97 protein-coding genes, 1 tRNA gene and 8 pseudogenes (2 of these 106 cut by a window edge) are annotated in these 115,343 nt (G+C 66.6%); 82 read left to right on the top strand and 24 right to left on the bottom strand.

The annotated features are described in order from the left end of the window. The 3 genes and pseudogenes from FHX72_RS03635 to FHX72_RS03625 form a co-directional block, all read right to left on the bottom strand. A pseudogene (locus tag FHX72_RS03635) lies at positions 1–766 on the bottom strand (ISL3 family transposase) (its annotated part extends 419 nt beyond the left edge of the window); the annotation flags it as partial. 152 nt (positions 767–918) lie between these two features. Continuing rightward, positions 919–2,087, bottom strand: a protein-coding gene (locus FHX72_RS03630) for an IS3 family transposase (protein ID WP_183623042.1) whose coding sequence is annotated in 2 segments (ribosomal slippage) — positions 919–1,832 and positions 1,832–2,087 — 1,170 coding nt in all. Because the reading frame shifts where the segments join, the coding sequence is not laid out codon by codon here. A 74-nt stretch (positions 2,088–2,161) separates the two neighbouring features. Further along, positions 2,162–2,746, bottom strand: a pseudogene (locus tag FHX72_RS03625) (ATP-binding protein); the annotation flags it as partial. A gap of 1 nt (position 2,747) precedes the next feature. On the opposite strand from FHX72_RS03625, the gene FHX72_RS03620 reads away from it, so the two are divergent. The 5 genes from FHX72_RS03620 to FHX72_RS03600 all read left to right on the top strand — a co-directional run bounded on the left by FHX72_RS03620 (position 2,748) and on the right by FHX72_RS03600 (position 9,206). After that, entirely contained in the window at positions 2,748–3,278 is a 531-nt protein-coding gene (locus FHX72_RS03620) for a cation efflux transmembrane domain-containing protein (protein ID WP_068482320.1), read from the top strand. Between the two features lie 172 nt (positions 3,279–3,450). Next, a complete protein-coding gene (locus tag FHX72_RS03615) occupies positions 3,451–6,561 on the top strand; it encodes a glycoside hydrolase family 2 TIM barrel-domain containing protein (protein WP_183623038.1) in 3,111 nt (1,036 codons plus the stop codon). Continuing rightward, complete coding sequence (locus FHX72_RS03610; protein WP_183623036.1) at positions 6,558–7,979, top strand: MFS transporter; 1,422 nt, start codon at positions 6,558–6,560, stop codon at positions 7,977–7,979. The genes FHX72_RS03615 and FHX72_RS03610 overlap by 4 nt, the downstream gene beginning before the upstream one ends. 384 nt (positions 7,980–8,363) lie before the next feature. After that, a complete protein-coding gene (locus FHX72_RS03605) occupies positions 8,364–9,038 on the top strand; it encodes a hypothetical protein (RefSeq protein WP_183623034.1) in 675 nt (224 codons plus the stop codon). 15 nt (positions 9,039–9,053) lie between these two features. Then, positions 9,054–9,206, top strand: a complete 153-nt coding sequence (locus tag FHX72_RS03600) for a hypothetical protein (RefSeq protein ID WP_183623032.1) — start codon at positions 9,054–9,056, stop codon at positions 9,204–9,206. 96 nt (positions 9,207–9,302) lie between these two features. On the opposite strand, the pseudogene FHX72_RS03595 reads toward FHX72_RS03600, so the two are convergent. Further along, positions 9,303–9,608 (bottom strand): annotated as a pseudogene (locus FHX72_RS03595) (IS1634 family transposase); the annotation flags it as partial. A gap of 73 nt (positions 9,609–9,681) precedes the next feature. Between FHX72_RS03595 and FHX72_RS03585 the strand changes: the two are divergent. The 3 genes and pseudogenes from FHX72_RS03585 to FHX72_RS03575 form a co-directional block, all read left to right on the top strand. Continuing rightward, positions 9,682–10,655 (top strand): annotated as a pseudogene (locus FHX72_RS03585) (IS3 family transposase); the annotation flags it as partial. Between the two features lie 116 nt (positions 10,656–10,771). After that, positions 10,772–12,091, top strand: coding sequence for an ISL3 family transposase (locus tag FHX72_RS03580; RefSeq protein ID WP_420874862.1), 1,320 nt, complete (start codon positions 10,772–10,774; stop codon positions 12,089–12,091). Positions 12,092–12,116: 25 nt separating this feature from the next. Then, a pseudogene (locus FHX72_RS03575) lies at positions 12,117–12,317 on the top strand (integrase core domain-containing protein); the annotation flags it as partial. Between the two features lie 50 nt (positions 12,318–12,367). Here the strand turns inward: FHX72_RS03575 and FHX72_RS19880 are convergent. From FHX72_RS19880 to FHX72_RS03550, 5 genes and pseudogenes are all read right to left on the bottom strand, one after another. Then, positions 12,368–12,843 (bottom strand): annotated as a pseudogene (locus tag FHX72_RS19880) (IS1634 family transposase); the annotation flags it as partial. 59 nt (positions 12,844–12,902) lie between these two features. Beyond that, positions 12,903–13,715: an IS21-like element helper ATPase IstB gene (istB, locus tag FHX72_RS03565; protein WP_068476904.1), complete on the bottom strand. Its 813-nt coding sequence runs from the start codon at positions 13,713–13,715 to the stop codon at positions 12,903–12,905. Further along, the gene (gene istA / locus FHX72_RS03560; RefSeq protein ID WP_478219664.1) at positions 13,712–15,019 is read right to left on the bottom strand and encodes an IS21 family transposase; all 1,308 of its coding nucleotides are present in this window, start codon (positions 15,017–15,019) and stop codon (positions 13,712–13,714) included. The genes istB and istA overlap by 4 nt, the downstream gene beginning before the upstream one ends. Before the next feature lie 158 nt (positions 15,020–15,177). Further along, a pseudogene (locus FHX72_RS03555) lies at positions 15,178–15,960 on the bottom strand (IS1634 family transposase); the annotation flags it as partial. Positions 15,961–16,338: 378 nt separating this feature from the next. Then, positions 16,339–17,507, bottom strand: a protein-coding gene (locus tag FHX72_RS03550; RefSeq protein ID WP_183623042.1) for an IS3 family transposase whose coding sequence is annotated in 2 segments (ribosomal slippage) — positions 16,339–17,252 and positions 17,252–17,507 — 1,170 coding nt in all. Because the reading frame shifts where the segments join, the coding sequence is not laid out codon by codon here. Positions 17,508–17,587: 80 nt separating this feature from the next. Here FHX72_RS03550 and FHX72_RS03545 point away from each other — a divergent pair. Both FHX72_RS03545 and FHX72_RS03540 read left to right on the top strand, forming a co-directional pair. Then, a complete protein-coding gene (locus FHX72_RS03545; protein ID WP_183623018.1) occupies positions 17,588–17,743 on the top strand; it encodes a hypothetical protein in 156 nt (51 codons plus the stop codon). 22 nt (positions 17,744–17,765) lie between these two features. Further along, complete coding sequence (locus tag FHX72_RS03540) at positions 17,766–17,990, top strand: hypothetical protein (protein WP_183624056.1); 225 nt, start codon at positions 17,766–17,768, stop codon at positions 17,988–17,990. A 636-nt stretch (positions 17,991–18,626) separates the two neighbouring features. Here the strand turns inward: FHX72_RS03540 and FHX72_RS03535 are convergent. Beyond that, positions 18,627–19,879 (bottom strand): IS3 family transposase gene (locus FHX72_RS03535; RefSeq protein WP_183623016.1). Its coding sequence is split into 2 segments (ribosomal slippage): positions 18,627–19,597 and positions 19,597–19,879, totalling 1,254 coding nucleotides; the frame shifts between segments, so codons are not numbered across the junction. Between the two features lie 101 nt (positions 19,880–19,980). Continuing rightward, positions 19,981–21,069, bottom strand: a complete 1,089-nt coding sequence (locus FHX72_RS03530; protein WP_183623014.1) for a fatty acid desaturase family protein — start codon at positions 21,067–21,069, stop codon at positions 19,981–19,983. Between the two features lie 249 nt (positions 21,070–21,318). Between FHX72_RS03530 and FHX72_RS03525 the strand changes: the two genes are divergently transcribed. From FHX72_RS03525 to FHX72_RS03460, 14 genes are all read left to right on the top strand, one after another. Next, positions 21,319–21,735: a hypothetical protein gene (locus FHX72_RS03525; protein WP_068492797.1), complete on the top strand. Its 417-nt coding sequence runs from the start codon at positions 21,319–21,321 to the stop codon at positions 21,733–21,735. Between the two features lie 198 nt (positions 21,736–21,933). Next, positions 21,934–23,856, top strand: coding sequence for a threonine--tRNA ligase (gene thrS / locus FHX72_RS03520; protein ID WP_221186795.1), 1,923 nt, complete (start codon positions 21,934–21,936; stop codon positions 23,854–23,856). Next, a complete protein-coding gene (locus FHX72_RS03515; RefSeq protein WP_068484375.1) occupies positions 23,853–24,425 on the top strand; it encodes an HIT family protein in 573 nt (190 codons plus the stop codon). Before thrS ends, FHX72_RS03515 begins: the two co-directional genes overlap by 4 nt. Positions 24,426–24,544: 119 nt before the next feature. Beyond that, positions 24,545–25,462 carry a pyridoxal 5'-phosphate synthase lyase subunit PdxS gene (pdxS, locus tag FHX72_RS03510; protein ID WP_068484376.1) on the top strand — a complete coding sequence of 306 codons (918 nt, stop codon included), beginning with the start codon at positions 24,545–24,547 and terminating at the stop codon, positions 25,460–25,462. Positions 25,463–25,469: 7 nt separating this feature from the next. After that, positions 25,470–26,069, top strand: a complete 600-nt coding sequence (gene pdxT, locus FHX72_RS03505; RefSeq protein WP_068484378.1) for a pyridoxal 5'-phosphate synthase glutaminase subunit PdxT — start codon at positions 25,470–25,472, stop codon at positions 26,067–26,069. Between the two features lie 47 nt (positions 26,070–26,116). Next, positions 26,117–27,421, top strand: coding sequence for a M18 family aminopeptidase (locus tag FHX72_RS03500; RefSeq protein WP_068484380.1), 1,305 nt, complete (start codon positions 26,117–26,119; stop codon positions 27,419–27,421). A gap of 159 nt (positions 27,422–27,580) precedes the next feature. Beyond that, the gene (locus tag FHX72_RS03495; protein ID WP_068484382.1) at positions 27,581–28,345 is read left to right on the top strand and encodes a YebC/PmpR family DNA-binding transcriptional regulator; all 765 of its coding nucleotides are present in this window, start codon (positions 27,581–27,583) and stop codon (positions 28,343–28,345) included. Positions 28,346–28,350: 5 nt separating this feature from the next. After that, a complete protein-coding gene (gene ruvC, locus FHX72_RS03490) occupies positions 28,351–28,980 on the top strand; it encodes a crossover junction endodeoxyribonuclease RuvC (RefSeq protein ID WP_068484384.1) in 630 nt (209 codons plus the stop codon). A 4-nt stretch (positions 28,981–28,984) separates the two neighbouring features. Next, positions 28,985–29,608: a Holliday junction branch migration protein RuvA gene (gene ruvA / locus FHX72_RS03485; RefSeq protein WP_068484386.1), complete on the top strand. Its 624-nt coding sequence runs from the start codon at positions 28,985–28,987 to the stop codon at positions 29,606–29,608. Beyond that, positions 29,605–30,639 carry a Holliday junction branch migration DNA helicase RuvB gene (gene ruvB, locus FHX72_RS03480; protein WP_068484388.1) on the top strand — a complete coding sequence of 345 codons (1,035 nt, stop codon included), beginning with the start codon at positions 29,605–29,607 and terminating at the stop codon, positions 30,637–30,639. The genes ruvA and ruvB overlap by 4 nt, the downstream gene beginning before the upstream one ends. Positions 30,640–30,765: 126 nt before the next feature. Next, on the top strand, positions 30,766–31,161 hold the full coding sequence (gene yajC, locus FHX72_RS03475; protein ID WP_068484390.1) for a preprotein translocase subunit YajC: 396 nt from the start codon (positions 30,766–30,768) through the stop codon (positions 31,159–31,161). Between the two features lie 57 nt (positions 31,162–31,218). Continuing rightward, positions 31,219–32,979, top strand: a complete 1,761-nt coding sequence (gene secD, locus FHX72_RS03470) for a protein translocase subunit SecD (protein ID WP_221186702.1) — start codon at positions 31,219–31,221, stop codon at positions 32,977–32,979. Further along, complete coding sequence (secF, locus tag FHX72_RS03465; protein WP_068492783.1) at positions 32,979–34,049, top strand: protein translocase subunit SecF; 1,071 nt, start codon at positions 32,979–32,981, stop codon at positions 34,047–34,049. Before secD ends, secF begins: the two co-directional genes overlap by 1 nt. Positions 34,050–34,134: 85 nt before the next feature. Next, complete coding sequence (locus FHX72_RS03460; RefSeq protein WP_183623010.1) at positions 34,135–36,369, top strand: RelA/SpoT family protein; 2,235 nt, start codon at positions 34,135–34,137, stop codon at positions 36,367–36,369. Here FHX72_RS03460 and FHX72_RS03455 read toward each other — a convergent pair. The 3 genes from FHX72_RS03455 to FHX72_RS18525 form a co-directional block, all read right to left on the bottom strand. Next, entirely contained in the window at positions 36,363–36,893 is a 531-nt protein-coding gene (locus tag FHX72_RS03455; RefSeq protein WP_068484396.1) for a hypothetical protein, read from the bottom strand. The two genes, FHX72_RS03460 and FHX72_RS03455, sit on opposite strands and share 7 nt — an antisense overlap. Before the next feature lie 72 nt (positions 36,894–36,965). Next, positions 36,966–38,198, bottom strand: a complete 1,233-nt coding sequence (locus tag FHX72_RS03450; protein WP_068484398.1) for a DUF349 domain-containing protein — start codon at positions 38,196–38,198, stop codon at positions 36,966–36,968. 134 nt (positions 38,199–38,332) lie between these two features. After that, positions 38,333–39,112, bottom strand: a complete 780-nt coding sequence (locus FHX72_RS18525) for a peptidylprolyl isomerase (RefSeq protein ID WP_183623009.1) — start codon at positions 39,110–39,112, stop codon at positions 38,333–38,335. A 69-nt stretch (positions 39,113–39,181) separates the two neighbouring features. Here FHX72_RS18525 and FHX72_RS03440 point away from each other — a divergent pair, with 69 nt between their 5' ends. The 11 genes from FHX72_RS03440 to aroB all read left to right on the top strand — a co-directional run bounded on the left by FHX72_RS03440 (position 39,182) and on the right by aroB (position 50,351). Continuing rightward, on the top strand, positions 39,182–40,507 hold the full coding sequence (locus FHX72_RS03440) for a replication-associated recombination protein A (protein ID WP_082805555.1): 1,326 nt from the start codon (positions 39,182–39,184) through the stop codon (positions 40,505–40,507). A 198-nt stretch (positions 40,508–40,705) separates the two neighbouring features. After that, positions 40,706–41,335 carry a 30S ribosomal protein S4 gene (gene rpsD, locus FHX72_RS03435; RefSeq protein ID WP_068484404.1) on the top strand — a complete coding sequence of 210 codons (630 nt, stop codon included), beginning with the start codon at positions 40,706–40,708 and terminating at the stop codon, positions 41,333–41,335. A 196-nt stretch (positions 41,336–41,531) separates the two neighbouring features. Further along, positions 41,532–41,945: a DUF948 domain-containing protein gene (locus FHX72_RS03430; RefSeq protein ID WP_068492775.1), complete on the top strand. Its 414-nt coding sequence runs from the start codon at positions 41,532–41,534 to the stop codon at positions 41,943–41,945. A gap of 38 nt (positions 41,946–41,983) precedes the next feature. After that, positions 41,984–42,178, top strand: coding sequence for a Na+ dependent nucleoside transporter N-terminal domain-containing protein (locus tag FHX72_RS03425; protein WP_068492773.1), 195 nt, complete (start codon positions 41,984–41,986; stop codon positions 42,176–42,178). Between the two features lie 69 nt (positions 42,179–42,247). After that, positions 42,248–44,917, top strand: a complete 2,670-nt coding sequence (alaS, locus tag FHX72_RS03420) for an alanine--tRNA ligase (protein ID WP_068484410.1) — start codon at positions 42,248–42,250, stop codon at positions 44,915–44,917. Continuing rightward, on the top strand, positions 44,910–45,416 hold the full coding sequence (gene ruvX, locus FHX72_RS03415) for a Holliday junction resolvase RuvX (protein ID WP_068484412.1): 507 nt from the start codon (positions 44,910–44,912) through the stop codon (positions 45,414–45,416). Before alaS ends, ruvX begins: the two co-directional genes overlap by 8 nt. Continuing rightward, positions 45,361–46,614 (top strand): endolytic transglycosylase MltG, encoded by a 1,254-nt coding sequence (gene mltG, locus FHX72_RS03410; protein WP_338110038.1) that lies wholly within the window; start codon positions 45,361–45,363, stop codon positions 46,612–46,614. Before ruvX ends, mltG begins: the two co-directional genes overlap by 56 nt. Beyond that, the gene (locus tag FHX72_RS03405) at positions 46,607–47,488 is read left to right on the top strand and encodes a shikimate dehydrogenase (RefSeq protein ID WP_068484416.1); all 882 of its coding nucleotides are present in this window, start codon (positions 46,607–46,609) and stop codon (positions 47,486–47,488) included. Before mltG ends, FHX72_RS03405 begins: the two co-directional genes overlap by 8 nt. 4 nt (positions 47,489–47,492) lie before the next feature. Beyond that, positions 47,493–48,764 (top strand): chorismate synthase, encoded by a 1,272-nt coding sequence (aroC, locus tag FHX72_RS03400; protein WP_183623007.1) that lies wholly within the window; start codon positions 47,493–47,495, stop codon positions 48,762–48,764. Continuing rightward, positions 48,761–49,276 (top strand): shikimate kinase, encoded by a 516-nt coding sequence (locus FHX72_RS03395; protein ID WP_068484420.1) that lies wholly within the window; start codon positions 48,761–48,763, stop codon positions 49,274–49,276. Before aroC ends, FHX72_RS03395 begins: the two co-directional genes overlap by 4 nt. Then, on the top strand, positions 49,269–50,351 hold the full coding sequence (gene aroB / locus FHX72_RS03390; RefSeq protein ID WP_183623005.1) for a 3-dehydroquinate synthase: 1,083 nt from the start codon (positions 49,269–49,271) through the stop codon (positions 50,349–50,351). The genes FHX72_RS03395 and aroB overlap by 8 nt, the downstream gene beginning before the upstream one ends. Here the strand turns inward: aroB and FHX72_RS03385 are convergent. Both FHX72_RS03385 and FHX72_RS03380 read right to left on the bottom strand, forming a co-directional pair. Continuing rightward, positions 50,348–50,938, bottom strand: coding sequence for a dihydrofolate reductase family protein (locus FHX72_RS03385; protein WP_068492762.1), 591 nt, complete (start codon positions 50,936–50,938; stop codon positions 50,348–50,350). The genes aroB and FHX72_RS03385 overlap by 4 nt on opposite strands. A 76-nt stretch (positions 50,939–51,014) precedes the next feature. Then, on the bottom strand, positions 51,015–51,851 hold the full coding sequence (locus tag FHX72_RS03380) for a GNAT family N-acetyltransferase (RefSeq protein ID WP_183623004.1): 837 nt from the start codon (positions 51,849–51,851) through the stop codon (positions 51,015–51,017). Positions 51,852–51,989: 138 nt separating this feature from the next. Here FHX72_RS03380 and FHX72_RS03375 point away from each other — a divergent pair. The 34 genes and pseudogenes from FHX72_RS03375 (at position 51,990) to FHX72_RS03205 (ending at position 89,846) form a co-directional block, all read left to right on the top strand. Continuing rightward, positions 51,990–52,745, top strand: a pseudogene (locus FHX72_RS03375) (Cof-type HAD-IIB family hydrolase). 120 nt (positions 52,746–52,865) lie between these two features. Next, positions 52,866–53,333, top strand: a complete 468-nt coding sequence (locus tag FHX72_RS03365) for a type II 3-dehydroquinate dehydratase (RefSeq protein WP_183623000.1) — start codon at positions 52,866–52,868, stop codon at positions 53,331–53,333. Between the two features lie 116 nt (positions 53,334–53,449). Further along, positions 53,450–54,013: an elongation factor P gene (efp, locus tag FHX72_RS03360; protein ID WP_068484432.1), complete on the top strand. Its 564-nt coding sequence runs from the start codon at positions 53,450–53,452 to the stop codon at positions 54,011–54,013. Next, the gene (nusB, locus tag FHX72_RS03355; protein WP_068484434.1) at positions 54,013–54,420 is read left to right on the top strand and encodes a transcription antitermination factor NusB; all 408 of its coding nucleotides are present in this window, start codon (positions 54,013–54,015) and stop codon (positions 54,418–54,420) included. Before efp ends, nusB begins: the two co-directional genes overlap by 1 nt. Positions 54,421–54,575: 155 nt before the next feature. Then, positions 54,576–55,139 (top strand): bifunctional pyr operon transcriptional regulator/uracil phosphoribosyltransferase PyrR, encoded by a 564-nt coding sequence (gene pyrR / locus FHX72_RS03350; protein ID WP_183622998.1) that lies wholly within the window; start codon positions 54,576–54,578, stop codon positions 55,137–55,139. After that, on the top strand, positions 55,136–56,095 hold the full coding sequence (locus tag FHX72_RS03345) for an aspartate carbamoyltransferase catalytic subunit (protein ID WP_183622996.1): 960 nt from the start codon (positions 55,136–55,138) through the stop codon (positions 56,093–56,095). Before pyrR ends, FHX72_RS03345 begins: the two co-directional genes overlap by 4 nt. 29 nt (positions 56,096–56,124) lie before the next feature. Then, on the top strand, positions 56,125–57,468 hold the full coding sequence (locus FHX72_RS03340; protein ID WP_068484494.1) for a dihydroorotase: 1,344 nt from the start codon (positions 56,125–56,127) through the stop codon (positions 57,466–57,468). Then, complete coding sequence (locus tag FHX72_RS03335; RefSeq protein ID WP_068484440.1) at positions 57,468–58,010, top strand: PH-like domain-containing protein; 543 nt, start codon at positions 57,468–57,470, stop codon at positions 58,008–58,010. The genes FHX72_RS03340 and FHX72_RS03335 overlap by 1 nt, the downstream gene beginning before the upstream one ends. Further along, a complete protein-coding gene (carA, locus tag FHX72_RS03330) occupies positions 58,007–59,179 on the top strand; it encodes a glutamine-hydrolyzing carbamoyl-phosphate synthase small subunit (protein WP_183622994.1) in 1,173 nt (390 codons plus the stop codon). The genes FHX72_RS03335 and carA overlap by 4 nt, the downstream gene beginning before the upstream one ends. Positions 59,180–59,181: 2 nt before the next feature. Further along, complete coding sequence (gene carB, locus FHX72_RS03325; protein WP_183622992.1) at positions 59,182–62,481, top strand: carbamoyl-phosphate synthase large subunit; 3,300 nt, start codon at positions 59,182–59,184, stop codon at positions 62,479–62,481. Beyond that, positions 62,482–63,372 (top strand): orotidine-5'-phosphate decarboxylase, encoded by an 891-nt coding sequence (pyrF, locus tag FHX72_RS03320; RefSeq protein ID WP_183622990.1) that lies wholly within the window; start codon positions 62,482–62,484, stop codon positions 63,370–63,372. It abuts the gene before it with no gap. Further along, entirely contained in the window at positions 63,369–64,268 is a 900-nt protein-coding gene (gene gmk, locus FHX72_RS03315; protein ID WP_068484447.1) for a guanylate kinase, read from the top strand. Before pyrF ends, gmk begins: the two co-directional genes overlap by 4 nt. Beyond that, positions 64,265–64,591, top strand: a complete 327-nt coding sequence (gene rpoZ, locus FHX72_RS03310) for a DNA-directed RNA polymerase subunit omega (RefSeq protein ID WP_068484449.1) — start codon at positions 64,265–64,267, stop codon at positions 64,589–64,591. Before gmk ends, rpoZ begins: the two co-directional genes overlap by 4 nt. 70 nt (positions 64,592–64,661) lie before the next feature. Then, the gene (gene coaBC / locus FHX72_RS03305; RefSeq protein WP_068484498.1) at positions 64,662–65,879 is read left to right on the top strand and encodes a bifunctional phosphopantothenoylcysteine decarboxylase/phosphopantothenate--cysteine ligase CoaBC; all 1,218 of its coding nucleotides are present in this window, start codon (positions 64,662–64,664) and stop codon (positions 65,877–65,879) included. A 53-nt stretch (positions 65,880–65,932) separates the two neighbouring features. Beyond that, positions 65,933–67,126 (top strand): methionine adenosyltransferase, encoded by a 1,194-nt coding sequence (gene metK / locus FHX72_RS03300; protein WP_068484451.1) that lies wholly within the window; start codon positions 65,933–65,935, stop codon positions 67,124–67,126. A 14-nt stretch (positions 67,127–67,140) separates the two neighbouring features. Continuing rightward, positions 67,141–69,246 (top strand): primosomal protein N' family DNA-binding protein, encoded by a 2,106-nt coding sequence (locus tag FHX72_RS03295; protein ID WP_183622988.1) that lies wholly within the window; start codon positions 67,141–67,143, stop codon positions 69,244–69,246. 47 nt (positions 69,247–69,293) lie between these two features. After that, positions 69,294–70,223 carry a methionyl-tRNA formyltransferase gene (gene fmt, locus FHX72_RS03290; protein WP_183622986.1) on the top strand — a complete coding sequence of 310 codons (930 nt, stop codon included), beginning with the start codon at positions 69,294–69,296 and terminating at the stop codon, positions 70,221–70,223. Next, on the top strand, positions 70,220–71,704 hold the full coding sequence (locus FHX72_RS03285) for a transcription antitermination factor NusB (protein WP_183622985.1): 1,485 nt from the start codon (positions 70,220–70,222) through the stop codon (positions 71,702–71,704). The genes fmt and FHX72_RS03285 overlap by 4 nt, the downstream gene beginning before the upstream one ends. 29 nt (positions 71,705–71,733) lie before the next feature. Next, a complete protein-coding gene (gene rpe, locus FHX72_RS03280) occupies positions 71,734–72,399 on the top strand; it encodes a ribulose-phosphate 3-epimerase (protein WP_068492743.1) in 666 nt (221 codons plus the stop codon). Between the two features lie 24 nt (positions 72,400–72,423). Beyond that, the gene (locus FHX72_RS03275) at positions 72,424–72,687 is read left to right on the top strand and encodes a phosphoribosyl-ATP diphosphatase (protein ID WP_068484501.1); all 264 of its coding nucleotides are present in this window, start codon (positions 72,424–72,426) and stop codon (positions 72,685–72,687) included. A gap of 146 nt (positions 72,688–72,833) precedes the next feature. After that, positions 72,834–73,673, top strand: a complete 840-nt coding sequence (gene hisG, locus FHX72_RS03270) for an ATP phosphoribosyltransferase (RefSeq protein WP_183622983.1) — start codon at positions 72,834–72,836, stop codon at positions 73,671–73,673. Between the two features lie 5 nt (positions 73,674–73,678). Continuing rightward, the gene (gene hisF, locus FHX72_RS03265) at positions 73,679–74,479 is read left to right on the top strand and encodes an imidazole glycerol phosphate synthase subunit HisF (protein WP_338110037.1); all 801 of its coding nucleotides are present in this window, start codon (positions 73,679–73,681) and stop codon (positions 74,477–74,479) included. Continuing rightward, positions 74,476–74,865, top strand: a complete 390-nt coding sequence (gene hisI / locus FHX72_RS03260) for a phosphoribosyl-AMP cyclohydrolase (RefSeq protein ID WP_183622979.1) — start codon at positions 74,476–74,478, stop codon at positions 74,863–74,865. The genes hisF and hisI overlap by 4 nt, the downstream gene beginning before the upstream one ends. After that, the gene (locus tag FHX72_RS03255) at positions 74,852–75,535 is read left to right on the top strand and encodes a Trp biosynthesis-associated membrane protein (protein WP_183622977.1); all 684 of its coding nucleotides are present in this window, start codon (positions 74,852–74,854) and stop codon (positions 75,533–75,535) included. The genes hisI and FHX72_RS03255 overlap by 14 nt, the downstream gene beginning before the upstream one ends. A 34-nt stretch (positions 75,536–75,569) precedes the next feature. Beyond that, the gene (locus FHX72_RS03250; protein WP_221186700.1) at positions 75,570–75,848 is read left to right on the top strand and encodes an HGxxPAAW family protein; all 279 of its coding nucleotides are present in this window, start codon (positions 75,570–75,572) and stop codon (positions 75,846–75,848) included. 1 nt (position 75,849) lies between these two features. After that, complete coding sequence (gene trpC / locus FHX72_RS03245; protein WP_068484467.1) at positions 75,850–76,623, top strand: indole-3-glycerol phosphate synthase TrpC; 774 nt, start codon at positions 75,850–75,852, stop codon at positions 76,621–76,623. After that, positions 76,620–77,882, top strand: a complete 1,263-nt coding sequence (trpB, locus tag FHX72_RS03240) for a tryptophan synthase subunit beta (protein WP_183622976.1) — start codon at positions 76,620–76,622, stop codon at positions 77,880–77,882. The genes trpC and trpB overlap by 4 nt, the downstream gene beginning before the upstream one ends. Next, complete coding sequence (gene trpA / locus FHX72_RS03235) at positions 77,879–78,700, top strand: tryptophan synthase subunit alpha (protein WP_068484472.1); 822 nt, start codon at positions 77,879–77,881, stop codon at positions 78,698–78,700. Before trpB ends, trpA begins: the two co-directional genes overlap by 4 nt. Further along, entirely contained in the window at positions 78,697–79,785 is a 1,089-nt protein-coding gene (gene lgt, locus FHX72_RS03230; RefSeq protein ID WP_183622975.1) for a prolipoprotein diacylglyceryl transferase, read from the top strand. Before trpA ends, lgt begins: the two co-directional genes overlap by 4 nt. Positions 79,786–79,972: 187 nt before the next feature. Then, entirely contained in the window at positions 79,973–84,541 is a 4,569-nt protein-coding gene (gene gltB / locus FHX72_RS18765; protein WP_244963967.1) for a glutamate synthase large subunit, read from the top strand. Beyond that, the gene (locus tag FHX72_RS03220) at positions 84,534–85,994 is read left to right on the top strand and encodes a glutamate synthase subunit beta (protein ID WP_183622973.1); all 1,461 of its coding nucleotides are present in this window, start codon (positions 84,534–84,536) and stop codon (positions 85,992–85,994) included. Before gltB ends, FHX72_RS03220 begins: the two co-directional genes overlap by 8 nt. 55 nt (positions 85,995–86,049) lie before the next feature. Then, positions 86,050–87,507 carry a pyruvate kinase gene (gene pyk, locus FHX72_RS03215; RefSeq protein WP_068484478.1) on the top strand — a complete coding sequence of 486 codons (1,458 nt, stop codon included), beginning with the start codon at positions 86,050–86,052 and terminating at the stop codon, positions 87,505–87,507. A gap of 132 nt (positions 87,508–87,639) precedes the next feature. Further along, a complete protein-coding gene (locus tag FHX72_RS03210; protein WP_338110036.1) occupies positions 87,640–88,674 on the top strand; it encodes an alpha/beta hydrolase in 1,035 nt (344 codons plus the stop codon). Between the two features lie 104 nt (positions 88,675–88,778). Beyond that, positions 88,779–89,846, top strand: a complete 1,068-nt coding sequence (locus FHX72_RS03205) for an NADH:flavin oxidoreductase/NADH oxidase (protein WP_338110035.1) — start codon at positions 88,779–88,781, stop codon at positions 89,844–89,846. Positions 89,847–89,873: 27 nt separating this feature from the next. Here FHX72_RS03205 and FHX72_RS03200 read toward each other — a convergent pair whose 3' ends face one another. Further along, positions 89,874–90,350 carry a MarR family winged helix-turn-helix transcriptional regulator gene (locus FHX72_RS03200; protein ID WP_068484482.1) on the bottom strand — a complete coding sequence of 159 codons (477 nt, stop codon included), beginning with the start codon at positions 90,348–90,350 and terminating at the stop codon, positions 89,874–89,876. 54 nt (positions 90,351–90,404) lie between these two features. Between FHX72_RS03200 and FHX72_RS03195 the strand changes: the two genes are divergently transcribed. Then, a complete protein-coding gene (locus tag FHX72_RS03195; protein ID WP_183622972.1) occupies positions 90,405–90,644 on the top strand; it encodes a hypothetical protein in 240 nt (79 codons plus the stop codon). A 35-nt stretch (positions 90,645–90,679) separates the two neighbouring features. On the opposite strand, the gene FHX72_RS03190 is transcribed toward FHX72_RS03195, so the two are convergent. Together FHX72_RS03190 and FHX72_RS03185 are read right to left on the bottom strand one after the other, a co-directional pair. After that, complete coding sequence (locus tag FHX72_RS03190) at positions 90,680–91,033, bottom strand: DoxX family protein (protein WP_068484484.1); 354 nt, start codon at positions 91,031–91,033, stop codon at positions 90,680–90,682. Continuing rightward, entirely contained in the window at positions 91,030–91,674 is a 645-nt protein-coding gene (locus FHX72_RS03185; protein WP_183622971.1) for a TetR/AcrR family transcriptional regulator, read from the bottom strand. Before FHX72_RS03185 ends, FHX72_RS03190 begins: the two co-directional genes overlap by 4 nt. Before the next feature lie 213 nt (positions 91,675–91,887). Here FHX72_RS03185 and FHX72_RS03180 point away from each other — a divergent pair, with 213 nt between their 5' ends. Further along, on the top strand, positions 91,888–93,450 hold the full coding sequence (locus FHX72_RS03180) for a DUF222 domain-containing protein (RefSeq protein WP_183622970.1): 1,563 nt from the start codon (positions 91,888–91,890) through the stop codon (positions 93,448–93,450). Positions 93,451–93,459: 9 nt separating this feature from the next. Here the strand turns inward: FHX72_RS03180 and FHX72_RS03175 are convergent, their stop codons facing one another. The 3 genes from FHX72_RS03175 to FHX72_RS03165 form a co-directional block, all read right to left on the bottom strand. After that, positions 93,460–94,353 (bottom strand): hypothetical protein, encoded by an 894-nt coding sequence (locus FHX72_RS03175; protein ID WP_183622969.1) that lies wholly within the window; start codon positions 94,351–94,353, stop codon positions 93,460–93,462. Positions 94,354–94,554: 201 nt separating this feature from the next. After that, positions 94,555–96,291 (bottom strand): diflavin oxidoreductase, encoded by a 1,737-nt coding sequence (locus FHX72_RS03170; protein WP_183622968.1) that lies wholly within the window; start codon positions 96,289–96,291, stop codon positions 94,555–94,557. Then, entirely contained in the window at positions 96,288–101,894 is a 5,607-nt protein-coding gene (locus tag FHX72_RS03165) for a glutamate synthase-related protein (protein WP_338110034.1), read from the bottom strand. Before FHX72_RS03165 ends, FHX72_RS03170 begins: the two co-directional genes overlap by 4 nt. A gap of 260 nt (positions 101,895–102,154) precedes the next feature. On the opposite strand from FHX72_RS03165, the gene FHX72_RS18520 reads away from it, so the two are divergent. The 3 genes from FHX72_RS18520 to FHX72_RS03155 all read left to right on the top strand — a co-directional run bounded on the left by FHX72_RS18520 (position 102,155) and on the right by FHX72_RS03155 (position 103,233). Next, the gene (locus tag FHX72_RS18520) at positions 102,155–102,634 is read left to right on the top strand and encodes an SDR family NAD(P)-dependent oxidoreductase (protein WP_221186698.1); all 480 of its coding nucleotides are present in this window, start codon (positions 102,155–102,157) and stop codon (positions 102,632–102,634) included. A gap of 101 nt (positions 102,635–102,735) precedes the next feature. After that, positions 102,736–102,960 (top strand): hypothetical protein, encoded by a 225-nt coding sequence (locus FHX72_RS18515; RefSeq protein WP_221186697.1) that lies wholly within the window; start codon positions 102,736–102,738, stop codon positions 102,958–102,960. Between the two features lie 12 nt (positions 102,961–102,972). Next, the gene (locus FHX72_RS03155) at positions 102,973–103,233 is read left to right on the top strand and encodes a hypothetical protein (RefSeq protein WP_068494007.1); all 261 of its coding nucleotides are present in this window, start codon (positions 102,973–102,975) and stop codon (positions 103,231–103,233) included. Positions 103,234–103,308: 75 nt separating this feature from the next. Here FHX72_RS03155 and FHX72_RS03150 read toward each other — a convergent pair. Next, positions 103,309–103,394 (bottom strand) — tRNA-Leu (locus FHX72_RS03150). Positions 103,395–103,429: 35 nt separating this feature from the next. Here FHX72_RS03150 and FHX72_RS03145 point away from each other — a divergent pair. Continuing rightward, a complete protein-coding gene (locus tag FHX72_RS03145; RefSeq protein WP_104241240.1) occupies positions 103,430–104,032 on the top strand; it encodes an ANTAR domain-containing response regulator in 603 nt (200 codons plus the stop codon). A gap of 66 nt (positions 104,033–104,098) precedes the next feature. Here the strand turns inward: FHX72_RS03145 and FHX72_RS03140 are convergent, their stop codons facing one another. Then, complete coding sequence (locus FHX72_RS03140; RefSeq protein WP_183623978.1) at positions 104,099–104,548, bottom strand: PaaI family thioesterase; 450 nt, start codon at positions 104,546–104,548, stop codon at positions 104,099–104,101. A gap of 104 nt (positions 104,549–104,652) precedes the next feature. Between FHX72_RS03140 and polA the strand changes: the two genes are divergently transcribed. The 7 genes from polA to rpsA all read left to right on the top strand — a co-directional run. Beyond that, positions 104,653–107,283 carry a DNA polymerase I gene (gene polA, locus FHX72_RS03135; protein WP_082775440.1) on the top strand — a complete coding sequence of 877 codons (2,631 nt, stop codon included), beginning with the start codon at positions 104,653–104,655 and terminating at the stop codon, positions 107,281–107,283. A gap of 85 nt (positions 107,284–107,368) precedes the next feature. Further along, positions 107,369–109,066 (top strand): DUF885 domain-containing protein, encoded by a 1,698-nt coding sequence (locus FHX72_RS03130; protein ID WP_068481830.1) that lies wholly within the window; start codon positions 107,369–107,371, stop codon positions 109,064–109,066. 134 nt (positions 109,067–109,200) lie between these two features. Further along, positions 109,201–110,520: a sigma-54-dependent transcriptional regulator family protein gene (locus FHX72_RS03125; RefSeq protein WP_183622967.1), complete on the top strand. Its 1,320-nt coding sequence runs from the start codon at positions 109,201–109,203 to the stop codon at positions 110,518–110,520. Positions 110,521–110,643: 123 nt separating this feature from the next. After that, a complete protein-coding gene (exaC, locus tag FHX72_RS03120) occupies positions 110,644–112,167 on the top strand; it encodes an acetaldehyde dehydrogenase ExaC (protein WP_183622966.1) in 1,524 nt (507 codons plus the stop codon). A 49-nt stretch (positions 112,168–112,216) separates the two neighbouring features. After that, positions 112,217–113,242: an alcohol dehydrogenase AdhP gene (gene adhP, locus FHX72_RS03115; RefSeq protein ID WP_082775441.1), complete on the top strand. Its 1,026-nt coding sequence runs from the start codon at positions 112,217–112,219 to the stop codon at positions 113,240–113,242. 118 nt (positions 113,243–113,360) lie between these two features. Then, positions 113,361–113,837, top strand: coding sequence for a DUF779 domain-containing protein (locus FHX72_RS03110; protein ID WP_082775442.1), 477 nt, complete (start codon positions 113,361–113,363; stop codon positions 113,835–113,837). A 227-nt stretch (positions 113,838–114,064) separates the two neighbouring features. Continuing rightward, positions 114,065–115,343, top strand: the 5' portion of a protein-coding gene (gene rpsA, locus FHX72_RS03105) for a 30S ribosomal protein S1 (protein ID WP_068481838.1). The gene runs 179 nt beyond the window's last position; the window shows 1,279 of its 1,458 coding nt (coding positions 1–1,279); it begins with the start codon at positions 114,065–114,067; its stop codon lies beyond the right edge, outside the window.

Genomic DNA, 115,343 nt, shown 5'->3' with positions numbered 1-115,343 from the left:
GGTCATCGATCGCGCTCATGTATCCGGCGAACGGATCCAGCGCTGCCACCTGCACGTTCTTGCGGAACGCGTCCCCGCGCTCAGCGAGCCAGGTCGCGTAAGCCTTCCCGGAACGACCCGGCACGAGGTCGAGGAGCCTAGCCCGCGTCTTTCCGCGGTCATCTCGGGTGAGATCGACCATCCCGGTCAGCTCCTTCGGGCCACGCCTGCGGGGGTCGACGTGATGCCAGATGTGCTCATCCACCCCGAGTGTGGTGACGTTCTCGAACCGGGACTCATCGGCCGCGAGACGCTGAAGTTCGGGCTCGATGGCACGCCACACCGTCTTCCACGACGTCCCGAGTTGGCGGGCAAGACCTGCGATCGTCGCGTGCTCACGCCGCAACTGAACAATCGCCCACACCACCGCCCGCTTCGTGATCGACCCCCGCGGAGCGACGAGCGTCGAGACCTGCTCCACGAACGTCTTCCGATCGCAACTGCTATCGATGCACTGCCAGATGCGTTGCCGCCACACGATCCGCACCCGCCCAACACTGGGGACATCGTGCAGGACCCGACGCCGCCTGCCACGACCGATCGCGACGACCCCGCACGAGGGACAACCCGTCGGCACCGTCGGGCTCGAGACCGTGACCGTCAGAACCCCGTCGTCCCGCTCGACAGCCTCAACATGGACCCCGTCGAGGCCGAGCAACAGGTCACAGCGCGAGCAAGGGCAGGCAGTGGAGCGCGCAGAAGCGCACCCCGAAGTAGGGTGAAACACGTCGAGGTCCTCGGAATCGATCAGACAGTTAGCGCTACTGATCCTCGGGGACCTCGACCCCTACCCGCCAACCATCACCCGGCGCGCCTCACCCCCACCGAATGTCCCAAGAGCCTGTTTTCGGACTGTCCCCAGCCTGAATGCGATGACTTTTATGCTGCCAACGTGAGTGGCCCGTGATGGACCTGATTCGGCGTTTGATACCCTAACCCCGAATGGCGACGCCGACTGTTATAGAACCCCTCGATATAGCGAACGATATCCTTCCGAGCATGCTTCTTGCTCGGATACGTCGTCCGATACACTCGCTCATTTTTCAAGGCAGCGAAGAATGATTCGGCCATCGCGTTATCCCAACATACACCAGTTCGCCCCATCGAGGAACGCATTCCGAGATCTTTCACCGACTTCCGAAAATCGCTGGACGTGTAGACACTTCCGCGATCGGAATGGAACACAGCGCCCTCCTCAATCGGTGTGCTCTCGGCGGCATTTCTGAGCGCCTGCTCGATCAACTCGGTCCGCATGTGGTCCTCAATGGCCCACCCAACGACTTTCTTTGAATAGCAATCGATGACGGTCGCGAGATACACGAAACCCTGCCAGGTGTGAATGTAGGTGATATCGCCGACGAATTTCCGACCCGGTCGGGTGGCCGTGAAGTCGCGCTCGACGAGATCCGGGAGGGCATGCTCCTCGCCATCCGTGGTTGTCGTGACTCGGAACGGTCGGGGCTGGCAGGCCACGAGCTTGTGCTCAGCCATCAGGCGGCGAACGAGCTCCGGGGAACAGTGCGTGCCAGCCTCGGCAAGGTCAGCGTGAATTCGCCGATACCCATACGTCCCGTCCGACGCTTCGAAGAACATTGTGATCTTCTCGACAAGTGCGTCTCGTCGCTCCTGCGTGCGAGTTGGCGTCGGGTCCCTCCAGGAATAGAAACCAGATTTCGAAACACCAAGCCAAGCGCACATTTTCGTGACGGAATGATTAACACTCGCGTCAATGGTCAGGGAGTCAATGTATTCATACTTGCTCACTACCGCTGCTCCCGCGCGAAGTAAGCCGTAGCTTTTTTCAGGAACGCGGTCTCCGCCCGTAGCTCCAGGACTTCCTTCTCGAGCTCACGGAGTCGCTCTCGCTCCGATCCACTCACAGGGAGTTCCGTGACCGGGTTGTCCGCCCGATACTTCGCGAGCCAATTCCGGAGAGTCTCCGCGCCCACACCATACGACGCTGCAACGTCCTTGATCGGTTTCGACGACGCGATCACCTCCTGACAGAGCTCGTCCTTAAATTCCTGCGTAAATCTTCTACGAGACATGAATTGCCCCTCCCGGCGACTTCCCTACCCAATTTACCGGGGAGCTACTGTCCGAGAACATAGCGGCAGCCCAGTTACTTGGTGGCGGTGTGTTCTCTCATGTTGTGGTTGCCGGTGTCGATCCAGATGGTGTTGTGGACGATCCGGTCCATGATGGCGTCGGCGTGGACTCCGCCGCCGAGGCGTTGGTGCCAGTCCTTCTTCGCGTATTGGGTGCAGAAGACCGTGGAGGTGGTGTCGTAGCGGCGCTCGAGTAGCTCCAGCAGCATGCTGCGCATGCTCTCATCGGGCGGGTCAAGGAGCCACTCATCGACCACAAGGAGGGTGAAGGCCGCGTATTTACGGAGGAACTTCATCTGCCCCTGCGGCTTGTCCCGGGCCAGGTGCCAAGCTTCGGCAAGGTCGGGCATGCGGATGTAGTGGGCCCGGATCCGGTGGAGGCAGGCCTGTTTCGCCAGGGCGCAGCCGAGGTAGGACTTCCCGGAGCCGGTGAAGTCTTGGAACACGACGTTGTGGGAGCGTTCGATGAACGAACACGTCGCCAGCTGCGCGATCACGCCGCGGTCGAGGCCTCGTTCCTCGACGAGGTCGATTCGGCGCAGATCTGCGGTGGGATAGCGAAGCCCCGCCCTGCGGATGAGGCCGTCGACCTTGGAGTGGGTGACGCCCGTCATCATGGGCCGGATCAAGCTGCGCTATGCCGAGCAGTTGAGCGACAAGGTCCTGCGCGCCGATGCGGACATGAACAAGGCCGACTGGCTGACCGGTCTGGCCACTGCTGTTGGCGTGCTCGGCATCGGGTTGGGATTCTGGTGGGCGGACGCCGTCGCCGCTCTCGTGGTCTCCATCAGCATCTCGAAAGACGGCTGGGACAACACCGCCAACGCCATCCGCGACCTGATGGACACCCGCCCCACCACCTTCGACAACTCGGAGGTGGACCCCGTGATCGCCAAGGTGAACGCAGCCGTCATGGATGACCCGCGGGTGGTCGGCGTCCAGACCCGCGCTCGGGACGAGGGCCACGTGCTGCACCTGGAGGTCTTCGTGCAGGTGGACAGGCTGGTGGTGGAAGTGGCTTGGCTGGAGGAACTCGAACGGCGCTGCAACGAGGTGGACTGGCGGGCAGGCGACGTCGTGGTCACCGTCACCACCGAACCTCATCCCGTGGCCGATGCCCGGCTGGAGTGAGCATGCCAAGCTCCGTCTGACAAGGGATCAAGGAACTTTCTGAATAGCGGGCGCCGCGCCAGACTCTATGGTACCACTGATGATCAAGTACGGCGTCAGTCGCTGGACCCGACTCCCAGTCGAGGGGGCGGTCCCAGCGGCGCACGTCCGGCAGGAAGCAAAGGAGCTCCCCATGATCACCCCCCGTCATCACGAGAACCTGCAGGTCGTGAACGTAAGCGTCCTGCCGCGACGGGCGTACTACGTCCCGGTATCCCGGCCCATGGGGCCGCTCGTTGGGGATCGGGAGCAATCGGACCGGCTCCAGATGCTCAACGGCCCATGGTGGTTCCAGTACTTCGAGAGCACCTATGACGTGCCGGAGCAGTTCTACCTCGGTGATGACCTGGCAGACGCATATGGCGAGGTGCCCGTGCCCAGCGTGTGGCAGAACCTGGGCTTCGATTCCCACCAGTACACCAACATCCGCTACCCGATCCCGCTCGACCCCCCGCACGTGCCCCAGGAGAATCCCTGCGGCGCCTACATCCGCGATTTCGACTACGCGCCGGACCCGGACGCGCCCCGGGTCCACCTCAACTTCGAGGGAGTCGATTCCTGCTACTACGTGTGGCTGAACGGCAGCTACGTTGGCTACAGCCAGATCTCCCACGCCACCAGCGAGTTCGACGTGACCGACCTGCTCGTCGCCGGGACGAACCGGCTGGCGGTCCTCGTCCTCAAGTGGGGAGTGGGCACGTACCTTGAGGACCAGGACAAGTTCCGCACGAGCGGGATCTTCCGCGATGTCTACCTGCTGCAGCGCCCGGAATCGGCGGTTTTCGACTACTTCACCACCACACAACTCCACCCGGATCGTGCCGTGGTCCACGTCCGCGCATCCTTCAGCGGCGATCCCGTCCCGACCCGCATCACGCTCACCGACGCCGACGGGGAACCCGTCGCCGAGGCCGACTTGCGACACGCCCCCGCCGACGACGAGTTCACCCACGGCACCGAGCTCGGGATCCCGACCCCGCACCTCTGGAACGCCGAGGATCCGTACCTGTACACGCTGACCATCGCCACCGAACGGGAGGCCATCGTGGACCGCGTGGGGGTCAGGGAAATCCAGACGAACGGCAACGTGGTGCAGGTCAATGGTCGCCACATCAGGTTCCGGGGCGTCAACCGGCACGATTCCGATCCCGTCACGGGCCCGGTCATCAGCCTGGACCAACTCATGACGGATCTGAGGTTGATGAAACAGCACAACGTCAACGCGATCCGCAGCGCCCACTACCCGAACTCGCCCTACTTCTACCAACTCTGCGACGAGCTCGGGTTCTACGTCATGAACGAGGCCGACAACGAGAGCCACGGCACGCAGGCCCAATACCTGGCCGATCCGTCCTTTCCCAACCAGGTACTGCACTGGAACGAGCGCATCGCGGACAACCCGGACTTCCTGCCGGCCACGATGGATCGCATGCAAGCCTGCGTGCGACGTGAGAAGAACCGTCCCTCCGTCGTGATGTGGTCCGCGGGCAACGAGTGCGCCTACGGCATCACCCTGGAGGAATCCCTGCGCTGGACCAAGGACTACGACCCCACCCGCCTGACCGTCTACGAAAGCTCCTTCTTCGACGACAAGAAGCGCAAGTACGACTACTCGGTGATCGACATCTACAGCCGCATGTACCCCGCTTTGACCGAGGTGCAGGACTACCTCGATTCACAGCCGGACAAGCCCTTCCTGCTGCTGGAGTACTGCCACGCCATGGGTAACGGTCCGGGTGATTTCCAGGACTATCTCGAGGTCGTTGAGTCCGATCCGGTCATGTGCGGCGGCTTCGTGTGGGAGTGGTGCGATCACGCGGTCCACAAGGGGACCACCGAGGACGGTCGTGCGATCTACTACTACGGCGGTGACCACGGCGAGATCATCCACGACGGCAATTTCTGCGTGGACGGCCTGGTCAGCCCTGACCGGCAACCGCATGTGGGCCTGCTGGAATTCGCCAACGTCCACCGGCCCGTCCGGGTGGCGGGCTTCGACCAGACCACCGGCGAACTGCGGCTGCACAACCACCTCGACTTCACCGATCTCGCCGGCACCGTGAGCCTCAGCTACGAGGTGACGCGCGACGGCGAGCTCATCGAGGAAGGGACCATCGAGTCATTGCCGACCATCCCGCCGCGCGCCACGGGCTCAGTCAACTGCCACATCCCGGTCCCCGCGTCGGGACGGTGCTACCTCAAGGTCACCTATCACTCCCTCGTGGCCACGGAGCTGGTGCCGGCCGGTCACGTCCTGGGCTTCGACGAGGTGCCGCTGGAGGTTGCGGACCCGCGGAACCAGACGGCGCTTGAACTCCTGCCGCCCGACGACCAGGACCCGCCGGCGCTCGACGTGCAGGCCGATGAACGCTTCATCACGATCAGTAGCGCTTCTTTCGAGTACGTCCTGGACCGAACCGACGGCCTGTTCAAGACCATGAACGTCGGAGGCGAGCCCCTGCTGACGCGCCCGATGGAGGTGAACATCTGGCGGGCCCCGACGGACAACGACATGTACATCAAGGCGAAGTGGTACCTGGCGCAGTACCCCCACGCTCGCGCCCGCGCGTACGACACCGAGTACTCGGTGGGTCCGGATGGAGTGACGATCACCAGCTCGATGGGACTTCTCGCCCCGGCCGTCCAGCGGATCGCGGCGTTGGAGACGGTGTGGCACGTGAGCCCCGCCGGTGCGGTCCACGTCGACATGACGGTGCGCAAGGATCCCGAGTTCCCCATGTTCCCGCGGTTCGGCCTGCGCCTGTTCCTGGACGGAGCCTTCGACCAGGTGACGTACTACGGGCGCGGCCCCCACGAGAGTTACCCGGACAAGCATCGGGCGAGTTCCCACGGGCGGTACTCCTCCTCGGTGCCCGAGCTGCATGTGGACTACCTGCGGCCGCAGGAGAACGGCAGTCACCACGATTGCGACTACGTGATCGCCCATGACGACGCTGCGCGAGCCATTGCCGCAGTGGGGGACCAGACGTTCAGCTTCAACGTCTCGCCGTACACGCAGGAACAACTGGCCGATGCGAGACGCAATGTGGATCTGACCGGTTCAGGCGAGACGGTGTGGTGCCTGGACTACGCCCACAACGGCATCGGTTCGAACAGTTGCGGCCCGGAGCTTCTCGAGAAGTACCGGCTCGACGCGCCGGAGTTCCGGTTTGCTCTCACGCTCGTCCCCTCGGCGAGCGTTGAATCAACAATCCCGCATCACAGGAACGAGGCCAACGCATGAGCGAGAACACCGCGACAGTGGTTGACGACCCGCCAGAGAAGAAGTACCTGAAGTGGTACAACAAGGTCGGGTACGGCTCGGGAGACGTGGCCGGCAACGTCGTCTACGCCTTCATCGCATTCTTCGTGATGATCTACCTGACCGACACGATGGGGTTGAACCCCGGCATCATCGGCACCCTGATCATGGTCTCGAGAATCTTCGATGGCGCCTCCGACATCTTCTTCGGTTCACTGATCGACAAGACGAACACCAGGATGGGCAAGGCCCGTCCCTGGATGTTCTGGGCATACTTCGGGTGTGCCGCCATGATCGTCGCGATCTTCGCGGTCCCACCGAGTCTCGGCGACTTCGCGATGTACACGTGGTTCTTCATCACCTACGTCCTGCTCAATGCTGTCTTCTTCACGGCCAACAACATCGCATACTCGGCGCTGACGGCGCTGATCACCAAGAACGCCGAAGAGCGCGTGCAGATGGGCTGCATCCGTTTCGTCTTCGCCTTCGGGACGAGCCTCCTCATCCAGGTGTCCACGGTGGGCCTCGTGCAGTTCTTCGGCGGTGGCGCAGAGGGGTGGCGCAGCGTGGCCATCATCTTCGCGCTCGTGGGCCTGACCGTGAACACGATCTCGGTGTTCTCCGTGCGGGAACTGCCACCCGAGGTGCTCTACGCTCGCCCGGACGAGGACGCTGAGGAAGAGCAGGAAACGATCGCCGAGGACAAGCCGACCCTGCTTGCGTCGCTCAAGCTGCTGATCGCGAACAAGTACTACCTGATGATCGTGCTGGTGTTCACCCTCGGTCAGCTCGTCACGGCCATGCTGGGCATGGGGATCTACTTCATGACCTACATCCTCGGGGATGCGAACTACTTCAGTACGTTCGCCTGGGCGATCAACGTTCCGATGATCCTCACATTGCTGGCGACGCCATTCGTGGTGAAGTGGGCCAGAGGGATCTATTGGGTCAATCTGTACGGATACATCATCGCGTTCATTGGACGCGCACTGGTGATCGTTGCGGCCTTCATGGGCAGCATCCCGCTCATGCTGGTGTTCACGGCCGTGGGATCGATAGGGATGGCTCCGCTGCAGGGGACGTTGAATGCTCTCATCGCCGAAGCGTCAGAGCACACCTTCATGACCAAGAAGAAGCGCATCGACGGCGTGATGTTCTCCGCCACGTCCCTGGGCGTGAAGATCGGTGGTGGCATCGGTGTGGCCGTGACTGGATGGCTGCTCGCCGCGAGCGGCTACGTCGGCGGCGCGGAGGTGCAGCCGGAATCGGCGGTGACCATGATCCAGTTCATGTACCTGTGGATGCCGGCCATCATTCTTGCCATCGTGGCCGTGGTTCTGTCCCGGTTGAAGGTGGAGAGCGCGAACAAGAAGCTTCGCCGAGAGCTGGCCGAGAGCTGAGCGTCGGACGACGATCCACTCCACCGAGCCCGACATCCACTCCGAACCAGACGGCCGACGGAGGACTGAAAGGTTTGTGAAAGGCCCCTTCCCTAGAGTCCCCGGCATGCCTTCTTCACCGAGATCATCAATCACAAGAATCTCCTCCACTCTGGCGATTGGCTTCGTCGCCGCAGCCCTGGCCGCGTGTTCAGGAACCGGCGACGCCCTGGGGGAACCTGCCGAGGCCAACGACGACGTTGTTGTCCAGCAGGAACAGCCGCAGCAGGATGATGGCGCCAACCCCGGCGACTCCGACGTGGATGACGACGGAGTGGCCGGGGCGGCGGACGACGCCGATGGGGGAACGCCATCATCCTGCCTGCGCGCACCATCGACGCCACCGTGTACGTCGGTGGCCTGGAGTACACCATTGGCGAGGTCAGGGTGCTGGACCTGGACGATGAGGCCGGCAGACTGCCCCAGCGAACCCACGGTCTGCAGGTGGACATCGACGTGGAAGCCTTCAATCCCACCGATTCGCAGTCCATGGTCAACCTCATGGCGACCCTCAGCTGGGTGGATCCCGAAAGCGGACTCCTCCACCAAGGATTCGGCTCCCCACCCCAGGGCGCGGGAGTGCCGGGGGGAGGTCGTGCGAATCTTGCACTGGAGTACCAGGTTGATGGGATGGAGGTCGACACGTTCTCTCTGGAGAGCGCAGCCCTCCGATTCGGCAACGAGGGCCAGCACGCAGCGGTGGTCCCCCTCGGCGACGAGGGAGAGCTCAAGTCGAAGTTCCCGCACTTCCAGGAGCAGATGGTGGGCGTCACCGTCGAACTGGAGGACGTGAGCTGGACGATCGACGAGGCGTTCATCGGCTACAACCACGGCAATTCACGGCTGGGCGATGACCAGGTGCTCCTGGAGATCGCCTACACATTCGCCAACGACAGTGAGCACCAGCAGTGCCACTACCGGGGCGACGGGCAAAACTTCGCGCTCCTGCACACCGCCACGGGCATCGGGACGACGGACCTCGGCACCGAGCGTTGCGTCAGAAGCGGTGCCCAGGAGTAGTGGCGCACGGGCTTCTTGTTACCGTCCGACGGGTTCACCGGCACCTGGACGCTGACGGTCAACCAGGACTACCAGGACGGCCCGGCAAGCATGCAGGACCTGAATGCGCAGGTGGAGGTGGAGGTCATCGACAACCCGCTCTCGATTGCGGAGTGGCCCACCAGGTGAAGTGGGGCGCCGGTCACTGTTGCCTCGACCCGATGATGTCGAGCAACGGCACAGCGGGCAGGTCCAGCTCCGCCATCCGTCCTGAGTTGGACCTCTTTAGTGCCCCAGAGTTCTGAGCATCTTCGCGGTGGCCTCGGGGATGACGGGTTGGGCTTGTAGTTCCTGGTCGCCGACGCTAATGGTGACGTGCTGCAGCGGGCGGAGGGTCTTGACGATCTTGCGGATGCTCCATCCTGATCGGGCTTGGAGGTCGCGGGCGTTCGCCAGGGCGGTGAACACGATGGTGAGGTGGGCCTCGATTGCGTCGAGTGTGCGGTGGAAGATCGGCCTGGCTGCGAGGTCGGTCTTGGACATCCTGAATGACTGCTCCACGTGCCAGAGGTCGTGGTAGCTGGCGATGACTGGGCTGCCGCTATGTTCTCGGACAGTAGCTCCCCGGTAAATTGGGTAGGGAAGTCGCCGGGAGGGGCAATTCATGTCTCGTAGAAGATTTACGCAGGAATTTAAGGACGAGCTCTGTCAGGAGGTGATCGCGTCGTCGAAACCGATCAAGGACGTTGCAGCGTCGTATGGTGTGGGCGCGGAGACTCTCCGGAATTGGCTCGCGAAGTATCGGGCGGACAACCCGGTCACGGAACTCCCTGTGAGTGGATCGGAGCGAGAGCGACTCCGTGAGCTCGAGAAGGAAGTCCTGGAGCTACGGGCGGAGACCGCGTTCCTGAAAAAAGCTACGGCTTACTTCGCGCGGGAGCAGCGGTAGTGAGCAAGTATGAATACATTGACTCCCTGACCATTGACGCGAGTGTTAATCATTCCGTCACGAAAATGTGCGCTTGGCTTGGTGTTTCGAAATCTGGTTTCTATTCCTGGAGGGACCCGACGCCAACTCGCACGCAGGAGCGACGAGACGCACTTGTCGAGAAGATCACAATGTTCTTCGAAGCGTCGGACGGGACGTATGGGTATCGGCGAATTCACGCTGACCTTGCCGAGGCTGGCACGCACTGTTCCCCGGAGCTCGTTCGCCGCCTGATGGCTGAGCACAAGCTCGTGGCCTGCCAGCCCCGACCGTTCCGAGTCACGACAACCACGGATGGCGAGGAGCATGCCCTCCCGGATCTCGTCGAGCGCGACTTCACGGCCACCCGACCGGGTCGGAAATTCGTCGGCGATATCACCTACATTCACACCTGGCAGGGTTTCGTGTATCTCGCGACCGTCATCGATTGCTATTCAAAGAAAGTCGTTGGGTGGGCCATTGAGGACCACATGCGGACCGAGTTGATCGAGCAGGCGCTCAGAAATGCCGCCGAGAGCACACCGATTGAGGAGGGCGCTGTGTTCCATTCCGATCGCGGAAGTGTCTACACGTCCAGCGATTTTCGGAAGTCGGTGAAAGATCTCGGAATGCGTTCCTCGATGGGGCGAACTGGTGTATGTTGGGATAACGGGCTCTTCGGACTTTCGGTGGGGGTAGGGCTCGCCGGGTGAGGTTCGACGGGTAGGGGTCGAGGTCCCGGAGGATCAGAAGCGCTAACCACCTGATCCATCACGAGGACCTCGACGTGCTTCACCCTACTTCGGTGTGCGCTGACGCGCGCTCTGCCACTGACCCGTGTTCCCGCTGTGACCTCCTGCTCGGCCTCGAGGGCGTCCATGTCGAGCACGTGGACCGCCGCAACGGACTACTGATCGTGACGGTCTCGAGTCCTGCGGCGCCTGCCGGTTGCCCGTCGTGCGGGACCGTCGCGACCGGCCGTGGACGTCGCCGCCGGCTGCTTCATGACGTGCCCGGCATGACACGGGTGCGAATCGTGTGGCGGCAGCGAGTCTGGCGGTGTGACGAGTCGGGCTGTGCACGGCAGACGTTCGTGGAACAGCTGCCGTCTCTTGTCGCCCCGCGTGGGGTACTCACCCGACGCGCGGTCGTCTGGGCAGTCGGTCAGCTGCGTCGCGAACACGCCACGATCGAAGGACTGCGTCGCCAGCTGGGCACGTCGTGGAAGACGGTGTGGCGGGCCGTCGAGCCGGAGCTTGTGAAGCTCGCGGCCGATGAGTCCCGGTTCGAGAACGTGACAACGCTGGGCGTTGACGAGCACATCTGGCATCACGTCGACCCGCGCAAGCGCGGTCCGAAGGAGCTGACCGGGATGGTCGACCTCACCCGCGACAGCACCGGGAAGACGCGGGCCCGGCTGCTGGACCTCGTGCCGGGCAGGTCGGGGAAGGCCTACGCGACCTGGCTCAGCGCACGTGGCGACGCATTCCGCAAGCAGGTGAAGGTCGCGGCGCTGGATCCGTTCGCCGGTTACAAGACCGCGATCGACGACAAACTGCAAGATGCCACCGCCGTGCTGGACGCGTTCCATGTCGTCAAGCTCGGCACTCAAGCGGTCGACGAGGTCCGCCGCCGGGTCCAGCAAGACACCCTCGGCCATCGCGGACGGACCGGCGACCCGCTCTACGGGATCCAGACCATCCTCCGCGCCGGGGCGGAGAACCTGACCGAGAAGCAGCAGGCCCGCCTCATCGCGGCGATCGAGGCGAACCCGGCCCACGACGAGGTGTTCGTCGCATGGCAGTGCGCCCAACAACTCCGCGCTGCTTACCACCAGAGAGACCTGACCACGGGACGCCGGATCGCCGAGAAGGTCATCGAGTCGTTCCACACCTGCCCGATCCCCGAGATCGCACGCCTCGGCCGCACCCTGCGACGCTGGCGCTCAGCGTTCCTCGCCTACTTCACCACCAGCCGGGCAAACAACGGCGGCACCGAGGCGATCAACGGGATCATCGAGCTGCATCGTCGCCTCGCTCGCGGCTTCCGAAACCGAGAGAACTACCGGCTCCGCATGCTCCTCGCCGCCGGCGGACTCACCCCATGACCCCCACCGAATGTCCGAAGAGCCGGATAACGCGATGGCCGAATCATTCTTCGCTGCCTTGAAAAATGAGCGAGTGTATCGGACGACGTATCCGAGCAAGAAGCATGCTCGGAAGGATATCGTTCGCTATATCGAGGGGTTCTATAACAGTCGGCGTCGCCATTCGGGGTTAGGGTATCAAACGCCGAATCAGGTCCATCACGGGCCACTCACGTTGGCAGCATAAAAGTCATCGCATTCAGGCTGGGGACAGTCCGAAAACATCGCGGCAGACCAGACCTCGGCCGGGGGCATGACGTCGGCGGTGATGTTGGTGACGTAGCCCTTCAGCCCGACGAGCGCACGTGCCCGCTCCAGTGAGGCGGTGTCGAGGGTGGTCTTCTGCCCGCTGGTCTTCACGAACCGGGCCTTCTTCGCAGGGCGGCGTCCCTCGATGATGTCCAGGGCGCGGTTCTCCTGCAAGGTGAGGGTGTGCCCGTCCCGGACGGCTCGTTTCCTCGAGTACTGCCAGACCGCCCGCCACGACTGCGGGTGCTGGTCGGGGTGCCGACCGGCTCGCGGCGGGTCTTGACCCGTTCCGGGTCGGGCTTGTGGCGGCGCATGGTGATGGTGTCGATGACTTGGCCGTCGGTGAAGCTATCGCCGTGCCAGTGGAAGTGTTTGGCCAGGTCGTGGGGTGCCTTCGTCACGCGGGAGCCGACGATGAACCGGAGCCCGGCCTCGTCGATCGCTGTCAGGTTCGTGTTCGTGATGGCGCTCATCGAAATTCCCCAGAGTTGCTCATCGGAATTCCTCAGGTCGCGTGGTCAGGTTAGCGCAGGTTCGTGCCGGTCGTGACGCGGCGGAGTTCGTCTGCGGCGGTGGCGTGGTGGCGGAGCCGGTAAGAGGCTCCATCGAGGGTGATCACGACGGATCGGTGCAAGAGCCGGTCGAGCATGGCTGCGGCGACGGTGGTGTCGCCGAGGATCTCGCCCCAGGCTCCGACCGGCCGGTTCGTGGTGATCACGATGGAGGTCTTCAGGTAGCGCTGGTTGATGACCTGGAACAAGGCTGAGGCGGCCTCGCCGGGTAGTGGCAGGTAGCCAAGCTCGTCGATGATGAGCAGGGTCGGACCGGCGAAGAAACGCATCATCGTCGACCACTTGCCTTCGATCGCGGCGCGGTGGCAGCGGGCGGCGAGGTCGGCGGCGGAGGTGAAGTAGACGCGGTAGCCGGCGGTGACGGCGGCGTGGCCGAGGCCGGTGGCGATGTGGGTCTTCCCGACGCCGGGCGGGCCGATCAGGAGCACGTTGGTGGCGGTGTCGATGAACCGGCAGGTGCCGAGCTCGGCCAGCAGCGACCGGTCGATGCCGGATGCGGCGTCGTGATCGAAGTCGTCCAGGGTCTGCCCGGTGGGGAGGTTCGCGAAACGGAACCGGCCAGCCAAGCGGCGGGCGTCGGTGGCGGTGACCTCGACTCGCAGTAGGTGCTCGAGGGCCTGCGTCAGGGTCCATCCTTCGGCTTGCGCCTGGTCGAGGACGGCGGGGAGGGCGTCCGCGGCGTCGGCGAGTTTCAGGTCGGTGAGGTGGCCGCGCAGCTGTTGATAGACGCTCGCTGCCGTCGTGGTGGCTGTGGTTGTGGTCATCGGAGGGTGTTCCTGTTCTTCGCGGCCTGCTCGTAAGCGGCCAGGCTGATCACGGTCGAAGGCTGCGCTGCAGCGCTGGTGAGGGCTGCGGCAGCGCGCAGCGCGGCCCTGCCGGGTGGGATGCGTTCTTTGCGGCGGTGCGGGCGTCCTGGTGTCGCTGACGCCATCGCGATGGCCTCCAGTGCGGTGACATGGCCGCTGTCGCGGATCGTGACGCCGAGGCCGGGTTCGGCGACCTGGTGGCGGGCGACGACCGTCCCCGATGCGGTGGCGATGTCGATGATGTCCGCGCCGAGCCGCTGCCGGACCTCGACTTTCGCGGCGGCGAGTTCGGGCGGGACGGAGTAGCGATTCCCGCGCCAGTCGATCAGCGCTTGCCGGGTCGCGGTGCGCTCCTCTGTGATGATCACAGGGAACACAACCGCAGGTAGCGGTCTGAGCCGCTCGTTCACGAACAGGGCGGACGCTGTCGTCGTCCCGAGCTCGCCCTCACGCCGCCGGTCGTCCTGCCCTGCGGCGAACGTGTTCAGGCTGGCCTGCGCTTGCTCGAGGGTGAGGTCGTCGGGCAAGGTCCGCCACCAGCGTTGCGCGGCGGTGTGATTGTTCTTCTCGACCACGCCCTTCCTGTTCCCCGACCTCGGCCGGCAGACCACCGCGGTGACGCCGTGGTGCTTCGCGAACGCGGCGAACTGCGGGACCAGGTCGCCGGTGCGGTGGTCCAGGACCGTCCGCATCCGGTCGAACCGCCAGGTCTTCGTGAGCCCGCCCAGCAGGGCGAGCAGGGTCGTCATCGCGGCGAGCAGGTGCGGGGTGTCCATCGACGGGGAGATCACGCCCCGCCAGACACCCGAGTGCGCGAGCGACCCGACCAGGACATACGCGGTCTTGCGTCCGAACCCCCAATGCGCGGGCGGGTCGGGCATCTCGACCCAGTCGAACTGGGTCTCCTCCCCGGGCGGGTGCTCGATGACCGCGTATGCGCGTTTGGTGACGTGCGCGCACGCGGTGCACGCCGGACGCAGCCCGCGGGCACGAATCTGCCGCGTCAGCGTCGGATACGACCCCTCGTAACCGAGCGGTCGCAGCTCGTCGAGCAGCGCCACCGCCCACAGGTGCGGGTCCTCGGTCAGTCTCGCGGTGGCGTAGTCGACGAACGCGTCGAACGAGTCCGGGATGGTGCGCTCACGCATCCCGGGCTGGCGTTCACCGTTCAGATACGCGCGGATGGTCTTGCGGTCATGGTTAGTGCGGCGGGCGATCTCGCTGATCGTCATCCCCTGCCGTTTCAGAGCGTGGATGTCCACGCTGCTCCTCTCTGAGAGCATGAGAACAGGGCCTTCCTCGGGCTGGTGTGTGGTCAGAGACCACCAGCATCGAGGAAGGCCCGCCTCATGCGGCGGAGCGACCCAGAGTGGGGAATTTCGATGAGCAGAACCGAGGAATTTCAGTGAGCGCCGTCATTCGAGAGCATCCCGGCGTCGGCGACCACGACCATGTCGGCGACCTGGTTGCGTTCCTGGAAGGCGGTCACGACCGGGATGATGGTGTGGGTCTCGGGTTGGCTGCCCTCGAAACAGGCGATCTCCAACGGGAAGCCTGTGCGGTCCACCAACAGCCCAACCACAATTTGTGGGTCGACCCTCCGCTCCTTGCTGAAGCCAACTTTGCGGAGGTCGTCCTCGTTCTCGGCCTCGAAATACAGCGTGGTCACGTCATACATCAACAAGCTCACATCACCGCCAGCGCCGGACCACACGTGCTCGAAGCAGGCTGTCTGGACCAGTGGCCGGTAGTCCTTGGCCGCGCACCGTTTCAGGGCTCGTTTCACCGTGGACAGGTGGACCGGTTCCACCCCGAGGTCCTTGATGACTCGCAGGCTGTCGAGTTTCGAGGTCGCCTCCACCAACCGTGCCAGTACCAGCTGGAAGAACGCCTCGTCGTCCACGACTCCGAACCCGAGCCGGTCCCACGAGCCGCGGATCACGTCGACCAGCAGCTGCGACGCTTTGCCCTCCACCACCGCCACCCCTGCGCGGGGACGTCCACCGGTTCCGGGGTCGAAGTCCAGTTCCGGCTGGTTGGCAGCCAGCTTGACCCTGCCAGCATGCATCAGCGCCGCCAACTGGGCATCGGTGTGGGCCGAGCCGAGGTGCTCCACGATCCTGCGCTGCCCATGCTTCTTCTCCACGATCTGCACGGCCGTGGCCCCGGAAGCAGTCTTCACTTTCCGCAGGAACGGGCTCACAGCGCTAATTCTACCGAGGTTCTTAGTGCCCCAACCAGCACAACCAAAGCCCCCTGACAAGCGCCTATGTCCTCATAGTCACCCGAAATCCGACCTAGAGGTCCAACTCAGGACGGGGTTCCGGGGGTTGCACTCCAGCCGCCCATGCCCACCCACATTTCAACTCGCCCAGAAGGGCAAAAAAGCAATCGGTCACCTGCACCAGCTGACCACGGGGGCGACTCACCACGCACCCTCACGACTCCATGAGGAACACCATGACCAGCTCCCCCACACACCCGACAGGCCAGCTGAAGCACTATCGCGACGTCACGGGCCGCAAGCAGACTGGTCTGCCGCGATGTTTTCGGACTGTCCCCAGCCTGAATGCGATGACTTTTATGCTGCCAACGTGAGTGGCCCGTGATGGACCTGATTCGGCGTTTGATACCCTAACCCCGAATGGCGACGCCGACTGTTATAGAACCCCTCGATATAGCGAACGATATCCTTCCGAGCATGCTTCTTGCTCGGATACGTCGTCCGATACACTCGCTCATTTTTCAAGGCAGCGAAGAATGATTCGGCCATCGCGTTATCCCAACATACACCAGTTCGCCCCATCGAGGAACGCATTCCGAGATCTTTCACCGACTTCCGAAAATCGCTGGACGTGTAGACACTTCCGCGATCGGAATGGAACACAGCGCCCTCCTCAATCGGTGTGCTCTCGGCGGCATTTCTGAGCGCCTGCTCGATCAACTCGGTCCGCATGTGGTCCTCAATGGCCCACCCAACGACTTTCTTTGAATAGCAATCGATGACGGTCGCGAGATACACGAAACCCTGCCAGGTGTGAATGTAGGTGATATCGCCGACGAATTTCCGACCCGGTCGGGTGGCCGTGAAGTCGCGCTCGACGAGATCCGGGAGGGCATGCTCCTCGCCATCCGTGGTTGTCGTGACTCGGAACGGTCGGGGCTGGCAGGCCACGAGCTTGTGCTCAGCCATCAGGCGGCGAACGAGCTCCGGGGAACAGTGCGTGCCAGCCTCGGCAAGGTCAGCGTGAATTCGCCGATACCCATACGTCCCGTCCGACGCTTCGAAGAACATTGTGATCTTCTCGACAAGTGCGTCTCGTCGCTCCTGCGTGCGAGTTGGCGTCGGGTCCCTCCAGGAATAGAAACCAGATTTCGAAACACCAAGCCAAGCGCACATTTTCGTGACGGAATGATTAACACTCGCGTCAATGGTCAGGGAGTCAATGTATTCATACTTGCTCACTACCGCTGCTCCCGCGCGAAGTAAGCCGTAGCTTTTTTCAGGAACGCGGTCTCCGCCCGTAGCTCCAGGACTTCCTTCTCGAGCTCACGGAGTCGCTCTCGCTCCGATCCACTCACAGGGAGTTCCGTGACCGGGTTGTCCGCCCGATACTTCGCGAGCCAATTCCGGAGAGTCTCCGCGCCCACACCATACGACGCTGCAACGTCCTTGATCGGTTTCGACGACGCGATCACCTCCTGACAGAGCTCGTCCTTAAATTCCTGCGTAAATCTTCTACGAGACATGAATTGCCCCTCCCGGCGACTTCCCTACCCAATTTACCGGGGAGCTACTGTCCGAGAACATAGCGGCAGCCCAGACCTCAGTGACCGGCCCGAAGGGCACAGTTCTCATTACCAACAAGCGCGACGGCGATCCCTTCGAGGTGTGGTTCTCCGACGAGCTGCGCAACCTGACCACCACCACCACCAAGACCGCCGCCATCGACGCCGCATTTCGCCGCGCTGGCATCGACTTCTGAGACCGAAAAGGAAACACCACCCATGACCACCAACCCCAGCCCCAAGCAGTCGGTGGAGACCATGACCACCATCACCGACCCGACACCGGAGGACGAAGGCAAGTACGGAACCGCCGCCGACGGCCACCCCCTCAACGACGTGACGGAGGCCACCAACTACTACGCCGGACCCTTCTGTGGATGTGGCGACTACTCATGCGCCGCGAACCGAGACGAGAATGCCGAGTGTTCCAACCGTCAGGACTGACCCCGGGGCCGGGCCGAGAGGTCCGGCCCCTTTTTGGGTTGGTGGCCACGCCGCCCCAAACATCCGCAGGCGGATGCACGGGGACCCCTGACCGGCGCACCCACCAACCACCCGCACAGCGGGATCGGCCGCAACCCCTGCCGGGGCCGCGACAAGCTGGAATGAAAAACCAGCAGAGACGCCCAGGGGCGCCGACGACCTGGTGCCGGCGTTCCGCCGGCGGCCACCACTTCGTGGGTGGCATCGAGCGGCCCCAAGGGGCCGCACAGTTCTTATTGAAGGTTTCCCTTCTGGCGGTTCCATCATGACCGGCCGCGTCCGGTGTGCAACCCCCCGCACTACGTGCGCCCTTCCGGTCCTCGACAATCTGGCGACGCGCTTCGCATATTCCGTCGCCAGATTCTCTCCGGTCCACGGGGTTTCGGGGGTGGCCACACCGACCGCTCAGGCCGGTCAGATTTCTCATCGCCCAGAAGGGCAAAACAAAAGTCTGGTCTGCCGCGATGTTTTCGGACTGTCCCCAGCCTGAATGCGATGACTTTTATGCTGCCAACGTGAGTGGCCCGTGATGGACCTGATTCGGCGTCTGATACCCTATGACTCGCCCCGGCATGTCCGGAGAGCTGTTTACTGGTGTCAGCCGGCTCTTTCAACCGGTTCGTTGCGAGCGTAGTCGAGTTGCTCGACCTCGAGGGGTGTGAGGTCGTCGATGGAGCCGTGGGTGCGTTCGGTGGTGAACCAGAGCACCCAGGATGCGGTCGCCGCCTCGACCTGATCGACGTCACGCCAGGGACCTTCGTGGTGGATGAGTTCGGACTTGTAGAGCCCGATCTGCGATTCCGCGAGAGAGTTGTCGTAGGCGTCGCCGACGGATCCGACGGACGGGTCGATGCCTTCGTCGACGAGCCGGTCGGTGAAGGCGATTGACGTGTAGACGCTGCCCGCGTCGGTGTGATGCGTGAGCCCCGCGAACCCGGTGATGCCTTCGCGGCGGCTGGTGAAGAGAGCCATGTCGAGGCAGTCGAGCACGAGCGGTGTGGTCATGCTCGTCGCGGCGCGCCAGCCGATGATGCGGCGGGAGTGCGCGTCGAAGACGAACGCGACGTAGACCCATCCAGACCACGTCCACACGTATGTGAAGTCCGCGACCCAGAGCTGGTTCGTGCGGAACCGGGCGAAGTATCGGTCGACGAGGTCCGCGGGGCGGGTCTCGCGCGGATCCGTGTCGACGGGACACTTCCGCTTCCCGCGGAGCACGCCGGCGATCCCAAGCTCACGCATGAGGCGCTCGACCGTGCAGCGCGCGATGTCGTGACCGTCACCGCGGAGCCGCAACCAGAGCTTTCGGGCCCCGAGCACCTTGCGGTGCGCCCGCCACGCCGCCAGGATGATCGGCTTCCACCGCTCATCCGACACGGCCTGGGATGACGGTCCGCGCCCGCGGGCGTCGTAGTAGGTCGATGGGGCGATCTTCACGCCGTGCTGGGTGAGCACAGCGCAGATCGACTCGACACCCCATCGGAGCCCGCCCTCGGTGCGGTCCTTGTGTTCGTCGATGAAGGCGACTATCGCTTGTGTGGCCGGTCGAGTTCGGCCGCGAAGAAAGCTGAAGCCGCCTTCAAGATCTCGTTCGCCCGCCGCAGCTCGGCGTTCTCCCGCTTCAGGCGCTTGATCTCCACCGCCGCGTCAGTCGTCACACCGGGCCGGTCTCCCGCGTCGACCTGCTCCCGACGGATCCAGGTGCGAATCGTTTCCGGCGACCCGATGCCGAGCATCTGCGCGACCGCGGTCATCGCCTGATACTCGCTCGGATAATCGGCCCGCACCTCGACGACCATACGGACAGCGCGCTCACGAAGCTCGCGCGGATACTTACTGGGACGTCCCATAAGACAGATCCTTCCAAGGAATCCTGTCTCCGGACACACCGGGGCGAGTCAAAAAAGGCCCACCCGGATGATCCGGATGGGCCTTCTCTGCTTGTCTGGGGTCAGACGCGGCGGAATTGATTCACCAACGGGCAGTCGAACGGGTCGCGGGCCTGGAGGCCAACCCTGTTTAAGTACTCGATGACGATTCCGTACGACTTGATGAGCGTCGTCTCGGTGTACGGGACCTCAAGGTTCTGGCAGTGCTCGCGAATGATCTCGCGGGCTCGTGCCAGGTGCGGACGGGGCATGCTGGGGAAGAGGTGGTGCTCGACCTGGTAGTTGAGGCCACCCATGAGCGCGCTGGCCCACCAGCCGCCGCTGACGTTGCGTGAGGTGAGAACCTGCTTGCTGAAGAAGTCCATCTTCACGTCAGCCGGGATGATCGGCATGCCCTTGTGGTTCGGGGCGAAAGAGGCACCCATGTAGACCCCGAAGACAGCCATCTGCACGGCAACAAACGCGAACGCCATACCGAGGGGGAGCAGCCAGAAGATCGCACCGAAGTAGATCGCGAAGCGGACGGCGATCATGGTGAACTCAACCCAGCGACCCTTGATGGGCTGACGCGTGAAGAGCGACTTGATCGACCGGAAGTGGAGGTTGTACCCCTCGAACGTGAGCAACGGGAAGAACAGGTAGCCCTGCTTGCGCGTGATGAGCGCGAGCAGACCGGTCTGCTTCCGAGCATCCTCTTCTGTGAAGGAGATCGTGTCGAAGTCGATGTCAGGGTCCTTGCCCATCTTGTTCGGGTTCACGTGGTGCTTCGTGTGCTTCGTCATCCACCAGCTGTAGCTCATACCCACAACGCCGGCCGCGAGGAAGCGCCCCAGGCGGTCATTGCCAGGGCCGGACTCGAGCACCTGACGGTGCGAGGCCTCGTGGGCGATGAATGCGAACTGCGTGAAGATGATTCCAAGCGCGGCGGCGATCAGGAGCTGGAACCAGCTGTCGCCGAGGAGGATGAACCCCGTGATCGCGCCACCGAGGGCGACGATCAGGCCGGCCGCCAGCATCCCGTAGAACCAGCGTGTGCGCTTGAGCAGGCCCATCTCGCGGATGACCTTCGACACGGCGCTGTAGCTCTGGGTGACGGACTTGGCTCCTGGCGTGCGGGGCTTCGTGGTCCGGATGCGACCGAGGCCCTGCATTGGACCGGACGCTTGGGGGAGCGCAGCAGATGAAGTCGAAATGTGAGGATCCCCTCGTTCGGCAACCTTTGGTTGTTCGTTCGCCAAAGGCAGTGTGCCGATCGCTGAGTTCAGGCTAGCGGGAGAGGGGGAACAATTGGCTGTGTATCTGGCCGAATTGTCACCCAGCGTCTTCACACGCGATGTATCTCGATTGCGCGTATCTTGTTGCCATCACGGATCGCGCCGCGTGGCGCACTTGGAGGAACCATGTCTTCGACGGGCAGCGGCACTGGCGGTAGCACTGGCGCACCAAAGGGCGAGCGGATGCGGGAGTCCGCCAATTCCGGTGCGCGCGTGCAGGCGGTGCACACGGGCCTCAAAAAGGTTGTCACCGGGCGCGAGAGCTTCATCAAGGACCAGGCGGTGAAACTGGCCGAGAAGCTGGACGTGAAGACTGAGGGGCGACACCACCAGAAGATCCGATTGGCACTCCTGGCGCTCAATAGCCTCGTCGACACGCTCGGCAGGGATGGAAAAGCCGAAGCGGAGGACAAGAACTCCACAGGAACCTCTCGAGCGAACAGCGAGGGCCGTCCGGGGCCGTCGGCCGCATCAGCATCACCCCATTCGGAGCCAGAGGACGTCGGAACGTTCACCCCGAAGGGGAATGGGCGCACGAAGTAGCCGCTCGCCTCTTCGCGCGCTGTCTCGTGCACGAGAGCTGAGTCGTGCCGCGATAAAGTGGTCGCTTGTTCATGCCTAACGACAAGGAGCATCGTGACCAGCGATCCCGTTGACCTCGAGACCGATCCCCGCCAAGACGACACGGCCGGCGCGACGACCACCGGATTCGAGCTCTTCACAGACCGCTCCGTCGTCGCGATGAAGCTTGACGGCGAGCTCGTCGACCTCGCAACAACGGTGCCGGACGGCGCTGTCGCGGAACCCGTTACGATCGACAGCGCCGAGGGGCTCAGCATCCTGCGCCACTCCGCCGCCCACGTCATTGCGCAAGCGGTGCAGAAGATCAACCCGGACGCCAAGCTCGGCATCGGCCCTCCCATCACGGACGGCTTCTACTACGACTTCGACGTCGAGACACCGTTCACCCCGGAAGACCTCAAGGCGATCGAGAAAGAGGCCCAGCGCATCCAGCGCCAGGGGCAGCGCTTCGTGCGCCGCGTCGTGAGCGACGACGAGGCGCGCGCCGAGCTTGCAAACGAGCCGTACAAGCTGGAGCTCATCGGCCTCAAGGGCAGCGGAGCCAACGCCGACAACGAATCGGTCGAGGTCGGGGCCGGCGAGCTCACGATCTACGACAACGTCGACCCCAAGACCGGTGAGGTCTACTGGAAGGACCTCTGTCGGGGCCCGCACGTCCCATCCACCCGCATGCTCAGCAACGGGTTCGCTATCCTCCGCTCGGCCGCGGCTTATTGGCGCGGCTCCGAGAAGAACCCTCAGCTCCAGCGCATCTACGGCACTGCCTGGCCGACCAAGGACGAACTGCGCGCCTACAAGGAGCGCATCGAAGAGGCCATGAAGCGCGACCACCGTCGACTCGGCCGCGAGCTCGACCTCTTCAGCTTCCCCGACGAGCTCGGCTCCGGCCTCCCGGTATTCCACCCCAAGGGTGGAATCATCAAGCTCGAGATGGAGGAGCACTCGCGCAAGCGCCACGTGCAGGAGGGCTACAGCTTCGTCTCAACCCCCCACATCACGAAGGGGCGGCTCTACGAGATCTCCGGCCACCTCGACTGGTACCGCGACGGCATGTACCCACCCATGCGCATCGACGAGGAGGTGGATGAGGCGGGCAACGTGACCAAGCAGGGCCAGGACTACTACCTGAAGCCCATGAACTGCCCCATGCACAACCTGATCTACAACCAGGGCGCGCACTCGTACCGCGAGCTTCCTCTGCGCATGTTCGAGTTCGGCACGGTCTACCGCATGGAGAAGTCCGGGGTCGTGCACGGTCTGACCCGTGCTCGCGGCTTCACCCAGGACGACGCGCACATCTACTGCACACGCGACCAGATGCGCGACGAGCTGACGCGCACGCTCAAGTTCGTGCTCTCGCTGCTCAAGGACTACGGCCTCGACGACTTCTACCTGGAGCTGTCGACCAAGAATCCTGAGAAGTCCGTCGGCGACGACGCGACCTGGGAGGAGGCCACCCGGACGCTCGAGGAGGTCGCCACCGCATCAGGTCTCGACCTTGTGCCAGATCCGGGCGGAGCGGCGTTCTACGGGCCGAAGATCTCCGTGCAGGCTCGCGACGCGATCGGCCGCACGTGGCAGATGTCGACCATCCAGCTCGACTTTAACCTCCCCGAGCTGTTCGACATGGAGTACGCGGCACCGGATGGCACTCGTCAGCGGCCGGTCATGATCCACCGTGCGCTCTTTGGGTCAATCGAGCGCTTCTTCGGTGTGCTTGTCGAGCACTACGCAGGTGCCTTCCCGGTCTGGCTCTCGCCTGTGCAGCTTGTCGCGATTCCCGTCGCCGAGCAGTACGGCGACTACCTGCAGGGCATCGTCGACGAGTTGCGCTCGCACGGTGTGCGGGCAGAGCTCGACGCCTCTGACGACCGCATGCCCAAGAAGATCCGCAACCACACGAAGGCCAAGGTGCCGTTCCAGCTCATCGCGGGTGAGGACGACCGCGCCGCGAACACTGTGTCCTTCCGCTTCCGTGACGGGACGCAGCGCAACGGCGTCCCGATCGAGGACGCGATCCGTCTCGTGCGTGGAGCTGTCGACGGGCACCTGCTCGTGAACACGGCAGAAGACCTGGCATGAGCGCGCTCGGGTTCCCCGAAGGAGAACTGGACGGCCTCGACATAGAGCGCTCCGCAGACTTCGCCGGGGTGCCCGATTCCTTCCAGCGGCTCTGGACGCCCCACCGGATGGCTTACATCCAGGATGGTCAGGACCCAGCCAAGGACGCCTGCCCGTTCTGCGTCGGGCCCATGATGGACGACGAGAAGTCGCTCATCGTGGCCAGGGGCGAGCACGCGTTTGTTGTCATGAATCTGTATCCGTACAACTCAGGTCACCTGCTCGTGTGCCCGTACCGGCACGTGGCCATGTACGACGAGGCGTCGGAAGACGAAGTACTCGAGATCGCTCACCTGACGCAGACCGCGATGCGGGTGCTCCGCGAGGTCTCGAACGTCGACGGCTTCAACATCGGCATGAACCAGGGGCGGCTCGCGGGAGCAGGCATTGCAGGTCACCTGCACCAGCACATCGTCCCGCGCTGGCAGTTCGACGCCAACTTCTTCCCGATCATCGCGAAGACGAAAGCGTTCCCGTCGCTCCTTGGAGAGACGCGACAGGCGCTGGCCGACGCCTGGCCGACAGCCTGAAACCCAACGTCTTCATTGGGCAGTCGCCCAACCATGCGCCGGTGCACGCACGTCTACACTTGAGCACAATTCACACCCGAACCGCCTTGCACTGACTGCACGCGGAAAGTAAGGACATCATGAGCGAAAGCACTGCCCCTCTCGTCGGCGCCGACGGGACCGTAGGCTCCAACCGAGTCAAGCGCGGCCTGGCCGAAATGCTCAAGGGCGGCGTGATCATGGACGTCGTCACGGCCGAGCAGGCTCGCATCGCGGAAGATGCCGGCGCCGTCGCCGTCATGGCCCTCGAACGCGTCCCCGCCGACATCCGCGCCCAGGGCGGCGTCGCCCGCATGAGCGACCCCGACCTCATCGAGAGCATCATCGCCGAGGTCTCCATCCCCGTCATGGCGAAGGCCCGCATCGGCCACTTCGTCGAGGCACAGGTCCTCCAGGCCCTCGACGTCGACTACATCGACGAGTCCGAGGTACTGAGCCCGGCCGACTACGTCAACCACATCGACAAGTGGCAGTTCACGACGCCGTTCGTCTGCGGCGCCACGAACCTCGGTGAGGCCCTCCGTCGCATCAACGAAGGCGCAGCCATGATCCGCTCGAAGGGCGAGGCAGGCACGGGCGACGTGTCCGAGGCGACGAAGCACATCCGCAAGATCCGCGGGGAAGTCGCGGCGCTCACCTCGATGACGCGCGACGAGCTTTACGTCGCCGCCAAGGAGCTCCAGGCACCCTACGAGCTCGTGCGCGAGATCGCGGAGACCGGCAAGCTGCCCGTCGTCCTCTTCACGGCAGGCGGGGTGGCGACTCCGGCCGACGCCGCCATGATGATGCAGCTCGGCGCCGACGGCGTGTTCGTCGGTTCCGGCATCTTCAAGTCGGGCAACCCGGCCCAGCGCGCCGCGGCGATCGTCAAGGCGACGACCGCATTCGACGACCCTGCCGTGATCGCCGCCGCGTCGCGCGGACTCGGCGAAGCCATGGTCGGCATCAACGTCTCCGACCTGGCCGCACCGCACCGCCTCGCCGAGCGCGGCTGGTAGCGAGGCCTTGGCAACAACTCCGGCAGTCGGCGTCCTCGCGCTGCAGGGCGACGTCCGTGAGCACCAGAAGGTGCTCACGGACCTCGGGGCAGAAGTTGTGCTCGTTCGCACCCCAGCCCAGCTCGAAGCCGTCTCGGGGCTCGTCATTCCCGGAGGAGAGTCGAGCGTCATCGACAAGCTCTCGCGCATCTTCGAGCTCGCGGACCCCATCCGGCAGCGCATCGAGGTGGGGATGCCCGTGTTCGGCACGTGCGCGGGGCTCATCATGCTCGCCGATACGGTCCTTGACGCCATCGAGGGCCAGCGGAGCTTCGGCGGTCTCGACGTCACCGTGCGCCGCAACGCCTTCGGCTCCCAGAACCAGTCCTTCGAGACACAGCTCGAGGTTCCAGAACTCGGCGAGCCCCCGGTGCATGCCACGTTCATCCGCGGGCCGGTCGTGGATACCGTGGGGGCGCGAGCTCGAGTCATGGCGTCCCTTCCCGACGGTCGTGTGGTTGCCGTCGCGCAGGGCAACCTGCTCGGCACCTCATTCCATCCAGAGATGAACGGCGAGACGCGCTTCCACAGCTACTTCCTTGACCGCGTCGCAGAGCACGCCGCCTGAAGACACTCCACACACGATTCGAATCGACAGAGAGCCAGGAGCAGAACATGGCGAGACGCCGACCGAGCAAGGCAGCGCGAAGCAAGCAGGTGAGCGACTCCCTCGCCGCCTTCATCCGCGAATCACCCTCGTCGTTCCACGCGGCGGCCGAGGTCGCACGCCGCCTCGAGGACGCCGGCTTCACTGCGCTCGATGAGCGGGACGAATGGCCACAGGAGGCCGGGGGCTACGTCGTGGTGCGCGACGGGGCGGTCATCGCCTGGCGCGTACCGGAGTCGACAACCCCCACCACTCCGTTCGCGATCGTCGGCGCGCACACCGACTCGCCAGGGTTCAAGCTCAAGCCGACGCCGGAGTCGACGGCGCAGGGCTGGCAGCGCCTCGAGGTCGAGGTCTACGGCGGGCCACTCCTGAACTCCTGGCTCGACCGGGAGCTTCGCCTCGCTGGGCGTCTCGCCCTCGCCGACGGCAGCACCGTGCTCGCCGCATCCGGGCCTATCGCTCGTATCCCACAGCTCGCCATTCACCTCGACCGAGGAGTGAACGAGCGCGGGCTTGTGCTCGACCCCCAGCGGCACACGCATCCCGTGCTCGGGCTCGAGGCCGCGGGCGGCGTGCTCACGGCGCTTGCCGCAGACGCTGGCGTCGATCCCGACACCGTGACGGGCCACGACCTCTTCCTCGCGGATGCGCAGGACGCGCAGCTCTTTGGGCACGGCGAGGCGCTGTTGGCCGGAGCCCGCCTCGACAACCTCGTGAGCGTCCACGCAGCGACCACGGCGCTCGTCGAGACGGTGCCGAGCGGCGTCATCCCCGTCATCGCCGCGTTCGACCACGAAGAGGTCGGCTCGGCGAGCCGCTCGGGCGCGGCCGGTCCGTTCCTCGGCGATGTGCTCGCGCGTATCCAGGAAGGTCTCGGCGCCGGTCCCGCCGAGCAGCGCCGCGCGCTTGCGGCTTCCTGGCTGGTCTCGAGCGATCTCGGCCACAGCGTGCACCCGAACTACCCGGAGAAGCACGACGATGAGACCCGCCCTGTCGCGGGCGGCGGAACGCTCCTCAAGCTCAACGCGAACCAGCGCTACGCGACGGATGCGCGGGGGAGCGCGCTGTGGAACGGCGTCTGCCAGAACGCTGGCGTCGCCGTGCAGGCGTTCGTGTCGAACAACTCGCTCCCGTGCGGCTCGACCATCGGCCCCATCGCGGCGACCAGGCTCGGGATCTCGACCGTCGACGTCGGCATCCCCATCCTCTCGATGCACTCCGCGCGCGAGCTGGCGGCGATCGCCGATATCGAGGCTCTGGAACGAGCCCTCGCGGTCTTCCTCGCGGGCGCCTGGCCCGAGCACGCTTAGCCCTGAACAGCAGCAGTTCAGGAGCGGGAGTAAACTGGCGGGCAGACCGCTCGCCGACGGCGACCAGTGATGCCCCACGTCTCGGGCCATGGTGTCGGCGTGCACACGATCAGCAGCAGAGTCCGCCCCGGCGAGACGCGCTAGAACAACGGAGAACAGATGTCCGGACACTCCAAGTGGGCGACGACGAAGCACAAGAAAGCCATCATCGACTCGCGTCGCGCCAAGTCGTTCGCCAAGCTCATCAAGAACATCGAAGTCGCCGCCAAGATCGGCGGCGCTGATATCGCGGGCAACCCGACGCTCGCCGATGCGATCCAGAAGGCGAAGAAGACCAGCGTCCCGATCGACAACATCAACCGTGCGGTCAAGCGCGGCGCTGGTCTCACGGGCGAGTCGATCGACTACACCACGATCATGTACGAGGGATACGGCCCAGGTGGCATCGCCCTCCTCATCGAGTGTCTGACCGACAACAAGAACCGCGCGGCCGCCGAGGTCCGCACCGCGATGAGCCGCAACGGCGGCAACATGGCCGACCCGGGCTCCGTTGCGTTCAACTTCGAACGCAAGGGCGTCATCGTCGTCCCGCACGACGAGACGCCCACCGAGGACGACGTCCTCGAGGTGGTCCTCGACGCAGGGGCCGAAGAGGTCATCGACCACGGTCACGTGTTCGAGATCCGCACCGAGGCCAGCGAGATGGTCGGCGCGCGCACGGCGCTGCAGGCGGCGGGCATCGACTACGACTCCGCAGACGCCGAATTCGTTCCGAACGTCAAGGTCGAGGCCGACGCCGACACGGCTCGCAAGGTATTCCGCCTCATCGACGCACTCGAAGACAGCGACGACGTGCAGAACATCTTCACCAACATCGACGTGTCCCCAGAGGTGCAGCAGCAGCTCTCAGAAGACGACGAGTAGTCCGAGTGCCGCGGCGCATCCTGGGCATCGATCCGGGTCTCACACGCTGCGGCCTCGGCATCGTCGACGCGCACGGACGACAGCGCGTGGACTTCGTCCACGTCTCCGTCGTCACGTCATCGCCAGGTGATGAGCTTCCCCGGCGTCTCCGGCTGCTCGCGGACGGCATCGAAGCCGTCCTCGACGAGTTCAAACCAGACGCCATCGCGCTCGAGCGAGTCTTCGCCCAGCAGAACCTGCCAAGCGTCATGGGCGTCGCCCAGATCTCAGGCATCGTGCTCGTCGCCGCGGAACGTCGCGCCGTCGCGGCATCCATGTACACCCCTTCCGAGGTGAAGGCCGCCGTGACGGGCTATGGCTCCGCCGAGAAGAAGCAGGTCGGCACCATGGTGCAACGCATCCTGCGTCTCGACGAAATCCCGAAGCCGGCGGACGCCGCGGACGCCCTCGCGCTTGCGATCTGCTCGGCGTGGAAGTCCCCGCTCGACGGACTGGCGTCAGCGGGTGGCCGCGCTCCTGCCGAGCGTGCCGCAGCAGTTGCGTCGCCTCGATCGAAGGATGCCCCGACGGCCGCGCAGAGCGCGTGGCTCGCCGCCGAGCGTGCCGCGAAAACTCGCGGCCGCCGCGTACGGTAGACCGGTGATTGCTTCCCTCCGCGGCCAGGTGCTGTACCGGACCGCCACCACGGTCACGATCGAGGCCGCGGGTGTCGGCTACCAGGTGAACGTGACCCCGGCCCACGCGCTGCAGCTGCGGCTCGACTCCGAGGTGCTTCTCCGCACGCACCTCGTCGTGCGCGAAGACGCGTGGACCCTCTACGGCTTCCAGCGACCTGAAGAGCTCGAGATCTTCGAGCACCTCATCACGGTCACCGGGGTCGGGCCGAAGTCCGCGCTTGGCGTGCTGGCGCAGCTTGAACCCGAGCAGGTCGCCAGAGCGGTCAGCGAGGAGGACGTGAAGGCGTTCACCGCCGTGAGCGGCATCGGCCCCAAGACGGCGAAGCTCATCATCCTCTCGCTCGCTGGCAAGATCGCTCTCTCGCCCGCCCCAGGCACTGCTGCGGGGAAGCCAGGGACCGACAGCGGCTCCGCGGCACTGCGCCGCGACGTCGTCGAGGCTCTGCTGGGCCTCGGCTACGCGGAGCGTCAGGCCGCGCCAGCCGTCGAGGACGCCGCAAAGGCGCTCGACGGCGAGGACCCTGACGTCGCGACGCTGCTGCGCGCGACGCTCAAGCTGCTCGGCCCGGCCGGGAGCCGCTCGTGACCGACGCGTCGCGCATCCCGGAAGCGCCGGAGTCTGAGGCGGAGATCGCGTTCGAGGGCGCGCTCCGGCCAGCGAACCTCGCCGAGTTCGTCGGCCAGGCAAAGGTTCGAGTCCAGCTCGAGCTGCTCCTCAAGGCGGCCGCCATGCAGAGCCGCACGCCAGACCACATTCTCCTCGCTGGGCCTCCTGGCCTCGGCAAGACGACACTCGCGCTCATCGTGGCGGAGGAGACCGGGCGGCCCATCCGCCTGACGAGCGGGCCCGCGCTGCAGCACGCCGGCGACCTCGCGGCCGTGCTCTCGAGCCTCGTGCCTGGCGAGCTTCTCTTCATCGACGAGATCCACCGCATGGCGCGCACCGCCGAGGAGATGCTGTACCTCGCGATGGAAGACTTCCGCATCGACATCATGGTCGGCAAGGGCGCAGGGGCAACCAGTGTGCCCCTCGAGCTCGCGCCGTTCACCGTCATCGGAGCGACGACCCGCGCCGGCCTCCTGCCGAACCCCCTGCGGGACCGCTTCGGCTTCACAGCACACCTCGAGTTCTACGAGGACGGCGAACTCGAGCGGGTCCTTGCGCGCGCGGCTCGCCTCCTCGATCTGCGCGTCGACGACGCCGCGCTCGCCGAGATCGCGACACGCAGCCGAGGTACACCACGAATCGCGAACCGCCTCCTCCGGCGCGTCCGCGACTACGCCCTCGTGCATGAGACCGACGCCAACGAGCAGGCTGTCCAGCACGCGCTGCTCGTGTACGACGTGGATGCGCTTGGCCTCGATCGGCTCGACAGGGCAGTCCTGCAGGCACTCATCGATCGCTTCGGCGGGGGACCGGTCGGCGTTCGTTCGCTTGCGGTCTCGGTCGGCGAGGAAGCGGAGACCGTCGAGAGCGTGGTGGAGCCGTTCCTCGTCAGGACCGGGCTCGTCACCCGCACGCAGCGGGGCCGCGTCGCTACCCAGCAGGCCTACGCCCACCTGGGCCGTGCCCTGCCAGGGGGAGTGGTTCCGACTGGGCCCGTCCTCGATCTCTAGCTCGCGGCCCCCAACCCTCTAGCTCTTGCTGAGCGACATCCGCGCGACGCCGACGTACACTAGATGCGTTTGCCGTCGTTCCGGGCGTGCATAGTCGTAGTACGGACTGCCAGAAAGGCACCCACAATGGATCTCACGCTCCTTCTTCCCCTCGTCCTCCTCGGCGTCATGATCTTCTTCATGTGGCGCAGCAACAAGAAGCGGTCTGCGCAGCAGCAGGAGATGCGCAGCAGCGCCGTCATCGGCGCCGACGTCATGACGCAGAGCGGCGTCTACGGCACGATCGTCGACATCGACGAGGACAACAACATCACGACGATCGAGTCCGAGCCAGGCACGCGCCTCCGCGTTCACTCGATGACGATCGCGAGCATCCTCACGCCCGCCGTTCCCGACGACGCCTCCGCGCTTGCCGAGCACGACGTGGTCGAGGAGCGCTCCGAGATCGAAGCCGAGGCAGAGGCAGAACGCCGCGACGGCGACAACGGCTCTGAGTCCGGACCCAACATCAACAAGGCGTAGGCGACTCCCTCCCTTTCACGCACGGGCCTCGTCTCGAGGTCAGAAGGCAGAACTCTCTTGGCGAAGTCGACAACGTCATCGGCGCGTCGTGGTCGGGGTGCTGGCATCGTCCAGCGCGCCTGGCGCACGCTCACGTGGCTCTTGATCCTCATCCTTGCCCTCGTGGGCCTCAACTGGCTGGCCGTCGCCACGCAGGGGGGTCAGTGGACCCCGCGCCTCGCGCTCGACCTCGAGGGCGGAACGCAGGTCGTACTCGCGGCCCAGCTGCCTGAGGGCCAGGCCGATCCGTCGTCCGAGCAGATGCAGCAAGCAGTCTCGATCATCCGCCAGCGCATCGACGCCTCAGGCGTCTCCGAGGCCGAGATCACCACGCAGGGCGGGCGGAACATCGTCGTCTCCGTGCCGGGTGAGATGGACCAGCTGACTCGCGACCGCATCGAGAACTCCGCGAAGCTCGAGTTCCGCGCCGTGCTCGTCGCCGACCAGGCTGCCAACAGCCAGGCCATCCCAGCGGACCAGCTGCCGGAAGAGCTCTCGACAACGCCGACGGCGGAGCCCACCAATGCGAGTGACCTGAACTGGGTCACGGAGCAGATGTACGTCGACTTCCTGCAGTTCAACTGCGCCGACCTCGCGCCCGCCGCTGAGATCGACCCAACGCAACCGCTCATCACGTGCGACGACTCCGGCACCGAGAAGTACGTCCTCGGCCCCGTCGAGGTCACGGGCGAGCGCATCGCAGACGCGTCGAGCGGGCTCACCACGACGAGCACCGGCGCGACCACCAACCAGTGGGCTGTGAACATCGAGTTCGACGCGCAGGGAACCCAGGAGTTCGCTGCCGTCACCGAGCGCCTCGTCGGCCTCACGGAGAACCAGAACCGGTTCGCGGTGACACTCGACAACCAGGTCATCGTGGCTCCGACCACCAACGCAGCGATCACTGACGGCAAGCCGCAGATCTCCGGAAACTTCAACGAGGAGAGCGCGAAGGCGCTCGCCGACCAGCTGAAGTTCGGAGCCCTGCCCTTCAACTTCGTCGCGCAGTCGACCTCGACGATCTCGGCGACCCTCGGCAGCTCGCAGCTGGTGAACGGCCTCATCGCGGGCCTCATCGGGCTCGCGGCAGTTGTCGTGTACTCGCTCTTCCAGTACCGGACGCTGGGCCTCGTCACCGTCGCCTCACTGGTTATCGCCGCCACCCTGACCTACATAGTCGTGACGTATCTCTCCAACCAAGAGGGGTACAGGCTGTCGCTGGCGGGTGTCGCTGGCCTCATCGTCGCCATCGGCATCACGGCCGACTCCTTCATCGTCTACTTCGAGCGAATCAAGGATGAGTTGCGAGACGGCAAGGGTCTCGTCTCGGCTGTCGAGGGTGGATGGACTCGGGCGATTCGCACGATCCTCGCCTCCGATGCCGTGAACTTCCTCGTCGCCATCGTGCTGCTCTTCGTTGCTGTCGGCAACGTGCGCGGCTTCGCGCTGACGCTCGGCATCACGACCATCATCGACATCATCGTCGTGACCCTGTTCACGCACCCGCTCATGCGCCTCCTGGCACGGACGCCATTCTTTGCGGACGGGCACCCTGCATCCGGGCTCGACCCGCGTTCGCTTGGCGCCGTCTACCGCGGTCGCGGCACGTTCCGCACGCCGGAGCAGAAGAAGCGCGGCGCGACTCGTGAGGCCACGAAACGGCAGACCCTCGCAGAGCGCAAGGCTGAGGCGGCAAAGAAGGCAGGCGACGACCTCGTCGCCGCCGGATCGGGAAACGCCGACCAGAAGTCGACGACGAGCAATGGGGAGAAGGCCTGATGAGCAAGTTCCAGACGCTTGGCAATGACCTGTACACCGGTGAGCGCTCCTTCGACTTCGTCGGCAGGCGGAAGATCTGGTTCTCCATCGCGGGAATCGCGGTGCTCATCTCCATTCTGGTTCCGATCCTCAGGGGCGGGCTCGAGCTCGGTATCGAGTTCACCGGTGGATCCGAGTTCCTGATCTCGCAGCCGGCGAGCGACGAGCAGGAGCCAGCGATCGCCGCGGCGGCCGAGTTCACCCCGACACCCGCCAAGGTGGCGGTGCTCGGCGACGGCGGCATCCGTGTGCAGACCGACTCGCTGTCGGAGGACGCGAACACGGAGCTGCGGGCGCAGCTTGCTGAGGCCTACTCGGTTCCGATCGAAGACGTCAACCTCTCGACCATCGGGCCATCGTGGGGACAAGACATCACTCGCCAGATGGTGATCGGCCTCGGCGTCTTCGTCGCGATCGCCGCAATCCTGATGTCCCTGTACTTCCGCACTTGGAAGATGTCGATCGCGGCGCTCGTCGCTTTGGCCCACGACCTGGTCGTCACGGCTGGCGTCTACGCCGTGACTGGCGTCGAGGTCACGCCGGCCGCCGTCATCGGCTTCCTGACGATCCTCGGCTACTCGCTCTACGACACCGTCGTGGTGTTCGACAAGATCCGCGAGAACGCCGAGGACTACAACGCGGAGTCCTCGAGGACCTTCGGCGAGCTCGTCAACCTGGCGATCAACCAAACGCTCGTGCGATCGATCAACACCTCGGTCGTCGCCCTGCTCCCCGTCGGTGCGATCCTCTTCATCGGCGCGTTCCTCATGGGAGCTGGCACGCTCCGCGACATAGCACTCGCTCTGTTCATCGGCATCTTCGTCGGCGCCCTCTCGACGATCTTCGTCGCCGGCCCGCTGTACGCCGCTCTCCGCTCTCGCGAGCCCGAGATCGCTCGCACGGACAGGCGCATCCTCGCCGCTCGTGCACGCACGCTCAAGGAGCGCGAGGACTCAGCAGACGACGATGAGGACACCGAAGAAGCGCAGGCAGAGGAGTCGGAGCCGGCACCAAAGGCCTCCGCGTCCTGAGGACTGCCCGCACGGTGATAACTTGTCATCACCCTGGTCCGCGTACCCACGCAGACCAGGGTGATGATTCATATGGAGGTGCTGCATGAGTGAAGTCTCCTCGCTGCGCTGGCGAATGCCGCGAATGTTCGCGAAGCAGCCCGTGCACGTCCTCGAGCCGATTCTCAAGTCGCTCAGAAAGCACGACCCTCGCGCGAACACCGCGCTGGTGCAGCGTGCCTACGAAGTCGCCAAAGACGCCCACGAAGGGCAGTTCCGCCGCAGCGGCGAGCCGTACATCACGCATCCCGTAGCCGTCGCGAAGATTCTCGCTGACCTCGGGATCGGCTCCATCACGGTGGCAGCAGCCCTCCTCCATGACACCGTCGAGGACACGGAGTACACGCTCGACGAGCTTCGCTCCGATTTCGGGGACGAGATCGCGATGCTCGTCGACGGCGTCACCAAGCTCGACAAGGTGAAGTACGGCGACAATGCGCAGGCAGAGACCGTGCGCAAGATGGTCGTCGCGATGTCCAAGGACATCCGGGTTCTTGTCATTAAGCTCGCGGACCGGCTCCACAACGCCCGCACGTGGGGCTTCATGTCTCCCGAGAAGGCGAAGAGCAAGGCCAAGGAGACCCTCGAGATCTACGCGCCCCTCGCGCACCGCATGGGTATCCAGGCGATGAAGAACGAGCTCGAGGACCTCTCGTTCGCAGTCATCAACCCAAAGATCTACTCCGAGATCAAGAACCTCGTCGCGCACCGCCAGCCCGAGCGCGAGAAGTACGTGCAGCGAGTCATCGCCGAGGTGCAGTCAGACCTCCGTCAGCTCAAGATGCGCGGCGACGTCTACGGGCGTCCCAAGGAGCTGTACTCGATCTACCAGAAGATGATCGTGCGGGGCCGCGACTTCGACGAGATCTACGACCTCACGGCCATCCGACTCATCGTCGATTCCGTGCGCGATTGCTACGGCGTCCTCGGGGCGATCCACGCGAGGTGGACGCCCATGCCCGGCCGCTTCAAGGATTACATCGCCACACCGAAGTTCAACCTCTACCAGTCGCTGCACACCACGGTCATCGGGCCGGACGGCAAGCCTGTCGAGATCCAGATCCGCACCGTCGAGATGCACCGACGCGCCGAGTTCGGTGTGGCCGCGCACTGGATGTACAAGCAGAACGCGCAGTCGGGCAAGCAGGACAAGACCGACGAGACACGCACCGAGATGGCGTGGCTCAAGCACCTCAGCGACTGGCAGCAGGAGACCACGGACCCTGGTGAGTTCCTCGACTCGCTGCGTTTCGACCTCGGCGCCAAGGAGGTCTACGTCTTCACCCCGCAGGGGAAGGTCATCGGCCTGAGCGCTGGCGCAACGCCTGTCGACTTCGCTTACGCGATCCACACGGATGTCGGTCACCGGACGATGGGCGCCAAGGTCAACGGGCGGCTCCTGCCGCTCGACTCGAAGTTGCAGAACGGCGACGTCGTCGAGGTCTTCACGTCGAAGAACCCCGACGCAGGTCCGAAGCAGGACTGGCTGACCTTCGTCGCGAGCGCCAGAGCCAAGAACAAGATCAGGCAGTGGTTCTCGAAGGAACGCCGCGACGAGGCCATCGAGCAGGGCAAGGATTCCGTCGCGAAGGCGCTCCGGAAGGCCGGCCTGCCGCTCAACAAGGACCACGTGCAGGAGGCGTTCTCATCCGTCGCCTCCAACCTCCGCTACCTCGACGTGACCGCGCTCTACGCCGCCGTCGGTGATGGGCACGTCTCAACCCAATCGGTCATGGAGAAGCTGCAGGCGGCGCTGCGTCAGGAGCAGGACGTGCCTGCAGCCGACGAGGCCCCGCAGTTCACGCCTGGCACCACGATCCCGACCACCAGCGACTCCGGCGTGCTCGTCAGGGGCGCGCCCGACATCCTCGTCAAGGTCGCCAAGTGCTGCACTCCGGTCCCAGGAGACGAGATCCTGGGCTTCGTGACGCGTGGCCAGGGCGTGTCCGTGCATCGCGCAGACTGCAACAACGTCGCGAGCCTGCTGCGCGAGCCGGAGCGCATGATCGAGGTCCAGTGGGCCCCGAGCTCCTCGAGCGTGTTCCTCGTGAACATCCAGGTCGAGGCGCTCGACCGTTCTGGCCTGCTGAGCGACGTCACCCGCGTCCTCAGCGAGCATCACGTCAACATCCTGTCTGCAACTGTCCACACTTCGAAGGCCCGCCTCGCCATCAGCAAGTTTTCCTTCCAGATGGGCGACACGACGCACCTCGACCGCGTGCTCAACGCGGTCCGTCGCATCGACGGCGTCTACGACGTGTACCGGGTCAAGACTCAGTAGGGCCTCGCCAGCGCCGCTCGCCTCCTCGCGAGCGACGCGTAGGGGCGTCTGACGGTCGATCGCTCAGCGAGCAGATCGACAGGGTCCAGAGCGAGGAGCCTCACCGCGAGGTCGATCGTGGCCTGGCCGGCCTCCGGGTCATGGAGCAGGTCGAAGAGCGCTTGTCGCGGCCGAACCACTCGGACCCTGCCGACGAGCATGACGTCTCGCTCTGGCGGGGCCGTCGACCGGTAGCGCACGCCCGTGACGTACCTCTGAGGTGAGCGGGAGCCACGTGCCGTGGCCAGCGTCACCTCGAGCGGCGGCGGGCCGCCTCCGTGGACCCAGACGGCCGACGCGCCTCCTACGGCGCAGTTCCCCATGAGCAACGGCTCGAGCGTCTCGGCGCGGGCCTGTGGCGTGATCTGGTCGGCCACCGAGGCGTAGCCCCGAGCGCTCTGGTGCCCGAAGCAGACGATGTCGCCGTCGCGCACCATGATCTGCAGCTCAGCTTCAGGCAGCAGACGAAGTGGGGCAGGATGCACACTCGCATCCTGCCCCACTTCAGTCCTCACGCTCCGATCAGCTCAGGGAGCTGTGGAGAGCGCTATCAGGACTTAGTTGCCGATGGCGCCGAGCCAGACCCGACGCGCCTCGAGCGCCTCTTCTGCTTCCTTGACGGCACGCTTGTCGCCGCGCGCCTCTGCAGCCGCGCGCTCGGCCTCGAGCTTCTCGATCGCCTCGGTGAGCTGGCTGTGCATGCCCTGGCTGCGCGCCTGGCGCTCAGGGTTTGACTTCTGCCAGTGGTCGTCGTCGAGCTTGCGTACGTGCTGCTCGATCGCGCGGAGGCGGTCTTCCGTCGCCTTGAAGTTCTCGCGGGGAACGCGGCCGACCTCGTCCCAGCGACGCTGGATGTCTGCAAGCTTTTCGCGAGCAGCTCGGCGGTCCGTGATCTCCAGGATGGGCGTCGCCTCCTCGAGCAGAGCGGCCTTCACCTCGTAGTTTGCGGCGTACTCTTCGTTGTCCGCGGCGTCAACCTCGCCCTTGGCCTGGAAGAGCACGTCTCCGGCGGCCTTGAACTGGTTCCAGAGGGCGTCGTCGTACTTGCGACCGGCGCGGCCGGCAGCCTTCCACTCGTCGAGGAGACGACGGTACTCGGCAACTCCGTCAGCGCCGCGAGATGCGAGAGCCTCTGCACGCTCGAGGATCTTCGTCTTGGCGTCGCGTGCCGTCTTGTGGCTGGCGTCGAGTTCGGCGAAGAAGGCACGACGCTCACGCTCGAGCGTGCTGCGTGCACCGCGGAAGCGCTTCCAGAGGGCGTTTGCCTCCGTCTTCGGCAGACGGGGTCCGTCCTGCTGGTGCGTCTTCCACTTCGTGAAGAGCTCGTCGATGCTTGCCGTCGTCTGCTTCCACTGGATGGATGCTGGCGGCTGAGCGGCGAGCCGTTCGGCTTCGACGACGATCGCTTCGCGCTCCTGGAGGGCTCCAGCGATCTCTTCCTGCTGCGCCTCGCGCTGCTGCTCCGTCAGCTCGCTGACGGTGCCCCCGAGGGCCTCGAGTCGAGTGCGAAGCGCTGCCAGGTCGCCGACGGCGTTTGCACCGTCCAGCTGGGCGCTGAGGTGCTTGGCCGATTTCGCGATATCGGAGGCGGGCGCTCCGTTCTTGACGCGCTGTTCGAGCAGGGACACCTGACCTTCGAGGTCAGAGAACTTGCGAACGAAGTACGCGAGAGCCTCCTCGGTCGTGCCGTCGGGGTACTGGCCGACCTTGCGCTCAGTACCTTCTTCGATCACGTACACGGTGCCGTCTTCTTCGACGCGGCCCCATGGATTCTGGGGGAGTGCAGACATGGCGAGTATTCCCTCACGGTAGGCGTTTGCGCAGCTTGCGCGACTGACTCCCCATGCTAGGACACTGGGGAGGTTTCCTTCACCAACGCACGCCCAGTCTCAACAAGGGGCGATGCGGCTGGCCTGGTAGTGAGTTACTTCAGCGACAGGGACGTGATAACGGCTGGAGCAAGTGGAGCTCCGTCGCCTGCCCCAGAAGCGGGGTCAACGCCCTCATCAACAATGCCGGAGATGAGTTTGTCGAGGCCGCTGGTGACTTTCCCCATAACGGTGTACCCGCCTGCTGCGTCACCAGGCAGAGTGGTGTCTTCGTAGACGATGAAGAACTGGCTTCCCATGCTCTCGGCGTTCCCACCCTGGCGAGCCATGGCGATAGTGCCTGCCGGGTAGACGCCATCCTCTGGGGCGTTCTCGATGGGCCCCCAGCTGTACCCAGGGCCGCCCGTGCCCGTGCCGGTCGGATCGCCGCATTGGAGCACGAAGAGCCCTTCCGTCGTCAGGCGGTGGCAAGCCGTATCGGTGAAGTAGTTCTCGCCGCTGAGCGAGACCATGTTGGCGACGGCCTGCGGAGCAGCGGCGCCGTCGAGTTCGATGTCGAGGGTGATGTCGTCGTTGAACGTCAGCTCACCGGTCCAGGCACGAGATTCTGCGAGTGCGGGGTCTGGTACCTCTCCGGCTGGCGTGGCCTCTGGTGAGGAAGTCGACTCTGCGGCAGGTGTCTCCGCGCCAGGGCCTCCCGTGAAGTAGAAAACCTGCAGAGCACCGACGACAAGCGCCACCACGACAAGCGCGATCGCCCAGGTGCGGTTGTCTCGGCTCCGTCGCCGCACTCCACGCTCGTGGACGGCAACGCGCGCCTCGTACTCGCGGGTACGCCGACGCTGTTCGCGGGAGTTCTTGTCCGAAGTTGCCACTGTGCCTCATTCGCTTGTCCTCAGCATGCCGTGCAGGCACCAGAGGGGAGTTTACTAACATCGGGCTTCATGACCGGTGACGCGCCCAGCCTTGCGGGCACAACTGCGCCCCTAGCGGTGCGGATGCGCCCGAGATCTCTCGACGAAGTGGTCGGGCAGCGGCACCTGCTGCGCCCTGGCTCGCCCCTTCGGGCCCTCGCTTCCCCTGAGCAGGACACGAGGGCCGGCACCTCCGTCATCCTGTGGGGCCCACCGGGCACGGGGAAGACGACGCTCGCGCAGGCGATCGCGCACACCTCTGGCAAGCGTTTCACCCAGCTCTCGGCGATCTCTGCCGGGGTCAAAGACGTCCGTCAGGTGATGGATGAGGCGCTGACCCAGCGCGACCTCTACGGGATCCAATCAGTGCTGTTCCTCGACGAGATTCACCGCTTCACCAAAGCGCAGCAGGACGCACTCCTTCCCGGCGTGGAGAACGGCTGGGTGACGCTCGTGGCCGCCACGACGGAGAACCCGTCGTTCTCGGTGATCAGCCCACTGCTCTCGCGGAGCCTGCTCCTCACCCTGCAGCCGCTCGACGAGGCCGACCTCATCGAGCTCATCGACCGGGCGGCCTCGGACAAGCGCGGGCTCTCAGGTGCGTTCGAGGTCGCTGACGACGCAAAGCGCGCGATTGTTCAGTTCTCCTCGGGTGATGCCCGCCGAGCGCTCACAACCCTCGAAGCGGCTGCCGCCGCCGCGCACGCGTCAGAGCAGACGACGATCGACGCGGAGATCGTCTCCAGCGCCTCCGACCAGGCGCTGCTTCGGTACGACCGAGACGGCGACGAGCACTACGACGTCATCAGCGCCTTCATCAAGTCGGTGCGGGGGAGCGACCCAGATGCCGCGCTCCACTACCTGGCGCGCATGATCGTCGCGGGGGAGGACCCTCGCTTCATCGCACGCAGGCTCATCGTGCTCGCGAGCGAGGACATCGGTCTCGCCGAGCCGCGTGGGCTCGAGATGGCAGTGGCAGCAGCGGATGCGGTCCAGCTGATCGGCATGCCGGAAGGGCGTATCCCGCTCGCCCAGGCAACCGTGTTCCTCGCGACGGCACCGAAGTCGAACGCCGCGTACTCCGGCATAAACGCAGCGATCGCCGACGTCAAGGCCGGCGGCATCGGCCGCGTGCCGAAGCACCTCAGGGACGCCCACTACGCCGGGGCGAAGCGCCTCGGCCACGGGAAGGGGTACAAGTACCCGCACGACGACGCGCGCGGTGTCTCCGAGCAGCAGTACCTCCCCGACGAGCTGAGCAGCCGCGAGTACTACTCGCCGACCCGCTTCGGCGAGGAGCGCGAGATAGCGGCCAGGCTCGAGAAGCTGCGGGCCATCACGAAGCCCGGAAACTGAACGACGCCGGCCCTGTGCTAGTCTTTCTCGGTCTACCTCCCGGGGTTGCGTGCGGCTGCGCCTCCGAGAGTAAGGCGTGCAGTCTGTAGCCGACGCACGCGTGACACTGCTCAAGTTTGACGCCGGGGCACAGCCTTGGCGGAGAGCAACTTCATTTCTGCGCGCTCACGCGCGCCAAACTTCGCTCGAAAGGCAATTGTGTCCAAGACCTCACGTTCACGCAGCAAGGTGCGCCTCAGCCGCGCACTCGGCATCGCGCTCACCCCGAAGGCAGAGCGCGCGCTCGAGAAGCGCCCGTACGCACCGGGCGAGCACGGCCGCACGCGTCGCAAGACCGACAGCGACTACGCCGTTCGTCTGCGCGAGAAGCAGCGTCTGCGCGCCCAGTACGGGCTCCGCGAGAAGCAGCTTCGCATCGTCTTCGAAGAGTCGCGTCGCGCGGCAGGCCTGACGGGTGAGAACCTCGTCGAGCTGCTCGAGATGCGCCTCGACGCCCTGGTCCTGCGTTCGGGCTTCGCCCGCACCACGGCACAGGCTCGTCAGCTCGTCGTGCACCGCCACATCCTCGTCGACGGCAAGCTCGTCGACCGCCCCAGCTTCCGCGTGAAGCCGGGTCAGCTCATCCAGGTCAAGCAGCGCTCTGAGGCTCTCGAGGTCTTCCAGGTCGCCGCAGCCGGTGGCCACGCGGACGTCCTCCCGAAGCTCCCCGCGTACCTCGATGTGGACCTCGCAACGCTCCAGGCGCGCCTCGTGCGTCGCCCGAAGCGCGTCGAGGTCCCGGTGACGTGTGAAGTTCAGCTCGTCGTGGAGTACTACGCTGCTCGCTAGCCAAGCAGGCGCTCCGGTTCGCCGGAACTGGCAGTTCGGGGCAACCCGAGCCGCCTGAGCCAACTAACATAGGGGCGGGTCATCGCAAGATGACCCGCCCTTTTGTCTGTCCTGCGGCGCTGCGCCGCTCGTCTACCGTGCGGCTGCACCGTGCGTTTATCCGTGCGGCGGCTCGCTGCACTTAGTAAGGAGCACCATGTCTGGTGGCGACATCGCCGGCCTCATCGCGGCCGGAGTCTTCCTCGTCCTCGTCCTTCTGCTCGCTGTCCCGCTGCTCAAGCTCGGCGGGGTCCTCGACGAGGTGCGCAGCGGCATCCGCGAGTCCGTGGACGCCATCACGCCGACCCTCGCGGAGACCCAGGTCACCGTGCTCGAGGCCAACAAGCAGCTTGCGAAGATCGACAGCATCACAACCCACGTCTCCGAGACGACCAGCAACGTCTCGAGCCTCGTCGCGCTGACCGCGGCGACTGTCGGCGGCCCGCTCATCAAGCTCGCCGGCTTCTCCGCCGCCGTCCGCGCAGGCATCTCCAGCTTCAAGAGCGACAGCCCCGCAACGGTCAAGGCGTCGGCGAAGCCGAAGAAGCCGAAGTCGCGCGGCACCCGCTGACCAGCTCGACACACTCTCACCCCGTCTTAGGAGATCTCATGCGCACAGCGCTCAGCATCATCGGCGGCATCGCCGCAGGATTCGCACTCGCCCACCTCGTCAATTCCACCCCGGCCGGACGTAAGTTCTTCGCTGGCGTGAATGGGCGCGTCGACGAGTTCACCGAGGCCGTTGCGGAGGGCTACCGCGCCCGCACACACGACCTCTCGGCGGCTATCGCCGACATCAAGTAGCGCGACAAGCCACCCCCCGCACCCGGGCACCTTCGTCAGTCGCCGCCAGAGAAAGAGCCACACAGCACGATGCAAACCGCCGAGATCCGTCGCCGCTACCTCGACTTCTTCGAGCAGCGCGGGCACACCGTTGTTCCTTCAGCTCCCCTGGTGAGCGACGACCCGACGATCATGTTCACGATCGCGGGAATGGTGCCGTTCATTCCCTACTTCACGGGAGTTGTCCCCGCGCCGTTCGAACGCGCGGTGAGCGTCCAGAAGTGCATCAGGACCAACGACATCGAAGAGGTCGGCAAGACGCCGAGGCACGGCACGTTCTTCCAGATGTGCGGGAACTTCTCCTTCGGCGACTACTTCAAGCAAGGCGCGATCGAGTTCGCCTGGGAGCTCCTGACGACTCCCGAGAGCGCTGGCGGCCTCGGATTCCAGCCGGAAGATCTTTGGATCACCGTCTACGAGAAGGATGACGTGGCCCGCGGTATCTGGCGCGAGGTCACCGGGTTCCCGGACGAGCGCATCCAGGGGCTCGGCATGAAGGACAACTTCTGGTCAGCAGGCGGTCCAGGCAGCCCGGCCGGACCATGCTCGGAGATATTCTTCGACCGCGGCCCCGAGTACGGCGCCGACGGCGGTCCAGCCACCGACGACGACCGCTACGTCGAGATCTGGAACCTCGTGTTCATGCAGTACGAGCGCGGCGAGGGCACCACGAAGGACGACTACGAAATCGTCGCGGACCTGCCGAAGCAGAACATCGACACCGGCATGGGGCTCGAGCGCATCGCGTTCATCAAGCAGGGCGTCGACAACATGTACGAGATCGATCAGGTGCGCCCTGTACTCGACATGGCCGCAGAGATCTCGGGCAAGGCCTACGGAGCGGTGCACGAGGATGACGTTCGCATGCGCGTCGTCGCCGACCACGTGCGCTCTTCGCTCATGCTGATGGCGGACAGGGTGGAGCCTGGCAACGAAGGGCGCGGCTACATCCTGCGGCGCCTGCTTCGTCGTGTCGTGCGCGCTATGCGACTCCTCGGCTTCGAGGGCGCGAGCCTGCCGAAGCTTCTTCCCGCCTCCAAGGAGGCCATGCAGGCCGCCTACCCGGAGCTCGTCGACGAGTTCCCACGCATCGCCCGCCTCGCCTACGCCGAGGAGGAGACGTTCCTCCGCACGCTCGCCGCAGGCACCGCGATCCTCGAGACCGCCGTCACGGAGACGCGCGCCAGCGGCGTGCAGCACCTCTCCGGCGAAACCGCCTTCAAGCTCCACGACACGTTCGGCTTCCCCATCGACTTGACCGTGGAGATCGCCGAGGAAGCTGGCGTCAGCGTGAACCGCGAGGCCTTCGAGCGGCTCATGAGCGAGCAGCGCACACGTGCGAAGGCTGACGCGAAGTCCAAGCGCTCTGCCCTTGCAGATGTCTCCGTCTACAGCGAGTTCCGTTCGCTCGGCGAGACCACGTTTGTCGGCTACACCGATCTCGCCCACGAGAGCGAGGTGCTCGGTCTCATCGTCGACGGGCTCCCCGCCGTGAGCGCCGGCGTCGGCCAGCAGGTCGAGATGATCCTGGCGAGCACGGCGCTGTACGCAGAATCTGGTGGCCAGGAGGCTGACTCCGGCCAGATCACGTCAGCGTCTCGCGGTCTCGTCGCCGACGTCGTTGACGTCCAGCGCCCCATTGCGGGGCTCGTCAGCCACACCGTCTCCATCGTCTCGGGAGAGGTCGCCGTCGGCGACCGCGTCGAGACGATCGTCGATCCCGGCTACCGTCGGAGCGCGAACCAGGCCCACACGGCGACGCACCTCCTCCACGCCGCGCTTCGCGACGTGCTCGGGCCGGACGCGCACCAGTCCGGCTCCTACAACAAGGCCGGGTACCTCCGCCTCGATTTCTCGTGGAGCCAGGCGCTCACGACCGACACCAAGTCGGAGCTCGAGGGCATCGTGAACGACGCCATCCGCGCCAACCACGCGGTCACGACGCGGGAGATGGACCTCGACGAGGCCAAGTCCCTCGGCGCACGTGCCCTCTTCGGCGAGAAGTACGGAAGCCGAGTGCGCATGGTCGACATCGGCGGCCCCTGGTCTCGCGAGCTGTGCGGCGGCACGCACGTCGCGGCCTCTTCCGAGATCGGCATCGTCAACCTCGTCGGCGAGTCCTCGGTGGGGTCGAGCAACCGACGGATCGAGTCGCTCGTCGGCCGGGATGCGTTCGCCGATTTCGCAGTCGAGCGTGCCATCGTCTCGCAGCTCACGAGCAACCTGAAGGCACCTCGCGAGCAGCTTGCCGACAGGGTGCAGGACCTCTCCGCGAGCCTCAAGGCCGCGCAGAAGCGCATCGCTGAGCTCGAAGCCGCCGAGGCCATGCAGCGCGTACCGGCGATCGCCGCGGAAGCCAGCACGGCTGGCAGCGTTGTGCTCGTCGCGAAGCACCTCGGCGACATCCGCAGCGCCGACGAGCTGCGCTCACTTGCGCTCGCCGTCCGCGAGCAGCTTGGTGACCGCCCAGCCGTGGTCGCGCTTGGCGCGGCCTCGAACGGCAAGCCGATCGTCCTCGTGGCCACCAACCAGGCCGCGCGGGACGCTGGCGCCGGCGCTGGCGCTCTCGTTCGCATCGCGGCACCGATCCTCGGCGGCGGCGGCGGCGGCAAGCCTGACGTGGCCCAGGGTGGCGGCACCGACGTCGAACGCCTTGACGACGCGCTCGCCGCGATCCGGTCCGAACTGGCGAATGGCTGACATCCGCTTCGGCACACGCCTCGGCGTCGACGTGGGCAAGGCCCGCGTCGGTGTCAGCAGGAGCGACCCGCACGGGATGCTCGCGACGCCGCTCGAGACGGTTCCGCGGGACGGAGCCAAGGGCGACGCGCACGCGAGGCGCATCGCGGAGCTCGTCGCCGAATACGACGCGATCGAGATCGTCGTCGGTCTGCCTCTCTCGCTCTCCGGCGCCGAGACCGCGTCCACTGCGGACGCGCGGAGCGTCGCCGAGCAGATCGCCGCTCACTCCCCGGTGCCACTCAGGTTGGTGGACGAGCGTCTGACGACGGTGAGTGCAAGTCGACAGCTCCGTGACGTCGGCAGGAAAGCATCCAGATCTCGTCACATCATCGACCAGATGGCGGCAGTCGTCATCTTGCAGACCTCGCTCGACGCGGAGCGCCAATCCGGACGTGCGCCGGGTGAGCTCCTCTCCCGAAAGGATCAGGACTCTGACGGACAACCAGCCCCCAGGTAGCCAAGACGGACGAAAGCGGTTTACGCCGGACGACCCATTCGGCGACCTCTTCTCCGACGAGACTGCGAAGACGGCGGATGCCAAAGAAGGCAGCCCACGGCGGTCCGGCGGGAGCCGCAGACGCGAGTCAGCGGCGGCGAAGCAGGGCAAGCGAAGCCTGCTGGTCGTCCTCGTCCTCGTCGTGGTTGTCGCCGTCAGCGCAGCTGTCGTCTGGTTCGGCTTCGGCTCTCAGCTCCGCAGCCTGTTCGGCGGGGGCGCGTCCTCCGCAGACTTCGAGGGGAGCGGTAACGGCACAGAGATGGCGTTCACGATCGAGTCGGGGGATACCGGCACCTCGATCGGCGAACGGCTCGCCGAAGTTGGCATCGTGAAGACCTCCGGCGCGTTTGTCGACGAGGTTCTCGCTCAGCCTGAGGACCCTGTGTTCATTCCTGGCAGCTACGGGATGCAGGAGGAGATGAGCGCCGAATCGGCGCTCGCCTCGTTGCTCGACCCAGAGAACCGGCAAGAGTCGACCGTGGTGATCCCTGAAGGCACTGCACTCCAGGACGTCTACGCGCTCATCGAGGGTGGCGTCGGCATCCCCGTCGCCGAACTCGAGGCGGCAGCGATTCCCGCGAACTTCGGACTTCCAGCCGAGGCCACGACCCTCGAGGGCTTCCTATTCCCTGCCACCTACAGCTTCGACCCCGGCGTCGACGCGACGACCGTGCTCAAGACGCTCGTCGATCGCATGTTCCAGTCGCTCGACGAACACGGCGTCGCCCCGGAAGACCGTTGGGACACGATTCGCCTCGCTTCGCTCATCCAGAAGGAAGCTGGCCTGCGCGAGGACTACTACAAGGTGTCGAGGGTCTTCCTCAACCGACTCGACATGGGCATGCTCCTGCAGTCCGACGCGACGGTCGCCTACGGCACGGGAAACACGCACCGCGTCTCGACGAGCGACGCGGAGCGTGCCGACGCAGCGAACGTCTACAACACGTACGTGCATCCGGGAATGGTCGCTGGGCCCATCTCCAACCCAGGAGACATTGCGATCGACGCCGCCGTCAACCCAGCTGACGGCCCATGGGTCTACTTCGTGACCTGGAACCTCGACACGGGGGAGACGATCTTCTCCGAGACGTTCGAGGAGCACGAAGTTGCCGTCGCCAAGTGGCTGGCCTGGATGGCCGATCACCCCGAATATGGGTGAGGCCCAGGTGGGATCGACCGGGACTCGACTCGCTGTCCTCGGCTCGCCGATCGGCCACTCGAAGTCGCCGGCGATCCACGCCGCTGCGTACGCGGTGCTCGGGCTCGACTGGCGCTACGAGCGCTTCGATGTCCCGGAAGGCGAACTCGCGGACTTCATGGCGAGCCGGGGTGACGGCTGGCGAGGGTTCTCCGTCACCATGCCGCTCAAGCAGGAGGCACTCGACTTTGCTTCGACGCTAGCTCCCGCGGCCTCTGACATCGGCGCAGTCAACACGCTCGTCTTCGACGACGCGGGTTCAGCGGCTCCTGCCCGCGGATGGAACACCGATGTGACGGGCTTCATCGCCGCGCTGAGCGACGCGGGCGTCGAGCGAGCCAGTCGGGTACGGCTGCTCGGAGCGGGTGGCACGGCCGCGGCCGTGGTCGCGGCGTTGCCCTCGCTTCAGACCGAGCAGCTGTCCATCGTCGTCCGCGCTCCGGAGCGCGCGCAGGCTCTTGCAGAGCTCGCGTCCTCGCTCGGCGTGCGGGTCGAGGTCTTGACCTTCGCTCAGTTCGAGGCGGGGCCCGCCAGCTCCAAGGCCGCGGATCTGGTTGTGAACACCGTTCCTGGCGACCGCGACCACCTCACCGTGGACGAGGCCTGGGTACAGGGGGCTGTGCTCTTCGACGTCCTGTACGACCCGTGGCCCACGAAACTCGCCGCGCACTGGCTGTCCGCAGGAGGGCGGGTCGTGTCTGGACTCGAGCTCCTGCTCGCGCAGGCCCTCGTGCAAGTGAGGCTGTTCACCGGCCGCGGGGAGTCGGAACCGCTTCCGCAGGAAGCCGAGGTGCGCACCGCGATGCGGAGCGCCGCGCTGCGCGTGTCAGAATAGTCCAATGCTTCGATGGCTCACGGCCGGGGAATCCCACGGCCCAGAACTCCTTGCGATCCTCGAGGGACTCCCGGCTGGTGTCCCACTTTCCCTCGACGATCTCCGTACCGACCTCGCGCGTCGAAAGCTCGGCCACGGCCGCGGCGCTCGCATGAAGTTCGAACAGGATGAACTCACGCTCTCTGCCGGCGTGAGGCACGGCTTCACGATGGGTTCGCCCATCGGCATCCGCATCGGCAACACCGAGTGGCCCAAGTGGGTCGAGGTCATGAGCCCGGAGCCCGTCGACGCGGCCGTCTTCGACACCGGCCGAGGCGCGAAGCTGACCCGCCCTCGCCCAGGACACGCTGACCTGATCGGCATGCAGAAGCACGGCTTCGACGAGGCTCGCCCGGTCCTGGAACGGGCGAGCGCCCGGGAGACAGCCGCGCGCGTCGCGCTCGGGGCGATCGCGAAGCGATTCCTGTCCGAGCTGGGCATCACGGCCCTGAGCCACACGCTTGCCATCGGCACGGTGCGTGTCCCCGAAGACGCGCCACTGCCGAGCTACGGTGACCTCGCCGCGATTGACGCCGACCCGGTTCGCGTCTTCGACGAGGAGACCTCCGCTGCGGCTGTCGAGCTCATCGACGAGGTCCGCAAGAGCGGCGACACACTCGGGGGAGTGACCGAGGTCCTCGTCTGGGGTCTGCCTCCGGGAATCGGTTCCTACGTGCACTGGGACCGCAGGCTCGACGCCCGGCTCGCGAAGGCCCTCATGAGTGTCCAGGCCATCAAGGGCGTCGAGGTCGGCGATGGCTTCGAGACCACGCGCCGCCCCGGTACGGCGGCGCATGACCCCCTGTACGTTCGCGACGGCTCCATCGTGCGTTCAAGCGACCGCGCCGGGGGCATCGAGGGCGGCATGGCCACTGGCACTGTTCTCCGCGTGCGTGCCGGGATGAAGCCCATCGCCACGGTGCCCAAGGCGCTGCACACCGTCGACGTCGCGACGGGCCAGGATGCCGCGGCGCACCACCAGCGCTCCGACGTCTGCGCCGTGCCTGCTTCCGGTGTTGTGGTCGAGGCCATGGTCGCGCTCACGATCGCGGATTCCATCCTCGAGAAGTTCGGCGGCGACTCGGTCGCGGAGACGAAGCGCAACATCGAGAGCTATCTCGCGAGCATCCCGCCACTGCTTCGGACTTCGAGCGAATCCGTCTCAGAGTCCGCGCTCCAGGCAGGACCCGTCGACGAAACGCCAATGGGGGACTCGCTCAGCGAGTGGCGCGTATGAGCGTCGTCCTCATCGGCCCGCCCGCCGCGGGTAAGTCGAGGGCGGGACGTCGCCTCGCGAAGGTGCTCGATGCCAGCTACGCGGACACCGACAAGGTCATCGTCGATCGACACGGCGCCATCCCCGATATCTTCGCCAAGCACGGGGAGGCCGAGTTCAGGCGACTTGAACGCGAGGTCATCGCCGAGCACCTCGAGACGACGGAAGTCCTCTCGCTCGGGGGAGGTGCGGTAATGGACGCGGAGACCCAAAAGCGCCTCGGCGGGCACACCGTCGTCCTGCTGACGGCGACCCCCGCAGCCATTACGGAGCGCATCACCGGCAACTCGAAGCGACCGCTCATCACGGGCATCGAGAGCTGGACAGAAATCTACGAGGCTCGCCGCGAGACCTACGAGCGTCTTGCCGACGCGAGCTTCGACACCTCATTCCGGCCCATGGTCCGCGTTGTCCAGGACATCGCGGAGTGGCTGGATCAGCACACCAAGGAAGGACCAAGCGACGTTGCCTGAGATCATCGAGGTTCCCGGCGCCCACGGCGACATCATCATCGGGACCGGCCAGTTCAGTGATGCCGCCGCTGTGGTGCCCGCCCTGCTGGGCGACGGCGTCGCCAAGGTCCTGATCGTGCACGCCCCACACCTCGCGAATGTGGCAGAGCGCGTGCGCGAGCAGCTCGTCGGCGAGTACAACCAGGTCCTCATCGCCGAGATCCCTGACGCTGAGGGGGCAAAGCGCATCGAGGTGGCCGCCTTCTGCTGGCAGATCCTCGGCCAGGCCGACTTCACGAGGTCTGACGCGGTCATCACGATCGGCGGCGGAGCGACGAGCGACATCGGCGGCTTCATCGCCGCGACGTGGCTGCGCGGCGTCAAGGTCGTGCACATGCCGACGACCGTGCTCGCGATGGTCGACGCCGCCATCGGTGGGAAGACGGGACTGAACACCAACGAGGGCAAAAACCTCGTCGGCTCATTCCACCCCCCGGCCGGAGTTGTCATCGACCCGGAGATCCTTGCCGGTCTCCCGAGGAACGAACTCCTGGCTGGCTTCGCCGAGGTGGTCAAGGCCGGATTCATCGCGGAGCCGGAGATCCTCGACATCATCGAGCGCGACCCGAATCTGGCGACGGATCCGACCACCCCGGAGTTCCTGCGCGTGCTCGAGCTCGCGATCCGCGTGAAGGCGAGGGTCGTCGGCGAGGACTTCACCGAGCAGGGCCTTCGAGAGATCCTCAACTACGGGCACACGCTCGGGCATGCGATCGAGAACGCTGAGCGCTACCAGTGGCGCCACGGCGCGGCGATCTCCATCGGGATGGCCTTCGTCGCCGAACTTGCGCGCCTCTCCGGGCGCCTGGACGATGCGACTGCCGACCGTCACAAAGCGATCCTCGAGCTCCTCGGCCTGCCGACGAGCTACCCCGCTGGACGCTGGAACACGCTGCTCGCCACCATGCGCCGTGACAAGAAGTCGCGAGGGGCCATGCTTCGATTCGTTGTTCTCGACGGCCTCGCGCGCCCGACGATCATGCGGGCGCCAGACGAGAGCCTGCTGTTCGCGGCCTACCAGGAGATCGCGAGCTAGACGCCACCCGGGTCCCGCTCGGCACCCCGAACAAGTTCTTCGATCGTGACACCGGACTCGAACCGGCGGGCGTCAGTCGGAACGAACGGCATCGGGTTATAGGCGGCGTTCCCGAAGAGCGGAATCCCAGCCCCGAAGACCACAGGGTTCCGCTTCAGGATGAGGCGGTCGATCTCGCTGAGGAGCGAGCCTGCGAGGTCGCCGCCTCCGCAGAGCCAGATCGGCAGCCCGTCTTCGCGTTTGAGCTCACGGACAGCCCGCACCGGGTCGTCGGTGAGCGTGACGCCGTCCGCAACGCGTCGTTCGCTGCGGCTCGCGACGAACTGGCGCAAGTGCGGGTACGGGCTCTCGATGCCGATCTCGAGGGCTGGACGCAGCGTGTTCCATCCCAGGATCACGGTGTCGAACCTCGTGCCTGGTGCCTCGATCCCGAGGGCGTCGAGCACATGCCCAGGCAGCGCGTCGGCATATTCGTCCATGACGGCAGCCATGTGGTCGCCCTCCATTGGGAAGGCGCCGTAGCCCCCGCTCGGGTCGGCGATGTAGCCGTCGATGCTGGTTGCGACGTAGTAGACCAGTTCACGCATGGGGTGCCCCTCTCAACTCCTGTCGGATTCAGAAACCTACTGCCGGGTGCTGAAGCGGGGCTCTGAGGTTCCGACGTCAGCAGCAGCTGTTGCGGTCTGGTCCCTCGAGGTACCGGAACGCGCCGAGCTCGCTGAACCCCGCCCGAGCGAACAGGTGCAGGGAAGCGGCGTTGCTGTCAACGACCATGGCGAGGCACGCAAGCGCTCCCTGCTCCGCAGCCTCCCGCTTCGCGAGGTCGACGAGCAGGCGACCGTAGCCCCGCCCGCGCCTTCCGCTGTCCGTGACCAGGCAGTCGATCACGGCGGTGTCATCGGCAATCGTGAGACGCGCCAGCGCGGCCAGGGTCCCCTCGGCCCGCACTTCGAGGAACGTGGAGCGGGTTGCACCGAGGATGCGTGGGGCAAGCCGACGATCGCTCGGCAGACGCCGACCGTTCCAACTCAGCCAGGCGTCAAGCCACTCGGCTGGTAGCTCCGACCCGGTCCTCGAGACGGCGGCGGTTCCCGAGGTCAAGGGCCCCCGCCGTCCGGCTCCCTGAGCAGCACTGCCCGCATCCGTTCCGCTTGTCGGTGTGGCGAGGATCCTCCCCGTGAGCGCGGGCACGTAGCCGAATGCTCGCAGCGCGGCGACCTCGGTCTCCGCGCTCGAATCGGTCGTGAGGAACCGGCTCGGGAGCCCGCGCACCCGGTATGCCTCCTCAACCTCGCCTATCGCGGCCTGGGCGTCTGGCACCTCGCCGAGCATCCACACACTGTTGGCGCGCCTCGTGAACCCCTCGGAGAAACCCAGGTGCCACCCGCCGACGAGTCGGGCGTCGAGCGCGGGCCAACTCGCCCGCAGCGCAGCGGTCGCGCGCTCGAGCGATACGGGTGAAGCAGGCTCATCGGCCAGAATCCTGCGGTCTGCAACCATGCTCAGAGGCTAGGCGCACACCGGTTCAACCGCCAGCCGACCGAGCCGGCGTGGACGGACCATCGTCTAGCCTGGACGGCGGGCCCGCGGCGGCCCAACGAATCCACTCTGCAAAGGACCCAGTTGACCAGGCGCATCGTGTTCCTCGACATCGACGGAACACTCATCGACGAGCAGGAGCAGATACAGGCGTCGACCGTCGAGGCGGTCGTCCGGGCCAGGGCAGCCGGACACCTGCTCTTCATCTGCACGGGACGCTCGCGCGCCGAGATCTACCCGCAGATCCTCGACATCGGCTTCGACGGGATCGTGAGCGCTGGCGGCAGCTTCGTGTGGCTCGACGGAGAGACACGCGTCTCGCGCACGATGCCCATTGAGGATGCCGCGTTCGCGATCGACTACTTCACGCGGGCCGGCATCGACTTCTACGTGCAGAGCGACTCGGCGGTGGTCGCGAGCCCTGGATTCCGTGCGCACCTGCGCAGGCTGCTCGCCGCGGAGCTCGCCGAGTCCAATCGGGTCGAGGCGGACGGCCAGGTGCAGTTCGAGAAGTTCTTCGACGAAGGCGGGCAGGTGCTGCGCGACGACATCGGCAAGATGTGCTTCCTGAGCGCCGCGACCCCGATCGACGACATCAGGGCGGCGTTCGAGGGGCGCTTCGACATCATCAACGCCACCGTGCCAGTGCTCGGTCCGCACAGCGGCGAACTGCTGTAGCGCGACGTCAACAAGGGCAGCGCGATCCTCGAGGTCTGTCGTCTCAAGGGCCTCGACCCGGCGGACACCATCGGCATCGGCGACAGCATCAACGACGTGGAAATGTTGGAGCTCACGGGCGTTGGCGTCGCCATGGGCAACGCCCTGACGCAATCAAGGCTCATGCCGACCAGGTGACGACGGGCGTGGACGACAACGGAGTCTGGAACGCCTTCGTGCGCAACGGACTGATCGACGCCGACGAGTCCGTCGTCCAGTCGGCGGCCTTCGCCTGACCTCGTCGCTAGACTGGCCGCCATGCGCATTCTCGTCCTCGGCGGCCCGAACCTCGACCGACTCGGCACCAGGGAGCCAGAGACGTACGGCACGCAGACGCTTGCCGACATCGAAGAACTCCTGAGGACAGCGGCGGGCAGCGACTTCGAGATCGATGCGCGCCAATCCAACTACGAGGGGCAACTCGTCGAGTGGCTGCACGAGGCAGCGGACGCACGCACCCCGGTCATCCTGAACCCTGCGGCGCTCACTCACTACTCCATCGCGCTGCGCGACGCCGTCTCCATCGTCACGGAGACAGGGACCCCGGTCATCGAGGTCCACCTGTCGAACCCGCACGCCCGCGAGACGTTCCGACACACGAGCGTCATCTCCGGGGTTGCCACTGGCGTCGTCGCGGGCCTCGGTGCGGGGTCGTACCTCGCCGCCTTCGAGGGCATCCGCGCCCTGAGCGAGGCGAATCGGTACTCGCGCGACACCCTGCACTAGACTTCTCCGGGGCCGCTGGGGCGAAAGCCTCGCGCCGACAGCTCGCGCGTACCTCAACCAGGTGCCGATAACTGAAGAATCCCGCACCACCGCGGGATGGACACGGAGAAACTTCCATGGCAACTACGGCAGACATCAAGAACGGCGTTGTGCTTCTCATCGAGAAGCAACTCTGGCAGGTCATCGACTTCCAGCACGTCAAGCCTGGCAAGGGCGGTGCGTTCGTGCGCACCAAGCTCAAGCAGGTCGTCAGCGGCAAGACCGTCGACCGCACGTTCAACGCCGGCGCCAAGATCGAGACCGCGACGGTCGACCGCCGCGACTTCCAGTACCTCTACCGTGACGGCGACGGCTACGTCTTCATGGACCAGACCGACTACGACCAGATCACGCTCGACGAGCGGATCGTGGGCGACGCCGCGAAGTACATGCTCGAGCAGCAGAGCGTGCAGATCGCGCTGAACGAGGGCGAGCCGCTCTACATCGAGCTCCCGCCGTCGGTTGTGCTGGAGATCACGTACACCGAGCCGGGCCTGCAGGGCGACCGCTCCAACGCGGGCACCAAGCCGGCAACCGTGGAGACGGGCGCCGAGATCCAGGTGCCACTGTTCGTGGACGCGGGCACCAAGGTGAAGATCGACACCCGCACGGGCGACTACCTGGGCCGCGTCAACGACTAGTGAGCGCACGCACGAAGGCGCGCAAGCGCGCCATGGACATCCTCTTCGCCTCCGACGTCCGCGGGACGCCCATCCCCGAGCTCCTCGGGCAGGAGGCGGAACGGGCCGCAGACGAGCCCGACCGCGCGGCGAGCTGGCGCTACGCCAGGGAGATCGTGCTCGGTGTCATCGAGCACGCCGACGAGATCGACGGCTACATCGTCGAGACCGCGCGTGACTGGACGCTCGAGCGGATGCCAGCCCTCGACCGGTCGATCCTCCGGGTGGCGATCTGGGAGCTCAAGTACAACGACGAGATCCCTGCCGCAGTCGCGATCACCGAGGCCGTCAGCGCTGCTGGCGAGTACTCGACGGACGCCTCGGGGAAGTTCATCCACGGAGTGCTCGGTCGCATCAGCGAGCAGTAGCCCGATGCTAGGCTTGTGGCCTGGGTCTCGTTCGTCTCGGCGATCGGACCCGGGCCACAGTCAGGCTCCGGACACCCTCAAGACCTCGGTCGAGGGGTGTCCCTCATCCCAGACATCCTTTAACACCGTCCAGTGAGGCGGGGAAGGAGGTCGACGTGTCACAGCGAACCGTGCTGAACCACGACGACGTTCAACGAGCCCTTGTGCGCATCGCGCACCAGATCCTCGAGCAGAACCGCGGGTCCAACGACCTGCTGCTGCTCGGCATCCCGAGCCGCGGAGTTCCCCTCGCGAAGCGCCTCGCCAGCCTCATTGCTGGCTTTGAGGCCACGAACGGAATTCACGTCGAAGCCGCCGACATCGCAGGCGCGCTAGACGTCACGATGTACCGAGACGACCTGCGCAGAGGGCCGGCACGCGTGTCGCAGCCCACGTACATTCCCGTCGGCGGAATCGACGGCAAGACCGTCGTGCTCGTCGACGACGTGCTGTTCTCTGGTAGGACCGTCCGCGCCGCCCTTGACGCGCTGAGCGACACCGGGCGCCCCCGTGCCGTGCAGCTCGCCGTCCTCGTCGACCGGGGTCACCGCGAGCTCCCGATCCGCGCCGACTACGTGGGCAAGAATCTGCCGTCGGCCCGCAGCGAGCGCATCGGCGTCGAGCTCACCGAGCTCGACGGCGGCGACCGGGTTGTCATCACGGACGGGGGACGCGCGTGAAGCACCTGCTCTCAACCAAGGGAATGTCGCGCGACGACGCGATCATGCTGCTCGACATCGCAGAGGACATGTCCGACGTCGGCGACCGCGAGGTCAAGAAGCTGCCGGCGCTGCGTGGCATCACGGTGGTGAACCTGTTCTACGAGGACTCGACTCGGACGCGAATCTCCTTCGAGGCTGCAGAGAAGCGGCTCTCGGCCGACGTCATCAACTTCGGAGCCAAGGGGTCGAGCGTCTCGAAGGGCGAGTCGCTGAAGGACACGGCGCAGACGCTCAAGGCCATCGGCGCGGACGCCGTCGTCATCAGGCATCCCTCGAGTGGTGCGCCGCAGCTCCTCGCAGAACGTGACTGGATCGACGCCCCCATCCTGAACGCGGGCGACGGGATGCACGAGCACCCCACGCAGGCGCTCCTCGACGCGTTCACGCTCCGGCGTCGCGTGCACGGGCGTGCTGCGGCTCGCGGCAAGGGCCTCGACGGCTGCCACATCGTCATCGTCGGCGACATCCTGCACTCGCGGGTTGCGCGGTCGAACGTCTGGCTCCTCACCACGCTTGGCGCAAAGGTCACGCTCGTCGGCCCGCCGACGCTGGTTCCCGTCCGCACGGAGGCCTGGCCAGCGACCATCACGAGCGACCTCGACGGCGCGCTCGCCACAGACCCGACCGCGGTCATGCTCCTGCGCATCCAGGCAGAGCGGATGCACGACGCGTTCTTCCCGAACACCCGCGAGTACGCGAAGAACTGGGGACTCGGCGAGGCCCGCTTCCGGAGCCTGCCCGACGCTACGATGGTCATGCATCCCGGCCCTATGAATCGAGGGCTGGAGATCTCCTCCATCGCAGCCGACTCCCCGCAGTCGACAGTGCTCGAGCAGGTTGCGAACGGCGTCGCCGTCCGCATGGCAGCGCTGTACGTGCTGTGCTCGGGAGAACGCGCGGGGAGCGCATCGTGAACGAGGGCCAAGGAAACGAGAAAGGCACCATGACCACGCTGTACCGAGGCGCCAAGTTGCTCGGCATCGACCCTGTAGACGTGCTCGTCACTGGAACCTCGATCGATGAGGTCGCTCCGGCCGGGAGCCTCTCGCTCGACGGTGTGGAGAGCGCGATCGATGTCGAGGGCCTTGTGCTGCTGCCGGGCCTCGTCGACCTGCACACCCACCTGCGCGAGCCTGGCTTCGAGTCAAGCGAAACAGTGCTGACCGGAACGCGCGCAGCGGCCTTCGGCGGCTACACGACGGTCTTCGCCATGGCGAACACGTCCCCGGTCCAGGACACGGCCGGAGTCGTCGAGGCAGTTGCTGCCCTCGGCCGCGCCGCTGGCTACGCAGACGTCCGGCCTATCGGCGCCGTGACCGTGGGCCTCGAGGGCGAGCGGCTCTCCGAGATCGGTGCCATGGCGCAGTCCAACGCGGAGGTGCGCGTCTTCTCGGATGACGGCAAGTGCGTGTTCGACCCGCTCATCATGCGTCGCGCCCTCGAGTACGTGAAGGCCTTCGGGGGAGTCGTCGCCCAGCACGCGCAGGACCCGCGCCTCACCGTGGGCGCGCAGATGAACGAGGGGGCGCTCTCCGCCGAACTCGGCCTCGGCGGGTGGCCCGCTGTCGCCGAGTCCTCCATCATCGCGAGGGACGCGCTGCTTGCAGATCACGTCTCCTCCCGGCTTCACGTGTGCCACGTGTCGACACGGGAGGGCGTCGACGTCGTCCGCTGGGCGAAGTCCCGCGGCATCGACGTGACCGCGGAGGTCACGCCACACCACCTCCTCCTCACCGAGGAGCTTGTGCGCGGCTACGACGCGAGGTTCAAGGTCAACCCGCCGCTGCGGACGCAGGACGACGTGCTCGCGGTCCGAGAAGCACTCGCCGACGGCACGATCGACATCGTCGCAACGGACCACGCTCCGCACCCCGTGGACGCCAAGGAGACCGAGTGGGACCAGGCCGCGATGGGGATGGTCGGACTCGAGTCCGCCCTGCGCGTCGTGCAGCACACCATGGTCGACACCGGCGCCCTCTCTTGGGCCGACGTCGCACGCATCATGTCGGAGACCCCCGCGCGCATCGGCGGCGACCCGGTCTCCGGCCGCCCAGTGGCCGCAGGCGAGCTGGCGAACCTCGTGTTCTACGACCCCGCGCCAACTGCCGACTTCACGACGGACGCACTCGGCGGCAAGAGCATCAATTCCCCGTTCCTCGGCATGTCGCTGCCCGGCCGAGTCGTGCACACCGTCTACCGGGGAACACGCACGCTCGACGACGGTGCGCTGCTCTCAGCCGAGGGCGCGGCCGCAGCCGCTCGGGCACGCGAGAAGGACGTCGCTTGATGGACGACCGCGTATTCCCCGCCGCCCTCACGATCGTCGCGTTCCTCGTCATCGTTGCGCTCATGTGGCTCGGCTGGCGACGTCGGACCCGCGCCCAGGCCGGCCTCTCGAGCCCCCTCGAGGCACCGCAGTCGACGTCGCAGCCGATCGGCCAGTGGGGCGACGTGCACTACGTGTCCACGAGCCGCACCGGCGACGCGCTTGACCGCATCGTCGTGCCGCCGCTCGGGTTCAGAGGCCGAGCCGAGGTCACGGTGCTCCGAGAGGGGCCGATCGTCCAGATCGCAGGCGAGCGCGCCTTCTTCATCCCGACCGAGGACATCGAAGCAACCATCGACGGCACCGTCACGATCGACCGTGTGGTCGAGAACGGCGGGCTGACGATCATCCGCTGGCTCCTGCCAGCCGACGAAGCCGCGAGCGATCGCGTCAGCGTCGAAACCTCCCTCAGAGTTGTCGACGCCACCGCGCGCGAACAGCTCAAGACCGCGCTGCGCTCGCTGCAGCTCACACCAGCCCCCACGACCGAGGAGTCCTCATGACGCCACCAATTCCCGCCGTGCTCGTCCTGGAGGACGGGACACGATACGAGGGCGACGCGTACGGCGCCGTCGGCGAGACGCTCGGCGAGGTCGTCTTCTCCACCGGAATGACCGGCTACCAAGAGACCCTGACTGACCCGAGCTACGCAGGCCAGATCGTCGTCCAGACGGCACCACACATCGGCAACACCGGTGTGAACGAGGAAGACATGGAGTCGCGGCAGATCTGGGTCGACGGCTACGTCGTGCGCGACCCCTCCCGTGTCGTCTCCAACTGGCGCGCCGAGGACACGCTCGAGAACGCGCTGACGTCCACCAGCATCGTCGGCATCTCCGGAGTCGACACTCGCGCGCTCACCCGCCGCATCCGCAGCGAAGGCTCGATGCGGGGCGGAATCTTCTCCGGCGAGGCCGCCTCCATCTCGGACGCGGACCTCCTCGAGAAGGTCCTCTCCCAGCCGAGCATGGCCGGCCGCAACCTGAGCGACCTCGTCTCCACGCCAGAGGCCGTCGTCCACCCTTCGACGGCCGCTGAGCGCCTCGGCTCCGTCGCGATCATTGACCTCGGCATCAAGACGGCCACGATCAAGGCGCTCGCCGAGCGCGGCTTCGACGTGCACGTGCTCCCGCACACCACGACCATCGAGCAACTGCGCGAGCTCGCTCCCACGGCGGTCTTCTACTCGAACGGACCGGGAGACCCTGCCTCGAGCGACGCCCACGTTGAACTGCTCCGAAACGTCCTTCGAGATGGGACGCCGTTCTTCGGCATCTGCTTCGGCAACCAGCTCCTCGGCCGCGCCCTCGGCTTCGACACCTACAAGCTCCCATTCGGACACCGCGGCATCAACCAGCCGGTTGTCGACACCTTCTCGGGGCGCATCGAGATCACGGCCCAGAACCACGGCTTCGCGGTCCAGGCTCCGCTCGACGGCCCCGTCGAGACGCCCGCCGGCTTCGGCCGCGCGCAGGTGAGCCACATCGGGCTCAACGACCAGGTTGTCGAGGGCCTCCGCTGCCTCGACATCCCGGCGTTCAGCGTGCAGTTCCACCCAGAGGCGGCGGCCGGCCCCCACGACTCGGCCCCGCTCTTCGACCAGTTCAGGGAGATGGTGCTCGCGCACCTCGCCTCCCCATCCACCCACACCAACGGCCAGGAGAACGCGTAAGCATGCCAAAGCGCACAGACATCTCGAGCGTCCTCGTCATCGGCTCGGGCCCAATCGTCATCGGCCAGGCGGCCGAGTTCGACTACTCCGGTACGCAGGCCTGCCGCGTGCTCCGCGAAGAGGGCGTCCGCGTCATCCTCGTGAACTCGAACCCCGCGACGATCATGACCGACCCGGACTTCGCCGACGCGACCTACGTCGAGCCGATCACGCCGGACATCATCGAGTCGATCATCATCAAGGAGCGCCCAGACGCGATCCTCCCCACGCTCGGTGGCCAGACGGCGCTCAACGCCGCCATCGCGCTGCACGAACAGGGCATCCTCGAGCGCCACGGCGTCGAGCTCATCGGCGCCAAGGTGGATGCGATCCGCCGCGGTGAGGACCGCCAGATCTTCAAGGACCTCGTCATCGAGGCGGGCGCCGAGGTTGCGCGCTCGCACATCGCGACAAGCGTCGAGCAGGCCATCGGCTTCGCCGAGGACCTCGGCTACCCGCTTGTCGTGCGCCCCTCCTTCACGATGGGCGGCCTCGGCTCGGGCTTCGCGTACAACGAAGAAGACCTCATCCGCTTCGTCGCCGACGGCGTGCAGTCGAGCCCGACCGGCGAGGTGCTCCTCGAGGAGTCCATCCTCGGCTGGAAGGAGTACGAGCTCGAGCTCATGCGCGACACTGCCGACAACACGGTCGTCGTCTGCTCGATCGAGAACGTCGACCCCGTCGGCGTCCACACCGGTGACTCCATCACGGTCGCGCCAGCGCTCACGCTCACCGACCGCGAGTACCAGCGTCTTCGCGACATCGGCATCGCGATCATCCGCCTCGTCGGCGTCGACACGGGCGGATGCAACATCCAGTTCGCGATCGACCCGTCGAACGGTCGCATCATCGTCATCGAGATGAACCCGCGCGTCTCGCGTTCTTCGGCGCTCGCGTCGAAGGCCACGGGCTTCCCGATCGCGAAGATCGCCGCGAAGCTCGCGATCGGCTACCGCCTCGACGAGATCCCGAACGACATCACGAAGGTGACGCCCGCCAGCTTCGAGCCGACCCTCGACTACGTCGTGGTCAAGGTGCCGCGCTTCAACTTCGAGAAGTTCCCCGCAGCGGACACGACCCTCACGACGACCATGAAGTCGGTCGGCGAGGCCATGGCCATCGGCCGCAACTTCTCGACCGCGCTGCAGAAGGCCCTGCGCTCGCTGGAGAAGCGAGGCTCGTCATTCACCTGGGTCTCCGACGAGATCTCCGTCGAGGAGCTCCTCGAGACGATCAAGGTGCCGACCGACGGTCGCATCGTGAACGTCCAACGCGCGCTCTGGAAGGGTGCGACGCCCGAGCAGGTCTTCGAGTCGACCGCGATCGACCCCTGGTTCATCGACCAGATCGTGCTCATCAACGAGGTCGCCGGTCAGATCAGCTCCGCAGACGTCGTCGACGCCCGACTGCTTCGCCACGCGAAGCGCCACGGCTTCTCCGACGCGCAGATCGCCGAGCTGCGCGGTCGCAGCGAGGACGAGGTTCGCGCGATCCGTCACAACTTCGGAGTTCGTCCCGTCTTCAAGACCGTGGACACGTGCGCTGGCGAGTTCCCCGCCTTTACGCCGTACCACTACTCGAGCTACGACCAGGAGTCGGAGGTGACCCCGAGCGATCGCCGCAAGGTCATCATCCTCGGCTCGGGCCCGAACCGCATCGGCCAGGGCATCGAGTTCGACTACTCGTGTGTGCATGCCTCGTTTGCACTCTCGGACGCCGGCTTCGAGACCATCATGATCAACTGCAACCCGGAGACCGTCTCGACGGACTACGACACGAGCGACCGGCTCTATTTCGAGCCGCTCACCCTCGAGGACGTCCTCGAGATCGTCGAGGTCGAACGTGGCGACGGCGAGCTGCTCGGCGTCGTCGTCCAGCTCGGCGGCCAGACTGCCCTCGGGCTCGCGAAGGGCCTCGAGGCTGCCGGCGTCCCGATCCTCGGCACGAGCCCAGCAGCGATCGACCTCGCTGAGGAGCGCGGCCTGTTCTCCGGAGTCCTCGACCGCGCCGGCCTGATCTCCCCGGAGAACGGCACCGCGACCGACCTCGAGGGCGCGCTCGACGTCGCCGTTGGCATCGGCTACCCGGTGCTCGTCCGCCCGAGCTTCGTGCTCGGCGGACGCGGCATGGAGATCGTCTACGACTCCGAGCAGATGCACGACTACTTCTCCCGCATCGAAGGCCAGGCAATCGTCGGACCGGCTCACCCGCTGCTCGTCGACCGCTTCCTCGATGAGGCCACCGAGATCGACGTCGACGCCCTGTTCGATGGTGAAGAGCTGTACATCGGCGGAATCATGGAGCACATCGAGGAAGCCGGCATCCACTCCGGCGACTCGGCCTGCACGCTCCCGCCCGTGACGCTCTCCAGCGCAGTCCTCGACAACGTGCGTGACGCGACCCTCGCCATCGCAGAAGGTGTCGGCGTCCGCGGCCTGCTCAACGTGCAGTTCGCGCTCTCAGGCGGGAAGCTGTACGTGCTCGAGGCCAACCCGCGCGCATCCCGCACCGTGCCGTTCGTCTCCAAGGCTCTCGGCACCCAGCTCGCGAAGGCGGCTGCTCGCGTCATGACCGGCGTCTCCATCGCTGAGCTCAAAGCCGAGGGCCTCCTCCGCGAGCAGGACGGCACCCACCAGCCAGCCTCGAGCCCTGTCGCCGTGAAGGAAGCCGTGCTTCCCTTCAAGCGCTTCAGGACCAAGGACGGCCGCATCGTCGACTCGCTGCTCTCCCCGGAGATGCGCTCGACGGGCGAGGTCATGGGAATCGACACAGACTTCCCGACCGCGTTCGCGAAGAGCCAGCTGGCGGCCTACGGCGGCCTTCCGAAGTCGGGCACGGTGTTCGTCTCGGTCTCCGACCGTGACAAGCGCGCCATCGTCCTTCCAGTTGCGAAGTTCGTCGAGCTCGGGTTCTCGATCGCGGCCACCGAGGGCACAGCAGCCGTCCTGGCGCGTCACGGCATCTCGGCCAAGGTCGTCGGAAAGTTCACCCCAGATTCGCCTGACGGCACCAGCCCAGGGCAGGACCGCAATATCGTAGACATGATTCACGGGGGAGAGGTCGACATGGTCATCAACACGCCATCCGGGCGCGCCTCGCGCGCGGACGGCTACGAGATTCGCACTGCGGCGGTCTCCGCCGACCTGCCGATCTTCACGACGATCTCCGAGCTCTCCGCGGCGGTCGGCTCGCTCTCCGCGCTTCGCAGTGGATTTACGGTCACGAGCCTGCAGGAGTACAACACCCAGAGGGGGGATAGCTAGTTGACTGAAGCGTTCGCGGCGCGTGCTGGAGGGGGCGGGTTCGGAACCCGACTCCAGCACGCGGTGGAGGAGCGGGGGCGACTGTGCGTCGGCATCGACCCGCATGAGTTCCTGCTCGGATCCTGGGGATTGCCGAACACGGCTGCAGGCGCCGGCGAGTTCGGGCTGCGGGTCGTCGAGGCGGCGGCCGGCCGCGTCGGCGTCGTCAAGCCGCAGATCGCGTTCTTCGAGCGTTTCGGAGCTGCAGGGTTCACGGCGCTCGAGTCGGTGCTCGGCGCCGCTCGGGATGCTGGCCTTCTCGTGATCGCGGACGTCAAGCGTGGCGACGTCGGCACGACCCTCGAGGCGTACGCGAAGGCCTGGCTCGACGAAGGCTCACCGCTGGAGGCCGATGCGATGACGGTCAACCCGTACCAGGGCTTCGACTCACTGGCGGCAGCGCTCGACCTCGCCGAGCGTCTCGGCAAAGGCCTGTTCGTGCTCGCTGCGACGTCGAACCCTGAGTCGACCTCGATCCAGACGGCGCGTCGTGCGCAGGGCTCCCAGCTCGGCGAGACCGTCGCTGGTGGCATCGCGAATCGGGCCGTGGCCTGGAACGCCGACCACGCGCGCGGCGAGTTCGGCTCCGTTGGGGTCGTCCTCGGCGGCACGGTGGACTTCGACCTCCTCGGTGTCGACCTTCCGTCGCTCGGCCAGACCCCGAAGACCCCGGTGCTCGCCCCAGGTTTCGGCCACCAGGGCGCGGAGTTCGCGCGCATCAGGGAGACGTTCGGTGGGGCCTCGGAGTCGGTCATCGTGAACGTCTCGCGGAGCGTCCTCGCGGCCGGGCCAGACGGCATCGCCGCGGCCATCGACCAGCACACCGCGGAGCTGGAGAACACCCTCTCATGACTCAGGTACCACCCCCAGTCGACCGCGTCGCCGCGTCCCGAGCGGCCGTACTCGCCCGCCAGGCTCGCGCAGAGGTCAAGCGAGCCCTCGCGAGCGGTGCCCGCTCGCCGCTCTCGGTGCTCGACGCGAGCTCAGACACGGAGCATGCAGCTGAGCACTCGCTCCGAGTGACGCAGTTCCTGCTCAGCATTCCGCACATCGGCGCGACCAAGCAGGCCCGCATCCTCGAGGACCTTGCCATCTCGCCGTCCAAGCGCCTCGGCGGCCTCGGACGCAATCAGCGCATCCGCCTGCGCGCGTTCCTCGAGGAGCGGCTCGGCGCGCAGACGGGGGAGAACCGTCTCGTCGTGCTGGCCGGCCCGACGGCCGTCGGCAAAGGCACCGTGGCGAACTACATCAGGGAGCACTACCCGGAGGTCGAGCTCTCGGTGTCGGCGACGACCCGAGCCCCACGCCCCGGCGAGGTCGACGGCATCAACTACCACTTCACCGACGACGACGGCTTCGACCGCCTCGTCGATGAAGAGCAGCTCCTCGAGTTCGCGACGGTACACAATGCGTATCGGTACGGGACCCCGCGGGCACCCATCGACGATGCCATTGCGTCTGGGCGGTCGGTCCTGCTCGAAATCGACATTCAGGGCGCGCGACAGGTCCGATCGCGCATGCCAGAGGCTAGACTGGTATTTTTGTTGCCTCCGAGCTGGGACGAGCTCGTGCGGCGCCTCGTCGGGCGCGGTACGGAATCGGCCGAAGAACAAGCTCGGCGCCTCGAAACCGCGAAGGTCGAACTCGCCGCCCAGGACGAATTCGATGCACTGGTCGTCAACGACTCCGTGCCTGAGGCTGCGGCACGCGTAGTCGAACATCTGGGACTGAACAAGGAGCACGCATGATTGAGAAGCCAAAGGGCATCATCGACCCGCCCATGGACGAGCTGCTGCAGCGAGTCGACAACAAGTACCAGCTGGTCATCTTCGCATCGCGTCGCGCCCGCCAGATCAACGACTACTACTCCGACCTGCACGACGGAGCGATCTACCAGAACGTCGGGCCACTGATCGACTCGTCGATCGACGACAAGCCCCTCTCGATCGCGCTGCACGAGATCAACGAGCAGAAGATCGTCATGGTCGAGGCACGCCCGCTCGAGACTCCTGACGACGTCATCGTCTTTGACGACGAGATCAACTTCGAAGACGACGCCCCTCAGGCCTAACACGACCGTGAGCGAGATCGCCGACGCGCATCAGACTGACCACGAGACCGACGCGTCTGATGGTCAGCCGATGCGCGTCGTCGTTGGCGTCACCGGCGGGATCGCCGCTTACAAGGCCGTCCAAGTGATCCGCGATCTTGTCCTCCTCGGCCACCACGTCGACGTCGTCCCCACCGAATCCGCACTGCGCTTCGTGGGGCGGCCGACGTTCGAGGCAATCTCCCGCAACCCCGTCCGCACCGACGTCTTCGACGACGTCGCTGAGGTGCGGCACGTTGCGCTCGGCCAGCAGGCCGACGTCATCGCGGTCGTCCCGGCGACCGCCAACTCCATGGCGAAGATCGCGGCCGGACTCTCCGACGACCTGCTGGGCACGACCATCCTCGCCTCGACGGCCCCGCTCATTCTCGCGCCTGCAATGCACACCGAGATGTGGCTCAACCAGGCGACGCAGGCCAACGCGGCCCGATTGGATGCACGTGGTGTCGTCCTGGTTGGCCCGGCAGAAGGACAGCTGACGGGCAACGACTCCGGCCCCGGCCGGCTCGCCGACCCCGCCGAGATCGTCGCGACGATCCTGAGCGCTGGACGCGGCGAGCGACGGCGACGCAGGGACGCCGAACTCGCAAGCGATCTCCGGGGCAGGCGCGTGCTGATCACCGCGGGAGGCACGCGCGAGCCTCTCGATCCGGTGCGTTTCATCGGCAACCGCTCGAGCGGCCGACAGGGCTTCGCACTCGCAGAACGTGCCGTTGCTCGCGGCGCGGAGGTCACCCTCGTCGCGGCCAACGCCGAGGTCCGCCCGCCGGAGGGCGTCAAGCTCGTCACCGTCTCGAGTGCGCAGCAGCTGGCTCAGGCCTGCGCCGAGATCGCCCCGCGCCACGACGTCGTCATCATGGCCGCCGCCGTCGCCGACTACCGTCCCGTGACAGTCGCCGAGGGCAAGATCAAGAAGGAGCAGGCCGGCGAGGAGCTGACCCTCACCTTCACGCGCAACCCAGACATCCTGCAGGATCTCTCCGCTTCCAGGGGGAGCGACCAGGTCATCATTGGCTTCGCCGCCGAGACCGAGCCAGATGACGCCAAGCTGCTCGAGCTGGGCCGCGCGAAGATCGCGCGCAAGGGGTGCGACTACCTCGTCGTGAACCGGGTCGGCTGGAACCTCGGCTTCCAATCGGACGAGAACTCGATCTTCGTCCTCGCAGCGTCCGGAGACGTTGTCTCGCGTCACACTGGCGACAAGATGTCGGTGGCCGATGTCATCCTGGATCTGCTCGCAATCGTCTAGCCGTACCGGCCACGCCAACTGGCCAGCCATCACTTCATCGCAAGGGGTTCCGCTTGTCTTCTCTTCGCCTGTTCACCTCTGAGTCGGTCACCGAGGGTCACCCCGACAAGATCTGCGACCAGATCTCCGACCGCATCCTGGATGACCTGCTCACGCAGGACCCGGCGGCGCGTGTCGCCGTCGAGACCCTCGTGACGACCGGCCAGGTGCACGTCGCCGGCGAGGTCACGACCAACGCCTACTCCGATATCGCCGGAATCGTCCGGCGCACGATCAGTGAGATCGGCTACACGTCGAGCGACGTCGGCTTCGACGGCTCTTCCTGCGGCGTATCGATCTCCGTCGGCGAGCAGTCGCCCGAGATCGGCGATGGCGTCACGACGTCGCTCGAGCACCGCTCCGAGAGCTCGGAAGATGCGATCGCGAAGCAAGGCGCTGGCGACCAGGGCATCATGTTCGGCTATGCGACACGCGAGACGGCAGCGCTCATGCCGCTGCCGATCCACCTGGCGCACCAGCTCGCCCAGCAGCTCGCGGCCGTCCGCAAGTCTGGCGAGGTCGATTACCTTCGCCCAGACGGCAAGACCCAGGTCACCGTCGGCTACGAGGGGAGCGTTCCCACGTCCATCGAGACCGTCGTGATCTCGACCCAGCACGACCCCGGCCTCACGCAGGAGCAGATCCGCAACGACGTCATCGCGCACGTCGTCCGCCCGGTCCTCGAGCGCAACGGCTTCGCCGGCGCCGAGCCGACGTTCCTCGTCAACCCCTCCGGCAGCTTCATCGACGGAGGCCCACGGGCGGATGCCGGCCTGACCGGGCGCAAGATCATCGTCGACACCTACGGAGGTATGGCGAGGCACGGTGGCGGCGCGTTCAGCGGCAAGGACCCGTCGAAGGTCGACCGCTCCGCCGCGTACGCCATGCGGTGGGTTGCGAAGAACGCTGTAGCGGCCGGGCTCGCCGACCGCCTGGAAGTCCAGATCGCCTACGCCATCGGAAAAGCCGAACCGGTAGGCCTCTACGTCGAGACGTTCGGAACGGGACACGTCGAGGACGACAAGATCAGCGCTGCGATCCGCTCGACCTTCGATCTCCGCCCCGGAGCGCTCGTGGAAGACCTCGACCTCCGTCGCCCGATCTACGCCCAGACATCGACGTACGGACACTTCGGGCGCGAGCTGCCTGACTTCACCTGGGAGCGCACCGACCGCGCCGAGGAGCTCCGCCGCGCAGCGGGCCTCTGATCACCGGAGCCACCATGGACGACACCCTGCCGCGGGTCGCCCGCGTTGTCGTCGCGTCGCCGCTCCCGCAGCTCGACCGGGAACTCGAGTACGAGATTCCCGTCGAGTTGCGCGAGCGCATCGGCGTCGGGATGCGGGTGACGGTGCCGCTGCGCACCTCGAACCGGCAGCTCCAGGGCTTTGTCGTCGCCGTGGAGCGCACCGCCGAGTACGGGGGCAAGCTCGCCTTTATCTCCGAGCTCGTGTCGACCGCGAGGGTGCTCACGCCCGAGATCGCCGGACTCGCTCGAGCCGTCGCCGACCGGCAGGCTGGCTGCGCGGCCGACGTCCTCCGCCTCGCGATCCCCGCCAGGTCTGTAAGGGTCGAGCAGCGATGGCTCGAAGCGCAGGCGGCTTCAGCTGCTGAAGGCGACGACGGTTCGCCCGACGCCGCAGAGGCGGCTGACTCCGAAGACGCGGGAAAACCGGCAGGCGCCGCAGAAGCTGCGGCCAGCTCGGAGCCGACGAGCCTGCCGGGGCGAGCGGGCACCCCGGAGCTCGCCACGCCGGACGCCACGCTTATTCCGATGTACGGCGAGGAGTCGGCAGTGCTCCTCGCTCGTGGCGCTGCTGTCAGGCTCGCCGTCGACGCTCCCGTCGGCGTCGACGCTGGTGTCCCACGCTCGCTGCTCGCCCTCGCGGCCGCGGCGGCGGCGCGGGTTCAGGCGGGGCAGTCGGTCATCCTCGCCGTTCCCGACTACCGAGACGTCGAGCTCGCGCTTCGCGGGCTGGGGCGCTTCCTCGAACCAGCACGCATCAGACGCCTCGACACGCGGGCCAAGCCTGCCGAACGCTACTCGGCGTTCCTCGCTTGTCTCGACGAGACGCCCGGGGTCGTCGTCGGTACGAGGAGTGTTATCTACGCCCCAGCATCGAACCTCGGCGCGGTGCTCGTGTGGGACGACGGCGACGAGAGCTTCACCGAGCAGCTCGCCCCCTACGCGAGCACACGCGACGTCGCGCTGCTGCGCGCGGAGCGCGAGTCGGTGTCCCTGATCTTCGCGGCGCACACACCGAGCCTCGAGGTCGCGCGCCTCGTCGGAATGCGCTGGCTCACCCCCGTGCCACTCGCGCGCCCAGAGGCCCCCAAGATCATCGCAGGTAGCCAGTCGCTCGCCGAGGAGACCCCGTCGGCCCAGGCGCGCATCCCCGCCCTCGCCTGGCAGGAAGCCAGACGTGCGCTCGAGCACGGGCCCGTCCTGCTCCAAGTCATCCGGGCCGGGTACATCCCGAGTCTGAGCTGCGCCAAGTGCAGGACACCCGCCCGCTGCACCGTCTGCGGCGGGGCACTCGAGTTCGCGCGCCCGTCCGCGCCACCCTCGTGCCGCGTCTGCGATGCGCTGCACCCCGAGTGGCAGTGCCCGGAGTGCGGTGACAAGCGTCTCCGGAACACTTCGCTCGGGGCCGAGCGCACGGCAGAAGAGCTTGGCAGGGCGTTCCCCGGTACTCGCGTCGTGGTTGCGGACGGTGCCTCCGAGACCGTGTCGATCGACGACCGCCCATGCCTTGTTGTCGCCACACGAGGCGCCGAGCCTGTCCCCGCCTCCGGCTACGCCGGCGTCGTGCTCCTCGACACCGAGCGCTCACTTGCTCAGGAGCGACTCGACGCGGGCGTCGACGCCCTGCGCGGATGGTCCAACGCAGCCGCCCTGGCCGGACAAGGGGCGAAGGTCGTCATCGTCGGGGGAGAGACCCCGGCATCTCGCGCCCTGCGAACCTGGCAGCAGCCGGAGTACGCGACCCGCGAGCTCTCGGAGCGACGGCAACTGCATTTCCCGCCCGCCGTGCGTGTGGCAGCGATCACCGGCACGGACGAGGAGGTCCGGCACGCCCTCGCGACCGTCGAGGCCACGCCGGAGCTACAGCAGCCATCGGCACTGCAGGTCCTCGGACCGACTCCTCAAGAGGTCGGCAGCAGAGTCGTGCTCAAGTTCGGTTACGCCCTCGGCTCGCCGCTTGCCAAGGCGCTCAAGAGCGAACTCGTGCGCGCCGCGACCAGCAGGCGGCCGCGCGTCGCGGGCCGCGGCGGCGGGCACGCCTCGACCCTGCGCGTACGATTTGACCCGCCGGGCATCTTCTGACTCCCGCGCCAGCTCCACATTCGCACCAACCCCGAGAGGCACCAGCTATGCGGCTCGTCTTCGCCGGCACTCCAACCACCGCCGTTCCCAGCCTCGAGGCGCTGGTTGATGCCGGCCACGAGATCGCAGCGGTGCTGACCCGCGATGATGCGAAGGTGGGGCGCTCTCGGGTCCTCACTCCGTCACCCGTCGCGGCCCGCGCAGACGAACTCGGTCTCCGAGTGATCAAGAGCAACCGCATGTCGACCGAGGTGACGAACGAGATCTCGAACCTCGACGCAGAGCTCGGTGTGATCGTGGCCTACGGCGCGCTCGTGGATGAGGCGACACTCGAAGCGCCGTCGCGCGGATGGGTGAACCTGCACTTCTCGCTCCTCCCTGACCTCCGCGGCGCGGCGCCAGCGCAGCGCGCGGTCATGCGCGGCGACAAGAAGACCGGCATGACGATCTTCCAGCTCACGGCCGGGCTGGACGAGGGCCCCATCTTCGCCACACGCACTTCGCCGATCGGCGACGACGAGACGTCGGGAGACCTCCTCGCGCGGCTCGCCATCGAAGGGGCGGAGTTCCTGAGCGAGACGGTGCGCGCCCTCGGCGCTGGCGAACTGACCGCAGCGGCCCAAACGGGCGCTCCGACGTTCGCCCCGAAGCTCGGCAAGCGCGACTCGGCGATCGACTGGTCGGCGCCTTCCGACGTCGTCGCCGCGCACATCCGTGGCGTCACGCCGGAGCCCGGCGCAGTCGCCCAAGTGGATGGACAGCCGCTGCGCATCCTGCGCATCGCTCGGCCGACCGATCTCAGCTCAACGCCAGAACTCACGCCGGGGCAGCTCGCCACGGCGGGCCGTGACGTCTTCATCGGCACAGGCACCAGCCCCCTCCAGCTCATCACCGTGCAGCCGGCGGGCAAGAAGCCCATGCCAGCGGGCGACTGGCTCCGGGGCCGCCGCGACGCAGAGACGCTGGTGCTCGCGTGAGCCCCGCAGGCGCAGGGCCGCGCCGCGGCAACCGCCCGTTCGAGGGCAAGCGCCGCCCCGACCAGCCGGCCGCCGGCCGTTCCGTGACTCGCTCTCGCCAAGTCGCCTTCGAGGTGCTCAGGGCCGTCGACGATGACGACGCGTACGCCAACCTGCTGCTGCCACATCGCATCTCGGCGGCACGGCTCTCACCCTCCGACGCCGGACTCGCGACCGAGCTCACCTACGGAACGCTCCGCCGTCGCGGCACGTACGACGCCATCATCGCGGCCGCGTCCGGTCGCGACGTCCGCGACATCGACCCGCCGATCCTCGACGTGCTGCGCCTCGGCGCGCACCAGCTGCTGAGCATGCGCACCCCGAGCCACGCCGCGGTGAACGAGTCCGTCGAGCAGGCGGCACGCATCGCGTCACGCGGCGCGTCCGGGTTCGTGAATGCGATCCTTCGCAAGATCTCGCGCACCGAGCTCGACGACTGGCTCGACGACGTCACCGAGGGGCTGAGTGAGGAGCGAGCACTCGCCGTGCGCCACTCGCACCCGGACTGGATCGTGCGCGCGCTCCGCGACGCGCTTGCCGCAGAAGACAGAACCGGCGAGCTCGAGGCCACGCTCACCGCAAACAACGAGTCGCCCGCCGTCAGCGTCGTGTCGCTGCCGGGCTTCGACACTCCCGCAGAGCTGATCGAGAGCAACCGGGAGCTCCTCGGTCCTGGTCGTGTCTCCCCGCGTGGCCTGAAGCTCGCCTCTGGCGACCCGTCGTGGGTTCCTCAAGTGAAGGCTGGCCGCGCCCGCGTGCAGGACGAAGGTTCGCAGCTCGTCACGCTCGCGCTGCTCGAGGCCGAGCCCGTGCGCCAGGGCGAGCGCTGGCTCGACATGTGCGCCGGCCCCGGCGGAAAAGCAGCGCTGCTCGCCGCAAGCGCCACGGAGCTCCACGCCAGGCTGACCGCCAACGAGCTGGTCCCGGCGCGCGCCGGTCTCGTCCGAACGGCCCTTGCGCCCCTCGCCGCTCCGGTCACCATCACCAACGAGGACGGCCGCGCGTTTGCCGAGACCCATCCCGGCGAGTTCGACCGGGTCCTGCTCGACGCACCCTGCACGGGACTCGGCGCACTGCGTCGCAGGCCGGAAGCTCGCTGGCGCAAGCAGAGCAGCGACGTCGGTGAGCTCGTCAAGCTGCAGGAGGAGCTCCTCGAGGCGGCGCTCGCGACCGTGAAGCCCGGCGGCATAGTGGCCTACGTCACGTGTTCGCCGCACCAGGCCGAGACGACAGCCGTGGTCCGCCGAGCTGTTCGGCTCTCCGGGGCCGAAGTGCTGGATGCGGCCGCGATCGTGACCCGCGCGTCGAGCACGACTGACCTCGACCTCGGCAGCCGTCCGCTCGGCGATGGATCACTCGTCCAGCTCTGGCCGCAGCGTCACGGAACCGACGCGATGTTCCTTGCTCTGCTCCGCCGCCCTACGACCGGAGACTCGGCGTAGCGAAGGATCAGACCCCGTAGGATCGCTCCGTGAACGCGCGCATCAATCCCAGCATCCTGGCCGCAGACTTCGCCAACTTCGAGAGGGACCTCGGTCGCATCTCGTCGGCCGACGCGGCGCACGTTGACGTCATGGACAACCATTTCGTCCCGAACCTCACGTTCGGGCAGCCCATGGTGGAGCGGCTCCAGGAGATCAGCCCGGTTCCGCTCGACCTGCACCTCATGATCAAGGACCCCGACCGTTGGGCCCCCGAGTTCGCCGAGATGGGCGTCTTCTCGGTCACCTTCCACGCCGAGGCGGCGACGAGTCCCGTCACACTCGCGAAGAAGCTCAGGGAACGGGGCGCTCGGGCCGGGATAGCGATCAACCCCTCGACACCGCTCAGCGCCGTCGAGGAGATCCTGCCGCACTTCGACCAGCTGCTCATCATGACCGTCGAGCCCGGCTTCGGTGGGCAGTCGTTCATGGCTGACATGATGCCGAAGCTCGCGAGGGCGGACGCGCTCCGTCGCTCTCACGGTCTCGAGACCTGGCTGCAGGTCGATGGCGGGATCTCGCTCGACACGATCGAGCTCGCCGCCTCGAATGGAGCCGACACGTTTGTTGCCGGTTCCGCGGTGTTCCGGGGCGACCCGGGGGAGCAGATCGCGGCGCTGCGGGCAGCCGCAGAGGCCGCCCCGCACGCGCACTAGGCGCCAAGCGACTACGCTGTGGCTGTGAAATCCTTCGACACGCTGTTCGCAGAACTCTCCGAGAAAATCAGCTCCCGCCCAGAGGGTTCCGGGACGGTCCGAGAGTTCGACGCCGGCGTTCATACGATCGGGAAGAAGATCGTCGAGGAAGCCGCGGAGGTCTGGATGGCCGCCGAGTACGAGAGCGACGAGGAGACGGCCGAGGAGATCTCGCAGCTGCTCTACCACCTGCAGGTCCTCATGCTCGCCAAGGGCCTCACCCTCGACGACGTCTACAGCAAGCTCTAGCCAGCAAGGCCCGCAGCTCGCAGGGTCACCTAGCCCGCGAGCTATCACACGGCCGCTGAGCAGCCCGCGCGGTAGCGCCTGTGCATCCACCAGGCCCGCGCATCCACCCCCGATTCGCAATTCCCAGAACCAAGGACGTTCCCACCATGCTTCGCATCGCCGTGCCAAACAAGGGCATGCTCGCCGAGACGGCAAACGAAATGCTGCAGGAGGCCGGATACCGCGGCCGCGGCGACAGCCGAGAGCTCGTTGCCATTGACCCCATCAACGACGTCGAGTTCTTCTACTTGCGCCCTCGCGACATCGCCACGTACGTCGGCTCCGGCGTGCTCGACGCCGGAATCACCGGTCGCGACTTCCTCTTGAACACCGAGTCAGCCGCCAAGGAGGTCCGCGCGCTGGACTTCGGCGACTCCACGTTCCGCTTCGCGGGCCCCGCTGGTGAGTTCACTGATGTGAGCCAGCTCCAGGGCAGGCGTGTCGCGACGAGCTACACAGGGCTGCTCGGGTCCTGGTTCGCCCGTCACGGCATTGAAGCCGAGCTCGTGCCCCTCGAGGGTGCCGTCGAGTCGGCGATCCGCCTCGGCGTCGCGGACGCAGTCGCCGACGTGGTCTCGACGGGCGGCACGCTGCGCAAGGCTGGGCTCGAAGTCTTCGGGCCAGTGATCCTCGAGTCGACCGCCGTGCTCATCTCCACGCCAGAGAAGGAGCACGCAGCGAGGCGCCTCCTCGGCCGCCTCGACGGCGTCCTGGTGGCCCGCCGCTACGCGATCATGGACTACGACATCGAGTCCTCGAAGCTCGATGCCGCCCTCGCGATCACGCCGGGCTTCCAGTCACCCACGATCTCGCCCCTGCGGGACTCGCAGTGGGTCGCCGTGCGCTCCATGGTGCCGCAGAACGAGCTCAACCAGGTCATGGACCGCCTGCAGGACGCGGGGGCCAAGGCCATCATCGTGACGGCTCTGCAAGCCGTCCGGATGTGATGTCGGTGAGCATCCCGCCGTCCACGCACGGGACCGGGCTTGCAACACGCGTTATCCCGTGCCTCGACGTCGCCGCGGGGCGCGTCGTCAAGGGGGTCAACTTCCTCGACCTGCAGGACGCTGGAGACCCGGTCGAGCTGGCGGCGCTCTACGCGGCCCAGGGCGCGGACGAGCTGACGTTCCTCGACGTCACCGCGTCGACGGAGGGACGCGGAACCACCTATGACCTCGTGACGCGGACCGCAGAGCAGGTCTTCATCCCGCTGACGGTCGGCGGCGGTGTGCGGAGTGTCGAGGACGTGCGCGTTCTGCTCGCGTGCGGTGCCGACAAGGTCGGCGTGAACTCGGCGGCGATCGCGCGCCCAGCGCTCCTCGACGAGATCTCATCGACCTTCGGTAACCAGGTGCTCGTGCTGTCGCTTGACGTCAAGCGTTCAGGCGCGACGGAGTCCGGCTTCGTCGTCACGTCCCACGGGGGCCGCACGGACACGGGCATCGACGCCCTGGCCTGGGCGCGCGAGGCCATCGAGCGTGGCGCGGGGGAGCTCCTCGTCAACTCGATGGACGCCGACGGGACAAAAGCTGGATTCGACCTGGAGCTGACGCGCCTCGTGCGCGAACTCGCCTCGGTTCCCGTCATCGCCTCTGGCGGTGCAGGCGCGCTCGAGCACTTCGCGCCCGCCGTCGAAGCTGGCGCGGACGCAGTGCTCGCAGCGAGTGTCTTCCACCACAGGCAGTTCACGATCGGCGAGGTCAAGGACTCTCTCGCCGAGGCCGGCGTCACCGTGAGGAGGACCGTCAGATGAATGCTGCAAGCTTCCCAGTACCTGCCGCCGAGATCGATGGGGTGATCGCCCGGACTTCATTCGACGACCGCGGTCTGGTGCCCGTCATCGCCACCCAGTACGACACGCGCGAAGTCCTCATGCTCGCCTACATGAACGCGGAGTCGCTCCGCATGACCCTCACCGATGGGCGGGTCGTCTACTGGTCGCGCTCGCGCTCCGCGCTGTGGCGCAAGGGCGACACGTCTGGCAACACGCAGCGACTCGTGAGTTTCGCGCTCGACTGCGACGCCGACACGATCCTCATCCGCGTCGACCAGCAGGGCCCCGCGTGCCACACGGGAACTCGCACGTGTTTCGACGGCGACCAGCACGCGCTCGACTTCCAGGCCCATGACAACGCCTGACTCAGTGGGCAAGCGTGGCAAACGCGGTGCGCTGCTGACGATCGTCGTCGGCGCAGGGTTGGCCATGCTCGCCTGGTCGCAGGTGTGGTTCTCGTTCGAGCTCACCCTGGGGGCGCAGGCGTACAGCGGCGAGGTGCGCGGCGACGTCGCTGCTCCTGCGGTCATGGCCCTCGCGCTTGCTGCACTGGCCGTTCTCGCCGCGCTGGCTCTGGCCGGCGTCGTCTTCCGCTCCATCCTCGGCGCGCTCCTGGCGCTCGTCGGGGCTGTCCTCGTGCTGCAGTCCTACGTCGCGGTCGCCAATCCTGTCCCGGCCATCGCACCCGAGGTGACAGCCGCATCCGGTCTCGCTGGCGAGCAGACGATCGCTGATGCGGTCGCCGCCGGCACGGTCTCGGTGACCTTCTGGCCGTGGCTCGCGGTGCTCGCCGGTGTTGTCCTCGCCGTTGCGGGTGTCCTCGCGATCGTCACGGCGCGCCGGTGGCCAACCGGCGGGCGTCGCTTCAAGACGATCTCCCTCGAGCCCGTGGACGTCGAGTCCGAGCCGGGCGACGAGGCGGATGCACCGCCCGCCGGCACCAGGCCGGACAGCGATCGGCGCGTCGAGCAGTGGGATGCGCTGAGCCACGGCGACGACCCGACAGACGCCGGTGTCCCGCGAGCATCCAGCTAGACTTACCCCAGCGCACGTGACAAGGAGCACCCTCATGACTGAACTGGCCGCGAAGACGTCCCACGAACCCACGAGCATCGCCGAAGCCGAGGAGATTCAGGAAGCCCCGCTGCAGGAGCCGCACGAGAGCCACGGGCACTCGGTCGCCGCCTGGACCGGAGTCCTCATCATGCTCGTCGGCTTCACCGTCGGCACGCTCGGCATCTGGTTCGACCAGAACATCGTGACCTGGGTCGGGGTCGCCGCGATCGTCGTCGGCGCAATCGCCTGGCCCGTGCTTGCACGCCTCGGCTTCGGGCCGAAGGCGCACTAGCTTGCTCGAGTCGCTGTACCACGGCGCTCTCGAAGACGCCGCGGAGCGTAGGGAACGAACGCCAGCACGGGCGCTCGAGGCGCGCATCTCGGATGTCGCCCCCGCGCTGGACGCGTACGCGGCGCTTGCACGCTCGGAGCGCGTCAACATCATCGCCGAGGTCAAGCGTGCGAGCCCCTCGCGCGGCCGGCTTGCCGACATCCCTGACCCTGCAGTCCTCGCCGCCTCGTACGAGCGAGGCGGAGCCGCCGCGATCTCGGTGCTCACCGAGCAGCGGAAGTTCCTCGGCTCGCTCGACGACCTCCGCGCCGTGCGCGACACGGTCGCCGTGCCGGTGCTCCGCAAGGAGTTCATCGCTGAGGAGTACCAGCTGCTCGAGGCGCGGGCATGCGGAGCAGACCTGGCTCTGCTGATCGTGGCCGGTCTTGACCAATCGACGCTGGTGCGCCTCGCGGAGTTCACCGAGCAGCTCGGCATGACGGCCCTCGTCGAAGCGCACTCGAAGGACGAACTGCTGCGCGGCCTCGACGCGGGAGCACGCATCCTCGGTGTCAACGCCCGCAACCTCGCCACGTTCGAGCTCCACCCTGAGCTCTTCGGAGAGCTCGCCCCCTTGTACCCGAACGACGTGGTCAAGGTCGCCGAATCGGCGGTCCTCGAGCCGGCACACGTTCGCCGCTACCGCGACGCCGGTGCGGACGCAGTCCTCATCGGGGAGGCGCTCGTCACAGGCGGCGACCCCGAAACTACCCTGGAGACCTTCCACCTCGCATGAGCACTCAGCCCCCAAGCACCACGTCGTTGCGCGACGCCTCAGGCCCATACTTCGGTGAGTTCGGCGGGAGGTTCGTGCCCGAGAGCCTCATGGCCGCTCTGGACGAATTGTCGACGGCGTGGGAGGCGGCCAAGGCCGACGACGAGTTCTGGGCTGAGCTCGCGCGCCTGCACCGCGACTACTCCGGGCGCCCATCGATCATCACAGAAGCCCCGCGATTCGCGGCGCACGCCGGTGGCGCTCGCATCATCCTCAAGCGCGAGGACCTCAACCACACGGGCTCGCACAAGATCAACAACGTGCTCGGCCAGGCGCTCCTGACCAAGCGCATCGGCAAGACTCGCGTCATCGCCGAGACCGGTGCTGGCCAGCACGGTGTCGCGACCGCGACTGCAGCCGCACTCTTCGGGCTCGACTGCACGATCTACATGGGTGCTGTCGATACAGCGCGCCAGGCGCTCAACGTCGCGAGGATGCGCCTATTGGGCGCGGAGGTCGTCGCCGTTGAATCGGGCTCGGCAACGCTCAAGGACGCCATCAACGACGCCATGCGCGACTGGGTGTCATCGGTGGACACCACCAACTACCTCTTCGGCACCGCCGCCGGGCCGCACCCGTTCCCGGCGCTCGTGCGAGACCTCCAGGCCATCATCGGCGAGGAGGCTCGGCAGCAGGTGCTCGACCTCACCGGCGCGCTTCCCGACGCCGTCGTCGCGTGCGTCGGCGGCGGCTCGAACGCCATCGGGATCTTCAGCGCGTTCCTCGACGACAAGTCCGTCGCCCTCTACGGCTACGAGGCTGCCGGCGACGGGGTCGACACGCCGCGTCACGCGGCCACGATCGGCGCGGGTCGTCCAGGGGTCCTGCACGGCGCCAAAACGCTCCTGCTGCAAGACGCGGACGGCCAGACCATCGAGTCGCACTCGATCTCGGCCGGACTCGACTACCCGGGCGTCGGACCAGAGCATGCCTACCTCGCTTCGATCGGTCGCGCGAGCTACCTTCCCGTGACGGACGCAGCCGCGATGGAAGCGTTCCGCCTGCTCGCCCGCACCGAGGGAATCATCCCGGCAATTGAGTCGAGCCACGCGCTCGCCGGTGCGCTGGAGCTCGGCAGGGAGCTCGGCCCAGATGCGACCATCCTGGTCTCACTCTCGGGCCGGGGCGACAAGGACATGGAGACGGCTGCCGAGTACTTCGGGCTCGGCGACCCTGATCGCACCGAGGGCCACGAAACAGCAGAAGGACAGGGCAAGTGACCTCAGCACCATCCGCACTCGAGAGCGTCATCGACGCCGCGAACCGCGACCGCAGAGGCGCGCTTGTCGCCTACCTGCCCGTCGGGTTCCCGGACTTCGAGACATCGGTAGCCGCAGCTATCGCCGTTATCAAGGCCGGGGCTGACGTGCTCGAGCTCGGCATGCCGTACTCGGACCCGGTCATGGACGGCCCTGTGATCCAGGCCGCGGCCGTGCAGGCGCTCGAGGGCGGCTTCCGCACCGAGCATGTCTTCGAGGCGATCAGGCAGATCCGGGCTGAGGTCGACGCCCCCATTGTCGTCATGACCTACTGGAACCTCGTGATGCAGTACGGCGTCGACGCATTCGCCCGCGACCTGGCCGCCGCAGGTGGCAACGGGCTCATCACGCCTGACCTCGTGCCAGACGAGGGCGCAGAGTGGATCACGGCTGCCACGGACCACGAACTCGACCGGGTCTTCCTAGCTGCCCCCACCTCAAGCGACTCCAGACTCGACCTCGTCATCAATTCGAGCAGGGGCTTCGTCTACACGGTCTCGACCATGGGCATCACGGGCGCGCGCGCCGACGTCGACCAGGCCGCGCGGACACTCGCCGATCGACTCCACGCGCACGGCTGCACCAGGGCCTGCGTCGGTCTCGGCATCTCGACTGCCGAGCAGGTGCGTGAAGTGCTCGACTACGCGGAGGGTGCCATCGTCGGCTCAGCCCTCGTGAAGGCCCTCGCCTCTGGCGGCGTCGAAGCGGTCGCGGAGACCGCGGCGCAACTGGCGCGCGGCACAGCCCTCGACGCCACGACTTCGAAGGAACAGGCATGACGCCACTGACCGGAATCCCCAGCCCGCCACTCGAGTGGTCGAGCTTCGAGATCGGCCCGCTCACGGTGCACCTCTACGCACTGTTCATCGTTGCCGGCATGGTGCTGGCCGTCCTCTGGACGGACCGACGCCTGACGGCGCGCGGCGGCGAGAAGTGGATTACCGTCGACTTCGCGATCTGGGCCGTGTTGCTTGGCCTGCTGGGCGCGCGCCTGTACCACGTGTTCACGCACCCCGCCGATTACTTCTTCGAGGGCGCGAACTTCTGGCGAATCTTCTTCATCTGGGAGGGCGGCAACGCCATCATCGGCTCCCTCATTGGTGGAGCGATCGGCATCCTCATAGCAAGCCGCATGACGGGCATCCGGATGCTCGCCTTCTCCGACGCGCTCATCCCAGGTCTGCTGCTCGCGCAGGCAGTCGGACGCCTCGGCAACTACTTCAACCACGAGCTCTACGGCTGGCCAACCGACCTGCCGTGGGGCCTGCAGATCGAAGCGAGCAACCCGGCGTTCCCGGTCGGGCTACCAGAGGGAACACTCTTCCACCCGACGTTCCTCTACGAGATGCTGTGGAACCTCGCCGGAATCGCGATCATCGTGCTCCTCGAGCGCATGTTCCGCTGGCGCACCGGGAAGACGCTTGCCTCCTACCTGATCTGGTACGGCACCGGCCGCATCTGGATCGAGTCGATCCGCGTCGACTACTCGGAGGTCATCTTCGGCATGCGCTCGAACGTGTTCGGTGCGCTCTGCCTCGTCATCATCGGCGTAGCCCTGTTCGTCTACGTCTCGCGCCTTCCCGTCTCTCAATTGAGCACCAGCATCTACCTGCCGGGCCGCGATCCTGAGTCAGAGGCGGCCAAAGCCGCGGATGACGAGATCACGGTTGAGGCCGGGGCCGGGGCTGAGGCTGAGGCTGAGGCTGACGAAGACGAGGTCAAGGCGGACCTCGACGACGCTGAGGAAACCTCCGCGCAATCTGCGGGTCACGACGGGGAAACTTCCGAAGCCTTGCCTAACTCGGCGGCTAGCGAAAAATCCCCTGGTGAGAACGAAGAAGTATCGAGCACACCGAAGGCCTGATGGCCTCGGTCCCTCCCCGGCGGGCCGCCTGGGGTCGCACGCGAAACACAGAAGTAACACAGCGGTCGTAATCTGCTGAATGGACCGACGGACGCCTGTAGGCACCCGCCCCCACGGGCTCCGTCAACATCAGTCTTCTGTCGAGTCCGCCAAGTGACCCATGGCACCACCGACGAGGGGACGAGTTATGACCTCCGCCGCCTTTCCTACGAATGGCTACCCAACAGCAGCAGGCCTGTACGATCCTGCGAATGAACGCGATGCCTGCGGGCTCGCCATGGTTGCCACCTTGCGCGGCACGCCGGGTCACGACATCATCGATCACGCGCTCGACGCCCTGCGTCACATGGAGCACCGAGGCGCGGTCGGCTCCGACGCGGGCACGGGCGATGGCGCCGGCATTCTGACGCAGATCCCGGACGAGTTCTTCCGTGCGGTGAGCGGCTTCGAGCTGCCGGCCGAGGGCCGCTACGCCGTCGGGAACGCCTACCTGCCCGTCGACGCGGACGAGCGCGCAAGGGTCAAAGCAGGAATCGCGAAGCTCGCGGCCGAAGAGGACCTGCGGGTCATCGGCTGGCGCGAGGTTCCCGTGCACCCAGACGAGCTCGGCAAGCTGGCTCGAGCAGCCATGCCGGTCATCGAGCAGCTCTACGTCCGCAGTGAGCGCCAAAATTTCCGCGGCAACCCTCGCAAGGGCGCATCCCTCGACCGCCAGTGCTACCGCATGCGCAAGCGCGCGGAGCATTCGCTCGGCGTGTACTTCATGTCGCTCTCCTGCCGCATGATCACGTACAAGGGCATGGTGACGACGCTCCAGCTGGAGCCGTTCTTCCCCGACCTCAGCGACGAGCGCTTCGCGTCGAAGCTCGCGATCGTGCACTCGCGCTACTCCACCAACACGTTCCCGTCCTGGCAGCTTGCCCAGCCCATGCGCATGATGGCGCACAACGGCGAGATCAACACCGTTCGCGGCAACCGGAACTGGATGCGCGCGCGTCAGTCGCAGCTCCGTTCCGAGATCCTCGGCGACGTGTCAGATCTGTTCCCGATCGTCACGGAGGGCGCGAGCGACTCCGCATCGTTCGACGAGGTGCTTGAGCTCCTTACGCTCTCGGGACGCTCGCTCTCGCACGCCGTGCACATGATGGTCCCGGCCGCTTGGGAGACGGCGGAAGACCTGAGTGCCGAGGTCCGTGACTTCTACGAGTACCACTCGCTCATCATGGAGCCGTGGGATGGGCCTGCAGCCATGGCCTTCACCGACGGCCGCTACGTGTGCGCGACCCTCGACCGCAACGGTCTGCGCCCTGGCCGGTTCGTGCAGACCGCCGACGGCCTCATCGTCCTCGGCTCCGAGGTCGGCGTCGCGAGCCTCGACCCAGCCACCGTCATCCGCAAGGGACGCCTGCGCCCCGGCCAGGTGCTCCTCGTCGACACCGAGGTGGGTCGCCTCATCGAGGACGACGAGGTCAAGCACGACCTCGCCGAACTGCAGCCGTGGGGGGACTGGCTCGATGAGGGTCGTATCAACCTCGCCGAGCTGCCCGAGCGCGAGCACGTGACGCACACGCCAGCTTCCGTCGAGCGCCGCCAGCGGACGTTCGGCTACACGGAGGAAGAGCTGCGCATCCTGCTCGCCCCGATGGCGAAGAACGGCGCTGAGCCGATCGGCGCTATGGGCACCGACACACCCATCGCGATCCTCACCGACCGCCCGCGTCTCGTCTTCGACTACTTCACGCAGAACTTCGCCCAGGTCACGAACCCTCCGCTCGACGCCATCCGCGAAGAGGTCGTCACGAGCCTCACGACGAGCATCGGGCCGCAGGAGAACCTCCTCAGCGCAGGTCCAGAGCACGCCCGCCAGGTGGTCCTCGACTTCCCGGTGATCGACAACGACCAGCTCGCCAAGATTCAGCACATCGAGCAGCGCCCAGGCATCGACGCGGCGGAGACGCTCCGCGGCTGCTACCGCGTCGATGACGGCGTGGAGGGCCTGCGCAAGCGGCTCGCAGAGCTGTGCGAGGAGGCGGACCGCGCCATCGACGCCGGCGCCGGCTTCATCGTGCTGTCCGACCGCGACTCGAACCGTGACTACGCGCCGATCCCGTCACTGCTCATGACCAGCGCCGTGCACCACCACCTCATTCGCACCGAGCGACGCATGCGCGTCGGGCTTGTCATCGAGGCGGGTGACGTGCGCGAGGTCCACCACGTCGCTGTCCTGCTCGGCTACGGGGCGTCCGCCGTGAACCCGTATCTCGCGATGGAGTCCTGCGAGGACATGGTCCGCCAGGGCAAGCTCACGGGCGTCACCGAGGAGAAGGCGGTCGCGAACCTCATCAAGGCGCTCGGCAAGGGCGTCCTGAAGATCATGTCGAAGATGGGCATCTCGGCAGTCTCGTCGTACGCGGGAGCTCAGTGCTTCGAGGCCGTCGGCCTCTCGAACGAGCTTGTGGGGGAGTACTTCACTGGCACGGCCAGCAAGATCTCTGGCATGGGACTCGAGGGCATCGCCCGCGAGAACGAGCTGCGCCACCGCCACGCCTACCCGGCCCAGGCCGCGCCCGCGTCGCACCGTCCGCTCGACATCGGCGGGGAGTACCAGTGGCGCCGAGAGGGACCGCCTCACCTCTTCAACCCGAACACGATCTTCCGCCTCCAGCACTCCACTCGCGAGGGTCGCTACGACATCTTCAAGGAATACACGAAGCTGGTCGACGACCAGGCGGCCGAGACGATGACGTTGCGCGGCCTCTTCAAATTCAAGGTGGGCGAGCGTCCCCCTGTCCCGATCGACGAGGTCGAGCCGGCATCGGAGATCCTCAAGCGGTTCCAGACGGGCGCGATGAGCTACGGCTCCATCTCCAAGGAAGCGCACGAGACGCTCGCGATCGCGATGAACCGCATTGGCGGCAAGTCCAACACGGGCGAGGGCGGCGAGGACGTCGAGCGACTGCTCGACCCCGAGCGCCGCAGCGCGATCAAGCAGGTCGCGTCGGGACGCTTCGGTGTCACGAGCATGTACCTGACGCACGCGGACGACATCCAGATCAAGCTCGCGCAGGGCGCGAAGCCGGGTGAGGGAGGGCAGCTGCCCCCGACGAAGGTCTACCCGTGGGTCGCTCGGACGCGCCACGCGACGCCGGGCGTCGGACTCATCTCACCGCCCCCGCACCACGACATCTACTCGATCGAAGACCTCAAGCAGCTCATCTTCGACCTCAAGCGGGCCAACCCGTCAGCGCGCATCCACGTGAAGCTCGTGAGCGAGAACGGGATCGGCGCGGTCGCGGCCGGAGTGACGAAGGCGCTCGCCGACGTCGTCCTCGTGTCCGGCCACGACGGCGGAACCGGCGCCTCGCCGCTCAACTCCCTCAAGCACGCGGGAACGCCCTGGGAGCTCGGCCTCGCCGAGACCCAGCAGACCCTCATGCTCAACGGGCTGCGCGACCGCGTTGTGGTCCAGGTGGATGGGCAGCTCAAGACGGGCCGCGACGTTATCGTCGGCGCATTGCTCGGGGCCGAGGAGTTCGGCTTCGCAACGGCAGCGCTTGTCGTATCAGGCTGCATCATGATGCGTGTCTGCCACCTCGACACGTGCCCGGTTGGTGTCGCGACGCAGAACCCCGAGCTGCGCGCCCGTTACACGGGGCAGGCAGACCACGTCGTGAACTTCTTCGAGTTCGTCGCACAGGAAGTGCGCGAGTACCTCGCCGCGCTCGGCGTCCGCTCGCTCGACGAGATCATCGGCAAGCGTGAGCTGCTCGAAGTCGATGACGCGATGCACCATTGGAAGACCGAGGGCCTCGACCTGTCCCGCGTGCTCACCGGCCACGAGTTCGGCGACGCGCCGACCCGCAGCCTCGTCACGCAGGAGCACGAGCTCGACCAGCACTTCGACCAGAAGCTCCTCGAGCTGGCAGAGCAGGCGCTTGAGAACGGCGAGGCCGTCAAGGTGTCGATGGATGTCATCAACACTGACCGCGCCGTCGGCACGATGCTCGGGCACCACGTGACGCTCAAGCACGGCGAGCACGGGCTCCCTGCCGGCACGATCGACATCGAGCTGCGAGGAACGGCTGGGCAGTCCCTTGGCGCGTTCCTGCCGAACGGTATCCGCATCCGCCTCGTCGGAGACTCGAACGACTACGTGGGCAAGGGGCTCAGCGGCGGAGAGGTCATCCTCAGGCCGGACGAGCGAGCCCCGTTCAAGTCGCACGAGAACGTCATCGCGGGCAACGTCATCGGCTACGGCGCGACCGGTGGAACCATGTTCCTCAGCGGTGTTGTCGGCGAACGCTTCCTGGTCCGCAACTCCGGCGCGACAGCCGTCGCGGAGGCGGTCGGCGACCACGCGCTCGAGTACATGACGGGCGGACTTGCCGTAATCCTCGGCGAGACCGGCAAGAACTTCGGCGCCGGCATGTCGGGCGGCATCGCCTACGTGCACAAGCTCGATCCGAAGCTCGTCAACCCCGACATGATCTCGACGGGGGAGCTTGGCCTCACGACGCTCACCAGCGCCGACGCCGACATCCTGCGCGACATCCTGGAGCGGCACTACAACGAGACCGAGTCGCAACTCGCACGCGAGATGCTGGACAACTTCGCCACCGTGTCGAAGGAGTTCACGAAGGTGCTCCCGCGCGACTACGCGAAGGTCACCGAGATCCGCAACGCCGCCATCGAACGTGGCGGCGACCCCGACGACAGCACTACCTGGCACGAGATTCTGGAGGCGACCCGTGGCTGACCCGAGAGGATTCCTCACCAACCGCGAGCGAGAGCTCCCGAAGCGCCGCCCGGTTCCCGTGCGCATCATGGACTTCAGCGAGGTCTACGACCCACAGGAGCCCACGCAGCTTCGCCGGCAGGCCGGGCGCTGCATGGACTGCGGCGTTCCGTTCTGCCACCAGGGCTGCCCGCTCGGCAACATCATCCCCGAGTGGAACGACCTGACGTTCCGCGGCGACATGGCCGGTGCGAGCGAGCGGCTGCACGCCACGAACAACTTCCCGGAGTTCACGGGCCGCCTGTGCCCCGCACCGTGTGAGTCCTCGTGCGTGCTCGGCATCAACCAGCCCGCCGTGACGATCAAGCGCGTCGAGCAGTCGATCGCAGACACGGCCTTCGCTGAGGGCAACGTGCGTCCGCACCCGCCGGAGCGCCTTACCGGTAAGACCGTCGCCGTTGTGGGGTCTGGCCCCGCCGGCCTCGCGGCGGCCCAGCAGCTAACTCGCGCCGGGCACACCGTCGCCGTGTTCGAGCGGGACGACCGAATCGGCGGACTCCTCCGCTACGGCATCCCTGACTTCAAAATGGAGAAGTCGGTGCTGGACGCTCGCCTCTCGCAGATGCGAGCTGAGGGCACACGGTTCCGCACCGGCATCGAGATCGGCCGCGACATCACGTGGGACAACCTGCGCCAGCGCTACGACGCGGTTGTGGTCTGCACGGGCGCCATGGTGCCCCGCGACCTGCCCGTCCCCGGCCGCGAACTCAAGGGCGTCCACTACGCGATGGACTTCCTGACGCAGTCGAACCGCGTTGTCGCAGGTGACGACCTCGCCACGCAGATCCACGCCGAGGACAAGCACGTCATCGTCATCGGTGGAGGCGACACTGGCGCCGACTGCATCGGCACCTCGCACCGTCAGGGCGCTGCCTCGGTCACGAACCTGGCGATTGGCAAGGAGCCGCCGACGGAGCGCCCAGCACACCAGCCGTGGCCAACCACGCCGACGCTGTTCGAGGTCTCGACCTCGCACGAGGAGGGCGGCGAGCGCGCGTTCCAGGCTTCGACCGTCGAGTTCATCGGCGACGAGTCGGGCCGTGTGCGTGCCATCCGTCTCGCAGAGACCGAGTTCCGCGCTGACGGGTCACGCGGCCCGAAGGCGGGAACGGAGCGCGAGCTCCCCGCCGACCTGGTGCTGCTCGCCATGGGCTTCACAGGCCCGGAGCGCCACACGATCGAGCCGCAGCTGCAGCTTCCCTTCACCTCGCGAGGGGAACTCGACCGCACCGCCGAGTACGAGACGGAGCTCCCAGGAGTGTTCGTCGCGGGTGACGCGGGGCGCGGCCAGTCCCTCATCGTCTGGGCGATCGCCGAGGGGCGTGCCGCAGCGGCCTCCGTCGACCGGTATCTTGAACAGTCGACGGAGCTTCCTGAGCCGATCCTCGCCACCGAGCGCGCGATCTCTCTCTGAATCCGCCACCACGCGCCTTCTGGCGCACTACAGTTTCGACGAACCGGAGATATGCATGAGCCGTAGAGCGAAGATCGTCGCCACACTCGGTCCAGCCGTCAACACCCCCGAAGGGATCCGCGCCATCATCGGCGCCGGCGTGAACGTCACGCGCTTCAACCTCAGCCACGGTGACCACTCCGTGCACACCGACAACTACAAGCTCGTGCGGGATGCGGCCGAGGAGCTCGGCGTTCCCGTCGCGATCCTGGTCGACCTGCAGGGCCCGAAGATCCGTCTCGAGAAGTTCGAGAACGGCCCCCACGACCTCGCGGTCGGGGACATCTTCAAGATCACCTCCCTGGACGTGCCCGGCACGAAGGAACTCGTCGGCACCACCTACAAGGGCCTGCCCACCGACGTCGCCCCCGGCGACCCGCTGCTCATCGACGACGGCAAGGTGCTTGTCCGCGTCGTGGAGACCGACGGGGTCACCGTCACGACCCGCGTCGAGGTTCCTGGCAAGGTCTCGAACAACAAGGGCATCAACCTGCCCGGTGTTGCCGTGAACGTACCTGCCCTGTCCGAGAAGGACGAGGACGACCTGCGCTGGGCGCTTCGCATCGGCGCCGACATCATCGCCCTGTCCTTCGTGCGTGCCGCGGAAGACATCAACCGCGTCCACGCCATCATGGACGAGGAAGGCGTGCGCCTTCCCGTGATCGCGAAGATCGAGAAGCCGCAGGCCGTCGAGAACCTCAACGAGATCGTCGACGCGTTCGACGGCATCATGGTCGCCCGCGGCGACCTCGGCGTCGAGCTGCCGCTCGAGCAGGTCCCGATCGTGCAGAAGAACGCGATCCAGCAGGCCCGCCGCTGGGCGAAGCCCGTGATCGTCGCGACGCAGATGCTCGAGACGATGATCGAGAACCCGCGCCCCACCCGCGCGGAAGCCTCCGACTGCGCCAACGCCGTCCTCGACGGCGCCGACGCACTCATGCTGTCCGGCGAGACGAGCGTCGGCGCGTTCCCGATCGAAGCGGTGCGCACCATGGCCCGTATCATCGAGTCGACCGAGACCCACGGCCTCGACCGCATCCCGCCGCTCGGCACGAAGCCCTTCACCCAGGGCGGCGCGATCACCCTCGCCGCGTCCGAGGTGGGCGAGTTCCTCAAGGCGAAGTACTACTGCGTCTTCACGGAGTCGGGCGACTCCGTGCGCCGCATGGCACGCCTGCGCACCGAGATCCCCGTGCTCGGCTTCACCCCGTCGCCGCACATCGCGCGCCGCATGAACCTCTACTGGGGCGTCACCGCCGCCCTCGTTGAGCGCGTCACGCACACCGACGAGATGATCGGGCAGGTCGACAAGTACCTCATCGAGAACGGCCTCGCGCAAGCGGGAGACGTTGTCGTGGTCGTCGCCGGCATGCCGCCGGGACGCGCGGGCACCACGAACGACCTCCGCGTGCACCGCGTGGGCGTCGACGACGACCGCGTCGTGCCAGCGTACGAGGGCAAGCACACCCGCTAACGAGCCCGCAACGCGCCGAGAGGCCGGGCAGGACCACCGTCCTGTCCGGCCTCTTTGCGTCCGCCCGCGAGACCGCGGCCCCAGTGGCAGGTATCGTTTGACCATGTCGATCTCAGAGACGGGCAGCGAGCAGTGACTCCAGTGCAGGGCTCCACGGAGATGGACTTCGGCGATTCCCTGGCTGCCGCAACCGCCTGGCGCCCCGATGTTCTCGGTGCTGGCTTCTCCGCGCTCGACCTGCCTCTCAAGCCCGACCACGAGGGCGAAGTGCTCGCGACCCTCGTGCGAGGGCCAAGAGCCGATCGTTTCGCTCGTGGGGCTGCGCGCGGCGCCGATGTGCTCTACGTGCACGGCTGGTCCGACTACTTCTTCCAGAAGCACCACGCGCACTACTGGGCCGGGGAGGGGGCGCGCTTCTTCGCGCTCGACCTCCGCAAATACGGGCGTAGCCTCCGCGACCACCAGACGCCGGGGTTCGTCACCGACCTCGCCACCTACGACGAGGAGCTCGACCGCGCGCTCGAGGTTATGGGGCACGGGCCAGGGGGACACCGCAGGGGCAGGCACCCCCTCATACTGATCGGTCACTCGACCGGCGGGCTCACGCTGAGCCTGTGGGCGGACCGGCACCCGGGGCGAGCGGATGCCCTCATCCTCAACAGTCCGTGGCTCGAGCTGCAGACGCGCGCCGCCGTGCGGACCGCCCTGACGCCCCTCATGACGGTCGCGGCCCAACTGCGGCCCACGGACACCTTCAACAACATCGACTTCGGCTTCTACACCCGCGCGGTCAAGAAGGAACTCGGCGGGGAGTGGGAGTTCGACGACCGCTGGCGTCCGACCCCCAGCTTCACCGTCCGCGCCGGCTGGCTCAACGCGATCCTGGCTGGACATGCCGCCGTGGCCGTCGGCCTCGACATCAAGGCGCCTGTTCTCACGATGCTGTCGTCTCGCAGCACTCTGTCGCCCATCTGGCACGAGTCCATGCGCCGGACCGACTCCGTCCTGCGCGTCGATGACATCGCCAGGCGCTCGCTCAACCTCGGTGACACGGTCACGGTTCGGCGCCTGAATGGCGCCCTGCACGACGTGCTGCTCTCCGCACCCGAGGTGAGGGCCAAGGCGTTCGAGGCGATGACGAGGTGGCTCAAGGGCTACCTGAGCTGAGGCCAGAGGGGAACATTCGCCGCGCCGCCGCGGTTGGACTGCGTGTAGCCACGAGCCGAAAGGTCAGCATGAGCCGTCTTCTGTCACCAATCACCCTCCCGAGCGTGGATGGATCCGGGTTGCCTCTGCGCAACGCCACCTTCCTTGCACCGATGTGCCAGTACTCGGTGACGAAGCGCGACGGCTTGCCGACGTCCTGGCAGCTTGTGCACCTCGGCGCGAGGGCGAGCGGCGGCTTCGGCCTCGTCTGGACGGAGGCGACCGCCGTCGTCCCCGAGGGGCGGATCTCTCCGGAAGACACCGGGATCTGGAGCGACGAGCACACCGCGGCCTGGCGGCCAATCGTGGACTTCATCCACGCGCAGGGAGCGGCGGCCGGCATCCAACTCGCTCACGCGGGCGGGAAGGCATCCGCACACCCCGCCCTGGCGGATGCCGAGCGAGGTACGGTGCCGGAGAGCGAAGGCGGGTGGATCGCTGAGGCACCGTCGAGCAGTGACGTCTTCGGGCTTGCGCTGCCGCGGGCGCTCACGCTCGAACAGATCGCCGCACTCGTGACCGCCTGGGGCGAGGCAGCCCGACGCGCGGATGCGGCTGGGTTCGACGCACTGCAGATCCACGCTGCGCACGGCTACCTGCTCCACGAGTTCCTCTCGCCCCGCTCGAACCAACGGGACGATCACTACGGCGGCTCCTTCGAGAACCGCATCCGCTTTGCCCTCGAGGTCGTTGCCGAGGTTCGGCGCAACTGGCCTGATGACAAGCCGCTGGCCATTCGATTCTCCGGCGAGGACTGGACGCCCGACGGCTGGACGATCGCCGAGACCGTCGAGCTCGCCCAGCGCGTGCACAAGCTCGGCGTCACCGTGTTCGACCTCTCGAGCGGTGGCATCGGGGCGTTCACTGGCCCAACGGGTCCCGGCTACCAGGTGACGCTCGCTCGCGCCGTGCGCGAGGCGCTCCCCGCCGAGGGGACGTTCGTGACGGCGGTTGGCCAGATCACAGAGGCTAAGCACGCGGAGGCCATCCTCGTCGCCGGTGACGCCGACGGGATCACCATCGGACGCGCAGCCTTGGCCAACCCCAACTGGGCCGTGCACGCCGCGGTCGAGCTCGGCGACGGCCAGGAAGGTCTCGTGGCGCCCCAGTACTGGCGGGCGAGCATGGGTTAAGCACCCAATTTGGACCCAGCGCCCACGTCAGCGCTCGTCGCTCGAGGCCTTATCGCTTGCGTCCGCTCTGTCGTTCCGCGCGGTTGACGAGTCGGCGAGCAGCTGAGTGAGCGTGTCTTTGAGCGCCTCGAGCTCGGGGATGCTCCAGCCGAGCTCGGCGATCACCTTGACAGGAACTTCCTCAGCTTGGTGCCTGAGCTCGCGGCCCGCATCCGTGAGGCGAATCTCGACCGCACGCTCGTCCGCGGGCCGGCGGCGGCGTGTGATGAGCCCAGACGCCTCGAGCCGCTTCACGAGCGGGCTCAGGGTCGCGGGCTCGAGGTGCAGCGCCCGCGCGAGCTGGCCGAGCGTCTGACCGTCGTGCTCCCACAGGCCGAGCATCACCAGGTACTGCGGATGAGTGAGCCCGAGCGGTTCGAGGATGGGGCGATAGAGCGAGATGACGCTCCGGCTCGCGGCGGCGAGTGCGAAGCAGAGTTGCTTGTCGAGCGCGAGGAGGTCCACGGATGCAGACTAACCGAGATCGCGGTGTGTGCGAATAGTTAGTACACTAACGATATGCCAAGCGACAGACTCCCGAACCCCCACAAGGGCCAGCCCGGCTGGTGGAACCGACTCAACCAGGCGCTCTTCCCGTTCATGGGCCCAGCGCAGGTGGGTACCGGGGGAGTCACACGGACCGATCCGGTTCGGGCACCGTCGGCCTGCCGCGACTGCGGCCACCCGTACTCTGAGCACGAGGTGCGCAGGGGAGTCGGGGCAAACCAGCCGAGCAGCATCCTCTGCCCCACGCGGTAAGCCCCTTGCGCTGCGGCCCACCCATCGCCACGGGGTCAGACGGTAGTGATCAAGACGAACACGGCGAGGGCAAGCATTCCGAGGCAGTTCAGCCAGAACGCCTGGCCCAGGAAGCGGGCCCGCACGTGGGCTACGGCTGCGCAGACGAAGTAGGCGATCACGCCGACGTTGGCGGCGACCGCAACCCCGGGGACCCAGAGCCCGGCGAGGAGACCAAGGGCAGCAGTTGCCTTGATGACAATGAGCGTCCACCACCAGTCACGGGGGAAGCGCACACCATCGAGGCAGTCGCGGACAAACGACGGTGGCTTGATGGACATCACGGCGTCGCCGGCGAGCACAACCGCGAGCAGGACGGTTGGCCACCAGGGGTCCGGAATGAGGGTCACGGGAGCTCCTTGCACGTGCAAATTGCGGCAAAGGCGCCGCGGAGATCAATGGATAGCGCAGCAGGGTCCGTCGCGCGACGCGCAGAGGCGGTGAAGAGCAGGCCGACGTAGGCGAAGTAGAGCGCGCCGGCCTTCGCAGCCGCCTCTGAGGGGCTCGTACAGCCCCGCTCGGTGATCACCGTGCGGAACTCTTCGGTGAGCCGGGTTGCCAGGACCGAGAAGAGGCTCGACTCGTGGCCACCGGAGACCAGGATCGACGCGTAAATGCGAGCGAGATCATCGCGGCGAGTGAAGAGAGAGACGAACGGGGCGGTGAGCACGGCGAGGCGATCCGGACAGGCGTCGAGGGGAGCTGCGCTATCGAGAGGGCGACGCGTTCGGCCTGATCGCGGGTCGGTGCCGACGGCCACACTGGGGGGCCGCCGATCCTCGTGCGCGCGTTCGATGAGTCGGTCGAAGACGCATACGAGGAGTGCCCCCTTGTCGCCGACAGACATCACCGTGCCGACACTGACACCGGCCCCCTCAGCGATCGCTCGGACACTTGTCGCGGCGAAACCGCGTCTGTCGAAGAGCTGCTCGGCGGCGTCGATAACTCGAGACTGGGTCATCTGCTTGGTTTCCGCGCGAGTAGCTGGCATGCCGTCGAATCTATCACTGAACGGGTTCACTGAACAGGTTCAGCACCTTGGATGATGATCAGTCACCTCGGATTTACTCTGCCCATCAGGGGGTATTGCGCGTCGTGATTTTCTATCGTAAGTAGATACGAGTTTGTCGTAGAAATCCCGGTCAATACCTAGTTCTTGGCGCGTTCCAGTGCTAAGCTGATGGTGATCTTGGGGGAGGTCATCGTGGCATCGGAGTCAGCGCAGGAAACGCATCGTCAGTCGCCGGATGAGACGGCTGTTGTGGATGCGCTTCTCGAGGCTCGGGCGCAGCTTTCGGGGGTTCCTGACGCTGAGATCGTGGTGATGGTGCACGAGTTGGCGGCTCGGCGTCGGGTGCTGGACGCGGTGCTGGTTGAAATCGCTGGGGAGTTGCTGCGTCGGGAGGGCGAGACGCCGCGGTCGGAGACGGTCGCGCGGAAGGCGGGGTTTCGGAACCTGCCTGCGATGTTCGAGCAGGTGCTTGGCGTGAAGCCGGTTGAGGCGAACACGCTCGTGAAGGTGGCCGAGGCGACGCGGGAGCGGATGAGTGTCACGGGCGAGCCGATCCCTGCCGCGTATGCGGAGGTTTCGCGTGCCGTCGCGTCTGGTGTGATGTCGGTGGCGCAGGCCTCGGCGATCACGAAGGGCTTGGAGCAGACCCGGAACCGGGTGGACGTCGAGGACGTCGCGCGGGCGGAGGTCGAGCTGGTGGCGTCGGCGTGTGGGCTGAACCCGGAAGATGAGCAGCCGGCGGTACCGAAGGTTCTGGAGGTGCAGGCCGCGACGTGGGTGTCGTGCCTGGATCCGGACGGTGACGAGCCTCGGGCGGAGAAGATCGCGGAAGAGCGCGGCTTGTGGTGGGTGCGGCGCGCTGATGGTGCGATCGCGGGGAAGTTCGTCGCGACGCCCGAGCAGGGCGAGCAACTGATCTCGGTGCTGGACGCGCTCCTCGCGCCCCGCCGGAAGGTCGAGTTCCCCGCAGCATCCGAGTGCGGGGAGCCACACGCGCCAGCGCTCGGAGCCAACGAACTCCCACTGGCTGACACCCAAGTCGAAGACGGCTCCGATAGCCCCGAAGGGTCCGACACCTCCGACACCTCCGACGCGATCGGCGAAGTTCCGCTGGTGGACCCACGCTCGATCGAGCAGCGGCGGATCGACGCGCTCGACATGATCCTCCGCTGCTACGCGGAATCTCCCGACGCGCCCCGCACAGGCGGTGAAGCGCCCACAATCGTGATCGTCACCGCCGAAACCGGCTTGGCAGGAGAAGCAGAACGCCCCGAAGACGTGCCCCACCTCGAGCGCACGGGAGAGCCCATCCCGCCATCGTTCGCGGCCAAGACCATGTGCGACGGCTTCATCCGAATCGCTACGCGAACCGCCACCGGGGAGATCCTCGAGCTCGGCCGCAAGCAGCGCCTCTTCACCACGGCCCAACGCCGAGCGATCTTCGTCCGCGACCGACACTGCCGAGCCCCCGGGTGCGGAGCCCCAGCACGCTGGTGCGAAGCGCACCACGCTGTGCCCTGGAGTGAAGGCGGCCCGACCGACGTGAAGGACGGCATCTTGCTGTGCTCGTTCCACCACCACGAAGTCCACCGGAGCAGGCTCACCCTCATCCTCGGCCCCGACGGCCGCTGGAGAGTCGTCGCGACCGTCGGCCACCACGTCCGCCGTCGGACTGCGCGCCGCCGCGCCTTCTCAACGGTCGGAGGCACCAGCGACGCTCAGAACATCCGTCCTCAGGTCAATCGCAGGCCCTGAGACCACAGCTCACGGAGCGGGCAACGACTCCAGCATGTGCTCCCACGCACGGTGCACGTCCTGCCCGACGAGCCCAAGCTGCGTCAGCACTGCCACGCAGCGCGAGCGCTCGTCGTAGAGCTCCAAGGTCGAGGTGAGCCCTTGCGGGCCCCACGAGGTGACGAGCAGACAGGAGCGCAACGCGGAGAGGTCCAGCTCGACGATGCCCTCACCAAGGGAGACAACAAGCAGACTTCCCACGCGCTCCACGAGGTGCACGGGGCCGGCGCTCAACTGCAGGACGGCGCTCGACGGCACTCCCACGCACACCGGCAGGCCCACAGAACTCAGGTGCTCGAACACCGCCGAGACCACGGCGCAGTCCACGCCGCGACTACTGCTGACGCCGCCACCGCCACCGACGCCCCACACCCCGCGGGCCTCACCCCCGCCGCCACCAAGCAGCGACGCGTGGCGGTCGCGGCCGCCGTCTTCGAACACTGCGTCGAGCTGGGCCAGCAGGTCCCCGTCGCGCCAGCCCGCCTCTTCCACCGTAGCTAGCCGCAGGCTGCTCAGCTGCGCCGCGCTTGGGGCCCGAGAACGACCGAGCCTCGAGAGCAGCTCCGCGTCCTCCTGCGAGTGCACAAGCACCCTGTGCGCAAGGCGTCCATCGACCGAGTACACGTACAGGCTCGGCAGCGCACCTGGCAGTCCCTCCTCGTGCGCGACGACCGCGGCGCCGAGCAGTGACGGACGCACACGCAGCGTGATCCACGCAGAGGGCGGCACCAGCGCAGCCCCGCACGCCGTCGGCAGGTCGTAGCTGCCGATCTGGTGCAGCGTGCACGCGGCGTTTCTGGTCGTCGCCGTCGCCGTCCCGAAGCCGACCAGCCCGTAGGCCAGCGCCTCCGGAGTCAGCGCCACCCTCCGAAGCATCGTGTGCGACGACGAGAGCAACCGGTCGAGTGTGCTCGCACCGTGAGCATTCACCTGATGGGCTCGCCCCGCCGCCCCACGGTCCGATCCCGCTCCGCCTGGTCCACGGTGGCGCCGCCGCGCGCACGAGCAGCTCCCGTTCGCCCCGCAGACCTCACCCTGGCCCGCGACGTCCTCCGGCAGCATGGCTCAGTACACGTCCCTGACGTAGCGCTTCTGACGTTTGAGCGCGCCCACATACTCGGCGGCCGCCTCAGCACTCACCCCGCGCTCCTGTGCGACGACGGCATGCAGAGCGTCGTCGACATCGCGAGCCATGCGCGAGGCGTCGCCGCACACGTAGAAGTGGCCGCCTTCCTCGAGCCACGCGTAGAGCTCGGCGCTGTGCTCGAGCATCCGCGTCTGCACGTAGATCTTCTCCGCCTGGTCGCGCGAAAATGCCAGGTCGAGCCGGTCGAGCACACCGCGGTCGCTCAGTCCCGCGAGCTCCTCCTCGTAGATGAAGTCGCTCTCGCGGTGCTGATCTCCGAACAGCAGCCAGTTCCGGCCAGCCGCACCCCGAGCCTCGCGCTCGTGCAGGAACCCGCGGAACGGAGCGATTCCCGTTCCAGGGCCGACCATGATCATCGGCGCGTCGTCGTCCTCTGGCACGCGGAAGGCCGCGTTCGGCTGGAGGAACAGGTGCACTGGATCGACCTCGCCGACGCGATCCGCGAGGAACGTCGAGCAGACACCGCCGTAGCGCCTTGCCTCGTTGCCGTACCGAACAGAGGCAACCGTGAGGTGGATGCGGTCCGGGCTTGCGAGCGGGCTCGAAGAGATCGAGTACGCGCGGTGCTGCAGGGGTCGAAGCAGTGCCGCGAACTCGTCGGCACCAAACGAGACGCCCTGCGCCGCCCGCAGGACGTCGAGCGTGTCACGGCCCCACAGCCAGCTGTCGAGCTGCGCCTTGTCGCCGCGCTGCACGAGCTCGGCCACTGCGCCGCTCGGCTCGCGGGCGGAGAGCTCGGCAAGCAGGTCCTTCGAGGGGGCCGTGATGTCGAGCTCACGCTCGAACGCGGTCCGCAGTGACGAACCGTTCTCGAGAGCCTCCTCGCCGGAGAACCCGAGGTGACCGAGCAGTTCATCGACGAGCGCTGGCTCGTTGACCGGCACGACCGCGAGGGCGTCACCCGCCGCGTAGGTGATCCCGCTGTCTCCGAGATCGACCTCGAAGTGGCGGATCTCCTTCGAGCTTGTGGGTCCGGACAGCACGCGGTTCACGGCGAGGCGCGACGGGTACGGCGTCTTCTTGTTCCATGGCGAGCGCACGCGTGCAGGTGCCGCCGCGGCCGCGGGTGCTGGCGCCGCGGTGTTCGGCTGTAGCGCCGCGAAGTGCTCGACGACCTCGGCGATCCACGCAGCCGCAGATTCCTCGTAGTCGACGTCGCAGTCGACGCGCTGAACGGCTCGGGTGGCCCCGAGCTGCTCGAGGCGCGTGTCGATGAGCTTGCCTGCCTGGCAGTAGTCGTCGTAGCTACTGTCTCCGAGCGCAAGCACCGCGAACTTCGCCGACTCGAGGCGAGGCGCGCCTTCGGCCGAGAGCTCTTCCCAGAACAGCTCGGCGTTGTCCGGCATCTCGCCCTCGCCGTACGTGGAGGTCACGACGATGATGTTGCGCTCGCCGCCGAGCGCCTCGGGCGAAACGGAATCAAGTGGGGCGAGCGTCGCGGCAAGCCCGGCGCCACGCGCGGCCGCCGCAAGGTCTTCGGCGACGAACTCGCAGTTTCCGGTCTGCGTGCCGATGAGGATCTCGAGGGTGAGCGTCGCCGCCTGGACCTCCTTGTCGGCTGTCGGGATCGCGGCAAGACCCGCCATGAACCCAGAGAGCCAGGCCTGCTGCTCCCGCGTGAACGGGGCGTCTACGGGGATGAAAGGCGCGCTCATGCGAGACCTCCGGCGGTCGCCGCCAGACCGGCCGCAGCCGCCGATGGTTGCTGACGCTTCTCGGTCACGACCAGCTCGCGCGCGATGTCGACCATGGCGGCCGTCGCGAGGATCTCGTCGGTGCCGACCGACTCCAGCAGGCGGCGGTTCTTCACGTTCTGGTACATGATCCACCCCGTCGTTCCCGGCGCGTCGATGCTGCGCACATTGCGCAGCCTGAGGGCGTCCTTGTAGTCCTCGAGGCGCTTCGCGGCGATGAGGGCCGCCAGCTGCGCGTCTTCAAACCGCTCGAGTTCGCCCCGCAGGTACTTGTTCACGCGCTGCATGACAAAGAAGTCCTCGGTGAGGAGGAGCTTGCGAACGGCCTCGACGACCCTTGGGTCGTCTGGACCGTGGGCGTCCGGCACCCTCGTGAGCGCGATGTCCTGCGCGATGTTGAGCACCGCGTAGGAGGCAAGGAGCGCGAACCGGTCGTCACGGTCAGACTCTGCACCTCCCGGCGTGCGCCCGCCGATGACGGGGTGCCCGCCTCGGTACGCCTCCTTGAACAGGCGGATGCGGTGGGTCGCGATCGAGGTCGAGAGTTCGTCGAGCAGCTCCTTGCGCCCCTTGGCCGCCAGGATCTCGTCGGCGTCCTGGTAGAGCAGCAGTGCGCGCGGCATGCCGCAGAAGAACTTGCTGCGCTCTGTCTCCCACTCGCTCAGGATGCGCGCCGCGAGGGGGGAGCCCGTCGCGTCGAGGTGCCACTGCAGCAGCAGCTTGACGGCGGCCTCGTGGAAGTCGCCGCGGCTCGTGTCGGTGATGGGGAAGACGAGCAGCGAGTCGTTGCTCACGTTGTCTCGGGTCGTCCCGTCGGCGTCGTACTGGTAGACGAAGCCTCCGCTCATGCCGTTGCCAAGGCCCTTGCCGGCGCTTCCGAGGTTGAGGACCGCGCCGTTGGTCATGTACTCGCAGCCGAAGTCGCCGATGCCCTCGACAACCGCCGTTGCGCCCGAGTTGCGAACCGCGAACCGGTCTCCGGCCTCACCCTGCACGAACGTGCGTCCGCCCGTTGCTCCGAAGAGCGCGAAGTTGCCGATGAGCACGTTCTCGCCAGGCTGCGAACCTCCGCCGCCGGGGGAGAGGACCACGATGGTCCCGCCGCCCTGGCTCTTGCCGACGCCGTCGTTCGCGGTGCCCGTGTGCTCGAGGCGCATACCGTCGTTGCTGAAGGCGCCGTAGGACTGGCCGGCGGATCCCTGGGTGGTCACGACGATGCTGCCGTCGACAAGCGACCGCCTGCCGCGCTCGTCCTCGACCACCGCGGGGAGAGCAGCGACCGTGTCTGCGTCAAGCTCGTAGTTCAGCATCCGCTCGAGGTCGATCGACAACTGCCCGCCCACCGATTTGAAGCGGTTGCCCATCTCCACGCCCTCGATGCGGACCTCGGGCTCTGCGCGGTCGACGAGTGCGGCGCGGATCTGCTCGACAAGCGAGTCGTCGATGCTGAAGTCCTTCTCAAGGTAGATCGGGTCGGTGACGATCTTCTCGGGCACCTTCGCGAGCATGTCGCGCACATCGAGGTCGCCGACGCTGGCCGGGTGGGCGAGGAGCTGCAGCAGGTCGCCGCGCCCCCGCGCCTCGCCGAGCGAGCGCAGTCCGAGGGACGCGAGGATCTCGCGAACCTCGTGCGAGATGTTGAGCAGGTACTGCGCAAGGGCGCGCGGGTCGCCGTCGAACACCTCTGGGTTCGTCGTCAGCCCGGCAGGGCACTTGATGTTGCAATTCTTCGCCATGACGCAACCGAGCATCATGAGCGCCGTCGTGCCGAACTCGAAGCTGTCTCCGCCGAGCAGCGCCGAGGTGACGACGTCGCTCGCCATCTGGTGCGCGCCGGAGCAGCGGAGGACGACCTTCTGGCGGAGCCCGTTGGCGAGAAGCGCCTGGTGCACCTCGGCGACGCCGATCTCGGCGGACCTCCCCGCGTACTTGAGGCTCGTGACGGCCGCCGCGCCGGTACCGCCCGTGTTGCCTGCCACGTTGATGACGTCGGCCCCGGCCTTCGCGACGCCGACCGCGATCGTGCCGATTCCCTCCGACGAGACGAGCTTCACGACGACGCGAACGCGAGCCGCCTTGCAGTCGTGGATGAGCTGCGCGAGGTCCTCGATCGAGTAGGTGTCGTGGTGCGGGGGCGGGGAGACGAGCTCGACGCCTGGCGTGCCGCCGCGGGCGGCGGCGATGTCGACCGTGACCTTGGGTGCTGGCAGCTGGCCGCCCTCACCCGGCTTGGCCCCCTGACCGATCTTGATTTCGAGCTCTTGCAGCATCGGGTCCGCGAGGTAGCCGGCCCAGATGCCAAAGCGCCCGGAAGCGAACTGCTTGATGCGCGAGCCGCGGATCGTGTTGTAGCGCGTGATGTGCTCGCCACCCTCACCGCAGTTCGACATTCCGCCGACCATGTTCGTGCCGTGCGCCACCGACTCGTGCGCCGTCGCGACGAGCGCCCCGTGGCTCATGGCGCCGGAGGCGAGCGTGCGGGCGATCTCGTGCGCGGGCTGCACCTCGTCGAGCGGGATGCTGTCTGGGGCTGTCCTGAGCAGGCTCAGGATGCCGGAGGAGCAGGGAGCGACCCGGATGTCGAGGTGCGCATCCGTCGCAGTCGTCTCGACGATGGCCTCGGAGTCGAGCGCAGCCAGCACCTGCGCAAGGGCGTCGTAGCGAGTCGCGTCGCCGTCGAGGGGACCGGTCAGCGTGAGCCGATACAGTTCGTTGTCGACCCGGTCGATCTCGAGGCCGCGCACTCGTACATCGCTGTTGCCCTCGAGGGAGAAGCGGCTCAGCTCTCGGGCGAACTCGGAAGGCGTCGACGCGAGGCGGACGTCGGCGGGCAGCGAGAGCACGTCACGAAGCGCTGACGGGCGGCGCGTGCGCTCCTGGATCGTGTTGGTGACGAAGTCGCGGTAGCCGGGCGTGATCTCGAACGCGTCGATCTGCTCCGGCGTGAGCGCCCCGTAGCCGCTGTAGGTGTAGGCCTTGTCGTCGAGGCCGAACGCGTCGCCGAGCTGGCCGAGCGTGAGGAGGCGAAGGGAGTCGTGTCCTGGGTGCGGCTCGGCCGAGGCCCCGGCTGCTTCGTTCGTTGTGGCGGCACTGCGCGATTCGAGGATGCGCGGCTCTTCCGTCATGTCGATGAACCCGCGAACGGCCGTCGTGCCGAACGAGTGGCCAGCACCCTCCTGGCGTTCCTTGAAGAGTCCGAGCAGCGGGATCTGCTTCTCGTCCGCCACAGCGACGGCCCGTTCGTGCCACTCGGCGACGGCTAGGGCGATGCGTTCGAAGCGCACCCCGCCGACGGGGGCCGCAAGGTGCGGGAAGTAGTCGGCCAGCACCGGGTCTTTCGTGTCGAGGTAGTTCGGCTCGAAGAACTCGCCGCCGATGTAGCTCTCGACGGTGCACAGGCCGACGCGGCCCATGGTCTTCATGAGCGACTTCTCTGCCGCCTTCGCGAAGCGCGCGACTGCCAGGTCGGTCTCCGTGATCGTGTCGACAGACGCGACGCCGCTCGGGTACCGCTCCTCGGCGCGCAGGCGCACGCACAGCGGGTAGACGGCCGCGGCTCCGAAGCCGAGAGCTGAGGCGATGTGGTGCGAAGAGGGAAGCTGCCCGCTCTCGGCGATGAGCGAGACGCGAAGGCGGAGCCCCTCCCTGATGAGGCGCTGGTTGACGGCCGCGATGACCAGGATGAGCGGGATGGCGGCCTCTCCGCGAGACACGTTGCGGTCGGTGAGGACGGCGATGCCGCCCTCCGTCCGCGCGAACTCGACCACGGCCTCGCAGACGCGCTCGACGGCGTCGCGGAGCGCGACCGCGTTCGCCGCCGCGTCGCCCTGCACGGGCGTGTAGAGGATCTCGAAGCGCTCGAGTGGCGCAAGTCGCTGCTCTCGGAGCGCCACCATGTTGAGGTGGCTCAGGATGGGCGAGGGGACGACGATCTGCCTCGTGCGGTTGCCGCCGTCCGGCTTGGCTCCGAGCGCGACGCGAAGCGTCATCCCGTCGGCTTCGCGGATGCTGTCGAGCGGCGGGTTCGTGACCTGCGCGAACCGCTGCGAGAAGTACTTGGCGAGGCCGCCCTCCTGATCGGAGAGGGCGTTGATCGCGTTGCCGTAGCCCATGGCGGAGATGCGCTCGGTGCCGTTGGCGAGCATCGGGTCCATCATGAACTTGAAGCTCTCCTGGTTGAGCGAGTACGCGACGTACCTGCCAGCGGGGGAGAGGTCCCCGTCGTAGCCGAGCGTGTTGCTGCCTCGAGTGATCTCGGGGAGCTCGATGTCCTCGATGTTGACTCGGGCCGCGTTGAGGTCGGCGCTGTAGTCGCGTCGCAGGGCGAGCTGCTCGAGCGCCTCCCAAGTGCGGAAGCTGCGCCCCTGCCTGTGGTCGAAGTACAGCATCCCGCCAGCTTCGATGCGACCACGGCGAATGATCGTGCCTGGCGCGAACTGGATCTGTCCGGCCTCGGAGCTGACGACGAGGTAGTCGTCAGTCTCGACGCTGCGCAGGGGGCGCAGGCCGAGGCGATCGAGGCGGGCGCCGATGATGTCGCCGTTGCTGAAGACGAGGGCCGCCGGTCCGTCGTTCTTCTCCTCGTAGAGCGAGAAGAACTCAAGCATGTCGCGGACCTCCGGGGTCAGCGTCCGGTCGTTCTCCCAGGCGGGCGGCATCGTCGAGACGACCGCTTCGACGAGTTCGAGCCCATCGTCGAAGACGCGGCTCTGCAGCGTCTGGTCGAATCGGCTGCTGTCGGACTGCCCGGGGGGATGCGCGATCACGCGCCCGCGCGCCGTCGCCAGGGCGTTCTCGGAAAGTCGGTTCTTGCGGTCGGTGTTCAGCTCGCCGTTGTGCGCGAGCATCCGGAACGGCTGCGCCATGCTCGGGTGCGGTTCCGTGTTCGTCGAGAAGCGCGTGTGGAAGAAGAGCGTCCGCACGGACTGGCGCTCGTCGAGCAGGTCGGTGAAGTAGGGGATGACCTCGTTGGAGTTCAGGCGCCCCTTGAGGGTCTGCGTGCGCGCGCTCAGCGAGAGCGGGTAGAGCCCCTGGAGCGCGGGATCGGCGTAGGCGACGCCTTCGATGTCGAGAAGCGCGGAGTTGGCTGCCGCGTCCATCTCGGCTCGACCCCAGCCCTCGGCGGCTTCGAAGACCCACTGCACGATCGGCAGCTGGTAGTGCTCCGCAGCTGGGCGTGCCACGGAGGGATCGACCGGGACGTCACGCACGAGCACCGGCTCGATGCCGTGTGAGCGCAGGGTGCTGGAGATCAGTTCGTGGGCAGCCCCGATCTGAGCCTCGTCACTCGGCATGAAGAAGTTGCCGACGCCGAAGAGGCCAGCTGTGAGCTGCCGGCCCACAATCGCGCTGAAGAACTCGACGGAGAGGTCGACGTTGACGCCAGCGCCGTCCCCGACTCCCTCCGCGGACATCCCGCCGCGGTGCGGGATCGCGCACAGCGCCGCGTTGCCGAGCCGGATGACGTCATGGTGCTGCACACCGTCTTTGCGTGTGATGAAACCGACGCCACAGTCGCTCTTCTCGAGCTCGGGACGGTACAGGCCAGCGATTTTTTGCGACACGAAGATGCCTCCAGGGGACAGCAGCGAGGGGAACAGGCGACGCGAACACTGCAACGTTGGAGGTTTCGTCTGCGGGAGTCGGCACTTGGTGCGGTGCGAGCTTCCCAGCGGCAAAGCGGTATACGTACGGTAAGGGTTGCCTAAAGCTGATGCAAGGCCACGCGCCGCGAATCCCGGCAATCGCTGACCTACCACCTGGTGGGGACGAGAGTACGATCCGGTACGCGCGCTCGTGTCAGCAACACTAGGTAAGAGGCATCATGAGCACCATCTTCATCACTGGAACATCCACTGGACTCGGCCGCGCGGCCGTCGAGCTCTTCTCCGCGAAGGGCTGGCGAGTCATCGCCACAATGCGCACCCCAGAGGAGGAGACCGCCCTCGGCGAGCTCCCCGGTGTCACGCTCAAGCAGCTCGATGTGACGGACCCGGACGCGATCGTGCGTGTTGTCGCCGACCCCCTGGCCGAGGAGCCGGTCGACGTGCTCTTCAACAACGCAGGCTACGGGCTCGCGGGGCCGTTCGAAGCGGCGACCGACGAGCAGATCGTCCAGAACATCACCACGAACCTGCTTGGCGTCATGCGGGTCACCAAGGAATTCATCCCGCACTTCCGTGAGCGCAAGTCTGGCGTGATCCTCACGACGACCTCGATCGGTGGCAAGGTGACGATGCCGTTCAACTCGGTGTACCACGGCGCGAAGTTCGGCGCAGAGGGCTGGAGCGAAGGCCTCTCCTAGAGCTCGCTCCGTACGGCATTCGAGTCAAGACCCTTGCTCCCGGTGGCATCCGCACCGACTTCGGCGGCCGCAGCCTCGACCAGACCGGTCACCCCGACTACATGGATGCGCTCATCAAGGCGACGGCGCGCTTCCGGGACCCGTCACGCGACTCCACCCGATCCTCGGCCGAGCAGGTCGCCCAGGCTGCCTTCGAAGCGGTGACTGACGGCACCGAGCAGATCACCTACGTCGTGGGCGAAGACGCTCGGGAGTATATGGGCATGCGCGACCAGCTCGGACAGACCGGGTTCGTCGCTGCGTCCACCAAGCTCTTCTTCGGCTGAGATGATGGATGCATGAGCGAAGTCAAGACATACATGCGAACCGCCTCGGCCGAAGCTGATGCTGGGGAAGACGCACTCTCGGAGGTCATTGACAAGCTTGTGCAGCGACTCGTCGAGGCCGGTTCAGCGGACGGCGTCACGATTCCCGAGCACGAGATCGAGGTCGAAGTCCTCGTCGACGACACCTTGAACCTGTGGGATGCGACGGCAACGTGGTCAGGGACCGGCGAGCTCTCAGCTGGAGCTGAAGAGACGCCAGCGACGGACGCCTAGCGCCGTTCACCTCCGCCCGGAACGAACGAAGCCCCGGCTTGCCAGTGAATCACTGGCAAGCCGGGGCTTTTCGTCTGGTGCCGGCTGTGGGATTCGAACCCACACGCCCTCTCGGACAGAGCATTTTGAGTGCACCGCGTCTGCCATTCCGCCAAGCCGGCGCATCACCACGGACACAGTATCGTAAGCTCACTACGTGACTGAACAGGAAACCTCCCAAGCCCCGCGACGTGTTGTCGTCGCCGAAGACGAGTCGCTCATCCGGCTCGACATCGTGGAGATCCTCCGCGACAACGGCTTCGACGTGGTCGGCGAGGCAGGCGATGGCGAGACCGCAGTCGCCCTCGCGAAAGAGCTTCGCCCCGACCTCGTCATCATGGATGTCAAGATGCCGCAGCTTGATGGCATCTCCGCAGCCGAGCAGCTGTCGAAGGACAGCATCGCGCCGGTTGTGCTCCTCACCGCGTTCAGCCAGAAGGAACTGGTCGAGCGCGCAACGGAGGCTGGCGCCCTTGCGTACGTCGTGAAGCCGTTCACGCAGAACGACCTGCTCCCTGCCATCGAGATCGCCCTGGCCCGCCACGCGCAGCTCATCGCGCTCGAGGCAGAGATTTCCGACCTCAACGAGCGCTTCGAGACGCGCAAGCAGGTCGACCGCGCGAAGGGCCTCCTCACGCAGAAGATGGGCCTCAGCGAGCCGGAGGCGTTCCGCTGGATCCAGAAGGCGTCGATGGACCGCCGCCTCACCATGCAGGAGGTCGCGCAGGCGGTCATCCAGCAGCTCTCGGCCAAGAAGTAGCCGAGCTCCGTACACGGGAAGCCCTCACCGCAGCAGCGCCGTGAGGGCTTCTTCTCGTCTGCCCGGTTACTTCGCCGTGCGAATGAGGTTCGTGATGCGGACCGTCGAACAGCGTCTCCCCGCCTCGTCGGTGATGACGATCTCGTGCACCGTCATGGAGCCTCCGAGGTGGACGGCCGTGCACACGCCCGTGACCCAGCCGCTCACTGCGGAGCCCGTGTGGGTGGCGTTGATGTCGATGCCGACCGCGAACCGACCTGGGCCGGCGTGCACGTTGGCTGCCATGGAGCCCAGGGACTCCCCGAGAACGCAGTACGCGCCACCGTGGAGGAGGCCGATCGGCTGCGTGTTCCCCTCGACGGGCATGACGGCAACGGCGCGTTCGGGGCTCAGCTCGACGCACAGGATGCCCATCCGCTCGGCAAGCGCGCCGAAGCCACGACCGCGGGTGACATCGTGCTGGTCGGGGACGGTGAGGCCGTTGACCGTTGTCGGCGGCGTTTCCAGGTGCGTCATCACGCTTCCTCCTCGAAGAACGCCCCACAACACGCGCGCATCGGCGCAGTGTCTGGGGCGGCAAGTAGGCTGACCGTGTGTCAGCGCAAAATCAGCCTACCCTCATGGTCATCGACGGCCACTCGCTTGCCTTCAGGGCGTTCTTCGCCCTGCCGGTCGATAGCTTCGTGAACTCGGAGGGGCAGCACACGAACGCTATCCACGGCTTCGTCTCGATGCTCCTCAACCTGCTCCAGAACGAGAACCCGAGCCACATCGCCGTGGCCTTCGATATCTCGCGCAGCTCCTTCCGCACCCGCGAGTACCCGGAGTACAAGGCGGGCCGCGACGCGACCCCCGTCGAGTTCAAGGGACAGGTCCCGCTGCTCCGCGACGCCCTGCACGCGATGGGCATCACGACGGTCGTGAAGGAGGACTTCGAGGCGGACGACATCCTCGCGACGCTCGCAAGACAGGGACGCGAGCAGGGCTTCAAGGTGCTCGTCGTCTCGGGCGACCGCGACTCCATCCAGCTCGTCACCGACGACGTCACGCTGCTGTATCCGTCGACGCAGGGCGTGACGAAGCTCACGCGCTACGACCCCGCGAAGGTCGAGGAGCGCTACAGCGTCCGCCCAGAGCAGTACCCGGACGTGGCCGCGCTCGTCGGTGAGAAGAGCGACAACCTGCCGGGCGTGCCCAAGGTCGGTGAGAAGACTGCGGCCAAGTGGCTTGCGCAGTACGGCTCGCTGCAGGGAATCCTCGACCACGCCGACGAGATCGGCGGCAAGGTTGGAGAGTCGTTCCGCGAGCACCGGGAGAACGCCGTCCGGAACCGCAAGCTCAACCGACTCATCGACGACGTCGAGCTGCCCGTTGCACCCGAGCAGCTCAGCCGTGGCGCGATCGACGCGGATGCCGTGCGCGAGATCTTCACGAAGCTCCAGTTCCGCACCCTGCAGGACCGTGTGCTCAAGCTGGCCGACGAAGCGGGCGAGGACATCGCACCCGCGGAGGCGGTCGCAGCCCCCGTGCGACCAGAGCTGCTCGACGAAGAGCTCGAGCAGTGGCTCGATAAGGCCGTGGCCGCGACCCCGGAGGGGCTCGGGCTGACTGTCCTCCACAGCCCGGAGGGTGGCATCGTGGCCGTCGGGGTCTCCTCGGCAGCTGAGACCACCGAACTCCGCTGGATTCCGGAACGCGTCGACTACGCCCCCTTCGAGGCGTGGCTCGCGAGCGATGCGCCGAAGCTCATGTTCGACGCGAAGCCCCAGCTCAAAGCGCTCACCGTCGCCGGCCTCGAGGTTGGCGGCCAGGTCAAGGATGGTCAGCTCGCCGGCTGGCTGTACCGCCCCCAGAATGCGCCCAAGCGCCTCGCCGAGCTCGTGCAGATGCGCCTCGACGAACAGCTCCCTGAGGGCGACCCGAACCAGCTGCAGCTCGGCGACGAGTCCTCGCTCGCCGCGAGCGACGCCTGGTACACGCAACGCGCGACGACCGCCGCCCTCGGCATGCTCGAGCCAGGCACGCTCGACGTCTTCACGTCCATCGAGACGCCACTCCTCGCCACGCTCTCGAGCATGGAGCTGCAGGGGGTCGCCATCGACCGCGAGTTCCTGCAGGGCCTCGCGGACGACCTGACCGAGCGCATCCGCACCTACGAGCAGGAGGCGTTCGACGCCATCGGGGGCACCGAGATCAACCTCGGATCGCCGAAGCAGCTGCAGGTCGTGCTCTTCGAGACGCTCGAGATGCCCAAGACCCGAAAGACGAAGACCGGCTTCTCGACCGACGCGGAATCGCTCGCCGACCTCGAACGCAACAGTCCGCATCCCTTCCTCGGAGCCCTGCGCAAGCACCGCGACGCGGTGAAGCTGCGCCAGATCATGGAGGGCCTGCTCAAGGCGATCGACGAGAGCTCACGCATCCACACGAGCTACCACCAGATCGGCTCGGCGACGGGCCGCCTGTCCTCGAACGACCCGAACCTGCAGAACATCCCCATCCGTTCGGAGGAGGGCAGGCGCATCCGCCGCGCGTTTGTGCACGGCCCCGAGTTCGAGTCGCTGCTCACCGCCGACTACTCGCAGATCGAGATGCGCATCATGGCGCATCTCTCCGGTGACGCCGCGCTCATCGAGGCCTTCAACGCGGGGGAGGACCTCCACCGCTTCGTCGGATCACGTGTCTTCGGCGTGGACCCGGCGGACGTGACGCCCGCGATGCGCTCGAAGGTCAAGGCCATGTCGTATGGCCTCGCCTACGGCCTCTCGGCCTTTGGCCTCTCGAAGCAGCTGCAGATCGATGTCGCCGAGGCGAAGAAGCTCATGATCGACTACTTCGAGCGCTTCGGCAACGTCCGCGACTACCTGCGCAACGTCGTCCTGCAGGCGAAGGAGGACGGTTACACGGAGACGATCTTCGGCCGTAGGCGCCCGTTCCCCGACCTGCACTCGACCAACCGCATCGCCAGAGAGAACGCCGAGCGCCAGGCGCTCAACTCACCGATCCAGGGGTCGGCGGCTGACATCATCAAGCGCGCCATGAACTCGATCGAGGACCGCATCCGCGCGGAGAAGCTGTCCTCCCGCATGCTCCTGCAGGTGCACGACGAGCTCGTTTTCGAGGTGGCCGAGGGCGAGGGCGAGACCATGGAGGCCCTCGTTCGCGAGGAGATGGCAGCCGCTGCCGACCTCACCGTCCCCCTCGAAGTGCAGATCGGGCGCGGCCCGAACTGGGACGAGGCCGGTCACTAGGCGATAGCCCCGGGCGTCAGCTCGCCCTTCTCGGTCCTGCTCTCCATGGAGCAAGGCCTCAGAGGGGCGAGCATAGGCTTTGGGGATGACGACTTCCGCTCCACACCCCCAGAACACCAGTCAGGCTCGACCGCAGACAGACATCGATCGACTCGCGGAGGCCTGGGTCGCCACCGAGATCGAGCTCTCGCCCGAGCGGCGAGTCGAGCTCGGCGTCGACGGCGACAAGTCGGAGTACGGCGACTACTCGTCGGCCGCGGCCCCCCGCAAGCGCGCCGCCATAGTCGACGTGCTGGCGAAGCTCGACGCCCTCGACGAGGTGGACGAGGTCGACCATGTGACGGCGCTCGAGCTTCGACGCAGCCTCGGGCTCGAGGTCGAGATGATCGACGCCAGGCTGCACCTGCGCGAACTCTCCAACATCGCATCCCCTGCCCAGGACATCCGCATGGTGTTCGACCTCATGCCTCGCGAGACCGTGAGCGACTTCGAGGACATCGCCCGGCGCCTCGAGAATCTGCCAGCGGCGGTCGAGGGCTACACGGAGCGCCTGGGTGCCGGGATACTGGCCGGAGTCGTGCCAGCGAAGCGCCAGGTGCGCGAAGTCGCGGTGCAGACTGGTGAATACGCCGCTAGCGGCAACTTCTTCGAGCTGCTCGCCGAGTCGACGCCGACAGAGGGCGAGCTCCCGCAGGAGCTCCGCGAACAGCTTCGCCGCGGTGCCCAGGGGGCCTCTGCGGCCTACGGGGCGTTCACGACGTTCCTCGACGACGAGCTGCTGCCAGCCGCCAGCGAAACCGACGGAGTCGGACGCGAGCACTACGCCCTGGCCTCCCGCGGGTTCCTCGGCGCGGCCGTTGACCTCGACGAGACCTACGAGTGGGGCCTCGCTGAGCTCGCGCGAATGAAAGCCGAGCAGGAAGCCATCGCGAACGAGATCCTCCCGGGCGCGACGGTTGCCGAGGCGATCGCTCACCTCGAGCTGGACCCGACCCGCAAACTCCACGGCAAGCCTGCGCTGAAGGCGTGGATGCAGGAGACGAGCGACCGAGCGGTCGCCGAGCTCGCTGAGAGCCACTTCGACATCCCGGAGCAGATGCGGCGCCTCGAGTGCCTCATCGCGCCGACCGAGGAGGGCGGCATCTACTACACGGGACCGTCTGAAGACTTCTCGAGGCCGGGCCGCATGTGGTGGTCGGTCACACCAGGGGTCACCGAGTTCGACACCTGGCGCGAGCTCACGACCGTGTACCACGAGGGTGTTCCGGGCCACCACCTGCAGATCGCGCGCGCGACTCTCAACCGAGACCAGCTCAACACCTGGCGCCGCAACAACTGGACCTCGGGCCACGGCGAGGGGTGGGCGCTGTACGCCGAGCGCCTCATGGAACAGCTGGGCTATCTCGACGAGCCGGCGGACAGGCTCGGGATGCTCGACGGGCAGCGGATGCGCGCGGCCCGCGTCGTGCTCGACATCGGCGTCCACCTCGGCAAGACGGTGCCTGAAGGCGACAAGGTCTGGGACTACGACTACGCGCTCGCCTTCCTGCGACAGCACGTGAACATGCCAGACGGTTTCGTGAAGTTCGAGGTGAACCGGTACTTCGGCTGGCCAGGGCAGGCCCCGTCCTACAAGATCGGGCAGCGCATCTGGGAGGAGCTTCGCGCGGACGCCGAGCTGCGCGCTGGCGACGGCTTCGACCTCAAGGCGTGGCACTCGCGTGCGCTCGACCTGGGCGGGCTCGGACTCGACACGCTCCGCGAGGTGCTGAGCAGCGACTGACCGAGGGCCTCGCCAGCGATCCCCGATCGCGACGCAGCACGAGGCGGTCTGCCATCGTTCAGGCTGCGTGGCCTAGGCTCGCGGCAGCGGGTGCATCGACGCACCCGTTGCCGCGAATCCGAGGAGGCTGCGACGTGCACCCGCAGAGTGGCGAGCTGGCTGGCCCCGACCAGGTGGCAGCCGCATCCGCTCATTCCCTCATCGACCAGGTCGGCGGGACGAGCGGGGGAGTAGATCTGCGTTCGGCCGTGGCAGGACTCCGCAGCGTCGTCCGCGATTCCTGGCTCCGCTCCCTGCAACTTCTCGGGAGCCCAGCGAACGCGAAGGCCCGCGACCTCGATCAGTTCGAGCCGCTCGCGGCCGCGAGAGAGCGCAGCCCCCTTCAACACGTCCTGCCTGTCCTCGACCGCCTGCTTGTGGAGCCGGCGAGAGATACCGGACTCATCGTCGCCATCACCAACGAGCAGGGACGGCTCCTCTGGGTGCGCGGCGACAGCGCCACGCTGCGTCGGGCTGAGCACATGGACTTCGTGGCAGGCGCCGACTGGTCTGAGGCCGCGGTCGGCACGAGCGCCCCCGGCACGGCACTCGCTTCCGGTCGCGGCGTGCAGATCGCCGGTGCTGAGCACTTCGCCCCCGCCGTGCAACTCCTGAGCTGCACGGCGGTCCCGATTCGCGACCCGATCTCGGGCGTCGCTGTCGGCGCCATCGACTTGACGGGGGACGAGCGAGCCGTCGGTCCGCACTCCCTTGCCCTCATGCGCGCGGCCGTGGCCGCGGCGGAAGCGGAGATGAGGCTCGCGGTGCTGCTCGCCGGGCACCCGACTCGCTCCGGCATCGAGGCTTCATCGCCGATCGCGCACAGCGATGCAGCTGCGGCTCGGATCGGCTCGCTCGGCGTCCAGCGGGCTCGGCTGTCTGCCAGCGGCTACCCGGCGCTCGAGTTGAGCGGGAGGCACGGCGAGATCCTGACGTTGCTCGCGGCGCGTCCTTCCGGGCTCTCTGCCGGCGAACTCTCGCTCCTGGTCTACGGGGAGAGCGCAAAGGAGGTCACCCTCAGGGCTGAGCTCGCGAGGCTTCGGCCGATCCTCGCCGAACGCGGCCTCGACCTCGCTCCTCGCCCGTACCGGATCCTGCAGGGCCTGAGCAGCGACGCCGGAGACGTACTCAGGCTGCTCGCAGTCGGCGACGTGAGCTCGGCCGTCTCGAGCTACCGCGGTGAGCTGCTGCCGACGTCCGAGGCCCCTGGCATCCGGGAGCTGCGCGCAGAGATCTCCGCGACGCTCAGGGACCAGGTGCTCAGCACGGCAGACACCCGCACCCTGCTCGCGTACCTCGACCTGCCCGAGGTCGCCCAAGACGCCGAGGCCTTCCGAACCGCGCTCGCCGTACTCCCGCCGCGCTCGCCTGCGCGCTCGAGGTTCGTCGCCAGGATCGAGTCGCTCGACTCCTGAACAGAAGCGGACGGCAATCCGGCACCATGCAACGCAAATGCAACGTCACGGTCCCTACGCTCCAAGGGAAGAGTTCACTCGCGCAGCGTGGTGACGCTGCGCACCTAGGACAAGGGAGTCCTCATGACTGTTTACGCGAAGCCAGGCACGGACGGGGCTCTCGTCTCGTTCAAGCCTCGCTACGAGCACTACATCGGTGGCCAGTGGGTTCCGCCCGTGAAGGGCGAGTACTTCGAGAACATCACCCCGGTCACCGGGCAGCCATTCACCGAGGTGGCCAGGGGCACTGCAGAAGACATCGAGGCGGCCCTTGATGCGGCCCACGCAGCTGCTCCGGCGTGGGGGAAGACGAGTCCGGCAGAGCGGGCGATCATCCTGAACAAGATCGCCGACCGCATCGAGGAGAACCTCGAGTACATCGCCGTCGCTGAGACCTGGGACAACGGCAAGCCGATCCGCGAGTGCCTTGCGGCCGACATCCCCCTCGCGATCGACCACTTCCGCTACTTCGCTGGGGCCATCAGGGCGCAGGAAGGCACGCTCAGCCAGCTCGACGAGAACACGACCGCGTACCACTTCCACGAGCCCCTCGGAGTCGTCGGCCAGATCATCCCGTGGAACTTCCCCATCCTCATGGCGGTCTGGAAGCTCGCCCCCGCGCTTGCCGCTGGCAACGCGATCGTTCTGAAGCCCGCAGAGCAGACGCCGACGTCTATCCTCGTGCTCTTCGAGCTCATCGGTGATCTGCTGCCGCCTGGTGTCGTGAACATCGTCAACGGATTCGGTGCTGAGGCAGGAAAGCCCCTCGCTTCCAACTCCCGCATCCGCAAGATCGCGTTCACCGGCGAGACGACAACCGGGCGCCTCATCATGCAGTACGCCTCGCAGAACATCATCCCCGTCACGCTCGAGCTCGGCGGCAAGAGCCCGAACGTCTTCTTCGAGGACATCGCGCTGCGCGACGACGCGTACTACGACAAGGCCCAGGAGGGTTTCACCCTCTTCGCGCTGAACCAGGGCGAAATCTGCACGTCCCCGTCGCGGGCCCTCATCCAGGATTCGATCTACGACAGGTTCCTGGAAGACGTGACCGAGCGCACCCGCAAGATCGTGCAGGGCAACCCGCTCGACACCGACACGCAGGTCGGGGCTCAGGCCTCGAACGACCAGCTCGAGAAGATTCTCAGCTACCTCGAGATCGGCAGGCAGGAGGGCGCGAAGGTCCGCATCGGCGGCGCCAGGGCAGAACTCGAAGGCGACCTGGCTGGCGGCTACTACGTGCAGCCGACGATTTTCGAGGGCCAGAACAGCATGCGCATCTTCCAGGAGGAGATCTTCGGCCCGGTCGTGGCAGTCACGAAGTTCTCCGACTACGACGATGCCATCTCCATCGCCAACGACACGCTCTACGGTCTCGGGGCTGGCGTCTGGTCGCGCATGGGCAACACCGCGTACCGCGCCGGCCGCGACATCCAAGCCGGCCGCGTCTGGGTGAATCAGTACCACGCATACCCGGCGCACTCCGCGTTCGGCGGCTACAAGTCGTCTGGCATCGGCCGTGAGAACCACCTGATGATGCTCGACCACTATCAGCAGACGAAGAACCTGCTCGTCAGCTACAGCGAAGACGCCCAGGGCTTCTTCTGATCCCCGCTCCGACCACGCTTTCCCCCGCATGAGAACAGGAACACGAACGATGAAAAGCACCATGCAAGCTGCAGTTGTCCGCACCTTCGGCGAGGAACTCAGCGTCGACGACGTCGAGATCCCCACCCCGGGCCCCCACCAGGCGCTCGTGAAGGTCACGGCCAGCGGCGTCTGCCACACCGACCTCCACGCCGCGGAGGGCGACTGGCCCGTCAAGCCCTCCCCGCCGTTCATCCCCGGTCACGAAGGGATCGGCGAAGTCGTCGCCGTCGGCCCGGACTCCGACGGAATCGCGATCGGCGACATCGTCGGCAACGCCTGGCTCTGGAGCGCGTGCGGCTCGTGCGAGCACTGCGAGACCGGCTGGGAGACGCTGTGCGAGTCGCAGCAGAACGGCGGATACGCCGTCGACGGCTCATTCGGCGAGTACATGATCGTCGACACCCGGTACGCAGCGCGAGTGCCTGCCGGGTCGGACCCCGTCGAAGTCGCGCCGATCCTGTGTGCCGGTGTCACCGTCTACAAGGCCATCAAGCAGACAGAGGCTCGGCCAGGTCAGTGGATCGCCATCTCTGGCATCGGCGGACTCGGCCACATAGCCGTGCAGTACGCGAAGGCCATGGGACTGCGGGTCGCCGCGGTCGATGTCGCCGACGACAAGCTCGAGCTCGCCCGCCAGCTCGGAGCCGAGGTGACGGTCAATGCCCGATCCGAGGACCCCGTCGCCGCCATCCAGGAGCAGACGGGCGGGACCCACGCCGTCCTCGTGACTGCCGTGCATCCTGCCGCGTTCGGCCAGGCGATCGGCATGACGAGGCGCGGCGGGACGATCGTCTTCAATGGGCTCCCACCAGGAGAGTTCCCCGCGCCGATCTTCGACATCGTCCTCAAGGGGCTCACGATCCGAGGCTCCATCGTCGGCACCCGAGCCGACATGCGAGAGGCACTCGACTTCTACGCTCGCGGCCTCATCAAGCCGACGGTGTCTGCTCGACCACTCGGTGAGATCAATGAAGTCCTCGAAGAGATGAAGCAGGGCAAGATCGGCGGCCGCGTGGTGATCGACTACCGCTGAGCCGCTGGGTGTCGAGCGCGCGACGGGCGTGGTGCAGCGATGCTCCGCGCCCCCGCCGCGCTCCCAGACAACGCCAAGGACGAACCTCGAGAGTCGATGAAGACGAAAGGCGGAAAGCATGCACAAGGACGTGCAGGACACGCAGGCGCAGAGCAGGCCGGCGCACGAGGCTGCGGCCGGGTATGTTGCCGCCGAGCCGGCGATCGACGGCGAGTCCTTCTCAAGAGTGGGCTTCACGACTGAAGCCATCGAGATGATCTCGTCCCTCGGCCGACGCCACGGGCCGCTGATGTTCCACCAATCGGGCGGCTGCTGCGACGGCTCCTCACCGATGTGCTACCCGGCTGGCGACTTCCTAACCGGTGATGCGGACGTCCTTCTCGGAACGGCTGACATCCCGGATGCGGGCCTCGTCGAGTTCTGGATGTCACGCGAGCAGTTCAACTACTGGCGGCACACGCGTCTGACCGTCGACATCGTTCCTGGCCGGGGCTCCGGGTTCTCGTTGGAGGCGCCGGAGGGCAAACGTTTCCTGATCAGATCGCAGCTCATGAACGAGGACGGCACGGACGCAGAGTCCCTGGCAACCACCTGACCCGGCTTCAGGATCCTAGGGCGGACGCGATGAGGGCGACTCGCCGCGAAATCCGGGCGAACTCGCCGCGCGCGGCACTTGCCCTCGCTTGACCTGGCCGACTAGGCTGACAGAGCACTTTTCTGTGTGCACGTATCCGTATTCCCGGATGAACCCCGTTGCCCTTGGCTTGTCGCCTCGAGCGGCGCATCCGGGCCGACTTAGAGCCCACCTGGAGCATTACCTACATGACCACCACCACGACCGAAAAGGCAACCAAGCAGGTCGCCATCAACGACATCGGATCTGCTGAGGACTTTCTTGCCGCGGTCGAAGAGACGCTGAAGTTCTTCAACGACGGGGACCTCATCGAGGGCACCGTCGTTCGCATCGACCGCGACGAGGTCCTCCTCGACGTCGGTTACAAGACCGAGGGTGTCATCCCCTCGCGCGAGCTTTCGATCAAGCACGACGTCGACCCCACCGAGGTCGTTCAGGTCGGCGACACCGTTGAGGCACTCGTTCTCCAGAAGGAGGACAAGGAAGGCCGTCTGATCCTGTCCAAGAAGCGCGCTCAGTACGAGCGTGCCTGGGGCGACGTGGAGAAGATCAAGGAAGAAGACGGCGTCGTCACCGGCACCGTCATCGAGGTCGTCAAGGGCGGTCTCATCGTTGACATCGGCCTCCGCGGCTTCCTCCCGGCTTCGCTCATCGAGCTTCGCCGCGTGCGCGACCTCACGCCGTACCTCGGTCAGGAACTCGAGGCCAAGGTTCTCGAGCTCGACAAGAACCGCAACAACGTCGTGCTCTCGCGCCGCGCGCTCCTCGAGCAGACGCAGTCCGAGACTCGCTCGAACTTCCTCAACAACCTCCAGAAGGGCCAGGTCCGCAAGGGTGTGGTCTCCTCGATCGTCAACTTCGGTGCGTTCGTCGACCTGGGTGGCGTTGACGGCCTCGTGCACGTCTCCGAACTCAGCTGGAAGCACATCGAGCACGCGTCCGAGGTTGTCGAGGTTGGCCAGGAGGTCACCGTCGAGATCCTCGAGGTCGACCTCGACCGCGAGCGTGTCTCGCTCTCACTGAAGGCAACGCAGGAAGACCCGTGGCAGGTGCTTGCTCGCACGCACGCCATCGGTCAGATCGCACCGGGCAAGGTCACGAAGCTCGTTCCGTTCGGTGCGTTCGTTCGCGTCGCAGACGGCATCGAGGGTCTCGTGCACATCTCGGAGCTTTCCAGCGGTCACGTCGAGCTCGCCGAGCAGGTCGTGTCGGTTAGCCAGGAGCTGTTCGTCAAGATCATCGACATCGACCTCGACCGTCGCCGCATCTCGCTCTCGCTCAAGCAGGCGAACGATGGCGTCGACCCCGAAGGCACCGAGTTCGACGCGGCGCTCTACGGCATGGTTTCCGAGTACGACGCCGAGGGGAACTACACGTACCCCGAGGGCTTCGACCCCGAGACCAACGAGTGGAAGGAAGGCTTCGACGCTCAGCGCGAAGCTTGGGAGCAGGAGTACGCTCTCGCCC

The organism is Pseudoclavibacter helvolus (assembly GCF_014191305.1).
In the GTDB taxonomy this organism is placed as follows: domain Bacteria; phylum Actinomycetota; class Actinomycetes; order Actinomycetales; family Microbacteriaceae; genus Pseudoclavibacter; species Pseudoclavibacter helvolus.
This window is presented reverse-complemented; position numbering and strand designations above follow the sequence as displayed.

Coding starts and splice junctions, on each gene's coding strand:
- FHX72_RS03170 (WP_183622968.1), bottom strand. CDS start 96,291: ATGAGCGCGCCTTTCATCCCCGTAGACGCCCCGTTCACGCGGGAGCAG.
- pdxS (WP_068484376.1), top strand. CDS start 24,545: ATGAGCGAAAGCACTGCCCCTCTCGTCGGCGCCGACGGGACCGTAGGC.
- FHX72_RS03110 (WP_082775442.1), top strand. CDS start 113,361: ATGCACAAGGACGTGCAGGACACGCAGGCGCAGAGCAGGCCGGCGCAC.
- FHX72_RS03155 (WP_068494007.1), top strand. CDS start 102,973: ATGAGCGAAGTCAAGACATACATGCGAACCGCCTCGGCCGAAGCTGAT.
- secF (WP_068492783.1), top strand. CDS start 32,979: ATGAGCAAGTTCCAGACGCTTGGCAATGACCTGTACACCGGTGAGCGC.
- FHX72_RS03340 (WP_068484494.1), top strand. CDS start 56,125: ATGACCACGCTGTACCGAGGCGCCAAGTTGCTCGGCATCGACCCTGTA.
- adhP (WP_082775441.1), top strand. CDS start 112,217: ATGAAAAGCACCATGCAAGCTGCAGTTGTCCGCACCTTCGGCGAGGAA.
- lgt (WP_183622975.1), top strand. CDS start 78,697: ATGACGCCACTGACCGGAATCCCCAGCCCGCCACTCGAGTGGTCGAGC.
- fmt (WP_183622986.1), top strand. CDS start 69,294: ATGCGGCTCGTCTTCGCCGGCACTCCAACCACCGCCGTTCCCAGCCTC.
- efp (WP_068484432.1), top strand. CDS start 53,450: ATGGCAACTACGGCAGACATCAAGAACGGCGTTGTGCTTCTCATCGAG.
- gltB (WP_244963967.1), top strand. CDS start 79,973: ATGACCTCCGCCGCCTTTCCTACGAATGGCTACCCAACAGCAGCAGGC.
- yajC (WP_068484390.1), top strand. CDS start 30,766: ATGGATCTCACGCTCCTTCTTCCCCTCGTCCTCCTCGGCGTCATGATC.
- FHX72_RS03440 (WP_082805555.1), top strand. CDS start 39,182: ATGACCGGTGACGCGCCCAGCCTTGCGGGCACAACTGCGCCCCTAGCG.
- FHX72_RS03460 (WP_183623010.1), top strand. CDS start 34,135: ATGAGTGAAGTCTCCTCGCTGCGCTGGCGAATGCCGCGAATGTTCGCG.
- FHX72_RS03255 (WP_183622977.1), top strand. CDS start 74,852: ATGACAACGCCTGACTCAGTGGGCAAGCGTGGCAAACGCGGTGCGCTG.
- hisG (WP_183622983.1), top strand. CDS start 72,834: ATGCTTCGCATCGCCGTGCCAAACAAGGGCATGCTCGCCGAGACGGCA.
- carB (WP_183622992.1), top strand. CDS start 59,182: ATGCCAAAGCGCACAGACATCTCGAGCGTCCTCGTCATCGGCTCGGGC.
- thrS (WP_221186795.1), top strand. CDS start 21,934: ATGAAGCTTGACGGCGAGCTCGTCGACCTCGCAACAACGGTGCCGGAC.
- FHX72_RS03385 (WP_068492762.1), bottom strand. CDS start 50,938: ATGCGTGAACTGGTCTACTACGTCGCAACCAGCATCGACGGCTACATC.
- FHX72_RS18520 (WP_221186698.1), top strand. CDS start 102,155: ATGAGCACCATCTTCATCACTGGAACATCCACTGGACTCGGCCGCGCG.
- FHX72_RS03140 (WP_183623978.1), bottom strand. CDS start 104,548: ATGACGCACCTGGAAACGCCGCCGACAACGGTCAACGGCCTCACCGTC.
- istB (WP_068476904.1), bottom strand. CDS start 13,715: ATGACCACAACCACAGCCACCACGACGGCAGCGAGCGTCTATCAACAG.
- rpoZ (WP_068484449.1), top strand. CDS start 64,265: ATGATTGAGAAGCCAAAGGGCATCATCGACCCGCCCATGGACGAGCTG.
- FHX72_RS03335 (WP_068484440.1), top strand. CDS start 57,468: ATGGACGACCGCGTATTCCCCGCCGCCCTCACGATCGTCGCGTTCCTC.
- FHX72_RS03295 (WP_183622988.1), top strand. CDS start 67,141: ATGGACGACACCCTGCCGCGGGTCGCCCGCGTTGTCGTCGCGTCGCCG.
- FHX72_RS03425 (WP_068492773.1), top strand. CDS start 41,984: ATGCGCACAGCGCTCAGCATCATCGGCGGCATCGCCGCAGGATTCGCA.
- hisI (WP_183622979.1), top strand. CDS start 74,476: ATGAATGCTGCAAGCTTCCCAGTACCTGCCGCCGAGATCGATGGGGTG.
- FHX72_RS03380 (WP_183623004.1), bottom strand. CDS start 51,851: ATGGTTGCAGACCGCAGGATTCTGGCCGATGAGCCTGCTTCACCCGTA.
- FHX72_RS03365 (WP_183623000.1), top strand. CDS start 52,866: ATGCGCATTCTCGTCCTCGGCGGCCCGAACCTCGACCGACTCGGCACC.
- FHX72_RS03430 (WP_068492775.1), top strand. CDS start 41,532: ATGTCTGGTGGCGACATCGCCGGCCTCATCGCGGCCGGAGTCTTCCTC.
- FHX72_RS03530 (WP_183623014.1), bottom strand. CDS start 21,069: ATGCAGGGCCTCGGTCGCATCCGGACCACGAAGCCCCGCACGCCAGGA.
- polA (WP_082775440.1), top strand. CDS start 104,653: ATGGTCATCGACGGCCACTCGCTTGCCTTCAGGGCGTTCTTCGCCCTG.
- alaS (WP_068484410.1), top strand. CDS start 42,248: ATGCAAACCGCCGAGATCCGTCGCCGCTACCTCGACTTCTTCGAGCAG.
- FHX72_RS03395 (WP_068484420.1), top strand. CDS start 48,761: ATGAGCGTCGTCCTCATCGGCCCGCCCGCCGCGGGTAAGTCGAGGGCG.
- FHX72_RS18515 (WP_221186697.1), top strand. CDS start 102,736: ATGGATGCGCTCATCAAGGCGACGGCGCGCTTCCGGGACCCGTCACGC.
- gmk (WP_068484447.1), top strand. CDS start 63,369: ATGACTCAGGTACCACCCCCAGTCGACCGCGTCGCCGCGTCCCGAGCG.
- FHX72_RS03185 (WP_183622971.1), bottom strand. CDS start 91,674: ATGCCAGCTACTCGCGCGGAAACCAAGCAGATGACCCAGTCTCGAGTT.
- trpB (WP_183622976.1), top strand. CDS start 76,620: ATGAGCACTCAGCCCCCAAGCACCACGTCGTTGCGCGACGCCTCAGGC.
- coaBC (WP_068484498.1), top strand. CDS start 64,662: ATGCGCGTCGTCGTTGGCGTCACCGGCGGGATCGCCGCTTACAAGGCC.
- pyk (WP_068484478.1), top strand. CDS start 86,050: ATGAGCCGTAGAGCGAAGATCGTCGCCACACTCGGTCCAGCCGTCAAC.
- FHX72_RS03500 (WP_068484380.1), top strand. CDS start 26,117: ATGGCGAGACGCCGACCGAGCAAGGCAGCGCGAAGCAAGCAGGTGAGC.
- FHX72_RS03495 (WP_068484382.1), top strand. CDS start 27,581: ATGTCCGGACACTCCAAGTGGGCGACGACGAAGCACAAGAAAGCCATC.
- FHX72_RS03515 (WP_068484375.1), top strand. CDS start 23,853: ATGAGCGCGCTCGGGTTCCCCGAAGGAGAACTGGACGGCCTCGACATA.
- exaC (WP_183622966.1), top strand. CDS start 110,644: ATGACTGTTTACGCGAAGCCAGGCACGGACGGGGCTCTCGTCTCGTTC.
- FHX72_RS03405 (WP_068484416.1), top strand. CDS start 46,607: ATGGGTGAGGCCCAGGTGGGATCGACCGGGACTCGACTCGCTGTCCTC.
- FHX72_RS03450 (WP_068484398.1), bottom strand. CDS start 38,198: ATGTCTGCACTCCCCCAGAATCCATGGGGCCGCGTCGAAGAAGACGGC.
- FHX72_RS03130 (WP_068481830.1), top strand. CDS start 107,369: ATGACGACTTCCGCTCCACACCCCCAGAACACCAGTCAGGCTCGACCG.
- aroC (WP_183623007.1), top strand. CDS start 47,493: ATGCTTCGATGGCTCACGGCCGGGGAATCCCACGGCCCAGAACTCCTT.
- FHX72_RS03540 (WP_183624056.1), top strand. CDS start 17,766: ATGACCACCAACCCCAGCCCCAAGCAGTCGGTGGAGACCATGACCACC.
- ruvX (WP_068484412.1), top strand. CDS start 44,910: ATGGCTGACATCCGCTTCGGCACACGCCTCGGCGTCGACGTGGGCAAG.
- FHX72_RS03615 (WP_183623038.1), top strand. CDS start 3,451: ATGATCACCCCCCGTCATCACGAGAACCTGCAGGTCGTGAACGTAAGC.
- FHX72_RS03525 (WP_068492797.1), top strand. CDS start 21,319: ATGTCTTCGACGGGCAGCGGCACTGGCGGTAGCACTGGCGCACCAAAG.
- FHX72_RS03195 (WP_183622972.1), top strand. CDS start 90,405: ATGCCAAGCGACAGACTCCCGAACCCCCACAAGGGCCAGCCCGGCTGG.
- FHX72_RS03610 (WP_183623036.1), top strand. CDS start 6,558: ATGAGCGAGAACACCGCGACAGTGGTTGACGACCCGCCAGAGAAGAAG.
- carA (WP_183622994.1), top strand. CDS start 58,007: ATGACGCCACCAATTCCCGCCGTGCTCGTCCTGGAGGACGGGACACGA.
- FHX72_RS03250 (WP_221186700.1), top strand. CDS start 75,570: ATGACTGAACTGGCCGCGAAGACGTCCCACGAACCCACGAGCATCGCC.